Raw genomic sequence first — 111,445 nt, 5'->3', positions numbered from 1 at the left:
CTGGCCAGCATGTACAAGGGGGAGGGCAGCCACTTCGATCACCTGCTGCGCTTCACCAGGGCGGTGACCGGCGCAGCCTTCTTCGCTCCCTCAGAAGATTTTCTGGTAGGGCAGGGCAAATAAGCTCGACCCGCAGATAACAAAAATCCCGGCCTTGGCCGGGATTTTGCGTTCTGGAGCAACCGCCACGGGGCGGTTGCCGCCCTTACGGCGTCTGTTCGAACAGCTCGAGGGCGGAGAGGTAGAGCTCCTCGATGTCGGTGTCGCTGGTCGGGGTGATGAAGATGGTGTCGTCACCGGCGATGGTGCCGAGGATCCCTTCGGCCTTGCCGAGGGAGTCGAGCAGGCGGGCGATCAGCTGGGCCGCACCCGGGCTGGTATGGATCACCACCAGAGCGCCGTTGTGGTCGACATCCAGCACCAGATTCTTGAGCGGGCTGGAGGTGGTGGGCACGCCCAGTTCCACCGGCAGGCAGTAAACCATTTCCATCTTGGCATTGCGGGTGCGAACGGCGCCGAAGCGGCTCAGCATGCGCGATACCTTGGACTGGTTGATGTTTTCGAAGCCCATCTCTTGCAGGGCAGTCACTATCTCTGCCTGGGAGCCAAATCGTTCTTCTTTCAGCAAGGCTTTAAAGGCCTTGGCCAGTTTTTCTTGCTTGTCGTTATGCTTCATCTTGGACTCACGAATGAGGAGGTTTGGCTGCCTGTCACGCTCAGGCGGCAGATATGAACAGCGTGCCCATTTTGCATTCATATGCCTATTTTTGCAAGGAAGCGGCGCTTGTTCTGCATATTGATTCAAATATAGCTTGCATCCACCCATGCCAGCGTTAGAATCAGGACGAAATTTTGAAAACTTATTCAATTGGGCTGTATGGGTATTGAATTAATCGGTATCGAAAAATCCTGGCACAAGGTGCCGGTACTGCAACAGGTCAGCTTTCGGACCGCACCCGGTGAAACCCTGGTGCTGCTGGGTCCGAGCGGTGCCGGCAAGAGTTCTCTGCTGCGCATGATGAACCTGCTGGACACCCCGGATGCCGGTGTCCTGCGCATCGGTGAAAGTGAATTTTCTTTCCCCTCCAGCCTCTCCACCGCCGAGTTCAACCGCCAGACCCAGGCGCTGCGCCGCAAGGTGGGCATGGTGTTCCAGCAGTACAACCTGTGGCCCCATCTCACCGTGATGGAGAACCTCATCGAGGCGCCGGTCAAGCTGCTCGGCATGAGCAAGGCGGCGGCCATGGAGAAGGGGGGCTATCTGCTGGCCCAGCTGCAACTGGCCGACAAGCGCGACGCCTGGCCGGCCCGTCTCTCCGGTGGTCAGCAGCAGCGGGTGGCCATCGCCCGTACCCTGATGATGGATCCCCAGGTGCTGCTGTTTGACGAGCCGACCGCAGCCCTCGACCCCGAGATCACCAAGGAAGTGGCGGAGATCATCCGCAACCTTGGCCAGACCGGCATCACCCAGGTGGTGGTGACCCACGAGGTGGAGTTCGCCCGCAAGGTGGCCAGCCAGGTGATCTATCTGGAGAAGGGGCGGATCATCGAAGCGGGCTCCGCCGCCATTTTCCAAGCCCCGCAAACCAGCCGGTTTGCCGAATTCTTGATGCATTGATATTCAAATCGATAAGGAAGCTGTCATGAAAAAGAGTCTGTTGCTGATCGCGGCCATGGGCCTGCTGAGCACCCAGGTGCTGGCAAAAGAGATCAAGTTCGCCACCGAGGCCACCTACGCACCGTTCGAATACCTGGACGACAAGAACGAGTTCCAGGGGTTTGACATCGACCTGGCCCGCGCCATCTGTGAACAGGCCAAGCTGGAGTGCAGCTTCCACAACCAGGCTTTTGACAGCCTGATCCCCAGCCTGAAATTCCGTCGCTACGACGCCGCCATCGCCGCCATGGACGTGACCCCGGAGCGGGCCGCCCAGGTCGATTTCTCTGACATCTATTACCAGAACTCCGCCGTGTTCGTGACCAAGAAGGACGCCTTCAAGGGGCCGGAAGATCTGGTGGACAAGACTGTCGGCGTGCAAAACGGCAGCTCCCACCAGTCCTATCTGGTGGACAACTGGGTGAGCAAGGGGCTGCTGACCGTGCCCTACGCCAGCTACCAGAGTGCCTTCCTCGACATGATGAACGGCCGTACCGACGGCGTGTTTGCCGATACTGCGGTCGCCGCCGACTGGCTCAAGCAGCACAAAGAGTACAGCGTGATCGGCGCACCTGTGACTGACGCCAAGTACTTCGGTACCGGTTTTGGCATCGCGGTGGCCAAGGGCAATCAGGAACTGCTGACCCAGCTGAACAAGGGGCTGGCCGACATCAAGGCCAACGGCACCTATCAGAAGATCTACGACAAATATTTCGCGCACTAAGCCATGTTGAGCCTGTTGTTGGATGCAGCCTGGATGACCCTCGGGCTGGCCCTGGCCTCCCTGGTCGGGGGCATGGTGCTGGCGCTGGCGTTCAGCGCCGCCGAGCTGAGCAAGCAGCGCGCTCTGGTGTGGCCGGTGGCCACCCTCACCACGCTTATTCGCGGGTTGCCCGAGTTGCTGGTGGTGCTGTTCATCTACTTCGGCTCTACCCAGGTGCTGTTCCTCATCACCGGCGAGTACGTGGAGTTCAGCCCGTTCGCCTGCGGCGTGCTGGCGCTCTCCCTGCTGTTCGCCAGCTACGCCACCCAGACCCTGCGGGCCGCCCTCAATGCGGTGCCCGCCGGGCAGCGGCTGGCGGCGTTGGCGCTCGGCCTTGGCAAGCGTCACATCTTCTTTCGCATCGTGCTGCCCCAGGCCTGGCGTCACGCCCTGCCAGGGCTCGGCAACCAGTGGCTGGTGCTGCTCAAGGACACTGCACTGGTGTCGCTTATCGGGGTGAACGAGATGATGCGCCAGGCCCAGATGGCCTCGGCCAGTACCTATCAACCCTTCACCTGGTATGCGGCGGCGGCCCTCATCTACCTGGCCATCAGCCTGGTGAGTGAGTTCGGCTTGAAGCAGGCAGCCCGCTATACCCGCCGTTACGGAGGCTGATCATGCAGGATTACCTGATGACCCTGCTGGGTGGCCTGGCGATTACTCTGCAACTGACCGCCGGCAGTCTGCTGCTGGGCGTGCTGATGGCGGCAGCCATGACCTGGGTGCTGGAGCGCCGCATCCCGGTGGCGACCCAGCTGGTGCAGCTGTGGGTGCTGGTCTTCACCGGCACGCCGCTGCTGATCCAGATCTTCCTCATCTACTACGGGCCGGGCCAGTTTGCCTGGCTCAAAGAGGGGCCGCTCTGGCCGTTGCTCAAGCAGCCCTGGTTCTGCGCCGTGCTGGCGCTCGGCTTCAACACCGCCGCCTACTCCACCCGCTTGTTCAAGGGGGCGCTCGATGCCATCCCGGCCGGTGAGGTAGAGGCCTGCCGCGCGCTCGGCTTCTCCGCCGGCCAAACTCTGTGGATGAAGGTGCGTCACGCCGCCCGGCGACTGGTACCCGCCTACTCCAACGAGGTGATCCTGGTGCTCAAGGGGAGTTCGCTCGCCAGTACCATCACCATCATGGATGTGATGGGGCTGGCCCAGCGCCTCAATGCCCAGACCTATGACACCCTGGCGGTGTTCACCGTGGCCGGTGCCCTCTACCTGACCATGAACGGATTGTTAACAATTGGTTTTCGTTGGTGTGAACGCAGGGCGTTGGCCTTCCAGGGCTGAAGTCGGCAGATCTACCTATTAATGGTGAGGGTAAGTGCAGGAAATCTGTGCTTCCCCTCCAATTTTTTGCATTTTCCCCCATTTTTATTCGCCGCCTGTTTATTGGCTCACAGAACCTGTGATTACAACTGTTATCAGATTGTTTTTTAGGGGGGGATCCTTTAAGGTTGGGCGCACAACAAGAAACAACCTTAAACCTACGCTTAAACATGGAGTTGATCATGAAAGTTGCCGTTCTGGGTGCCGCCGGTGGCATCGGCCAAGCCCTCGCTCTGCTGTTGAAAAACCGTCTGCCTGCTGGTTCCGAATTGAGCCTGTATGACATCGCTCCGGTGACCCCGGGCGTGGCGGTCGATCTGAGCCATATCCCGACTGACGTGAAAGTAAAAGGTTTCTGCGGTGAAGACCCGAGCCCGGCTCTGGTCGGCGCCGATGTCGTGCTGATCTCCGCCGGCGTGGCGCGCAAGCCCGGCATGGATCGTTCCGACCTGTTCAACATCAACGCCGGCATCGTCAAGAATCTGGTGGAAAAGTGCGCCGCCTCCTGCCCGAAAGCGCTGATCGGCATCATCACCAACCCGGTCAACACCACGGTCGCCATCGCCGCCGAAGTGCTGAAGAAAGCCGGTGTCTATGACAAGCGTCGCCTGTTCGGCGTCACCACCCTGGACGTGATCCGTGCCGAGACCTTCGTGGCCGAGGCCAAGGGTCTGAACGTCGACAAGGTGCGCGTCAACGTGATCGGTGGCCACAGTGGCGTGACCATTCTGCCGCTGCTCTCCCAGATTGAAGGTGCCAGCTTCACCGCCGACGAAGTGGCCGCCATGACCAAGCGTATCCAGAACGCCGGTACCGAAGTGGTGGAAGCCAAGGCCGGTGGCGGTTCCGCCACTCTCTCCATGGGCCAGGCTGCCTGCCGTTTCGGTCTGTCGCTGATCAAGGGTCTGCAGGGTGAAGCCAACGTCATCGAGTGCGCCTACGTGGAAGGCGACGGCAAGCACGCCACCTTCTTCGCGCAGCCCATCCTGCTTGGCAAGAACGGCGTCGAAACCGTGCTGGACTACGGCAAGCTGAGCGCCTTCGAACAAGAGGCGATGGATGGCATGCTGGCCACCCTGAAAGCCGATATCCAGCTGGGTGTCGACTTCGTCAAGTAAGGCGTCCGGATGGACAGCAAGGGGAGCTTCGGCTCCCCTTTGTCGTTATGGGCAGGTGGTGCCGGACTAAGGGGATGTCGCCGGCTGCCGATAACAGGGTGCTGCAGGAGATCCTTATGATGAAACCCATTACCCTTGTCGGCCTGCTCTGTTTGCTGACGCCCCCATTGCTGACGGGCCAGGCGCAGGGGGCCGAGCCTTCCACCTCTGCCGCCACCGCGACGAGCGGGGCCACGCCGGCGGCCAGTGCGCCGGCGCAGCCGGAGGTTGCCGCCCCGTCCTCTGCTGAGGCTCCCGCACCGGCGGCCGTGCAAACTACGGCAACGCCATCCGCCAACCCCTCTGCACCGGTTGCGGCAACGAGTACAACACCCGCCGCTGCGCCAGCGGCAGCCCCCATTCCCGCGCCTGTCGCTGCAGAGGGCGACCGTTCGCCGAACAATCGTCCCATGACCAGCACCCCGGCCAGCGGCCTGACCGTGGACAGCGGCGCGCTGCAGGCGGTGCCGCTCTATCGCCAGGACGAGCTGCTCAACTGGATTGAGCAGGGCCGCCACCTGCAGCAGGTCAAGCAGGACAGGTGCCAGCTCACCCAGGATATCGAGGTGCGGGCCGAGGTGATGAAGATCCCCTCTTATCAGTTTCTGTGGGGGGACATGCTGGCCTGGGGGGTCTGCATCAAGCCCAATGCGGAGCTGGGGGTGAAATTCATGTGGGATGCGGCCAATCAAGGGCTGGCGCCGGCGCTGGAGCAACTGGGTCGCTACTACTGGAAGGGCACCCTGGTGCAAAAGGACCTGCTCAAGGCCGAGACCCTGATGCGGGAGGCCGCCAGCCTGGGCTTCCAGCGGGCGCAGATCGAGTGGGTGGAGATGCTGTTGCAGGGCATGGGAAGCCCACTGGACTACGAGGAGGCGTATCACTGGCTGCACGGCGCCGTCATCGGTGACAAGGCCACCCACCAGAAGGCGGCGAGCCTGCTCAGCCGGCTCGGCAATCGCATGCCCGCCAACGCCATCGCCCGTGCCAAGGCGATGCACTGATCCCAAAAAATGACCCACGGATCTGCATCCGTGGGCCGGGAGGGGCCAGCCGCCGTGCCGTGACAGGCTGGCCCCTCATCAAGTTATAGTGATCCGCCCGCCTTACAGATCTTGGTGGGGACCAAAAACTTCGTAATGGAGCTGGCCGGCCGGAATACCCGACGCGATCAGCTGCTGCTTGACGGCCTGCATGAAGCCAAGAGGGCCACAGAAGTAGTAGTGGGCCTGCGGCGTGATGCGCTCCTGCACGGCACTCAGATCCATGGTGCCGGCATGATGGTACTCTTCGCCCTGCACGTCACTGGCCTGCGGCTCCCGATACCAGACCCGGCTCAACAGGTTGGCGTGCTGGCGGGATTTTTGCTGAATATCCTCCCTGAAGGCATGCACGGCACCCTGTTCGCAGGCGTGCAGCCAGGTGATGTCGGCCTGATGGCTGCTCGTCAGCAGCTGGTTGAGCATGCTCATCATCGGCGTGACACCCACACCGGCCGAGAGCAGTACTACCGGGGTATGGCCATCGGCTTTCAGGTAGAAATCGCCGGTGGGCGGCATCAGCTCCACTTGATCGCCCTCCTGCAGATGATCGTGCAGCAGGTTGGAGACCTGGCCGTGCGGCTCGCGCTTGACGCTGATGCGGTAGTGCTGGCCATTGGGGGCATCGGAGAGGGAGTACTGGCGGATCTCCTGATACTCGAGCTCGGGATGGACCAGCTTGATGCTGAGGTACTGGCCCGGTTTGAAGTCCAGCACCGGCTTGCCATCCACCGGCGCCAGCAGGAAGGAGGTGATGAGCTCGCTCTCGACCCGCTTCTCCTTGATCAGGAAGGGGCGGGGGCCTTGCCAGCCACCGATCTCGTTCGCCTTCTCCTGATAAATCTCGCTCTCGCGGCCGATGAAGATGCTGGCGAGCACGCCGTAAGCCTTGCCCCAGGCATCCAGCACCTCGTCGGTGACCGCACTTCCACCCAATTCTTTGAGCGTGGCCAAGAGATGACTACCTACAATGTGATATTGTTCTGGCTGGATCAGGAAACCCGTGTGCTTGTGGGCGATGCGTTCCACGGCACCGGCCAGTGCCCCCAGGTTGTCGATGTTCTTGGCGTAGGCCGCCACCGCATTGAACAGCGCCAGCGGCTGACCGCCGCTGCGCTGGTGCGCCAGGTTGAAAATGTCCTTCAGCTCCGGGTTATGGCTGAACATGCGCTGGTAGAAGTGCTGGGTGAGCGCGGGGCCCGCTGATTCGAGCAAAGGGATGGTGCTTTTGATGACGGCGATGGTGGCTTGGTCTAACATAGGGGTTCCTTGCTAATTGAACATCTAGAATGTCACTTAATAAGCTGCATCCTAGATGTTTATTTGATCTGAATCAATAATCAATTTCCGCGTGATGCGACACAGGCACTATGAGACTAACTAGCTATACCGATTTTGGATTGAGAGCCCTGCTCTATCTGGCGACCCTGCCGGAGGGCGAATTGTCTAGCGTGGCCAAGGTCTCCGCCTTGTATGACGTCTCCCGCAACCACATGGTGAAGGTGGTGAACCAGCTGGTGAAACTGGGTTACCTGCAGTCCCAGCGCGGCAAGAATGGCGGCATTCGCATGGCCTGCGCGCCGGAGAGCATCAACATCGGCCAGGTGATCCGGGCGCTGGAAGGGAACCTGGACGGCATCGACTGCAACTCGCCGGCTTGCCACATCGTCTCTGTCTGTCTGCTGAAGAGTGCCCTGAAAGAGGCGATGAATGCGTTTCTGGCGGTGATGGACAGCTACACGCTGCAGGATCTGCTGGCCAATCGCGACGAGCTGCAGCAGGTCTTCGGCGAGTTGATCCCGACCCTGGTGCTGGAGCCTGGCGACGAAGATGAGTGAGCCGATCGCCGGCCAATGACGCAATAGAAAAAGGCTGCCATCGGCAGCCTTTTTTCAATCTTCCAGTCCCGACTCGTTTCGGTACAACGCCGGCATGATCCGCGCCATCTTCACCATGTTGTTCTCCACTTCCAGGATCTCGATGGGGTAGCCGGCCAGCCGCAGGCTGATGTTGGGTTGGGGGATCTCCTCCAGATATTCGAGGATGACGCCGTTAAGGGTACGGGGCCCGTCGATGGGCAGCTGCCAGTTCATCTCCTTGTTGAGCTCGCGGATGCTGGCCGAGCCCTCCACCAGGAAGGAGCCATCCGGCTGGGGATGGATCTCGTCGCTGGGCGCCGGGGTCATGGAGGTGGTGAAGTCGCCCACTATCTCTTCCAGGATGTCGTCCAGGGTGATCAGCCCCTGAATGTCGCCATACTCGTCGACGATGAGGCCGATCCGCTCCTTGTTGCGCTGGAACTTGGCCAGTTGCACGTTGAGGGGCGTCCCTTCCGGAATGAAGTAAATTTCGTCCACTTCCCGCAGCAGGCTCGACTTGTTGAACTGATCCTTGGCCATCAGGCGCAGCGCGTCGCGGGCGTGCAGAAAACCCACCACGTCGTCGATGTTGTCGCGATAGAGCAGGATCTTGGTGTGGGCGCAGTGGGCCAGCTGACGCAGTATGGTCTTCCAGTCATCGTTGATGTCGATGGCGTAGATCTCGCTGCGCGGCACCATGATGTGTTCCACCGTCATCTTGTCCAGATCCAGGATGCTGAGCAGCATCTCCTGATGGCGCTGGGGGATCAGACTGCCCGCCTCGTTGACGATGGTGCGCAGCTCCTCGGTATTGAGGGAGTCATCCTTGTTCGGATTGATCTTCAGCAGCTTGAGCAGACCGCTGGTGATGCCATTGATCATCCAGACGAAGGGGGCAAGCGGCACCATCAGCCCCTTGAGCACCCAAGATGCTGGATAGGCGACTTTCTCCGGGAACATGGCCGCCAGGGTCTTGGGAGTCACTTCACCAAACACCAGCACGATCAGGGTCAGGCCGAAAGTGGCGATGGCCACCCCCAGATCCCCGAATAGACGAATACAGACGATGGTGGCGATGGCTGACGCCAGGATGTTGACCAGGTTGTTGCCGATCAGGATCAGCCCCAGCAGGCGGTCGGGCCGGGAGAGCAGTTTCTCCACCCGACGGGCAGCCTTGTGCTTGGTCTGGGCCAGATGCCGCAGCTTGTAACGGTTGAGCGACATCATGCCGGTTTCAGAACTTGAGAAGAAGGCAGACATGAGGATCAAGATAACGAGAACAATCAGCAATGTACTCGTTGAGATACTGTCCAAGAAGGGCTCCTGTGGGACTGTGTGATGAAGAAGTAGTGGGCGTTCAGCTCAGCAGCACTTCTTTGACGAAGCGGCTGCCGAAGTAGGCCAGGGTCAGAATGAAGCTGCCGATCAGGCTCAGGGTGATCACCTTGCGACCACGCCAGCCACGGGTATGGTGGCCCCACAGCAGCAGCACGTAGACGCACCAGGCCAGGATCGAGAGGATGGCCTTGTGGGATTTGCCCTGGGCGAACATGTCTTCGAGGAAGAAGAGGCCGGAGGCAATGGAGAGGGTCAGCAACAGGACGCCGGCCGAGATGAGCTGGAACAGCCGCTTCTCGACCGTCATCAGGGGCGGCATGGCCGGCAGCTGGCTGATCTTGCGCGTCTTCAGTTGCCGGTCCAGACAGGCGAGCTGCAGCGCAAACAGGCAGGCGATCATCAATACCGAGTAGGCCATCAGCGCGAGGCCGATATGCAGCAGCAGCTGGGGATGGGCCTCCAGGTGGGTGATATAGCGACCGGGAATGAGGGCGCTGGCGGCCAGCAACAGGGCCGAGAAGCTGTAGACCACCGGCAGCAGGATCCAGCCGTTGAAGCGGCGGGTGACGCAGGTCATGAAGCAGCTGATGATGAGACTGACCAGCGAGGCCACGTTGAGCATGCTCAGATTCTGCCCTGAGTGGGTTACCAGCACCTCGCCGGAGAGGGCGGCGCCATGGGCGATCAGGGCCAGTCCGATGCAGGCAAACAGGGGGGCTTGTCCCACTGGTTTGGCACTGAGCAGCAGGTGCAGAGAGGCGATGATGGCCAGCAGATAGAACGCCAGGGCCAGAACAGAGATCACGATCATAACCGGGTCGTTGTCGAGCAAGCGATTGGGAACAGGAAGGGCAGTATACCTTGCACAAGATGTGCTCGCCAGTTGTGCTGCCGCCGATCTGCCCATATATAGGCAGCATGTTGGGCCAGCCGCACAGGGCTGACCTCAGCCGAGTGCGGCGAATAATCGTCCTCATCGTGCGAGTGAGGTATAATGCCTCCCATTTGTTACGCCAAGAACCGGAATGCGTCATGTTTGAGAATTTGACTGAACGACTCTCGCGCACCCTGCGCAACGTCAGCGGCCGTGGCCGCCTGACCGAAGAGAACATCAAGGATACCTTGCGCGAAGTTCGCATGGCGCTGCTCGAGGCGGACGTCGCCCTGCCGGTGGTGCGTGACTTCGTCGCGCGCGTCAAGGAGCGGGCGGTGGGCCAGGAAGTGGCCAAGTCCCTGAGCCCGGGCCAGGCCTTCATCAAGATTGTGCACGGCGAACTGGTCTCCGTGATGGGGGAGGCCAACGAGCAGCTCAATCTGGCGGCCCAGCCGCCGGCCATCATCCTGATGGCGGGTCTGCAGGGTGCCGGTAAGACCACCACGGTCGGCAAACTGGCCAAGCTGCTCAAGGAACGCAACAAGAAGAAGGTGCTGGTGGTCAGTGCGGACGTCTACCGCCCGGCGGCCATCAAGCAGCTGGAGACCCTGGCCGGCGACATCGGCGTCGACTTCTTCCCGAGCGATGCCAGCCAGAAGCCGGTGGACATCGCCAACGCGGCCATCGATCAGGCACGCAAGAAGTTCTATGACGTGGTGATCGTCGATACCGCCGGTCGTCTGCACGTCGATGGCGAGATGATGGAGGAGATCAAACACCTTCACGCCACCATCAAGCCGGTGGAGACCCTGTTCGTGGTCGACGCCATGACGGGTCAGGATGCCGCCAACACCGCCAAGGCGTTCAACGAGGCGCTGCCGCTCACCGGCGTGATCCTCACCAAGGCGGACGGCGATGCCCGTGGCGGTGCCGCCCTGTCGGTGCGCCACATCACCGGCAAGCCGGTCAAGTTCATCGGTATGGGCGAGAAGACCGACGCGCTGGAGCCGTTCCACCCGGATCGTCTCGCCTCCCGCATCCTCGGCATGGGCGATGTGCTCTCTCTCATCGAGGAGGTGGAGCGCACCGTCGATAAAGAGAAGGCAGCCAAGCTGGCCAGCAAGGTCAAGAGTGGCAAGGGCTTCGATCTGGAAGACTTCCGCGAGCAGCTGGCCCAGATGCGCAACATGGGCGGCATGATGGGGATGCTCGACAAGCTGCCCGGCATGTCCGGCCTGCCGGACAACGTCAAGGATCAGATGGATGACAAGCTCACCGTGCGGATGGAGGCCATCATCAGCTCCATGACACCCAAGGAGCGTGCCCATCCCGACCTCATCAAGGGCTCCCGCAAGCGCCGTATCGCCGCGGGCTCCGGCATGCAGGTGCAGGACGTCAACAAGCTGCTCAAGCAGTTCACCGAGATGCAGCGCATGATGAAGAAGATGTCCGGCAAGGGTGGCATGCGCAAGATGATGAGCCAGATGAAGAACATGCTGCCTCCCGGCTTCGGTGGCGGCCGCGGTCCGTTCTGATTATTCGGGCTGACGTTGAGTGCGAGGGTCTGCCAGCGGCAGGCCCTTTTCATTGCGGCTCTGCGCAAAAAATGGCTGGCTTGGTTGCAATTATTACGAATCCAAGTAGAATTATGCGGCTTATTTTAAGCTAGGGTCCGCGTGTTTGCGGGCCTTGTTCATTAGATGTTAATGAGGACGATATGGTAACCATTCGTTTACAACGTGGTGGCGCGAAAAAGCGTCCGTTCTACCAGGTAGTAGTTGCTGACAGCCGTAACGCCCGCGACGGTCGTTTCATTGAGCGCGTTGGTTTCTTCAACCCGGTTGCTTCTGGTAACGCTGAAAAGCTGAACCTGGACCTGGCTCGTATCGAGCATTGGGTTGCTACTGGTGCCGCTGTTTCTGACCGCGTTGCCAAGCTGATCAAAGACGCTGCCAAAGCTGCTTAATCAGCCAAACGGTAAGGAGTTAAGGTGGAAAAACCTGTAGTTCTGGGCACCCTGGGTACCGTTTACGGCATCAAGGGCTGGCTTAAAGTGAACTCCTTCACCGATGTTGCCGAAGCGATTTTCGATTACAACCCCTGGCTGATCAATCAGAACGGGGTGTGGCGTGAAATTCAGGTTTCATCCTGGAAGCGTCACAACAAGGGTCTGATCTGCAAACTCGATGGTATCGACGTGCGCGAGGATGCCCTGGCATTGACCAATGTCGAGATTGGCGTAGCCGCCGATCTGTTGCCTGCGTTGCCTGAGGGCGAGTTCTACTGGCGTGACCTGATTGGTTGCTCGGTAGTGACCACCAAGGGATACGACATGGGCAAGGTGACCGAATTGATGGAAACCGGCTCCAACGATGTGTTGGTGGTTGAGGCCAATGTAAAAGATGCCTTTGGTGCGAAGGAGCGGTTGATTCCGTTCCTGGAAGAGCAGGTGATCAAGAATATTGATCTGACTGCTCGAACAATCGAAGTTGATTGGGATCCTGGTTTCTAGTTTCCCGCGCTAACACGGGTGCCGGAGGTTTCTTATGTGGATTGGGGTGATTAGCCTCTTCCCTGAAATGTTCCGAGCCATTACCGAGCACGGGGTAACGGGTCGGGCCGTCAAGAGTGGCCTGCTGCAGATTGAGTGCTGGAACCCCCGGGACTTTACCCACGACAAACACCGTACGGTCGATGATCGTCCTTATGGTGGTGGGCCCGGCATGCTAATGATGGTTCAGCCGCTGCGTGACGCGATTCATGCAGCCAAGCAAGCGGCGGGAGACGGGGCGAAAGTCATCTATCTCTCTCCTCAGGGACGCAAGCTGACTCAAGCGGGCGTGACCGAGTTGGCGACGAATCAGAAACTGATTCTGGTAGCCGGTCGATACGAAGGTATCGATGAACGCGTGATACAAACCGAAGTCGACGAAGAGTGGTCTATCGGGGATTACGTGTTAAGTGGTGGCGAGTTGCCTGCCATGACCCTGATCGATGCGGTTTCGCGTCTGGTCCCAGGGGTTTTGGGTGATCAGGCCAGTGCCGAGCAGGACTCCTTTACGGACGGTCTGCTGGATCATCCCCACTATACTCGGCCGGAGGTGTTGGATGGGCTGGCGGTGCCCGAGGCGCTGACAAGCGGCAATCACGAAGTGATTCGACGCTGGCGTCTCAAGCAATCGCTCGGACGAACCTGGCAAAGAAGGCCGGAACTTATTAACAACCTAGCTCTGACTGACGAGCAAGAATCACTTCTTGCCGAGTATGTCCGCGAAGTGCGTGACAGCGTTAAGTAGAGTTTTCAGTTTATCCTAGGTAAGGAAAGACAATGAGCAAGATTATTCAGCAGCTTGAACAAGAGCAAATGCGTACCGACATCCCGGCTTTTGCCCAGGGCGACACCGTACGTGTTCAAGTTCGTGTTAAAGAAGGTGGTAAAGAGCGTCTGCAGGCTTTCGAAGGCATCGTGATTGCCAAGCGTAACCGCGGTCTGCACTCTGCTTTCACCGTTCGCAAGATCTCCAACGGCGAAGGTGTTGAGCGTGTATTCCAGACTCACTCTCCGCTGATCCACAGTGTAGAACTGAAGCGTCGTGGTGATGTTCGCCGCGCCAAACTGTACTACCTGCGCAACCTGTCCGGTAAAGCTGCTCGTATCAAAGAGAAGCTCAACTAATTCGATTCGAATTGGTGTCGATATGTCGGCGAAATGCTCGACAGGTAGTGAAAAGGCTCGCCAATGGCGAGCCTTTTTTGTATCCACTTTCGGGTGTGCCGGCTCAACCTGGCTGGCTGACCCGCACCACTGAGTTGTCTCGCCCGAAGGGGCCGGGTACGTAGTCATCCGCCGCCCAGTCGTTGTCGTAGCGGGTCTCCCCGTTCGGCTGAACCAGCTGATAGCAGTATTCGAAATGGCTGGGGCCATCGGTCGGCAGGTTGAGGGTGGTCTTGAACTCACCGCTCTTCATCCGCTTGAGCTCGATGGGTTGCCACTGGCTGAACTCTCCCAGCAACAACACCTGCTCGGCCTCTCCCGCGGCCTCTCTTTCCACCGCAAAGGTCACCTTGACCTCGGGGCGGGACTTGAGAAATTGCTTGTTGATCGGCATGACGCCTCCTTGTCCTGATTGCGAAAAATAGCGACTGTCTATTTTTATATCACTTTATGACAAGGATGTTGATAACAGAGATCAAGCGGGCAGGGCAAAGTGGCGCTGCAGCAGGCCGTGGGTGAAACCTATCTTGAGGTAAAAACCGCGGGGCAGGGTCAGGATCGGCTGGCCATTGCGACCGATGGCCCGGGTCAGCGCCTTGTTGTTGGCCGCCTTGGGACGCAGTTGCAGCACCTGGCCGTGGCGGGCGCTGATCTGCTCCACCTCTCCCAGCACTATCATGTCCATCAGCTCTTCCCAGTCCTGGCGCAGCAGCATCTCCTCCTCTTCATTCGGACTCCACAGCAGCGGCATGCCGATCCGGCGCTCGCCGATGGGGATCTCTCGGCTGCCCTCCACCGGGATCCAGAGCACGCGGGAGAGCTTGTTGCGCACGTTGGACTCCTCCCAGTGCTGGCCGCTGACACCGATCAGCGGTGCCACGCAGACGAAGGTGGTTTCCAGCGGCTTGCCCTGAGGATCGATGGGGATCGTCTTGAGCTCGATGCCGAGATCCGGGAAGTCCTGCTCCGGCTTGCTGCCGGCGCTCGCTCCCAGCTGCCACTCGATTAGCTGGCCGACCCAGCCCTTGTCCCGACGCAGATCCGCCGGCACGGCGATGTTGGCGTCGGCGGCCAGCTGGGCCAGGGTGAAGCCGGCCATGGCGTAGGCGCGGGCCAGCAGTTCCTGTTCGGAGCGGGGGTTGGCGGGCATGAGTGACTCCTGCAAAGAGGGATTATTCTAGCAACTCTGATCCTCCCTGAGGATCGCTGTTTTTATAACCGATCCTGGCAGGGGTATGCACAGGGGGAGCAGTTTTGTGTGTAAGTGTTTATCGTAATGATTTTAAAGGAATTTGTCTCCAATTTATCGATGGGCGTAGCGCTGGATCCTGCCTTGAAATAGTTGTCCAAGGGTTTGCTCGCGCTGTTTCACACAGTTATCCACAGAAATCTTGGATAACTGCTTAAAAGTAGGAATAGTCACCCTGTTGTTACAAAAAAATGTGAAACGGCACCGATTTTTGCGGCGATATCGGGGCAGATAGTGTGCCACTCCTGTGGATAAAATAGCCGTGGTGGATCTTTGAACAGTCGAACTTGTTCACAATCCGGATCCCGGATCGCCGGCGGTAAAAGACATGGATCTTGATCCAGCATTCTTTGTTTAACACCATGTATTTAAATACATATTTTGTTTTATATTGCATCCTGTATGCTGCGGGGCAGTTTGGAGCAGATAAATAAAACTACTGTATATACCCGCTTGCTCACAGGCTTATGCACAGTCTGGGTGGGCAAATTGTAGGATCTGATCCTTTAATTTGTTTATAAGTTTGCTTGAAATCGAAAGTTATTCATGAATGGGGGATTGCAGTCCTTGTTTGCTGCCACGAGGTGAATGTGGAACAATCCCCTTATAGATTCAGCCTTTATAAGGTGATCACGTGATAGATGGCGATGGGTTTCGTCCCAATGTCGGAATCGTGATCTGTAACCGTGACGGACAAGTATTGTGGGCCAAGCGTTATGGGCAGCACTCCTGGCAGTTTCCGCAGGGAGGAGTTGATGACGGTGAGACGCCAGAGCAGGCCATGTATCGTGAGCTGTATGAGGAGATAGGCCTCAAGCCCGAGGATGTGACCATCATGGCGACCAGTCGCAACTGGTTGAAGTATCGCTTGCCAAAACGCCTCGTTCGTTGGGACAGTTCACCGGTCTGTATTGGCCAAAAACAAAAATGGTTCCTGCTGCAGCTGGATCCGGGCAGGGAGTCCAGGATCCAGTTCGGTTGTCATGGTCATCCGGAGTTTGATGACTGGCGTTGGGTCAGCTTCTGGTACCCGGTGCGTCAGGTGGTTTCCTTCAAGCGGGAAGTCTATCGCCGGGTGATGAAGGAGTTTGCCCCGCTGGCGATGCCGGTGCCGGCAGTGCAGGTCAACAAGAAGGATGGGCGGCGTAATCGCGCCCGCTAAGGAGCACAGATTAGTTGTTAACGGAACTCAGACGCATCGTCGAAAGCATGGCCGAAGCCAATACCCTCGAGCTGGCCTTGCAGGCATTGGTCAGCCAGACCCGGCTGGCCATGTCGGTGGACTGCTGTTCCGTTTACGTCTCCGAACCTGAAATGCGCCGCTACCGGCTGGCTGCGACCGACGGTCTGGCCGAGTCGGCGGTGGGCAAGGCCACTCTGCCGTTCGAGCAGGGTATCGTCGGCCTGGTAGGTCAACGCGAAGAGCTGATCAACCTGGCCGATGCCCCCTCCCACCCCAGTTTCAAATTCCTGCCCGATGTGGCCGAAGAGGCGTTTCGCTCCTTCCTCGGCGCTCCCATCATGCATCAGCGCCAGGTGGTGGGCATTCTGGTGGTGCAGCAGAAGGAGAGCCGCCTCTTCGATGAGGGGGAGGAGTCCTTCATGGTCACCCTGGCGGCCCAGCTGGCGGCGCGAATCGCCCAGGCTCAGGCCAAGGGGTGGCTGCAGAAGACCGACTGGAGCAAGCCGCTGCGCGGCATTGCCGGGGCCAGCGGCATCGCCATGGCCAAGGCCTGGGTGTGGCGGCCACGCAAGGAGCTGCGCTCCATCACCCCGCGCAAGGATGAGGATCACGCCAGCCAGCTGGCGCGGCTGAACGTGGCGGTGGAAGAGGTGCGCCACGACCTGGAGAGTCTGGCCCTGCGTTTTCGCGAGAGTTACAGCCAGGACTCGGTGGCGATCTTCGATATCTACCTGCATCTGCTGGACGATCCCGGCTACATCAAGCCGATCCGCAACAAGGTGAGCAAGGAGCACTGGACGGCGGTCTCGGCGGTCAAGCTCATCAGCGATCGTCTCATCGAGCAGTTCAAGGGGATGAAGGATCCCTATCTGCAGGAGCGCTCCACCGATGTGAAGGACATCGCTCAGCGGCTCATCAGTCGGCTGGTGCAAAACGAGCCCGAGCACATCGCCATCGGCGAGCCGGTGGTGCTGGTTGCCGATGAGGTGACGGCCACCATCCTCGCCGAGGTGCCCCGCGAGTTCCTGACCGGGGTGGTGTCCCTCAAGGGGGGCACCAACTCCCACGCCGCCATCCTGGCCCGCGCCATGGGGGTGGCGGCCATCATGGGGGTGGATCTGCCGCTCGGCGACATCGGTGGTCGCATGTTGGTGGTCGATGGCTACAGCGGCGATCTCTTCATCGAGCCCAATCAGGTGATCCTGACCGAGTATCGTCAGCTGCTGAGCGAAGAGCGGGCGCTCGATACCCTGGTGCGCAGCGTCGACAACCAGCCCTCCGAGACTGCCGATGGCGTGCCTGTCTCTCTGCTGCTCAACGCCGGCCTCAGCGCCGACACCGAGATCTCTCTCAATCAGCTGGCGGACGGGGTCGGCCTCTATCGCACCGAGATCCCCTTCATGCTGCAGGACAGCTTCCCCTCCGAGTGGGAGCAGACCGCCCGCTATCGCGGCATTCTGGAGACCTATCGCAACCGGCCGGTCTGCATGCGGACCCTGGATGTGGGGGGTGACAAGCAGTTGCCCTATTTCCCCATCGTCGAGGAAAATCCCTTCCTTGGCTGGCGGGGGATCCGGCTCACCCTGGATCACCCCGAACTGTTCCTGGTGCAGCTCAAGGCAATGCTGCGGGCCAGCGAAGGGCTGGACAATCTGGCCATCATGCTGCCGATGATCAGCAGCGTCAGTGAAATCAAGGCCTCTCGCCGCCTGCTGGATCAGGCCTGGCGCGAAGTGTCGGAAGAGGCGGCCAGCCGTGAGGCGGTGATCCGCTACCCGAGCCTCGGGGTGATGATCGAGGTGCCTTCCGCCCTCTACATCCTGCCCGAGATGGCGCCGCTCATCGACTTCTGGTCGGTGGGCAGCAACGACCTGACCCAGTACCTGCTGGCGGTGGATCGCAACAACGCCCGGGTCGCCAACATCTACGACGCCTTCCATCCGGCGGTGATCCGTGCCCTGCAGCTGCTGGTCGATGCCTCCCGTCGCTACCAAAAACCGGTCTCGGTCTGTGGCGAGCTGGCCGGTGATCCGGTCGGGGTGTTGCTGCTGCTGGCCATGGGCTATCGTCGCTTCAGCATGAACACCCACAACATCGCACGCATCAAGTACGTACTGCGCCAGGCCAACCTGAGCGAGCTGACTGTGCTGCTGACCGACGGCCTCAAGCACGACAATCCCCATGTGCTGCGCGGCCTGTTTGCCCGCTATCTGGAAGAGCACGGTCTGGGCGGTTTGCTGCGTGCCGGTCACAAAACGAAACAGTCTGATTGATAATCATGCCTTGTCCCTGCTGACGAATGATCGGAAAATGCGGCTTTTCTTATGACTGGGGCCGCTTATGCAGCACGATGGATATTGGGTTTTCTCGCAGATTGATCCCGTAGCATTCAGTTTGGGACCACTATCGGTACGCTGGTATGGTCTCATGTACCTGTTTGGCTTCGCCTTTGCCATGTGGCTGGCGGGGCGTCGCGCCGATGCGCCGAACAGCGGCTGGACCCGCAACGAGGTGTCCGACCTGCTGTTTTACGGCTTCCTCGGGGTGATCCTGGGTGGTCGGGTCGGTTACGTGCTGTTCTACAACTTCGACATGTTCCTGGCCGATCCTCTCTACCTGTTCAAGATCTGGACCGGTGGCATGTCGTTCCACGGCGGCCTGATCGGGGTCATCACCGCCATGGTCTGGTTTGCCCACAAGACCAAGCGCCACTTCTTTACCGTGGCCGATTTCGTGGCACCGCTCATTCCGTTTGGCCTCGGCGTCGGCCGCATCGGCAACTTCCTCAACGGCGAGCTGTGGGGTCGGGTCACCGATGTGCCCTGGGCCATCATCTTCCCGGAGGCGGGCCCCGAGCCGCGCCACCCCTCCCAGCTCTACCAGTTCGCACTGGAAGGGGTGGTACTGTTCATCATCCTCAACCTGTTCTGGCGCAAGAACCCGCCGCGCGGCGCCATCTCCGGCATGTTCCTGCTGTTCTACGGCCTGTTCCGCTTCCTGGTGGAATTCGTACGCCAGCCTGACAGCCAGCTGGGGCTCTACTTCAACGAGATCAGCATGGGCCAGATCCTCTCTACTCCGATGATCCTCATCGGTGCCCTGATGATCTGGGCCGCCTACAAGCGCCCGCAGCTGTTCGGCAACGCCGTGAAGGAGGCAAAACAATGAGAGCCTATCTCGACCTGATGCAGAAGATCCTGGATGAGGGGACCGTCAAGTCCGACCGTACCGGCACCGGCACCGTCTCCCTGTTCGGCCATCAGATGCGCTTCAACCTGGCCGAAGGCTTCCCGCTGGTGACCACCAAGAAGTGCCACCTGCGCTCCATCATTCACGAGCTGCTCTGGTTCCTCAACGGCGACACCAATACCGCCTATCTGAAAGAAAATGGTGTCAGTATCTGGGACGAGTGGGCCGACGAGAACGGCGATCTTGGCCCGGTCTACGGCGCCCAGTGGCGCTCCTGGCCGGCGGCTGACGGGTCTGTCATCGACCAGATCCAGAAGGCGGTGGACGACATCAAGCACAACCCGGATTCCCGTCGCATCATCGTCTCCGCCTGGAACGTGGGCGAGCTGGACAAGATGGCGCTGGCTCCCTGCCACGCCTTCTTCCAGTTCTACGTGGCGGACGGCAAACTCTCCTGCCAGCTCTACCAGCGCAGCTGTGACGTCTTCCTCGGCCTGCCGTTCAACATCGCCAGCTATGCTTTGCTGACCCACATGATGGCCCAGCAGTGCGACCTGGAGGTGGGGGACTTCGTCTGGACCGGTGGTGACGTGCACCTCTACTCCAACCACATGGAGCAGACCGCGCTGCAGCTCTCCCGCGAGCCGCGCCCGCTGCCGACCCTGCTGATCAAACGCAAGCCGGACTCCATCTTCGACTACCGGTTCGAGGATTTCGAGATCGAGGGTTACGACCCCCATCCCGGCATCAAGGCGCCCGTCGCCATCTGATGTGAAAGGCGCCCATGAGGCGCCTTTTTTATGCATAAAAACCACAGAATATTCATTCTTATGGGGGAGTTTCGAGTGATATCCGCCCGAGAAAAAACCTGCTTATAGCAGGCATGTTTGATTTTGCCTTCGGTTTTTTCGTTGTATTTCGCAGTAAGAAACGATTTTTCACGGATTGTTATCGGATATAGACTCAAATCAAAGTAAGACTGTGGATATTTTAACCATGAGCGACGTAATCAAGAAGTTCCTCAAACTGGAGGCCGCCTCCGGAATAATTCTGATCATGGCAGCCATGCTGGCCATGATTCTGGCCAACAGCGGCCTGGCCGGCAGCTATCAGGCTTTCCTCGATACCCAGGTGCAGGTGCGCATTGCCGCCCTCGACATCAACAAGCCGCTGCTGCTCTGGATCAACGACGGCTTCATGGCTGTCTTCTTCCTGCTGGTCGGCCTCGAGGTGAAGCGCGAGATGCTGGAGGGGGCCCTCTCTTCCCGGGTGCAGGCCACCTTCCCGGCCATCGCGGCGGTGGGCGGCATGCTGGCGCCAGCCCTGATCTATGCCTTCTTCAACTACTCGGACGAAGTGGCGCGTGCCGGCTGGGCCATTCCCGCCGCCACCGACATCGCCTTTGCCCTCGGGGTGATGGCGCTGCTGGGCAAGCGGGTGCCGGTGAGTCTCAAGGTGTTTCTGCTGGCGCTGGCCATCATGGATGACCTGGGGGTCATCATCATCATCGCGCTGTTCTACACCCAGCAGTTGTCGCTGACGGCGCTGGCGATCGGCATCCTGGCGACCCTGACCCTGCTGTGGATGAATCGCCGCGGCGAGGATCGGATCAGCCTCTACATGCTGGTCGGGCTGGTGCTCTGGGTGGCGGTGCTGAAGTCGGGCGTCCATGCGACCCTGGCCGGCGTGGTGGTGGGCTTCATGATCCCGCTCAACGGCAAGCGTTATGAGTCGCCACTCAAGCATCTGGAGCATGCCCTGCACCCCTGGAGTGCCTACCTGATCCTGCCGCTGTTCGCCTTTGCCAACGCCGGGGTGTCGCTGGAGGGGATAGGTCTCTCCTCCCTGCTGAGCCCGGTGCCCATGGGCATCATGCTGGGGCTGTTCATCGGCAAGCCGCTCGGGGTGTTCACCATCAGCTGGCTGTCGGTCAAGCTGGGCATTGCCCAACTGCCACCTGGGGTCAACTTCAGACAGATCTTTGCGGTCAGCATTCTGTGCGGCATCGGCTTTACCATGTCGATGTTCATTGCCTCGCTGGCCTTCGAGCACGGCGGATTGGATTACGGCAGCTACTCTCGCCTCGGGATCCTGGTGGGATCCACCCTGGCGGCGATCGTCGGTTATCTCGCCCTGCGCATGGCGCTCCCGAACCGGGAGGCCGATCAAAGCACGGAGGGGTTATGAAAAGAGTAGGATGGTGGGCCATGCTGGCGCTGAGCCAGGCGGCCTGGGCCGGCAGTCTGCAGGATTGCCAGCAGGATGCAGCCTCGGCCAGCTGCTCGGCCTACCTCAGCGGCGTGGTCGACAGCGCCCTGCTGCTGGGGGACAAGCAGGCCAAGGCGCAGTTTGGTGAGACCTTCGCCGAGCGGGCACTGAGCAGCCGGGCCGGCGAGCGGGTCAAGCAGTCCAACAAGCGCTACTGCGGGGAACGGATGCCGGATCCGGTCAGCCTCAAGGCCCACCTGCAGGAGCAGTTCGGCGCGAACAAGGTTGACTCGATCAGCGACATGTATGACATTCTGGCGGCTGAACTCAGTTGCTACCGGAGCCCGCGCCAGGCGGGAACCCCATCGGATGTCACACCTTAACTACAACCATCTCTATTATTTTTGGATGACCCAGAAGAAGGGCTCCGTCACGCAAGCGGCGGAAGCCCTCTTCTTGACGCCGCAGACCGTCACCGGCCAGATCAAGCTGCTGGAGCAGCGCCTCGGCGGCAAATTGCTGATAAGAAAGGGGCGCTCCCTGGAGGCTACCGAGCTGGGCCAGCTGGTATTCCGCTATGCCGACAAGATGTTCAGCCTCTCCTACGAGATGCTGGATATCGTCAACTACCGCAAGGAGAGCCAGATCCTGTTCGACGTCGGCATCGCCGACGCCCTCTCCAAACGCCTAGCCAGCCGGGTGCTGCTCTCCGTCATCCCCAATGATGGCTCCATCCATCTGCGCTGCTTCGAATCGACCCACGAGTTGTTGCTGGAGCAGCTGAGCGAACACAAGCTCGACATGATCCTCTCCGACTGCCCGGTGGACTCCAGCCAGCACGCCGGCCTGCTCTCCAAGCGACTTGGTGGTTGCGGGGTCAGCTTCTTCTGCAAGGCGCCGCTGCCATCGCTGCCGTTTCCCGCCTGTCTGGAGGAGCGCAAGCTGCTGATCCCCGGCCGGCGTACCGCCATGGGTCGTCAGCTGACCCAGTGGTTCGAGCAGCAGGGGGTCTCCCCCAGCATTCTCGGCGAGTTTGACGATGCGGCCCTGATGAAGGCGTTCGGCTTCTTCAACCAGGGCATCTTCATGGCACCCACCATCTACCGGGAGGAGATCCTGGAAGGGGAGGGGGTGATGCTGCTGGGCGAGACCCAGGATCTGATGGAGGAGTACTACGTCATCTTCGCCGAGCGGATGATCCAGCACCCGGCGGTAAAACGGGTGTGCGAGAGTGATTTCTCCTTCCTGTTTGCCGGCCAGGAGGACTTTGCCATGATTCAACCGGCAACCCTGTCATTTTAAATTGACGGGCCACAGAGTATGATTCTTGCCTCGAACGAGAGGGAATGAGATGCAACTGGAAGAGATGGAGGCCAATGCGAGCCGGGCGGTGGCACTGCTCAAGGCGCTGGCCAATGAACGGCGGCTGTTTATCCTGTGTCAGCTGCTGGAGCGGGAGCTGTCGGTGGGGGAGCTCAACGAGCGGCTTGGTCTGAGTCAGTCGGCGTTGTCACAACACCTGGCCGTGCTGCGGCGGGATGAACTGGTGGAGACGCGCAAGGAGGCCCAGACGGTCTACTATTCGCTGCGCAGCTACGAGGTGCGCGAGATGATAGGGTTGCTGCACAAGTTGTACTGCAGCGAACAGAAATAAAAAACCGGCACAAAGGCCGGTTTTTTCAGCTTTATCAGCAGACGCTGATTAAGCCATAGCTTTGATCTGGGCAGACAGGCGGCTCTTGTGACGAGCAGCTTTGTTCTTGTGGATCAGGCCTTTGGTCGCCATACGATCCATGATCGGCTGAGCAACAGCGAAAGCGGCAGTCGCAGCAGCCTTGTCGCCGGAGGCGATGGCAGCGATGACTTTCTTCAGGTAGGTACGGGTCATGGAACGACGGCTGGCGTTGTGCTGACGACGTTTCTCTGACTGAAGAGCGCGCTTCTTAGCAGATTTGATGTTAGCCAAGGTAAAACTCCTAAAACTGTCTTAGCGAGTGTATTGAAAAGGCCCGGAAATATGCCTTCTCAACCACATATTGTCAAATGATTTGTGCAAATAAACACCGCCCCCCGGTGGTGTGTCAGGTGGGAGACGGTTAAACTGTCGGCCGATTCTATCAGCATTCTTTTCATTCCGACAGTTCCAGAGGCCTCGTCTTGAGTAAGAAATTGATCAAATCCGGCATGATAGTGTCCGGAATGACGTTGGCGTCCCGCGTGATGGGCTTGGTTCGCGATGTGGTCATCGCCAATCTGCTTGGCGCCGGGGTGGCCGCAGACGTCTTCTTCTTTGCCAACCGCATTCCCAACTTTCTGCGCCGCCTGTTCGCCGAAGGTGCCTTCAACCAGGCCTTTGTTCCCGTGATGACGGAGTACAAGAAAAAGGGCGACGAGAGCGAAGTGCGCGAGTTGCTGGCTGCGGTGGCGGGCACCCTGGGGGGGATCGTTACCGTGGTCACCCTGCTCGGGGTGCTGGGGTCAGGCGTGCTGACCGCCCTGTTTGGTTGGGGCTGGTTCTGGGACTGGCTGCACGGCGGGCCGGCGGCCGAGAAGTTCGAGATGGCCAGCCTGATGCTCAAGATCACCTTCCCCTACCTCTGGTTCATCACCTTCACCGCCATGGCGGGGGCCATTCTCAACACCTTCGGTCGCTTCGGGGTCTCCTCCTTTACCCCTATCTTTCTCAACATCACCATGATTGCCGCCGCCTGGTGGATTTCACCCTGGCTCGACAACCCCGAGCTGGCGCTGGCCATCGGTGTCTTCCTCGGCGGTCTGGTGCAGTTCCTGTTCCAGTTCCCCTTCCTGCGCCAGCTCAACATGCTGGTGTGGCCCAAGTGGGGTTGGCACCACCCGGGGGTGGTGAAGATCCGTACCCTGATGATCCCGGCCCTGTTCGGGGTCTCGGTCAGCCAGATCAACCTGCTGGTCAACACCATGCTCGCCTCCTTCCTGGCGACCGGTGCCATCAGCTACCTCTATTACTCGGATCGGCTGCTGGAGTTCCCGCTCGGCATGTTCGGCGTCGCCATCAGCACCGTCATTCTGCCGGCGCTGGCCAAGAAGCACGTGGATGCCGACCCGGCCGACTTCTCCCGTACCATGGACTGGGGGGTGCGGATGGTGATGCTGCTCGGCCTGCCGGCCATGGTGGGCATCGCCGTGCTGCGCGAGCCCATCCTGCGGGTGCTGTTCATGCGCGGCGAGTTCGGCCTGCACGAAGTGAGCATGTCGAGCGCCAGTTTGCTGGCATCGACCACGGGCTTGCTGTCGCTGATGCTGATCAAGGTGCTGGCGCCGGGCTACTACGCCCGCCAGGATACCCGCACGCCGGTGCGGATCGGGATGATCTCGATGGCGGCCAACATGGTCTGCAACCTGCTCTTCATCTATCCGCTCGGCTACGTGGGGCTGGCCCTCTCGACCGCCTGCTCGGGCACGCTGAACGCGGCTTTGCTGTTCAGGGGGCTCCATCAGCAGAGCGTCTACCGCCCGTCCCGTCACACCGGGGTATTCTGTCTCAAACTGCTGACCGCCAGCCTGCTGATGGGGGGCGTGCTCTTGTACCTCTCGCCGGATCTGGCCCAGTGGGGCGCCTGGCACATGAGCAAGGCGACCATGCAGCTGGCCATGCTGCTGGTCGTGGGGGGGGCCATCTATGCCGGTGTCCTGCTGGCGCTTGGGATCCGGCCAAGAGATCTGAGAGCGGGGCGGGACGACTGAGTCAGCCCCTGCGGCGAGATAGCCCCGCCTGAACCTGTTGTCGGGGCGGAGCGGCTGAAATCGGGTCAGCAACAGGGCTGACCCGGCGTGCCGCCTGATATATAATCCGGCGATTTTCATAGCAGCAAAGCACAAGGCACTGATGGAGCTTATCCGCGGTATTCACAATATCAAGCCCCGTCACCGGGGGTGTGTATTGACCATTGGCAACTTTGATGGGGTCCATCAGGGTCATCATGCCGTGCTGGCTCGCTTGCAGGAAAAGGCCGCCCAGCTCGGCCTGCCGGCCTGCGTCATGCTGTTCGAACCCCAGCCGCTGGAGCTGTTTGCCGGCGCTGCGGCGCCGGCCCGCCTCAGCCGCCTGCGGGAGAAGTACGAGGCGCTCAAGGGGATGCAGATCGATCGCATGCTCTGCGTGCGCTTCAACCACCGCTTTGCCGAGCAGTCCGCCACCACCTTCATCGAGCAGCTGCTGGTGGAGAAACTCGGCGTGCACTATCTGGTGGTCGGCGACGATTTTCGCTTCGGCAAGGGGCGGGAAGGGGACTTCCACCTGCTGGAGGAGGCCGGCCGGCGCTTCGGCTTCGAGGTGATCAGCACCCAGAGCTTCCAGTTGTCCCGTCAGCGGGTGAGTAGCACGCTGGTGCGCGAGGCCCTCGCGGCTGGCCGGATGGCGGAGGTGGAGCTGATGCTCGGCCGTCCCTATACCATCAGCGGTCGGGTGGCTCACGGTGAAAAGCTGGGCCGCACCATAGGTTTTCCCACCGCCAATCTGGCCCTCAAGCGTCAGGTGATCCCGGTCGGTGGCGTGTTCGCGGTGGAAGTGATATGTTCCGGCAAGACCTTCCCCGGTGTCGCCAATGTGGGTGTACGGCCGACCTTGAGCGGTACACAAGCCAGATTGGAAGTACATCTATTTGATTTTTCTGGCGACCTTTATGGTCAACAGGTCAAGGTGCTGCTTCGCCACAAGCTGCGCGAAGAGCAGAAGTTTGCCTCTTTCACCGCCTTGAAAGAGCAGATCGAACGAGATGCCCTGGCGGCCCGAGCCTGGTTCGGGCTGCCACAATTTCATTTACCCAGCACTCTTTTAGAAAAGAAGGGAACCCAGGACTGATGAGCGACTATAAACACACCCTGAATCTTCCGGAAACCGAGTTTCCGATGCGTGGCGATCTGGCCAAACGCGAACCCAACATGCTGAAACGTTGGTACGATCAGGATCTTTACGGCGCCATTCGCCGCGCCAAAGCGGGCAAGCCTTCGTTCATTCTGCACGATGGCCCCCCCTATGCGAACGGCAGCATTCACATCGGTCACTCGGTCAACAAGATCCTCAAAGACATCATCATCAAGTCCAAGGGCCTCTCCGGCTTCGACTCCCCCTATGTGCCAGGCTGGGACTGCCACGGTCTGCCCATCGAGCTGAAAGTGGAAGGCATGGTCGGCAAGCCGGGCGAGAAGGTTTCCGCCGCCGAGTTCCGCGCCGAGTGCCGCAAATACGCCAAGACCCAGATCGAAGCGCAGAAGACCGACTTCATCCGTCTGGGCGTGCTGGGTGACTGGGAACACCCCTACCTGACCATGGATTTTGGCACCGAAGCCAACATCATCCGCTCCATGGCCAAGATCGTTGAAAACGGCCACCTGCACAAAGGCTCCAAGCCGGTGCACTGGTGTACCGATTGCGGCTCCGCGCTGGCTGAAGCCGAGGTGGAGTACTACGACAAGAACTCCCCCTCCATCGACGTGCGCTTCAAGGCCGTCGACGAGGCTGCCGTGGCCGCCAAGTTTGACTGCGCCGAAGGCCACACCGGCAAGGGACCCCTCTCTGCCGTGATCTGGACCACCACCCCGTGGACCCTGCCGGCCAACCGCGCCATCGCCATGCACGCCGATCTCGACTATGCGCTGGTGCAGGTCGAGAGTGACAATCCCGAGCGTCTGATCCTGGCCGCCGAGCTGGTGAAGGACGTGATGGATCGCGCCGGCATCGAGCACTTCCACAACCTGGGCTACGCCAAGGGCGCGGCGCTCGAGCTGCTGCGCTTCAACCACCCCTTCTACAGCTTCGACGTGCCTGTGGTGCTGGGTGATCACGTCACCCTGGACGCCGGTACCGGTGCGGTGCACACCGCCCCTGGCCACGGTCAGGAAGACTTCGTGGTCGGTCAGAAGTACGGTCTGGAAGTGGCCAACCCGGTTGGCAGCAACGGCGTCTATCTGCCGGATACCGAACTGTTTGCCGGCCAGCACGTGTTCAAGGCCAATGCGGCCGTGGTCGAGGTGCTGACCGAGCGTGGCGCCCTGCTGCACCACAAGGTGTTCAACCACTCCTACCCGCACTGCTGGCGTCACAAGACCCCGATCATCTTCCGTGCCACCCCCCAGTGGTTCATCAGCATGGAGCAGAAGGGTCTGCGCAAGCGCGCCCTGGAAGAGATCGAGCGTATCGAGACTCAGGGCATCGCCGAACACGGCCAGAGCGGTTGGGTCCCGGCCTGGGGCAAGAATCGCATCCAGGCGATGGTCGAGAACCGTCCTGACTGGTGCATCTCCCGTCAGCGTACCTGGGGCGTGCCCATCTCCCTGTTCGTCCACAAGGATACCCAGGCGCTGCACCCGGATTCCGTGCGCCTGATGGAAGAGGTGGCCAAGCGGGTCGAGCAGTCCGGCATCCAGGCCTGGTGGGATCTGGACAAGGCCGAGCTGCTGGGCGCGGACGCCGACAACTACGAGAAAGTGCCCGATACCCTGGACGTCTGGTTTGACTCCGGCTCTACCCACGCCTCCGTGGTCGACGCCCGTCCCGAGTTCAACGGCAAGCCGGCCGACATGTATCTGGAAGGCTCTGACCAGCACCGTGGCTGGTTCATGTCCTCCCTGATGATCGGCGTTGCCATGAAGGACAAGGCCCCCTACAACCAGGTGCTGACTCACGGCTTCACCGTGGACGGTCAGGGCCGCAAGATGTCCAAGTCCATCGGCAACGTGGTGAGCCCGCAGGACGTGATGAACAAGCTGGGTGCCGACATCCTGCGTCTGTGGGTCGCCAGCACCGACTACACCGGCGAGATGACCGTCTCCGACGAGATCCTCAAGCGCTCCGCCGACGCCTATCGTCGTATTCGCAACACCGCCCGCTTCCTGCTGGCCAACCTGAACGGCTTCAATCCGGCGACCGACATGGTGGCACCGGCCGACATGGTAGTGGTGGATCGTTGGGCCGTAGGCCGTGCCAAGGCGGTACAGGCCGAGATCATGGCCGCGTTCGACGAGTACAACTTCCACGGCGTGACCCAGAAGCTGATGCAGTTCTGCTCCATCGAGATGGGCTCCTTCTATCTGGACGTCATCAAGGATCGTCAGTACACCGCCAAGGCCGACAGCCTGGCCCGTCGCTCCTGCCAGACCGCCCTCTATCACATCGCCGAAGCCATGGTGCGCTGGATGGCGCCCATCATGAGTTTCACCGCCGACGAGATCTGGGCCCTGCTGCCGGGCGAGCGCGGCGAGTTCGTGTTCACCGAGGAGTGGTACGACGGCCTGTTCGGGCTGGAAGCGGGCGAAGTGCTGAACGACGAGTTCTGGGCCGAGATCCTCACCGTGCGCGGTGAAGTGAACAAGGCGCTGGAAGTGGCCCGTGGCGAGAAGCGCATCGGCGGTTCTCTGCAGGCCGAGCTGACTCTGTTCGCCAAGCCTGAGCTGGCTGCGCGTCTGAACGCCCTGGCCGATGAGCTGCGCTTCGTGCTGCTCACCTCCAAGGCCAAGGTGGTCAGCGTCGATGCCGCACCGGCTGAGGCCGTGGCAACCGAGCGCGATGACCTGTGGCTGAGCGTGGCCCAGTCTGCCGCCGCCAAGTGCGACCGCTGCTGGCACCATGTGGAAGACGTGGGCACCATCGCGGGCCACGAAGAGATCTGTGGCCGCTGCGTCACCAACGTCGAGGGTGACGGCGAAACTCGTCAATTTGCCTGATGAACATGACTCAACATAAAAGCGGCCTGCGTTGGCTGTGGCTGGCGGTGCTGGCCTTCGTACTGGACCAGGCGAGCAAGCTCGCCGTGGTCAAGCTGCTGCCGTTTGGCTATCCGGGGGTGGAGATCACCCCCTTCTTCAACCTGGTCCACGTCTACAACAAGGGGGCTGCTTTCAGCTTCCTGGCGGATCAAGGCGGCTGGCAGCGCTGGTTCTTCGCCGTGCTGGCGTTCGCCATCTGCGGCCTGCTGATCCACTGGCTGCGCAAGCAATCCGTCACCCAGCGCTGGAGCGGCATCGCCTACTCGCTGATCATCGGCGGGGCGCTCGGCAACGTGTTTGACCGGCTGGTGCTGGGTCATGTGGTCGACTTCCTCGACTTCTACTGGCAGCGCGCCCATTGGCCGGCGTTCAATCTGGCCGACAGCTTCATCTTCATCGGTGCCGCCATGATCGTGCTGGACGGCTTGCGTGGCGAGAAAAAACAGGACGCAAACTCATGAGTCAGCTGATTGCTGCGGACAGCAGCGTACTGTTCCATTTCGCCATCAAGCTGGAAGACGGCTCGGTGGCCGACAGCACGGCGCTGCACGGCAAGCCGGCCCGTCTGCGGATGGGCGACGGCAGTCTGACGCCGAGCTTCGAGCAGTGCCTGCTGGGGCTGCGCGAAGGGGAGAGCAAGAGCTTCACCCTGGCGCCGGAAGAGGCCTTTGGCCTCTCCAACCCCGACAACATCTACCATCTGGACCGCGCCAAGTTCGGCGCCGATGTGGAGCCGAAAGTCGGCACCATCATACTGTTCGACCAGCCCAACGGCAGCGAGCTGCCGGGTATCGTCCGGGCGGTGGCAGGGATGTCGGTGACGGTCGATTTCAACCACCCCTTGGCCGGTCACACCGTCACCTTCGAGGTGGAGATCCTGGGGGTTGATGACGAGGAGAAGGTGCTCTGATGGATATCCTGCTCGCAAATCCCCGCGGCTTCTGTGCCGGTGTCGACCGCGCCATCAGCATCGTCGAGAGTGCGCTGGAGAAGTTCGGTGCCCCCATCTATGTCCGTCATGAAGTGGTGCACAACCGCTACGTGGTGAACAAGCTCAAGGAGGCGGGCGCCGTCTTCGTCGAGGAGCTGGATGAGGTGCCGGACGACAGCATCGTCATCTTCTCCGCCCACGGCGTCTCCAAGGCGGTACGCGAGATGGCCAAGTCCCGCGCGCTCAAGGTGTTCGATGCCACCTGTCCGCTGGTGACCAAGGTGCACATGGAGGTCCATCGCGCCAGCCGCAAGGGCTCCGAAGCCGTGCTCATCGGCCACGCCGGCCACCCTGAGGTGATCGGTACCATGGGGCAGTACGAGAATCGCGAGGGCGGCATGTATCTGGTGGAGACGCCGGCAGACGTGGCCAAACTCAAGGTGAAGAACCCGGACGATCTCTGCTTCGTGACCCAGACCACCCTCAGCGTGGATGAGACCTCGGACGTGATCGATGCATTGCGGGCTCACTTCCCCAAGATCCAGGGGCCGCGCAAGGATGACATCTGCTACGCCACCCAGAACCGCCAGGATGCGGTGCGGGAGATGGCCGGGCTGGTGGACGCCATGCTGGTGGTGGGGTCGCGCAACTCCTCCAACTCCAACCGCTTGCGGGAGCTGGCCGAGAAGGTGGGCGCCAAGGCCTACCTCATCGACGACGCCTCCATGATCGAGGCCGGTTGGCTGGCGGGAGTCAAGGCGATCGGTGTCACCGCCGGTGCCTCCGCGCCCGAGGTGCTGGTGCAGTCCGTCATCACCCGTCTGCGCGAGCTGGGCGGCAAGGTGGTGGCCGAACACCCCGGTCGTGAAGAGAACGTGGTGTTTGAAGTGCCGCCGGAACTGCGCATCCTGTGAGCGATGCGTCCCCTGCGGGACTACACCGTCTCTGATTGAGCCACCTCCAGCGAGGTGGCTTTTTCATGGGTGATTCTTATGGCTCTTGTTGGCCGCTTTGCCGTGAGATCGCAGCGAAATTTGATGATGTATGTCCAAGATTTGAGTAGATTGAATTGCAAGCGAAGGTTCGCGGCCTAGACTGCTGATGAACTTATCACCGGCTTGATGGCAGATGGATGTGCAGCCGGCCCCCCGACAAAATCAGAGCGAAACAGGATGTTTTTGCGTTCAGGTTTTAGCCTCATCGAGCTGATGGTCACCATTGCGCTCGTCTCTATCCTGCTGACGCTGGGAGTCCCCTCCTTCAGCGCGATAATGCGCAACATGACGTTGACCAGCCAGGCCAACAACTTCGTGGCCGCCATCAACCTTGCCCGCTCCGAAGCCATTCGCCGCAATACGGCGGTCACCCTCTCCGCCTCCACCAGCAATCTGACCCAGAACCACTGGGAATCGGGTTGGCAGATCTGGGTCGACAGCAACGGCAACGGCACTCTGGACAACGGCGAGTTGCTGCGACTCTTTCCCGACATGGGGGCAGGCACCCTGGTCGGCAATACGTCGCTGGTACGTTTCAGTGGCAATGGCTTTCTCGATGGTCGCGCCCAGGCGGCGCTGGTGTTTTCCCTGCAGCCGCCCGACTGCGCGCAGGAGGCATCGCGCGACATCACGATCACCCCGGCCGGCCGCCCTTCAATCACGGAGACCAGCTGCATATGAAGCACCAGCAAGGCGTCTCGCTGCTTGAAATCATGATCGCCGTGCTGGTGTTGTCGATCGGCATCCTCGGCATGGCGACCCTGCAGTTGCAGGCACTCAAGAGCAACCAGTCGGCCCTGACCCGGACCGAGGCGACCCAGTTTGCCTACATGATCACCGACATGATGCGGGCCAACCGCAGCGCGGCTCTGCTCGGCCAGTACAACGTCGGCCTGGGGGAGGCGGTCTCCGGCAGCTCGATGGCGATACAGGATGTGCAGTACTGGAAACAGGCGCTCGGCGGCCTGCCCGGCGGTGATGGGGCCATTGCCGTGAGTGCCGGACAGGCGACCATCACCATCCAGTGGGATGCCAGCCGGCTGGCCACCGAGCCTGCGCTGCGCAGCATGACCCTGAGGACGGATCTGTGAACGGGCGGCGCACCTTGCTGCGCCAGGCCGGTGTCGGTCTGGTGGAGGTGATGATCGCCCTGCTGCTGTCGCTGCTGACGGTCGGGATCATCATTCAGGTGCTGCTTGGCAACCACAAAACCTACCTGACCGGTGAGGCCATCGCCCGGGTGCAGGAGGACAGCCGGTTTGCCGTCAACCTGCTGCAACAAGAGCTGCGGATGGTGGGTTACCAGGGCTGCCTCAGCAAGCAGGGGGTCAACATCACCAATACCCTCAACGGGGCGACGGCACTGCCCTACAACTTCACCGTCTATCTGCGCGGCTATGACAATGTCACGGCGACGCTGCCTGCGCCGTTGTCGGCCCTGTTTACCTCGGCAGAGCCCAAACCCAAGCCGGGAACCGACGTGCTGCTGGTGCAGGGGCCTACCGGCAGCGGTGTGCCGGTGACCCGCAACAACAGTGCGGCCCAGCTGTTCGTGCAGCAACTCTCCAGCAAGGCCAACTACTGCGGCACTGGCAAACAGGGCTACAGCGACCTGTGCGAGGGGGACATCGTCATGGTCTCCGACTGCCAGAAGGCGCGGATCTTCCAGATCACCCAGACCCAGGTGGTGGGGGGGGGCAGCGAGGTCAACATCGGCCACTCCAACGACAACAAATACACCCCGGGCAATGCCGTCAGCTCCTGGGGCGGGGCCAGCAGCCCGGTCGAAGAGCGCTTCGGCGCCGGTTCGGTATTGAGCCGGATGGAAACCCGGGTCTATTACATCGCCCGTCCCTCGGCCGGCGCGCCCTATGCCCTCTATCGCAAGAGCGGGCTGGGGGCGGGCATGCCGCTGGTGGACGGGGTCACCGACATCCAGCTGACCTTCGGTGAGGATCAGAACCGGGATCGGGCGGCGGATCGTTACGTGAGTGCCGCCAGCAACCCGAACTGGGACAATGTGCTGGGGATCGGCGTTCAGCTGTTGATGCGCAGCAACCAGGGCAATGTGGTGTCGGATCCGCAGGCCATCAGCTTCGCCGGCGCGACCTTCCAGGCAACCGACAGCCACTGGTACTGGGTGGCCGAAACCACGGTCGCCTTGCGCAACCGGCTGCCATGAGGAGGGAGGCATGATGGGGCGACAAGGGGGAATGGCACTGGTGATCAGCCTGATTTTTCTCGCGGTAGTGAGCCTGCTGGCGATGGCCAGCATGCAGAGCGCCCTGCTGCAGGAGAAGATGGCGGGCAACCAGAAGGAGTCGCAACAGGCGCTGCAGGCGGCAGAGGCGGCACTGCGCGCTGCCGAGCGCTATCTGGAGGCAGGCAACTCAGGCCCCTACGACAACAGCGCCGGCCTCTATGAGTTCGTCAGCGTGGCGGTGGATCCCGCTTCTCCCTCCACGGCCTGGCGTACCTATGCCAATAGCGGGCTGGCGGGACGGGCCCCAGAGTACTTCATCGAGCGGCTGCCCTACACCCAGAGCAGCAACGAGAGCCTGGCGGTGGACGAACCCATCAGCGAGCGCCGTCTTTATCGCATCACGGCTCGGGGATTCGGCCTCTCGGACGAGAGCCGGGTGCTGTTGCAATCGACCTACAGCCGCTAGGAGGGAACCATGCGTGCATCTGGCTACGGATTTTGTGCCCTGTTGCTCTGCACCCAGGTGCAGGCGGCGCTCGACATCGCCCAGGTTCCCCTCTATCTCGGCACCCGGGCCGAACCCAACATCATGTTCAGTCTGGATGACTCCGGCTCGATGCACTTCGAGCTGATGCCGGAGGATTTGATCGAAAACAGCGCTCGCTACGTCTATCCCCGTGCCGACAACGTCTATGGCAGCGAGGACTATGACAACCGGACCGTGACCTTCACCAGCAACAACGATCGCAACGCCTACACCCGCTCGAGCAACAACAACAAGCTCTACTACAACCCCTTGCTGAGCTACCGCCCCTGGGCCAAGGCGGACGGTACCCTGATGGCGAATGCCAGCATCAGCTGCGCGCCGCACAACCCCTTCAACATCGCCGCCGGCTGTCGCGACCTGACCAAGAACAACCGCTCGAAGTCGTTGCGCTACTACACCGGGTTCTCCTCCAGCGACTACAACGATGACGAGACCTTCTGGCCCGCCGTCTATTTCGCCTACAAGGGCAGCGGTGACGTAAAGAGGGCGAGCAGTTATACCCGGGTCGAGATAAAGTCGGGCAGCACCTATGGCGGGCGTCCCAATCGCAGCGACTGCAAGAGTGCTCCTGTCTGTACCTATGAGGAGGAGATTCAGAACTTCGCCAACTGGTACACCTACTATCGCTCCCGGATCCTGGCTGCCCGGGCCGGGGTCGGTCGTGCCTTCGCCAGTCAGGGACAGGCCCTGCGGGTGGGGTTTGCCACCATCAATGCCAGCGGCAGCGTGATCCGCGGGGTGGCGCCCTTCTCCGGCACCGATCGCAGCGCCTTTTTCAGCGACCTCTACAGCCGCGACATTCCGGCCGCCGGCACGCCGCTGCGCACCAGCCTGAAGGATGTGGGGGAGTATTTCTCCCGCACCGACAACAATGGCCCCTGGGCGGCCAGCGCCGGCAGCACCTTGCCCCACCTCACCTGCCGGCAGAGCTACAACATCCTGATGACCGATGGCTACTGGAACGGGGATACCCCCTCAGTAGGGGATCTGGACAAGGATGGCTACAGCAATACCCTGGCCGACGTGGCCTACAAGTACTGGAAAACAGACCTGCGTGCCGATCTGGCCGACAAGGTGCCGACCAGCACGGTAGATCCCGCCAACTGGCAGCATCTGGTCAACTTTACCGTGGGGCTCGGGGTCAACGGGTCGCTCAATCCGGCCAACGGCATCCCGAACAGCTGGCCCAATCCCCATGATCCGGATGACAAGGAGTACAAGAACGCGACCTACATTCCGGAGTACAAGATCGATGACCTGTGGCACGCGGCGCTCAACAGCAAGGGCAGCTTCTTCAGCGCGGGTGATCCCGACGTCTTTGCCGCGGCCCTGAGCAGTACCCTGGCCCAAATTGCGGCACGCAACAGCTCCGCCAGTTCGGTGACCGCCAACGCCACCCGGCTGGACAGCAATACCCACATCTATCAGGCCCGCTACAACAGTGGCGACTGGTCCGGGCAGCTCATCTCCATTCCGCTCAACAGCGACGGCTCGCTGGGCAACATGGCCTGGGATGCCGCAACCCAGATCCCTGCCCATACCGCCCGCAGCCTCTTCACTCGCCAGAACGGGGTCGGCATTCCCTTCACCTGGGCCGATCTCAACGCCACCAATCGCGCCCTGTTCAACCTCGCCGGTGACAACCAGGGGGAAAACCGGGTCGCCTACTTGCGCGGTGATCGCAGCCGTGAGCAGAGCAATGGCGGCCTGTTTCGCAGCCGCAGCGACCTGCTGGGGGACATCATCAACTCGGATCCCGTCTATGTCGGCAACCGGGACTACGGCTATGGCAGCGCCACCGGCCTGACCCAGGCCGAGCGGGAGGGCTACCAGAATTTCCTTGGCTCGACGGCCATCAGTCGCCGTACTCCCATGCTCTACGTGGGGGTCAACGACGGCATGCTGCACGGTTTTCGGGTCGCCAACGGGGTGGAGACGCTGGGCTACATCCCGGCCAGCCTGCTGGGGGATCTGAGCCTGCTGACCAAGCCGGATTACAGCCACCGCTACTATGTGGACGGTACGCCCAAGGTGGGGGATGCCTATCTTGGCAGCAGCTGGAAAACCGTGCTGCTGGGGTCGACCGGCGCCGGTGGCAAGGCGGTCTTTGCCATCGACGTGACGGCCCCCGACAACTTCACCGCCGACAAGATGTTGTGGGAGTTTACCAACGCCGAGATGGGGGTAGCGCTGGCTGCGCCGACCCTGGTCCGGGTGAAGTCCGGCAACAAATGGGTGGCGCTGGTGGCCAACGGCTACAACAGCACCAGCCAGACCGCCCGGCTGTTTGTGCTGGATCTGGCGACCGGCGCAGTGATCAAGGAGATAGATACCCAGGTGGGCTCGGCCAGCGAACCCAATGGCCTCTCATCCCCCCTGCCGGTAGACGAGGACGGCGATCGGGTGGCGGACTATGTCTATGCCGGCGATCTGCAGGGCAATCTGTGGAAATTCGACCTGACCGACAACAACAGCGCCCAGTGGGGGAGTGCCTTCAAGACCGGCAACAAGCCAAAACCGCTGTTTCAAGCGTGTAACGGGACCTGCTCTGCCAGCACGCGCCAGCCCATCACCATGCGCCCGCTGGCCATCCGCCATCCCAAGGGGGGCATCATGGTGCTGATGGGAACCGGCAGCTATTTCACCAATGACGACAAGCTGTTGCCGGCAACCCCCAGGCTGGAGGCCGTCTACGGCATTTGGGATGCGGGGGCGACCGTGCTCGCCAGCCAGTTGCAGCAGCAGAGCATCACTCACGAATACTCCGCCAATGGCACCACCATCAAGTTCAACGTGAGGGTGGTCTCCAACACGGCGGTCAACTACACCAGTCAGAAAGGGTGGTATCTGGTACTGAAGTCCCCTGCGTTGAGCAAGGGGGTAGGGGAGAGAGCCGTTTCGGAGATGCTCTACCGCAACAAACGGCTGATCTTCAATACCCTGATCCCCTCGGCGGATGCTTGTGACTTTGGTGGACGCTCCTGGCTGATGGAGCTGGATCCTGTCTCGGGGGCGCGTCTGAGCTACTCGGTGTTCGACGTCAATGGCGATGGGGCCGTCAACGATGACGACTATGTGGGGATCAAGGACGGCAGCGGCAACGACATCAAGGTGCCGGTCAGCGGCAAGCAGTTTGACGAGCTCACCACGACGCCGAGCGTGGTGGAGGATGCCGACATGGAGCGCAAGTACATCAGCGGTTCCAGCGGCAATATCTCGGTCACGCTGGAAGAGGGGGCGGGTGACCTTGGGGGTCGCCAGTCCTGGTTGCAACTGGAGTAGAGGTGGAGATGGCGCGTGGATTTTCCCTGCTGGAGCTGATGATTGCTGTAGCCGTGATGGCGATTCTGACCCTGATTGCCTACCCCAGCTACAACAGCTACATGGCATCGGCCAAGCGGGCCGAGGCCAAGGCTGCCCTGCTAGAGGCGGCGCAATACATGGAGCGGCAGTTTACTGCCGATGGCAACTATGATGGCGGCAATCTGGCCTCAGCCGGACTGGCCACCTTGCCCAGGGATGGCGGGGCTGCCTATTACAATCTGGCGCTCAATGCCAGCGGCGCCCGCTATACCCTGACGGCGATCCCGACCGGGGTGATGAACGGCGACCCCTGCGGCTTGCTGACTCTGGATCAGGGGGGGCAGCAGGGGGTGTCGATGGCCAGCATGACGGCCGCCGAGTGCTGGTAATATGTTACCAGCAGGCGGCCGGGGTCTTGATGTCAGCCTTGTTGAGGGTGAGGGTATCGCAGGCGGTGCTGCCGCTCTTGTCACCCACCTGCGCTCCCTTGCTGGTGGCGATCAGGGTGTAGGTGGTTGCGGTAGCCCCGGAGATGGTGAAGTCATAGTAGCTGCTGGTGGGGTTGCCCACCTGGGACGGGGTCGTGCCGTAGCTGGTGTTGGAGACTCTGAACTCTTCCTGTTTCAGCTGCATGCTGAGCAAGCCCTTGAACGCCTCGGCTCGACGGGATTTGCGCAAACCGTCGCTGAAACTGGGGTAGGCGATGGATGCAATGATGGCGACGATGGCGACTGCAACGAGCAGTTCCAGCAGCGTGATTCCGGACTGTTTGGCTTTCATGGGGCGGCATGCTTCGTGAAACAGGTTGATACTATAGGATAGTACTGACGGTGTGCTCTACTGGCATGTGCAAAAAGAAAGGAGTCTTGAACGATGGAAGGCAGAAAGGGCAGATCCGCCGGTTTTACCCTGATAGAGCTGATGGTCGCCCTGTCTCTGGTCGCTCTGCTGCTGACCGTTGCGATTCCCAGTTATCAATCACTGCGCCAGGAGCAGATGGTCAAGGCCGCCACCCAGGCGGTGTATACGGATGTGATGTTGCTGAAGTCCGAGGCCATCAAGCGTAATCGCACCCTGCAATTCATCATCTTCAACAGCGGCACCAGCAATTGGTGTTACCGCATTTTTATCGATGGCAGCTGCAACAGTTGCAGCGATCACTGTTCCAGCATTGAGGGGCGCAAAGGGGGCGATGCCAGTGAATATCCCGGTATCAGCCTGGTTGCCAGCTACAGTGAATCGTCAAGCAACATCAGGCCCCTGAGTATCTCTCCCAGAAGGTCCTCCCTGACGGCGGGGAATATTGCCATCTCATCCGGTACCTACTCCATGCAGGTCAAGACCAACAATGTCGGACGTGTGCGTACCTGCGGAGTCAGCAATGTCAGTGGGGTGCCTGCATGTTGAGAGCACCAAGGGGATTCAATGTGGTGGAGCTGATGGTTGCCATGGTCGCAGGCCTGCTGCTGGTCGCCGCGGTGACATCCTTGTTCGCCACCATCCTCAGGGTCAATCAAACCTCCATGCAGGTGAGCCGCCTCAATCAGGAGCTGCAGAGCGTCACCGACATGATTGCCCGTGACGTGCAGCGCACCGGTTATGATCAGGGGGCGACAGCCTTTCTCGGCGCGGCATCGGGAGCCAGATCTCCTTTCTATTTCGATACCAGCAGCGATCTGATGAATGAGACGGTCACAGGCTCCAAGATTTATCGCTGCATCAGGCTGAAATACGATGATGATAACAACGGCTCTCTTGGGGCTGATGAAACTTATATCTACAGCTACGACAGTGCCGACAAAGGGGTGCAGCTTGGCACCAGTTGCAGCACCGGCAGCCTGCTGAGTACCGACAATACCATCGAAATTACGGATCTCACCTTCTCGCTGTTGAGTGGCAGCGTCTCGTCAGGTGCACGGACGGTGCGGCTGAACATATCAGGCCAGTTCAAGGCCAATACCGCACTCAAACTCACTCTGCAGCGTGATATCAAGCTGCGCAACGACGGGTATTGATGTCATGCAACGTCATCTTGGTTTTACCACCTTCACCGTTACCTTGCTGCTTACTGTGATGTTGCTGAGCATCTCGTTGCTGGTGGGCAAGCTGATGGTGTCTGACCGCCGTGTCAGCCTCAACGAAGTGCAGTATCGACAGGCGCTGGCCCTGGCCGAACTGGGTTTATCCGACGGGGTCGGCCGCTTGGCACAGGACGCAAGTTGGCGTAGCGCCAGCAGTGGCGTGTCGGTCACTGTGTCGGCCGGTACCTATACCCTGTTTGCGCTGGACGACACAGCCGTGACCGTGGGTGGGGCGAGCGTGACGCCGGTCAGGGTGCGAGCCCAGGCTACCCTGGTTGACAGTACTGCCAATGCCGATGTGGAGATAAAGACCATCAAGGTCAGCGTATTGGCTGGCACCCCGGCTGCCCCCCTGACGGTTGCCGGTGGTATGGCCGTTTCCGGCAACTTTACCGTGGTGGCCAATCCCAACGGGGGCGGGCCTGGGGTGCCGCTCTCCATCTGGACCAACGGTAATGTGGATCTGACCAATGGCTCCGGTCAGACCTGCCATCAGGGGGATTACAGCGGAGGGTGCAGTGCCTACATCAGCCAGAAGGGGGACAAGCAGTCGGACATCAAGGACAACGATACCGCCTTCCCAAGCGATCTGGTCTGGTATCTGTTCAACGAGAATGACGATGCAACAGGATGGGCCAATCTGGAGTCGCGGGCGGTGCAGATGCTGACCAATTGCGATTCGTTGTCGACCGCCTCCCGTGGACTCATCATCGTCGATGGGGACTGCAAGCCGGGCGGTTCGATCGGTTCGGTTGCCGCACCTGTGGTACTTATCGTGCGCAACGGGGATCTGATGGTCAACGGCAACGCCACCCTCTATGGGCTGGTGTTCGCCTACTCCTCCACACCCGCCACGACTACCAACGATATCAGCTTGAAGGGGGGCGCCATCGTCAATGGCGCAGTGGTTGCCAACTACCAACTGGGCAAGACCGCCAACGGGACCTTCGACGCCAAGTACGACCAAGCGGTGCTGAGCAATATCGAGAATGGAGCCGCATTTCAGATCATTAACCTAGTGCCCGGTAGCTGGCGGGACTGGTAGGAGCGAACATGAAACCGCACAAGGGATTCGGGCTGTTGGAGATCTTGATCACCCTGGTTCTGCTCGGGGTGGGGGTGGCCGGGTTGGTGGCCATGTCGCGCGGGATCCTCGGGGCCTCCCAGGACGGTCGGCGCTATGAGGTGGCGATGCGGCTGGCCGAGTCGAAACTCGATGATTTTCGTACCTTCAACGGCGTAGTGAGTGCCGTCTCTCCGCTCACGGCCTATAACAGCATTGCGGCGGGCACCAGTACGGTCACCCCCGCCGACGGCGGCGGGACCTATACCCTGAGCTGGACCGTCAACAACCAGTACTGGAATGGTACGGCCTGGCAGACCACGGCCCCGGCGGGATACCTGCAGTCCTACCCGGGTCGCAAGGTCGTCAACGTAACCGTCAGCTGGAGCGACAATGACGGGAATCCGATCTCGTTGTTATTGGCCGGTGCAGTGTCGCCGGCAGAGTCACTGGCCCAGAACCAGTTGAATGGCGGGCTCGATACCAGTCGCGAGCCACCCCAGGTGGTCTATACCCCGGGGGTGGCGCCGGACGTCATCTCCATCCAAATCGATCAGGAAGGGCGCAAGCAGGAGACCAGCAAACCGCTGCCGACGGTGACCTCCAAGGATGGCACCGTCGGCAAGCTGGTGCAGTTCGAGACGGTCACCTACAAGCCCGACAACGGTGGCAACACCCAGCAGGTGCTGCAGGATCTGGCCTCGGTCTCCTGCTCTTGCAGTTACGGCTCGAGCGTCAATGCCTACCTGCCGGGCCAGGCGATCCTGACCGACAGCAATCTTCTCTACTGGAGCGTGGGCTCCCAGGTCACCAAGCAGACCGGCATCCTCAACAGCAGCGTCAAGGATCAACCCACCCTCTGCACCAGTTGCTGCAAGAACCACTTCGATGGCAGTGGCAGCAGCTTTGATCAGTTCTACTCCCCGCTGCACACCAACAGGCAGCGCTATAACAGCTCGCTCACCTCGGTCAACAGTGGCGACTATGTGGATGCCTGCCGCTTTGTCCGGCTCGATGGCTATTATCGCCCTCTGCCCGAGTGGAACCTGATCAAGGTGGTGGTGGCCAGCGCCGACTTCCTCGCCAAGACGGCCAATCAGACCAGCTACCAGAATTACATCAAGTACGTGGTCACCACCTATATCACCTGGCAGAAGAACACCCTCAACTGGACAGCGAACCCCACAGCCACGCCACCGACCATCACCGAGTTTGCCGACTGGTTGCCTGCCAACGCGGCGGCGGGGGGAGACACCACGACCAAGGTCACCATGAGCACGGGCACGGCCCAGCTGATCGCGCGCGGCATCTATGTGGATGTGCTCTCGCCCACCTATCTGGCCGCACTCGACCTGACCTCGCAGGATCTGCTGGCCAGGGTGCCATTCCAGGATATCAACCTGACCATGCTGGCCGAGTGGAGTCTGGTGCCCTTGAGTGGCCAGCTGACCGGCAGTGTCTCCGACTATGTAGGGGTGACCAACGAGACGGTCAAGACGGTGGTCGATCTCAACAACTACTACTTCGGCAGCTACAGTCGCGGCTACCTGTCTGCCAAGAAGAGCACCAAGGATGCCTCCAACGTGTTGCAGAGCGCGTCGATCAAGGTGACCGCCTATCAAGGCAACTCGGGGATCACCGCCTCGCTCATCTCGCCAGTGGATCAGAGTGAAGCCAAGAGCGCCAGCATGCCGGTGGCGATCGATACCAGCGCCCAAACCGTACCGACCCTGACCGTGTCGGGGCGGATCGAGTGTCTGGAGAAGGTCAGCAACAAGGACCCATCCCCCACGGCGTGCAACAAGAACACCTTCAACGGGTTGAGCGTGACCACCACCACCACGGGGGCTACCTGTCGCATCGACAAGCCCCAGGCCAACAACCAGCCGGCCACCTATGTCTGCACGGCGGCACAAAACAGCAGCCTGGTGGTGAGTTTCTCCTACAGTGCCCAGGGTAACACCACCTATCTGCTGAAACCGGCGTCGTTGAGCATCGCCATGACACCGCCCGCCAGCGGTCAGGTGATCACCGGGCCCTGTGGCCTGCTGGTGGACAACGGCGTGACCAACGCGAGCAGCCTGACTTGTACCCCCTGAGTCTTGGGCGCTGGCACAGCCAGCGCCTTTTCTTTATCATTCCCCATCATTTTCGAATTCAAGATGCATCGCCATGGCAAAAGCCCTCTCTCTGATGCTTGCCCAGTTGAATCTGACGGTAGGCGCCATCGAAGATAACTGTGACAAGGTGCTGGCGGCAGCCGCCGAAGCCGATCGGCAAGGCGCCGATCTGCTGGTTTGCTCCGAACTGGCCCTGACCGGCTACCCGCCGGAAGATCTGCTGCTGCGCGCCGATCTGATGATCCGAGTGGAGGCCGCGCTGACCCGCATCGCGGCATGGCAGGGGGCTTGCGCCATTCTGGTGGGTCACCCCTGGCGTGAAGGGGAGGCGCTCTACAATGCCGCCTCCCTCTATGAACAGGGGCAGCTGGTCGCACGCTACTTCAAGCAGGATCTGCCCAACTACGGGGTCTTCGACGAGAAGCGCTACTTCACCGCGGCAACCGAGACCTGCGTGGTCCCCTTCCGTGGTCATCAGCTGGGCTTGCTCATCTGCGAAGACCTCTGGCAGCCGGGGCCGGCGCTGGCCGCCAAGGCCGCTGGGGCCGAGCTGCTGCTCACCATCAATGCTTCGCCCTACGATCAGGAAAAACCCTGGATCCGACGCGAGCTGATGGCGGAGCGCTGCGATCAGACCGGTCTGCCGCTCATCTACCTCAACCAGGTATGCGGTCAGGACGAGCTGATCTTCGACGGCTGCTCCAAGGTGTTCAACAGCCAGGGCGAGCTGACTCACAAGCTCGCCCCCTTTGCCGAAGAGCTGGCGCTGGTGCGCTTTGCCGATGGTCAGCCGGTGAAGGAGCGGGAACCCGCCGCACCACTGGAACCCTTGGCCGAGACCTATCAGGCACTGGTACTGGCGGTGCGCGACTACGTCACCAAGAACGGCTTCCACGGCGCCGTGCTGGGCCTCTCCGGCGGCATCGACTCTGCGCTGACTCTGGCCATCGCGGCCGATGCCATCGGCGCCGACAAGGTGCAGGCGGTGATGATGCCGTTCCGCTACACCGCCCAGATGAGCGTGGAAGATGCCAAGGAGCAGGCCGAACGGATGGGGGTGGAGTTCAACATCATCTCCATCGAGCCGATGTTCGAGGGTTTCATGGCCCAGCTGGCCCCGCTGTTTGAGGGCACTGCCCGCGACACCACCGAAGAGAACCTGCAGGCCCGCTGCCGTGGCGTGCTGTTGATGGCGCTCTCCAACAAGCGTCGTCGCATCGTGCTGACCACCGGCAACAAGAGCGAGATGGCGGTGGGCTATGCCACCCTGTACGGCGACATGGCCGGCGGTTTCGACGTGCTCAAGGATGTCCCCAAGACGCTGGTCTTCAAGCTGTGCGAATACCGCAATTCCGTCGATTATGTGATCCCGCAGCGGGTCATCGACCGTCCTCCTTCGGCAGAATTGGCACCGGACCAGGTGGATCAGGACAGCCTGCCCCCCTATGACATCCTGGATGCCATCCTCAAGCGCTATGTGGAAGAAGATGCCTCCGTGGCTGACATGGTGGCGGAAGGCTTCGAGGAGGCGGTGGTGCGCAAGGTGATCCACCTCGTGGATCTCAACGAATACAAGCGCCGTCAGGCTGCGGTCGGGCCCCGCATCACGGCCCGCAACTTTGGTAAGGATCGCCGTTACCCCATCACGTCCGGGTTTGGCAAACAAAACTGGTAAGGAGTCACCATGAAGAAGATTGAAGCCATCATCAAACCGTTCAAGCTGGACGATGTGCGCGAGGCCCTGGCCGAGATCGGCATCAACGGCATGACGGTATCCGAGGTCAAGGGCTTCGGCCGCCAGAAGGGCCACACCGAGCTCTATCGCGGCGCCGAGTACATGGTCGACTTCCTGCCCAAGGTGAAGGTGGAGCTGGTGGTGCAGGACGAGGATCTCGATGCCTGCCTGGAAGCGATCCAGAACACCGCCCGCACCGGCAAGATTGGTGACGGCAAGATCTTCGTCTGCGAGGTGGAGCGGGTCATCCGCATCCGTACCGGCGAAGAGAACGAAGACGCCATCTGACGGATGGCTGAGCCTTGTGATGAGCCAACGAATGGAGACTCGAGCCCGCTGATGTCCTGGATGCGCCTCGTTGCGGTGGCCGGCCTGCTGGCCGGTCTGACCGCCTGCAGTACCCGGCCGCCGGCCCAGCCGGAAAACCTGTGCCAGATCTTTCGCGAGAAGCCGGACTGGCACAAGGCGGCGCTCAAGATGAACGAGAAGTGGGGAACGCCTGTGCAGGTGGTGATGGCCATGATGTATCAGGAGTCCTCCTTCGTGCACGATGCCCAGCCGCCGATGCAGTATTTCCTCTTCATCCCGACCGGGCGGGCCAGCTCCGCCTACGGCTATGCCCAGGTCAAAGATGAAACCTGGGCCGACTATCAGCGGGAGACCGGCAACAGCTGGAGCGATCGCGATGATTTTGCCGACGCCATCGACTTCATGGGCTGGTACACTCACAAGGCCCAGCGGCTGAACGGCACCTCCAAGTGGGATGCGTATGGCCAGTATCTCAACTATCACGAAGGGTGGGGTGGCTATCGGCGTGGCAGCTACCGCAGCAAGGGATGGCTGATGAAGACATCCCGCAAGGTGGAGGCCCGCGCCCAGCGCTACGGCGCCCAGTATCGACAATGCAAGGATCAGCTCTCCAGCGGGGGCTGGTTCTGGTAACCAAATCAGGAGTCAGAAATGCCGTTATTGGACAGTTTTACCGTTGACCACACCCGCATGGCCGCGCCGGCGGTGCGTGTGGCCAAGACCATGCAGACCCCGAACAAGGACACCATTACCGTGTTCGATCTGCGTTTCTGCGTGCCGAACCAGGAGATCCTCTCCGAGCGCGGCATCCACACCCTCGAGCACCTGTTTGCCGGCTTTATGCGTGACCATCTCAATGGGGATGGGGTTGAGATCATCGACATCTCCCCCATGGGTTGCCGCACCGGCTTCTACATGAGCCTGATCGGTGCACCGGACGAAGCCCGGGTTGGCGCTGCCTGGCAGGCCGCCATGAGCGACGTGCTGACCGTGCAGGAGCAGGGCAAGATCCCCGAGCTGAACGAATATCAGTGCGGTACCTACAGCATGCACTCATTGGAAGAGGCCCATGCCATCGCCCGCCACGTGCTGGAGCGCGGCATCGGCGTCAACCGCAATGACGAACTGGCTCTGCCGGAAGAGAAGCTGAAAAGCCTCTGATCCCGGGATGGCAAACATGAAAAAGGCCGGTCAATGACCGGCCTTTTTGCGTTTGGCGAGTTCAGGATGGCAGCGGCATCACCCGGTTGCGGCCCAGCTCCTTGGCCTTGTAGAGCAGCTTGTCAGTGCGCTCGACCAGGCTGTCGCCCGTCTCCTGACCGTTGTGCTCGCCAACGCCAAACGAGGCGGTGATGTGGTCGATGCGTCGGCCCGACTTGCGATCCAGGATCGACATTTTCTCGATGGCCCGGCGCAGGCTCTCCGCCATCTGGCGGCTCAGCGCCAGGTTGCGCATGGGGAGCAGCAGGGCAAACTCCTCGCCGCCGAGGCGGTAGGCGGTGACGCCCTCCTTGCAGGTCTCCCGCAGTCGCTTGCTGAAGGCACGCAGTACCTGATCTCCCAGCAGGTGGCCATATTCGTCGTTGAAACTCTTGAAGCGGTCGATATCGGCGAGGATCAGCGAGAAGGGCTGCTTGCTGCGCAGCAGGCTGTCTATCTCCAGATCGAAGGCGCGCCGGTTGAGCAGGCTGGTGAGGGCATCCTCGTTGGCCAGCTTGCGGGTCTCGTTGAGCGCCTCGCGCAGCTCCTTGATCTCCTTCTCGGCGCTGCTGAGCTGGTTGCGAAAGTGCATGGTCGACATGCGCACGTCCCGCGATTCGCGCACCAGATCCCGCAGGATCCCCATGGTGTCTTCCAGGCTCAGCCCCTCGTCATCGATGAGGCTCAGCCGGTCGAAACTCTTGTCGAGCATCTCCTGGAACATGCCGGTATCCGAGATGGCATCCTGCATGGTGTGGCCGAGCTCGTTGGCCATGGCGGCCAGGTTGAGCTTCATCGCCTCCATCTGTTGCTCGTCCTGGGCGGCAAGGTGCTGGTGATAGAGGCGTTCGCAGGTGGTCAGCGAGCAGGTGCCTTGCAGCTTGATGGCCTGATCGATGGCCTGATTGAGCTCGGGCATGCTGGCCGCCACATAGTTATACCAAAGGGTGTAATTATCCGGCGTGGTGGGGATTTGATACTTGATCATCAGGGGAACCGCCTGTTTGAGATAGGCGGCGGATTGGGCGAACGAATCCTTGCTCATGAGTTCCATGTCTCATCATGACTGCAAACTGTGCATAGTATGACAGAGAGATTGGCCAAAAGGCAGTCGATGGATGCCATTCGCCCCCCCCTCCGATATAATGTCGCCGTTACCACCTACCCTAAGGCCTGCTTATGTCTCAAAAAGATCCTTTCCTCGAACGCGAGGCCGAAAAATACGAGAATCCGATCGCCAGTCGCGAGCTGATCCTCGACCTCATCAAGGGCCATGAAAAGCCCATGTCCCGTGAAGAGTTGGCCAAGGTCCTCAAGCTGACCGAAGAAGAGCCGCTGGAAGCCTTGCGTCGTCGTCTGCGCGCCATGGAGCGCGACGGTCAACTGGTCTTCACCCGCAACCAGTGTTACGCCCTGCCGGATCGCCTGAATCTGGTCAAAGGCTATGTGCTCGGCCACAAGGATGGCTTCGGTTTCCTGCGTCCCGAGGGTGGTGGCCCGGATCTGTTCCTGAACAACCGCGAGATGCAGCGCCTGATGCACGGCGACTACGCCCTGGTGCAGCCCACCGAGATCGACCGCAAGGGTCGCCAGGAGGCGCGTCTGGTGCGTTTGCTCAAGGCCCGCGAGGCGGACATCGTCGGTCGCTATTTCGTCGAGAATGGCGTCGGTTTCGTGGTACCCGACGACAGCCGTATCGGCCAGGACATCATCATCCCGGAAGGGGAGAACAAGGGCGCTCGCCAGAGCCAGGTGGTGGTCGTGCGCATCAACCAGCGCGCCACTGCCCGCTTCAACGCGGTCGGCACCGTGCTGGAAGTGCTGGGTGAAAACATGGCACCCGGCATGGAGATCGAGATTGCCCTGCGTACCCACGGCATCCCGCACACCTGGCCCGAGGAGGTGACCAAGGAGGTTGCTGGTCTCGGCGAACAGGTGCCGGAGAAGGCCAAAGAGGGTCGCATCGACCTGCGCGCCCTGCCGCTGGTCACCATCGACGGGGAAGATGCCCGCGACTTCGACGATGCCGTCTTCTGTGAAGCCAAGCGCGGCGGTGGCTGGCGCCTGTGGGTCGCCATTGCCGACGTCTCCGCCTACGTGAAGCCGGGCACCGCCCTCGACACCGAGGCCTATCAGCGCGGCAACTCGGTCTACTTCCCCGAGTTTGTGGTGCCCATGCTGCCGGAGGTGCTCTCCAACGGCCTCTGCTCGCTCAACCCGCAGGTTGACCGCCTCTGCATGGTGTGCGAGATGACCATCTCGGCCGCCGGCCGCATGTCCGGCTACAAGTTCTACGAAGCGGTGATGAACTCCCACGCCCGCATGACCTACACCAAGGTGGCGGCGATCCTGGATGGCGATCCCAAGCTGCGCCAGCAGTACGAGCCGCTGGTGGGCCACATCGAGGAGCTCAACAACCTCTACAAGGCGCTCAAGCATGCCCGCCATCAGCGCGGTGCGGTGGAGTTCGAGAGCGAAGAGACCCGCTTCATCTTCAACGCCCAGCGCAAGATCGACCGCATCGTGCCGCTGGTGCGCAACGACGCCCACAAGATCATCGAAGAGTGCATGATCCAGGCGAACGTGGCCGCTGCCCGTTATATCGAGAAGAACGAGGCCGCCGCCCTGTTCCGGGTGCACGACCGCCCGGGCGAAGAGCGCCTCACCGGCTTCCGTGACTTCCTGGCCGAGCTGGGCCTGGAGCTCAAGGGGGGCCTGGAGCCCGAGCCGAAGGATTTCGCCGACCTGGCCGCCAAGTTTGAAGGGCGCCCGGATGCGGAGCTGCTCTCCACCATGCTGCTGCGCTCCATGCGTCAGGCCATCTATCAGGCCGACAACATCGGTCACTTCGGTCTGGCCTTGAAGTCTTACGCTCACTTCACCTCGCCGATCCGCCGCTACCCCGACCTCATCCTGCACCGCGCGATCAAGTATCAGACCGCCAAGGAGCAGCAGGGCAACCTGCGCCACAAGTGGACGCCGAGCGGTGGCTACCACTACCAGCTGGAAGAAGTGGATCCGATGGGCGAGCACTGCTCCATGACCGAGCGCCGCGCCGATGACGCCACCCGCGACGTGGCCGACTGGCTCAAATGCGAGTACATGCTGGATCACGTGGGTGACGAATTCGACGGTGTCATCGCCAGCGTCACCGGCTTTGGCTTCTTCGTGCGTCTGGCGGAGATCCACATCGACGGTCTGGTGCACGTCAGCACCCTCACCAACGACTACTACCAGTTCGACCCGCTGCACCAGCAGCTGATCGGCGAGAACTTCCGCCGCCGCTACCGTCTTGGTGACAAGGTGCGCGTCAAGGTGATGGGCGTGAACCTGGACGATCGCAAGATCGACTTCGTGATGGTGGAAGAGCCCCTCCAGGTTACCGGCAAGAACGCCAAGCAGGCGGCGCGCAAGATGGCCGAGATCAAGAAGGAGAAGGCCAAGAGCGCCGAGCGTCACGACAAACGCAAAGAGAAAGAGGGCAAGGACCACGGTAAATCAGCCAAGGGCGGCCGTGCCAAACCCAGCAACAGACGACCGAGCAAAAAAGCGCGCGACAAGGCCAAGGGGTAAACCCTCGGCCCATGCTTGGAGCCGGCGACCCGGTCTGAGGTCGTAAGGGGCTGATGGCCCCGGGGTATCTACTACAGCGCCCGATAGTCCTGGAGACGAAAAAAATCCGAACCCTGTTACCGGGGTTCGGATTTTTTTATGGTCATCGAAGTGGGGGAGGGGCTGCCACTACTGTTTATGTACTCTTCCTGTGTAGCGTTTTCTCACCTCCGCCACGTTTTTTTATGCGGTGGTTTTGGCATAGGCAGCGGCCTTTAGCTCTAAGTATTTAGCGACCACCGCTACCAGCGGTATCCAATTCTTATTTGGCTGGCAATCTGAATACTTGTAGTGATCTCGGGTCTCTAACATTTTTAGGTCGGTATTGGCGAGCGCACTCAGACCACCGATGAAACCAATATACTGGTAACCCGCTTCCAGCAATGTAGGTGCTTTTGCTACGAGCGCTTGAATGGTTGGTTCACGGCCTGTTTCGGTTGCTGATGTGTTGGCTTCGCTGGTGCTCCGTTCAATGGCTGCCCGTATGGTGGACAGGGCATAGTGTTTATCTGTGCTCGGTGGCTCGGTTACCACTGGCTCTATGGTGTGTAGCATATCGGTCCATGTCATTCGACGATAGTTTGAAGGCCAATCACCAATGTTATCCAAGGGAAGGACGGTCAGTGCCAAGTAATGGAATTGGCACGTCCCATAAACAGTATTCGGCAGGGCGCGTCGAATTGCGATCTCTTGTTCCTGCAACTGTTCGGCAAGTGCGCTACTAGAGGGATGTGTAAAGAATTTTGCCTCTATCACTAGTGCGGTGTCACCGTGTCGAAAAAAGAGATCTGGCACAACAGCCCTTGCCTTTTGAGCTGATTCAATATCATCTGCCCAGCCAGGCTGGTTTGGTTTAACCACATCTCGAATCGGGTTCAGTTCGGCAACAGCCTCAGTATCGCTTAATCGTTTCGATGCACACCAAGGTAGACCCAGTTGTTTAAAAAGGGCTCCTAAGCCAGCAAAATCATCTGCCATAAGCAAGTGTGGTAACAACATTGTCGCGTATTGGCGTTCACTGCGGGCTGTATCCGAGAAGAAGTAAGGCATCTTGTGATCCTGTGACGGGATGAAGCGGGAGTTAGGGGGACAACATAGTGCCTATCCGCTTCAGGTGGTCAATCGTCGAGTTGTTGACTCCTACATGGCACTCAAAATGATGGCTATCTCTCTAGACTGCAGTGTCAGGGTGTTTTTCCATATTTTCGATCAGAGATATGGTTAATACCATCAGATGTGGGTACTTCTCCAAGAGCAAATGGATTGACACCTTCAAGGCAGCCGACGTTGTAGGCGAAAACGCTTGGATCGGAGCGACGCTGATGGTGGGTATATATGCCGCAGACTTTGCAGAAATAGTGTTTGGCCGTATGTGTATTGAATTGATACAGGGTGAGCAACTCTTCACCTTGAAGGATGCGCAGACTGGCGACAGGAACAGAAGAGCAAATGGCACCACGACGACGGCAGATAGAACAATTGCAACGCCTCGGGTTTTCTACTCCGTTCGGCAAGCTCAGTTCAATAACAACCCCGCCACAATGGCAAATTACTCTGTGGATCGGACTGATTTGAACGTTCCCGATAGCTTTGAAATCTGCCATTTTTCAGTAAACCCCAATGCTTGGCTTAGGGACTGGACACATAGTGCGTTGACAGCCCATCTTGAGTCGTTTGTTAAATTGCAATAGCACGTAGCTTGGCTTGAGCACACACCGTGATTAAACTCTCTGTCGTGCGCTCTACTTCAAAATAACCACCAGACACTGAAAGTTGATGCACATTCAATGAATCTGAACCAAGTTTTTTAAACCAATAAGGAGCAAGCGAGCATTGTGCTGAGCCCGTTGCCAAATCTTCAGATATGCCAATTTTAGGGGCGAAGTATCTTAGAACATAACCACTCTTTCCATTTGCGGCTGTCACGATTAGAGCATAATAGCCATTGAGTTTCTTCAATCGTTCATCGTCTGGCTGGAAATTCATTACCCTCTCTACAGAGGGTAAAACCAAGACTAAATCTCGAGTAGAAAAAACGTCAATGGCATCGGCAGCTAAGTCAGATATCTCTACTGGAGCAGGACAAGGCTGGCCCTCCCAACTTGGCAGCAAAAGTGTATATAGGCCATTTCTTTTAGCAATAACAACTTCACCATGTCTGCTACTGAAAACCACCTCATCCAGCGAGTACTTGGAAATAATTGCAGCGCCAGCTCCCAAACTACCGTGACCGCAAAGATTAATTTCACCATCCAATGCAAACCAACGAATATGAAATTTTCCGTCAACTTTAGTAATGAAGGAAGTAACTGGCAGCCCAATGTCACGGGTGATTTGATGCAACTCGTTATCGGGAAGCCAGTTTTTTAGCTCTAACACGCCACAAGGATTGCCAAAGGCCGATTCACCGATAAACACATCATAAATATCAATTTTGATAATCCACAATCCTTGACTGAAACTTAATCAAAATTAGATGGAAGACGGTACTAACACATTGGTGCCGCCTTCCATCTAGCCCTGCTTCGCTCTGATAGCAATCATTAGCAATATCATTAAAAAACCACTTATTAATTTCTTGCCTCTGACGCTGAATGTGTTCGCATGACTTCCGTATTTTTCTCGCGCATTGCCGTTGTGAGGAAAAACCGTGGCGGTGTTTGCCATGATATGTGCCGACAAGGCTACCGCCCCTGAATTCCAGCCTCCAGTCTGCTGCGTGGTTTCGTTGGCCTGGTTCATGGGTGACTCCGACGAGACGGTTGCCAAACGGCTATGGTAGCGAGTGCCGCCGGGGAGAAAAGAGGGGAGTAATGATTTCCTGAGCAGGATCAACAAATTAATTGGCATGGGGGGGCTTTGTGCGTAGTGCGCCAATACGGCGAGTTTCAGGTATCAGCAAGTGCATCAGAGGGGCAGGGTATTGGCTCCCCCCTGTAATCCGCCGAGGGGAGGGCGCAAGGTCAAGAGCGCCATCAGGAATGATGGCGCAGCCGCAGTTGGGCATGGATGCCCCATCTGCGGCGGTCCGTCCGACCTTGTGCTTGACCCGAGGGAAACCGCGCAGCGGTCGGATTGGCGGGGGAAGGCCTTCTTGGTGACTTCTTGGGCCAGCAAGACGTCACTCGCCGCAGCCCACAGGGAGGGCGAAACCCCGCATAGTGGCAATCCCGCAGGGATTGGGATGCTTGGCACAGGCGAAGGAGTTTGGCTGAACTCCCTAGGGACCGGAGTCTCTGGTATGATGCGCCATCATTTAGCGACCGGTGACGACGCCAGCATCATGCTGGTCAGGCTGCCGGTAGGGCCATTTTTCTTTGTGGCGCACTGGGTGCGACCCGACACCACGGATCTTGAACATGAGCAGTGAACTGATTTACGGCATCCACGCCGTGGCCGCCCTTCTTGAGCGCGAGCCGGAGCGTTTCATCGAAGTGTGGGCCCTCAAGGGCCGCGACGATGAGCGGCTGCAGCCCCTGCTGGCGGAGCTGGATGCGCTCGGCCTCAAGGTGCAGAGCGTGAACCGCAAGACGCTCGACGACAAGGCGGAGGGCAACAATCACCAGGGCATCATGGCCCGGCTGAAGGAGGCGCCCAAGCTGGCCGAGCACGACCTGGCCAGCCTGCTGGACAAGCTGGCCGAGCAAGAAACCGTCCCCTTCCTGCTGGTGCTGGACGGGGTGACCGATCCGCACAACCTGGGTGCCTGCCTGCGCAGCGCCGATGCGGCCGGGGTGCATGCGGTGATCGTGCCGCGCGACAAAGCCACCGGGCTGACCCCTATCGTGCGCAAGGTCGCCTGTGGCGCCGCCGAAGTGGTGCCGCTCATTCAGGTCACCAACCTGGCTCGCAGCCTGCGCGAGCTGCAGGAGCGTGGCGTCTGGCTGGTCGGCACCGCCGGTGAGGCGGATCACGACCTCTATCAGGCCAAGCTGACCGGCCCGATGGCGCTGGTGATGGGCGCAGAGGGCAAGGGTATGCGTCGCCTCACCCGCGAGCACTGCGACGAGCTGGTGAGCATCCCGATGGCGGGGGCGGTATCCAGCCTCAACGTCTCGGTGGCGACTGGCGTCTGCCTGTTCGAAGCCGTGCGCCAGCGCCGCGCCTGAGGCGAGCTGAATGGACAGACCCCCGTTTTGCCGGGATCGGGTCACGGATGAGCAGGAGGCCGCGCGCCTCCTCTCTTTTGCCCGGCCGCTGACCCTGAGCCCCCGCGCCTGCCTCTGGCATACCGGCGATCGACCCGATCTGCTGGTGATGGTGGAGCAGGGGCTGCTGCGGGCCAAGGTGGTGCTGGCAGATGGCCGCGAGTACATCAAGGAGTTTTACTGGGAGGGTGACGAGTTCCTCGACTTCCACCACCTGCTCAGCGGCGAGCCGGCTCGCTACAGCGTGGAGGTGCTGGAGCCCTGTCGGCTCTTGCTGTTCAATCTGGCCGACCTGCGCACGCTCTCCTGCTGGCCCGCCTGGTATCAGCATCTGCTGGCGGTGCAGCTGCGCATCAAGGAGGAGAAGGAGCTGCTGCTCTTGACCGAGAGCCCGCAGGCCCGTTATCAGCACTTTCTGCGCAGTTTTCCCGCTCTGGAGGCCAGGGTGCCCGATCACCAGATCGCCGCCTATCTCGGCATCACCCCCATCAGCCTGAGCCGCATTCGCAAACGGCTGAAGGATCTTAACAAAGGTTAATGCCGGCCCGCGTGCGGCTGGCTATGCTGCCCTTCTCATCATGAGCAAGGAATCCCCATGAACTGGTCTCTCAAATCTTTCGAACAACTCGACGTCAACGAACTCTATGAACTGCTCACCCTGAGATCTCGGGTCTTCGTGGTGGAGCAGACCTGCGTCTTTCTCGATCTGGACGGTGTCGACAAGCGCCCCGACGTACTGCACCTGCTCGGCTGGCAGGATGGGGCACTGGTGGCCTATGCCAGGCTGATGGCGCCCGGTGTGGCCAAGAGTGAGCAGGTGGTGATCGGCCGGGTGGTGACCGCCCCCGAGGCGCGAGGTGATGGCCTGGGCCACCGGCTGATGCAGCAGGCGCTGCAGGAGTGTGCCCGGCTGTGGCCCGGGGTCAGCATCTATCTGGGGGCTCAGGCGCACCTGCAGGGCTTCTACGGCCGTCACGGCTTCACCGCCGTGGGTGAACCCTATCTGGAAGATGACATCCCCCACATCGGCATGAGCTCCTCTTAATGCCTTTTAGGCATAACAATGAAATTATTATGTCTTGAGGTAGTAAAGAAAACGGGTGCTCGGCGCCATGTTAGTGGGTACCCTCTGAGTGATTAATCGGCAACAGTTGATGGATAGGTTTTAAAAATGGTCTTTTACCCCATTAATACAGAACAAGATTCAGCGATTGAGCCGTTGAGCCATTTTATTTGCGTTCGTCACACGAGCGGTTGTCGCTGATGGAGTTGTTGCGCAAGCGGTTCGCACTGGACCTGCAAACCTTCGCCATCATCACCCTGGTGCTGGGCAATCTGGCCCAGGCCTTCTCCGACGTGCTGGTCAAGCTGATCGGCCCCGGCTTCAGCCCCTTCCAATACATGTTCCTGCGCCAGCTGCTGACCCTGCTGGTGCTGCTGCCCTTCATGCTGCGGGTGCCGCGCTCGGCCTGGGGGCTGGGTGCCTGGAAGTGGCACCTGCTGCGCGGCCACCTCTGCCTGCTCGGCGGCGGTGGCATGATGCTGGCTCTGACCCAGTTGCCGCTGGCCACGGCCAACGCCATCTTCTATGTCTCCCCGCTGCTGACGTTGCCGCTGGCGGCCTGGCTGCTCAAGGAGAAGATCCACCCCAGAGTCTGGCTGCTGAGCGGCATGGGGCTGCTCGGGGTAGTGTTCGTGCTGCGGCCGGGGGATTTCCATCTGGCCGGGCTGGGCGCCCTGGTGACCGCCTTCACCCTGGCGCTGTTCAACATCACGGGACGCAAGTTGCCGGCCGGGATCTCGGTGGTGGCGACCCTGTTCTGGGCCAACCTGCTGGCCATGCCGCTGACCGCGGGTCTGGCGGTGGGTCAGTGGCAGCCGGTGGACTGGCGGCTGCTGGTGCTGATCGGCGGCAGCGGCGTCATGCAGCTGCTCTATCACGCCAGCTGCTTCTATTCCTATCGTCAGGTGGAGGCCAACCGCATCGCGGCGACCGAGTACTCGGGTCTGATGTTCGTGGTGCTGCTGGGGGTCTGGCTGTTTGGCGAGATCCCGGCGTGGAACCTCTGGGTCGGGGTGAGCTTCATCCTGCTGGCCATTCACTGGCAGCGCCGGTTGCGCTGAGGCCAGGCCGGCAGCAGGCTGCCGGATGAGAAAAACAGGCATCTTATGAGGCCGCTCTCTGTCATGGCCGGGCAAACCGGGTATGCTGGGCGGCCTGTTGCTATCGGAACCCTGTCGTGACCCCAACCATCTTTGCCGCCATCCTGCTGGCAGCCCTGCTGCACGCGCTCTGGAATGCGCTGGCCAAGCGCCAGGCCGAGGGGCGGGTCAGCGTCCTGCTGGTCTCCCTCTGCTCCGGTCTGTTTGCCGCCCCCTTTCTCCCCTTGGTGGGCTGGCCGGTGGCGGCCGAATATCCCTGGCTGGCGCTCTCCATTCTGCTGCACTGCGGCTACTGCCTGTTTCTCGGCCGAGCCTACCGGCTGGGGGAGTTTGGCCAGATCTATCCGTTAGCCCGGGGCGGCGCCCCGCTGGTGACCCTGCTGTTCGGTGCCCTGCTGCTGGGTGAGGTGCCGGGGATGGTGGCGGTGACGGGAGCCGTGGTGCTGGTGAGCGGCGTGCTGCTGATGGCGTGGCGCGGCGGCCTGCGGCTGGCGCCGGCCGCGCTGCAGGCGGTGCTTGTCACGGCGCTGTTTACCGCCTCCTACACCCTGTCCGATGGGGCGGGGGCCCGCTCGGCCGGCGAGCCGGTGCGTTATACCCTCTGGCTGTTTACCCTCACCGCGCTGATGATGCCGCTGCTGATGCGCTGGCAGAGCCGCACCGCCTGGCGCGAGCTGGGGCCTGCGGCGTGGCGCAGCGGCGCCATCGGGGGCGTCCTGTCGCTGTTGGCCTACGGTATCGTCATCTGGGCCATGACCAAGGCACCCATCGGCCTGGTGGCGGCCCTGCGTGAGAGCAGCGTGTTGTTTGCGGTGCTGCTCTCCTGGGGCTGGCTGGGGGAGAAGCTGGGGCGGGTCAGGCTGCTGGCCGCCCTGATTATCCTGGGTGGGATCCTGCTGATCCGCCTCGGCTAGGGGCGTGCCCCCTCGGTGTTGACGGCCGCCCCCGACCTGGATGCCGGCGGTGGAGACATCAGGCTGGTTGCTGCAAGGCGGCAATGGCTTCCCGGGCGACCCGGTCGAGGGGCTCGCCGAGCCGGCTGACCCGATAGTCGAGGCGCTCTATCAGCTCGTTGCCAAAGCGCAGCTTGTCCAGCGCTGTGAGGGTGGCGCCGTCCAGTTTGTCCAGGCGATCCTCCCGTATCAGCAGCACGGCCCTGTCGACCCCGCCCAGCAGCCCTCCGGGTTCTTTCAACTCACGGATGGGATGGATGGCGTGCAGGAACTGGGGGCGCCACAGGGGCACGATGGCCCAGCGTTGCTCGGCCACGGCTTGCTCAAAGGCGGCCAGACACTGCTCCTGTGTCCCGTTCAGGAAGCGGTAACCCGCCTGCTCGAGCCCGTACACCTTCATGATCTCCCGCGAGAAGCGGCTGATGCCAGCCCCCGGACCGATCCCCTGGATCTGCGGCGTCATGCGCTGCCTTACCTCGGGGCGCAGCAGGTCGGCGACCTCGGCCACCTGATCGACGGGAACATACTCCGGGATGCCCCACAGGGCATAGGGCTGGTAGTGCAGCCCCAGCTCACGCACGGTCACCCGCTTCTCGACCTCGGCTTTGTAGATGCCGTGGCTGGCAGGCAGCCAGGCGGAGGCCAGCAGATCGATCTCGCCGCTGGCGAGCCGTTCAAAATTGGCCTCATGGGGGGCGTGGCTGCGGGTGACCCGGTAGCCCCGCTGCTCCAGAACGGCAGTCACCAGGGCCCCGGCCATGCGGTGGAATGAGAGATCCGTGATGCCGAGCCTGAGCTGGGGGCCAGCGCCCAGGCCCGAGGGGGAGCGGGGGCTTGCCAAGGCCCGCCCCGCCACTGCCAGGGTGCCCATGGCAATCGCGCTTTTGATGAAATGTCGTCTGTTACTCATCCCTATCTCCCCCGGCCGGCGGGTTGTTGTGCTGGTCTATGTCCGTCTGGGTGAAGAGCAACTCGACCTGCACCCCGTTGTTATCCCTCAGAAAGAGTTGCAGCTCGTTGCGCTCCGGGATGACCCGGCTGACGAAGGGCACCTCCAGTCGCAGCAGGCGAGCCTGCGTCTCTACAGGATCCGAGGCACTCAGCGAGATGTGATCGATGCAGCCGCTGCCTTGCTCCGTCTCCCGTTTCCCCAGATAGTCGGTCAGTCCCTCGCTCTGGGTGTTGGCAACGATGTGCAGCAGGGGGCGCCCTCCTGCGTAGAGCCAGCAACCCGGAAAAGGAAAGGGGGGCCGCCCCCCTTCCTGCAGGCCGATGGCATCGCGATAAAACGCTATGGTCTGCTCCAGCTGATCCGTGCGAAGCGTGACGTGGTCGATGGCATGTATGGTCATATGGCCTCCTGTCGGCTCGGAATGCGGGTGAAGGGGTCGTCGCCTAGCAGGCCAGGGCTCTTGGCCGGCCTCTTCGCTCCTGGGTCAGAATGAACAGCAGCCCCAGGGCCGGTACCAGCGCCGCGAAGAAGGGGAGGGCTGCCGGTCCCAGCTGGCTGTCGACGACGGCGCCACCGATCACTCCGCCCAAGGCGTTGGCGATGTTGAACGCCGAGATGTTGGCGGTGGCCGCCAGCTCCGGGGCCTGCCGGCCATATTTCATCACCCGCATCTGCATGGCGGGCAGATTGGCGAAGGTGGCCACACCAAACAGGAAGGTGGCGATCAGGAAAGGCCATGTGTAGTGCTCCACCACGCCGACCAGCAGCAGGGCCAGAATGGTCAGCAGTGGCCACACCAGCAGGGAGCGCCGCAGATTACGGTCGGCGCTGTGCCCGCCGATGTTGTTGCCCAGCACCAGGCCCAGCCCGACGACCACCAGCACGCCTGTGATGGCGGAACGTTCGAAGCCAGCCACCTCTTCTGCCAGCGGCGCTATGTAGCCATAGAGGGTCATGAAGCCGGCCCAGCCCAGTACGGTAAAGAGCAGGCTGGCCAGCAGGTTCCAACTGCGGAAGGCGGCAAGTTGCTGGCTGATGGAGGTGGCGTTCTCCCTGGGTTGGCGCTCGATGACGAGGGCGATGGCCAGCATGGAGAGCAGACCCAGCCCGGCGACCACCAGGAAGGTGGTATGCCAGTCGAAGGCGTTGCCTATCCAGGCACCTGCCGGCACGCCCAGCACGTTGGCCAGGGTCAGGCCCGCAAACATCTGGCCGACGGCGCGGCCCGCCATCTTGTCGCTCACCATGCGGGTGGCGACCACGGCACCGATGCCATAGAAGGGGCCCTGGGTCAGGCCGGCCAGGATGCGGCTCACGATCAGGGTGACGTAGTCGGTGCTGAAGGCCGCGATCAGGTTGGCGACCACAAACAGCACCATCAGTGCTAGCAGGATGCGACGTTTCTCGAAGCGGGCCAGCCAGAGGGTGAGCAGCGGGCCGCCAAAGACGATGGCCAGGGCATAGGCGGTGATGAGGTTGCCCGCCTGGCCCGTGGTGACCCCCAGCGATTCAGCCACCTGGGGCAGGATGCCGGCGATCAGGAACTCTGCGGTGCCGATGGCAAAGGCACTCAGGGTCAGGATCCAGATCCGGGCCGGGAGCGTGTTGGGCTCTTTCATGCTCATCTCCTCAGTTGATCAGGGCGCCGCCATCGATATCTATGGTGGCGCCGGTCATGAAGGGGTTGTCGATGGCCAGCAGATAGCCGGCGGCAAGATCTTCGGCGCGGCCGTACCGACCGGCCGGCAGGCTGGCGGCCGCCCGGCCCAGCATGGCCTCTCGCGCCTCGGGTGCCATGGCGGCGTAGGCCTCGGTATCGGTCAGCCCCGGACTGACCACGTTGACCCTGATGGGGGCCAGCTCACGGGCTAGCAGCCTGGCGGCGGCTTCGAGCGCGGCATTCATGGTGGTCTTGACCAGGGTACCGGGCACCGTTTTGCGGGCCAGGAACCCTGTGGTGAGGGTGATGGTGCCGCCGGGGGCCATATGCGGGGCAAGGCTGCGAATGACCGCCAGAGTGCCCCAGAACTTGGTGTCGAAGGCCGCCTTGGCGGCGGTGAGATCCAGCTCGAGCAGCGACCCACCAGGCGCCTGGGAACCGGCGGTGATGACCAGGTGATCCAGCTGGCCCAGATCGGTCAAGAGGTTATCGATGGAGGTCTGGTCCGTGATATCCAGGCCGCTCTTGCGGCTGGCGACGATGACCTGACCGGGGCGCTGGCGCAGGGCATCGGCGACGGCGCGGCCGATACCGGTGTGGCCACCGATGACAAGGGACAGGGTATGTTGATGAAATGCCATGGCAATGTTCCTCTCTGAGACGGCGGGGGATCCGCGCCTGTGTCTGCTGGAGAAGATAGATGTGACGGTGTATTTTGATAATTGCCGCAAAATCTAAAACATAATTCGGATTATCAATACAATCATGCTCGAGAACCTCAATCTGTTCCTGGTCATAGTGGAAAAAGGGGGACTGGCCGCCGCGGGGCGTGAGCTGGGTTTCTCCCCGGCAACCGTCTCGGAGCGGCTGGCCTCCCTGGAACGCTACTACGGCACGACCCTGCTCAGCAGAACCACTCGCTCCATCAGCCTCACCGAAGAGGGGCGCCTGTTGCTGGAGGAGGGGCGCCATCTGCTGGCCCAGGCCGAGGGGCTCAAGCGCCGTCTGCGCGATGGCGGGGACGAAATGAACGGGTTGCTGCGCATCAGCGCCCCTCATGATCTGGGGATCAGCCGGCTGGTGCCGCTGCTCGATCGCTTCATGGCACAACACCCGGGGATCACGCTGGATCTCAACCTGACCGACGGCTATCTGGATCTGGTGGGGCAGGGGATCGATCTGGCCCTGCGCTACGGAGAGCTGGCCGACAGCACACTGCGCACCCTTTCGCTGGGGGAGAACCGCCGGATCGTCTGTGCCTCACCCGCCTACCTGGCGCGCAAGGGGGAGCCCCGCCATCCGGAAGAGCTTGTCGATCATGACTGCCTGTTGATGCGTTTCGGAGAACATCCGGAGCGCTGGTGGTCTTTTCAGGTCGAGGGTGTGGTGAAGCGGGTGATGGTGCAGGGGCGGCGTATCAGTAACAACGGTTATCTGGTGCGCCAGTGGTGCCTGCAGGGGGAGGGGATCTGCCTCAAGTCCCGCTGGGATGTGGGGGAGGATCTGACCCGTGGCCGCCTGGTGGAGATCCTGCCCGAGTTCGCCGCCCCGGCGTCACGGCTGCAGATCGTCTACCCCTCCGGGCGGCATCAGCCGCGCCGGGTGCGCGCCCTGATCGACGCGCTGGTCGCCGAGTTCGGACGCCCTCAGGGGTAGATCCGGGTCATCATGACAAACCCCTCTGCATCGGCGGTGAGGCTGGTCTCGATCCGTCCCAGCTCGGCCAGCGTGGCCACATGGGTGCCACCGCAGGGAATGGTGACCTCCCGCCCTTCCAGCGGGCAGTGCCAGTAACGGGAGTCGATGATCGACTCGCCGGCCCGGCTGCGGCGGATCTCGCCTCCGGTTGCCAGCCAGTCGGCCAGCTGGCGATTGATGTGCGCTTCAATCTGCGCCAGATCCGCCAGCAGGGCCTCACTGTTGACCCCCTTCTTGCGCAGGCTCTTGCCGAGCCGGTACTGCTCGCGCGAGCCATTGGGCTCGACCCGCGAGGTCTGGATGGCGAGACGATCGAAATCGGGCTGCTCCAGCGCGTCCCGCTCGCTCACCTCCTTGCGCCAGTAAGGCATCAGCGCCCGGTTGAGCGCCAGTGCCGCCAGGTGGCAGCCGCTGTGGCCCAGGCTCAGGGCGTGGCGGGCCTCGGCATCCACTTGCAGCGCCACCTGACTGCCCACCGGCAGCGCACAGTGGCCGGCCAGCGGGTGCACCACCACGAAACGCCACCCTTCCGCGCCCCGCTTGACCGGGATCGCCTGGTCGACGAACAGCTCCCCATCCGGGCTGATGGCCCCCATGCGGCAGGGGCCGACGGCCGCGTCGCCACCCTCCCAACGCACAGTGCCCACGTCACCCGGCTGATCGGGCCAGAGGTGGCTCTGGGGATGAAAGGGGGTAAGGTCGGTGACCAGCAGAGTGGTGTCGCCGCTCTGGCAGCAGATGACGCTGGCCTGCTCCTGATGGTGGCCCAGCACGAAGCTGGCTCGGGTATGTGACATGGATAGCTCCCGCAGATCGAAGAGGAAGAGAGCCGCCAGCATACGTCAAAGCGCAGACCGGCTCATTAACCTCGGTTAATGAGCCGGTCTGGAGGCGGATGATGAGCGCTAGATCATGGCGACCAGCAGGTAGGCGTTGAGCCCGATCACCAGGGCGACGATGAGGCGGCCGACCGCCTGGGTCACCGGGTGGTTGCGATACTCCCCCATCAGGGTGCGATCGCCGGTCAATATCAGCAGCGGAATGAGCGCCAGCGCGATGCCGAAGCTCAGCACCACCTGACTCAGCACCAGGATCTCGGTGGTGTTGAGGCCCATGGCGATCACCACGAAGGCGGGAGCCATGGTGATGGCGCGGCGCAGCCAGAGCGGGATGGTGAAGCGCACGAAGCCCTGCATCACCACTTGACCGGCCAGCGTGCCCACCACGGTGGAGCTGATGCCGGAGGCGACCAGCGAGAGGCCGAACAGGGTGGCGGCCGCCTGGCCCAGCAGCGGAGTCAGGGTCTGGTAGGCGGACTCCAGCTCGGCCACCTGCTGGTTGCCGGAGCTGTGGAAGGCGGCCGCGGCCATGGCCATCATGGCCAGGTTGACGAAGCCGGCGATGGTCATGGCGATGGCCACGTCGACCCGGGTGGTGTGCAGCCGCTGCGGAACCGAGCCCTGATCCTGGGTGTGCTGGGTCAGCGCCGAGTGCAGATAGATGACGTGAGGCATCACGGTGGCGCCGAGCACCCCGGCCGCCAGATAGACGGCGTCGCTGTTGGGCAGGCCGGGGAAGAGGGCGCCCTCCAGCAGGCTCGGCAGATGGGGGCGGGAGAACACCAGCTCGACGATGTAGGCCGCCGCCACGAACAGCAGCAGGCCGCCCACCACGAACTCCAGCGGTTTCTGGCCGCGGGACTGCAGCATCAGGATCCCCCAGGTGACCACGGCGGTGATGCCGGCCCCTTCCAGCAGGGTGACCCCGAGTAGCAGCTTGAAGCCGACCGCGGCCCCGATGAATTCGGCCAGATCGGTGGCCATGGCGATGATCTCCGCCTGCACCCAGTAGGCCCAGACCGCCGGCTTGGGCAGCCGATCGCGAATGTGTTCCGCCAGGTTCTTGCCGGTGACGATGCCGAGCTTGGCCGAGAGAGTCTGCACCAGCATGGCCATCAGGTTGGCCCACACCACGACCCACAGCAGCTGGTAGCCGAAGGTGGAGCCGGCCTGAATGTTGGTGGCGAAGTTGCCCGGATCTATGTAGCCGATGGCGGCGATAAAGGCCGGCCCGAGCAGGGTCAGTTTGAATTTGCGGGCCGGGATGGCCGTGGTCAGCGCGGGTTGCATGGTATCAGCCTCCATAAGTGCATGGAGATAGAATAGATCTAAATGATAATTATTATCAATTGAAGTTTTGTATTGTTCCCATAGATAAAAACATCGGCGGTGGCTGGTTGCAGTAAGGGATGGGATTTCGTACAATACGCCGCCCTAGAAAAGCAGCGTCTAAACACCATTATGTTCCTTGCCTCCGAGGTCTGGCTGCACCTGGGCGGAGGCTGAATTAATCCGTAAGGAGCTAAAATGCGTCATTACGAAATCGTCTTCATGGTTCATCCGGACCAGAGCGAGCAAGTACCTGGCATGATCGAGCGTTACACCGGCGCCATCACCACCTCCGGTGGTACCATTCATCGCCTGGAAGATTGGGGCCGTCGTCAGCTGGCTTACCCGATCGACAAACTGCACAAAGCCCACTACGTTCTGATGAACGTAGAAGCAGAGCAAGCCGTTATCGATGAGCTGGAAACCAACTTCCGCTTCAACGATGCCGTTATCCGCAACATGATCATGCGCACCAAGCACGCCGTGACTGAAGTTTCTCCGATGGCCAAGGCCAAGGAAGAGCGCTTCACCCGTCGTGACGACGAGCGCCGCGAAGAAGCTACTGAAGCTGCTTCCGAAGAGTAATTCTGGATCACTGACTAGAGGATAAAGGCCATGGCACGTTATTTCCGTCGTCGTAAGTTCTGCCGCTTCACCGCCGAGAACGTTACCGAGATCGACTACAAAGATATCGTTACTCTGAAAAACTACATCACTGAATCTGGCAAGATCGTACCGAGCCGTATCACCGGTACCCGCGCCAAGTATCAGCGTCAGCTGGCACGCGCCATCAAGCGTGCTCGTTACCTGGCTCTGCTGCCGTACACCGATCTGCACAACAAGTAAGAATCGGTCCGGCACTTAAGCCTAACTCAACGAAATTTATAGAGGAAAGGTAATGCAAGTTATCCTGCTCGACAAAATCGCCAAACTGGGCGGTCTGGGTGACCAAGTTTCCGTGAAAGCTGGTTACGCCCGTAACTTCCTGATCCCGCAAGGCAAAGCTGTTATGGCCACCAAGGCCAACATCGAAGCTTTCGGTGCTCGTCGCGCTGAGCTGGAAGCCAAACTGGCTGCCAACAAAGCTGCTGCTGAAGAGCGTGCTGCCAAGCTGGCCGAACTGGCTACCGTGGTTATCGCTTCCAAGTCTGGCGACGAAGGCAAGCTGTTCGGTTCCATCGGTACCCGTGACGTGGCTGAAGCCATCACTGCTGCCGGCGTAGCCGTTGCCAAGAGCGAAGTCCGCATGGGCAACGTTCTGCGTAACACCGGTGACTACGAAGTTGCTGTTCAGCTGCACGCTGACGTTAAAGCAACCGTACAGATCCAGGTTGTTGCCCTGTAATAGCGATTCGCTTTTGCAGAAAAAACCCGCGCACTTGCGCGGGTTTTTTATTTTCAGGCCCGGGGGTAGAGTAAAGACCTGTTCCTCTGGAGGAGATCCCTATGGCCTGGGTCGAAGGTCGCGTTCTTGAACGCATCGAGTGGACACCCACCCTGTTCTCCCTGCGTGTGGCGGCTGAGCTGGCCCCCTACAAGGCGGGGCAATTCACCAAACTGGCCCTCGAGCAGGGTGATCGCCGCGTCCAGCGGGCCTACTCCTTCGTCAATCCCCCGTCTGCCCCCTATCACGAGTTCTATTTCGTCGAGATCCCCGATGGGGAACTGACACCGTCCCTGGGTTCCCTGCGGACGGGCGACAGCCTGCTGGTGCAATCCCTGGCGACCGGTTTTCTCACCCTGGACGAGGTGCCGGCCGGGCGCGATCTCTGGCTGCTCTCCACCGGGACCGCCATCGGCCCCTTCCTCTCCATGTTGGCGGACGGGGAAGCCTTTGCCCGTTTCGAGAATCTGGTACTGGTGCACGGGGTGCGCAAGGGGGAGGAGCTGAGCTATCGGGATCTGATAGCGAGCTTTGCCGAGCGTCATGGCGAGCGTTTTCGTTACGTCCCCTTCGTCAGTCGTGAAAGCTGGCCCGAGGCGATGGAGGGGCGGATCCCGGCGGCCATCGCCGATGGTCGCCTGCAGGCGCGAGTGGGGCTGGAATTTGCTCCCGCGCTGAGCCAGGTGCTGATCTGCGGCAACCCGGCCATGGTGAAGGAGACCCAGCAGACCCTGTTGTCATTGGGATTGGCCAAGAACCTGCGGCGGGCCCCCGGCAACATCAGTGCGGAGAATTACTGGTAGGAAAAGCGAACAAGGGGCCATGGGCCCCTTGTTCATGCTCGCCGGCAGTCAGATCAGTGCTTCTTGTTGCCGTGCCCCTTGTCCTTCTCTTTGAACTTGTCATGTCCCTGCCCCGGGTTGTTGCCGCTATGGATGCTGCGGTTGTAGTGATCCCGGTACTTGCCGTCGATCTTGTCGCAGTTGAGCTTGATGCGGCTGTCGCCGATGCCGAGATCCAGGCAGTTGTGCTGCCACCAGTCGTACTCCTTGTCATCCCAGTCGACGTTCAGCTTGATGTTGTCGGTGGAGAGCCGGATGCCATCGCCGTCCTTGGAGTGGGGCGGGGCGGCAAAGGCAACCCCGTTGGCCAGCAACAGGGAGAGCAGCAGGGCGCCTTTGTTGAACATGGTTGAATGAGTCATGACGAAAGTTCTCCTTGGTTACTGGCCGGTGCCCTGGGTGGCGGGCATCTGGTTGCTGCCGGGGGGAGCATTGCGGTGCTCTTCATCGTCGAAGCTGACCCTGCTTTCCCGGCATGGCGTCTGGGTGCCATCGTTCACTCCCGGCTCGAAGCAGTTGGTCGATGACCAGCCAAATTGCTTGTCATCCCAGTCCAGGTTGAAGGTTAGTGCATCGACGGAAAATGCCGTACCACCTTCCTCCTCATACTGCGGTGCTGCCAGCGCGGCGCCGGCAACCAGAAGCAGGGGCAGTAACAAGCTAGTCGTTCGGTTCATTGTGGCCTCGGTGGTTGGTTGTTGCGGGTCAGTGTATGCCAGTCTTGCTGAATCCGGGCAGAATCAGGCTCAATCTCCCATGCTACGAGAGTCGGCAGTGAGTGTATCGACTTTTTGCTGCCGATTTGTCCGTTTTGGTCGCACTCTGGGCAGCTGACCACGGATCTGGTGCAATTATGGTGATTGTCCTTCTCTCGAGGAGTCTGCTGACTATAATCGGCAGCCAACTTTTCCTGCATATCGCGCCCGCTTTCTCATGACCACACAGGCTTCTGCCGTGCTGCGCTACCCCAAGGGGTGGTTCGCACTGACCACGGTGTACAGTTTTACCGGCTTGGCCATTCTGGCCTCCATCGTCTTCTCCCTGCTGCTGTTTCTCTCCATCGACGAGAATCCCCTGATGAAGTGGCTGTTCGGTGGCCTGGCCATCATCTTCGAACTGGGCAAGTTCTACGTCTGGTATGAATACGGGGAGTGCAAGGCGCGTCGCGATCTGGGCGGGGCCTTCTGGTCGCTGCTGTTCTACAGCGTGCTGGCCGCCATCTCCATCGGCGGCAGCATAGGCGGCATCAACAGCGCCACCAACACCATCCTCAACCAGCAGGCACGCCATGAGCGGGAGATCGCCCGCTTCGACGAGCAGATCGCCAGCATAGAGCGGCAGATCCAGCTCAACGAGGAGGCGGCCCGCAAGTACATCGAGATGGCGCGCATCTCCAGCGGCGTCAGCGGCCTGCAGCAAGCCAACACCAAGCTCAGGCTGCGCCAGGACGAGCTGCGCCAGGAGCGCGACGCCAAGCCCGTCAACGAGCAATCCTCCATGCTGGGGCTGATGAGCAGCCTGGCGGACGGGGTGGGCATGAGCATCAGCCAGGTGCAGTTTCTGCTGGTCTGCTTCCTCTCGGTGCTGCTCGACGTGTTCGGCGCCTTCTTCGTCAGTCTGATCGGCGAGGAGAACCGTTTTCGCCGCAGCTGGCTGTGGCAGCGGGACCGCGAGCGGGAACAGATCGTGCTGCAGCAGGCGGAGGCCGCTGCCATGGCACAGCAGCTGCCCGGCCGGCCGGAGCCTGAGCCAGAGGTGGTGGAACAGGTGCGCAGCGCGCTGGAGAGCGGCGAGCTCAAGTGCAGCAAGCGCAGCGTCGCACAGGCGCTGTCGCTGTCGCTGGAGGAGGTGGACCGGGTGTTCCAGCATCTGCTAGCCCAGGGCGTGCTGGGGCAGGGTAGCAACCGCCACTACCATCTCAGTTCGCAAGGAAGTTGATCATCAGGCCACCTCGGGGTGGCCTTTTTATTGCGCGCGGGCGCTGTGCTAGTGGGTCAGCACCATCATCAGGCTGAGGAAGGCGGCCAGTCCGCCACCGATGCCGATGATCCAGTAAAACCCCTTGGCCCCCTGCTTGAGCGGGATGCGGAAGTAGAGCAGAAACGCCCACCACCCCAGGGCCAGCAACAGAGGAATAAGAAACATTCGAGCCATGGTGTCCTCGCTGTTATTCTGTTGACCCTTGATCAATCAACAGGATGGATTGTGCAATGACGCAGCTACAGATTACCGCATTCGGCGCCCCCTCGGTACTCAGGCTCAACCCTTCCCAGGACAAGGTGCCTGCCGAGGGCGAAGTGCGGGTGCGCATCTGCTTTGCGGGGGTCAACCCCATCGATGCCAAGACCCGGGCCGGCCTCGGCTGGGCGGCGGCGCAAAACAAGGAGAAGCTGCCCTGGACGCCGGGCTATGACGTGGCCGGCGTGGTCGAGAAGGTCGGCCCTGGTGTCGACTCGCTGGCCGAGGGGGACAGGGTATGCGGCATGGTGGGCTTTCCCCTCGCCGGCGGCGGCTACGGCGAGTCCGTGGTGGCCCGCGAAGAGGAGCTGGTCAAGCTGGAGGAGCTGGCTCTGAGGCAGGGTGCTGCGCTGCCGCTGGCCGGCCTCACCGCCTGGCAGGGGCTGTTCGAACACGGCGCCCTCAAGGCGGGGCAACGGGTGCTGATCCTGGCCGGCGCCGGCGGCGTCGGCCATCTGGCGGTGCAGTTTGCCAGCGCCTATGGCGCCGAGGTGGTGGCGACGGCGAGCGGTGACAACCACAGCTTCCTGCACGCGCTGGGGGCCAGCAAGATGGTGGATTACCACGATGCTGACTGGGCCGCCCAGGTGGTGGCTGACGGTCCGGTCGATCTGGTACTGGATCTGGTGGGTGGCGAGAGCGGCAAGGCGGCGCTCGCCTGCGTCAAGCCGGGCGGCCGGCTGGTGACGGTACCCACCATCACCGCCCAGCAGATCAAGGATGCCGCGGCCGGCAGCGCCATCGAGGTGCTTGGCATGCTGGTACATCCTGACCGCCAGCAGTTGAGCCAGATGCTGATCCTGCTGCGTCAGGGGGAGGTGCAGATCACCGTCTCCGGCGAATTCCCGCTGGCGGAAGGGGCCCTGGCCCATCAGGCCATCGAGCAGGGCCACGTGCGCGGCAAGCTGCTGCTGCGCATGCCCGCCGCGGATGAGCTGGCCGGATGAACGGCATCACCGAGCTGGGGCTCGGCTGGCTGTTTCTGAGCGCTTTCACCTCCGCCACCCTGCTGCCCGGCAGCTCGGAAGTGCTGTTGGGGGCCATGGCGGCCAAGGGGGAGTGGAGCATGGCCAGCCTGCTGCTGTGGGCGACGCTGGGCAACACCCTCGGCTCCATGACCACCTGGTGGCTCGGCTGGCTCGCCACCTTCAAGAAAAAACCGGAAGATTTTCAAGGCCGTGGGGAACAAAAAGCCCTCGGCTGGCTCAAACAACATGGCCACTGGTGTCTGCTGCTGGCCTGGACGCCTGTGGTCGGCGATGGTCTCTGTCTGCTGGCCGGCTGGCTGCGCCTCTCCTTCTGGCGCTCTCTCATTCTCATCGGGCTCGGCAAATTGTTGCGTTATGCCTTGGTCTTTCTGCTGGCCAGGCAGATCTTCTAGCTTCACTCACGAGGTAACCGTGAACAAACTCATTCCATTAAGCATGCTTCTGGGCCTCTCTCTGCCCGTGCTGGCGGCACCCACCCTGGTGTCGGAACAGGTCAAGGAAGAGGGCAAGCTCGGCATTCCCTATCAGATGTACAAGCTGGACAACGGCCTGACCGTCATTCTGGCGCCCGACCGATCCGATCCCCTGGTGCACCTGGACGTCACCTATCACGTGGGCTCGGCCCGCGAGCAGGTGGGTAAGTCCGGATTCGCCCACTTCTTCGAGCACATGATGTTCCAGGGCTCCAAGCACGTGGGGGATCAGGAGCACATGCGGATCATCAACGAGGCCGGTGGCGACATGAACGGCACCACCAACAAGGACCGCACCAACTACTACGAGACCGTGCCGGCCAACCAGCTGGAGAAGGTGCTGTGGCTGGAGGCCGACCGCATGGGCTTCTTGCTCGATGCGGTGAGCCAGAAGAAGTTCGAGATCCAGCGCGCCACCGTCAAGAACGAACGGGCCCAGCGCATCGACAACCAGCCTTACGGTCTGGTGAGCGAGAAGGTGGGCGAGGCGCTCTACCCGCGCACCCATCCCTACTCCTGGCAGCCCATCGGCTATGTGGAGGATCTCGACCGGGTCGACGTCAACGACCTCAAGCAGTTCTTCCTGCGCTGGTACGGCCCCAACAACGCCACCCTGACCCTGGGCGGCGACTTCGACACCAAGCAGGCGCTGGCCTGGATTGAGAAGTACTTCGGCCCGATCCCGCGTGGACCCGAGGTGGCCGAGCCGACCCCCGAGCCGGTGACCCTGCCCGAGACCCGTTACGTGACGCTCGAGGACAAGGTGCACCTGCCGCTGCTCTACATCAGCTACCCGACCGTGTCGCTCGGCGATGCGCAGGAGCCGGCCCTCGACATGTTTGCCGACGTGCTGGGCGGCTCCGCCAGCTCCATGCTCTACCAGTCGCTGGTCAAGAGCGGCAAGGCGATCGATGCGGGGGCCTCCCACTACTGTGAGGAGCTGGCCTGTACCCTCACCGTCTACGCCTATCCCAATCCGGCGGTGGATGGCAGCCTGAAGACCCTCAAGAGCGAGGTGGACAAGGTGATCGGCGAGTTCGCCGGTCGTGGCCTCAAGCCGGAGGATCTGGAGAAGGCGATCAACAGCTATCGTGCCTCGGCCATCTGGGGTCTGGACAGCGTCTCCGGCAAGGTGAGCCAGCTCGCCATGGGGCAGGTGTTCGCCCAGGATCCCAACTATGTGTTCAAGAGCCTGGACGCCATCGGCAAAGTGACGCCGGATCAGGTCAAGGCCGCCTACGACAAGTTCATCCTGAACAAGCCGGCGGTGGTGCTGAGCGTGGTGCCCAAGGGCAAGCACGACTGGCAGGCCGCCAAGCCCAACTTCACTCCGGCCAAGCGCGAGCTGCCGGATTACGCCAAGCATGACAAGGTGCTGGCCGAGCGGCCGGTGAAAGATGACTTCGATCGCAGCGTGCAGCCCAAGGCGGCCGATGCGGTGAGCGTCAAGGTGCCCGCCATCTGGCACGGCAAGCTCGACAAGGGGATCGAGATCATCGGCACCCAGAGCGACGAAATCCCTGCGGTTTCCATCATGGTCGCCCTGCCGGGCGGCATGCGGGCCGAAGGCAAGGGCGAGCTGGGGCTGGCCAGCCTCACCGCCAGCATGATGGGGCAGGGCTCGGTGCGTCTGACCGAGGCCCAGCTCAGCGACGAGCTGCAAAAGCTCGGCTCCAGCGTCAGCGTCTCCAGCGCCCAGTACAACAACCTGGTCACCATCAGCAGCCTGGCCGACAAGCTGCCGCAGACCCTGGCGCTGGTGCGCGAGGTGTATGAGCGGCCCGGCATGCGCGAGGCCGACTTCGAGCGGGTCAAGGCGCAGATGCTGCAGGGGATGAAACAGAGCGAGCAGCAGCCGGAGTGGCTGGCCGGCCAGGCCTTCCGCGAGCTGATCTACGGCAAGCAAAACCGCCTCGGTCAGCCGGGTGACGGCGTGCTGGCCGACGTGGAGAAGCTGACCCTGGCGGACGTGAAGCGCTTCTACCAGAACTACTACAACCCGACCAACGCCAAGGTGGTAGTGGTGGGGGACGTGACCCAGTCCCAGGTGGAGGATCAACTCGGCTTCCTGACCCAGTGGAAGGGGGCTGCCCCCTCCCTTGGCAGCCTCAAGCCCGAAGGCGAGCAGGCCAAGCCGGGCATCTATCTGGTGGACAAGCCGGGGGCGCCCCAGTCGGTGATCCGCATCGGCCGCCGCGCCATGCCGTTCGATACCACGGGGGACTACTTCACCGCCGGGCTGATGAACTTCAACCTGGGCGGCAACTTCAACAGCCGCATCAACCTCAACCTGCGGGAAGACAAGGGCTATACCTATGGGGCCAGCTCGGGCTTCTCCGCCAACCGGGAGGTGGGTACCTTCGCCACCGGCGCCAACGTGCGGGCCGATGCGACCGTGGATGCCATCCGCCAGTTCCTCAAGGAGATGGACAACTACCGCAAGAGCGGCCCGACCCCGGTCGAGCTCGCCTACATGCGCAGCGCCGTCTCCCAGCAGGATGCGCTCTCCTACGAGACGCTTGGCCAGAAGGCGGGCTTCCTGCTGCAGATGATCATGTATGACCTGAAGCCGGACTATGTGCAGGCCCAGAACAGCCTGATCAAGACGGTGTCGGCCGAGACGCTCAAGGCCAGTGCGGCACGCTGGCTTGACCCGGCCGAGATGGTGATTGTGGTGGTGGGGGACAAGCAAAAGCTTGAAAAACCCCTGCAGGAGCTTCATCTTCCCATCTATCCGCTGCAGCTGCCCTGAGGGCGCTACATAAAAATAGTGCCGCCCCCCTGTGGGGCGGCCACACATGAGCCGTGAATATGACTACGACAAGCTTGTCACTCACCGAGTTGTTGACCGCCCTGGGTTCGCCGGAACGGCTGACCGCCCTCAAGGGGATCCGGCGCGGGATCGAACGTGAATGTCTGCGCATCACCCCACAGGGGACCCTGGCCCAGACCGATCACCCCAGAAGTCTGGGCTCGGCACTGACCCATGCCAACATCACCACCGACTACTCGGAGAGCCTGCTGGAGTTCATCACGCCGGCCACCGACTCCATCGACAGCCTGCTGGAACAGCTTGGCGACATCCACCGTCACACCATTCATCACCTGGGTGATGAGCGGATCTGGCCGCTCTCCATGCCCTGCTTCGTCGGCGACGAGGAGAACATCCGGCTGGCCCAGTACGGCAGCTCCAACATCGGCCGGATGAAGACTCTCTACCGGCAGGGGTTGAAGAACCGCTACGGCAGCCTGATGCAGGTGATCGCCGGGGTGCACTTCAACTTCTCCATGCCGGACAGCTTCTGGTGCGAGTGGCAGGAGCTGGTGTGCGAGGGGTGCTGCAGCCAGCGCTTCATCTCCGACAAGTACATGGGGCTTATCCGCAACGTCTACCGCTTCGGCTGGCTGGTGCCCTACCTGTTCGGCGCTTCGCCGGCCATCTGCGAATCCTTCCTCAAGGGGCGCAAGAGCAACCTGCCGTTCCAGAAGACCGGCAAGGGCACCCTCTACCTGCCTTATGCCACCGCCCTGCGGCTGTCGGATCTGGGTTACACCAACAGCGCCCAAGCGGGACTCAAGATCAGCCACGACAACCTGCCGGCCTATGTGAGCAGCCTGCGCCGCGCCATCAACACCCATGATCCCGACTTCGCCAGGATCGGCGTCAAGGTGAACGGCGAGTACCGTCAGCTCAACGACAACGTGCTGCAGCTGGAGAACGAGCTGTACGCGCCGATCCGCCCCAAGCGCACCCCGCGCAGCGGCGAGAAGCCGTCCGACGCGCTGGAGCAGCGTGGCATCGAATACATCGAGCTGCGCACCGTGGACGTCAACCCCTTCACCCCGTACGGCATCGAGGTGGATCAGATCCGCTTCTTCGACCTGTTCCTGGTGTGGTGCCTGCTGCGCCCGTCCCCGGTGCTGGGTGACGAGGAGATCGCCCGCAATCGCCGCAACCAGACCAAGGTGGTGCTGGAGGGGCGCCGTCCCGGCCTCGAGCTGGAGGACGAGCAGGGCAACCCCATCGGCCTCAAGGAGTTCGGCCTCAAGCTGTTCGACGAGCTGGCCGAGGTCGCCGCGCTGCTGGATCGCTGCTGCGGCCGCAACCGCTATCGCGAGACGCTGGCGATGCACCGCGAGAAGCTGCTCAACCCCGAGCTCACCTACTCCGCCCGCCTGCTCAAGCAACTGCTGGAGAGCGGCAAGGACAACGGCGCCTTCGCCGACGAGCTGGCGAGCCGCTACCGGGAAGAGATGCTGGCTGGCGAGCTGCAGTACTGGGACGAGGCCTACTTTGCCGGCGAGGCACGGGAGTCCCTGGCCAAGCAGCGGGAGCGGGAGCGCAGCGACAGCCTGTCGTTCGACGACTTCCTGGCCGACTACTTCGGAACCAGCAAGACCCCGGCCTGATGACAGGCAACAAAAAAGCCGCTCTTGAAGCGGCTTTTTTATTTCCCTCAACCCGAGCGGTCTCAGACGTGGTTGTACTCAGACATGGTTATACATGGCCTCGATCTCGCTCTGGTACTTGGATTCGATGATCTTGCGGCGCAGCTTCATGGTGGGGGTCAGCTCACCCAGCTCCATGGAGAAGGCGCTCGGCAGCAGGGTGAACTTCTTCACCTGCTCGAACTTGGCCAGCTCTTTTTGCAGATCCTGGATGCGCGCCTCGAAGAACTCCACCACCTTGGAGTGGCGCAGCAGTTCGGTCTTGCACTGGTACTGCAGGTTGATGGAGCGGGCGTACTCCTCCAGCGACTCGAAGCAGGGCACGATCAGCGCCGAGACGAAGTGGCGGGCATCGGCGACGATGGCGATCTGCTCGATGAAGCGATCCTTGCCGAGGGTCCCCTCCACCAGTTGCGGCGCCACGTACTTGCCGTTGGAGGTCTTCATCAGCTCCTTGAGGCGCTCGGTGAAGTAGATGTTGCCTTCGCCGTCGAGCTCGCCGGCATCGCCGGTGCGCAGGAAGCCATCCTCGGTCATCACCTCGGCGGTGGCCTCGGGCTTGTTGTAGTAGCCGCGCATCACGGTGGGGGAGCGCACCAGCAGCTCGTTGTTCTCACCCAGCTTCACCTCGATGCCGCAGAGCGCCGTGCCGATGGAGCCCAGCTTGAACTGGCTGTCTTCGTAGCAGCAGACGGTGGCGGTGGTCTCGGTCATGCCGTAGCCGTACTTGAGGTTGAGCCCCATGGCCTGGAAGAAGAAGTTCACCTCGTCGGCGAGGCGGGCGCCGGCCACCGGCAGGAAGCGGGTACGGCCGCCGAAACGGGCGCGCAGCTTGCGAAACACCAGGCGCTCGGCGAGCCAGAGCTGGCCGTAGAGCAGGGGGGAAGCGGCTTTACCCGCCTGACGGGTGGCGACCATCTGCTTGCCGACCCGGGTGGCCCAGCCGAACAGGGCCTGGCGCAGGCGTGGGGCCTGAGCGACGCGAGCCTGGATCATGGCGTAGGCCTTCTCGTAGAGGCGCGGCACGGCGCACATCACGGTCGGCTGCACCTCGCCGATGACATCCATTACCTTCTGCGGATCGCGGATGTAGACGTTCTCGGCGCCGCAATAGAGCACGTAGTAGGTCCAGGCGCGCTCGAACACGTGGCTGAGCGGCAGCATGCAGAGCGACACATCCTGCTCGTTCAGATCGAGGCGACTGTTGTGCATCTCGAAGCAGGCGGCGATGTTGGCGAAATCGAGCATGACCCCCTTGGGCTCACCCGTGGTGCCCGAGGTGTAGATCAGGGTCAGCAGATCGTCCATCCGGTACTGGCTCTCGCGCTCGCGCAGTGCCTGTTCGCTGGGCTGGTGATTGCCGGAGACCAGAAACGTCTGGAAGTGGCTCGCCTGCGGGCAACCGCGCAGGTTGACGCTGCCATCGAGGGCGATGAGCTGCTGGATCTCGCCGCTTTCAATGAGTTGCAGCGCCTGGTCGAACTGGTGCTGTTCGCCGACGAACAGCACCTTGATGCCGGCATCTTTGACGATGTAGCGCAGCTGATCCAGAGTGCTGGTGGGGTAGATGGGGACGCTGACGCCGCGGGCGGCCAGGATGCCGAGATCGGCCTGGGTCCACTCCGGCATGTTGCGGGCATAGATGCCGACCATCTCGGTAGGCTGGTGGCCGGCGCGGATCAGCGCCTGGGCGCAGTAATCCATGGCCTGCCCCAGGGTACGCCAGCCGATGGCACGCCACTGGCCATCCTGTTGTACGCGCAGGGCGGCCTTGTTGCCAAGCCGGGCGATACGTTCCCGCATCAGTCGAACCAGGTGGTGTTTCGGCATCAGTCAGACATCCTCAAGTAACAGTTGTACGCCCTAAGGGGCACTGAAAAATCGCGCTGGAGTTTAAACTCTAAGATTACAGCTTACAAGTGTTCGCCATTTGTCCTGGATCACAAAGTCGTCAATCAGGAGAGCTTGAGGCATGATGGTGGCAGACGTGTGGAGCCATTCAGGGAGGGTGCATAATGAGCGTCGGTATCAAGGGGGTGGTGACCGGGGTATTGCTGTTGCTGGCGGGGGCCGGCGGGCTCTGGTTTACGCTGGGAGGCACGGGTGGCGATGAGGACAATCCCTGGCTGAGCGGCGCCGAAGGCTACGCCCAGGCGCAGCAGCTGGCCCTGCAGAAGGGTTATCCGCTGCTCTACGTGATCGAGCGTGCCAAATGCCGGCGCTGCAAGCTGCTGGATACCACCCTGTGGCAGACAGAGGAGATGGCGCCTGTGCTGGCCCGGCTGGTCAAGGTGCGCCTCAACCCGAATGCCGGGGATGGCAGCGAGCAGATACTGCGCCGCTTCCCGCAGGTGGCAACCCCGCCCGGCATCTATGTGCAGCAGCCGGGCGAGCCGCTCAAGCCCATCAAGATAGTGGTGGATATCCAGCAGATCTGGATGCCCGGGGTGACCTGGCAGCGCGGCTTCTTTATGCCGCTCTCCGCCGCCGGCTTCGAGGCGGTGCTGCACACCACCCAAAGCCTGCAGGATCCGGCCCTCGACAACGCGCCGCTGCTCTAGTGCTGCAGATGTAGCGTGGCGGCTTAGCCGAAGTCGAACAGGCGGGACATCAGCACGGCATCTTCCCGATCCTGACCGGTGCCGTAGTAGTCGGCGCGCCGGCAGTACTCGGCAAACCCCTCGCTCTCGTAGAGGCTGATGGCGGTGCTGTTGCCGGCCCGTACCTCGAGGAACCAGGCCTCGGCCTTGTTGGCCTTGCTGCGGCTCAGGTACTCCCTGAGCAGCGCCCGCCCCAGCCCCTTGCCCTGAAAGTCAGGGTGCACGCAGATGTTCATCAGCGAGCTGTCGCCTGCCACGAGATCCGAGATGTAGAAGCCGGCCGGCTGGCCGTCGACCAGCAGCAGGCCGTTGAGATAGCGCGGCCCGAAGCAGGAGAGCAGGTTGGCCTGGCTCCAGGGCTCCTTGTGGGCAGCCTGTTCTATGGGGTAGACGAGCTCGAAATCGGTCTCGAGCAGGGGACGAAATTGCACCATGGTGGCTCCTGGTCGGGGCGGCTGAACGAAGAGAGGGTGGGGCTCGGCACTCAGCCGAGGCGCCCCTTGAGCTGCTGCCACAGGACCCGTTTCTGGGCCGGGCTGGGGGTGAGCGGGCAGATCAGAGCCTCTGGCCAGGCGGGATCGGCCGCCTCCAGCCAGAGCAGGGGCGGGGTGTGGCCGGCGGGCAGGCTGCTCAGCAGGCTGACCTCGTCGCTGCCGATGCCGAGCAACTGGCAGAGATCCGCCAGCAGACTGGGGGCCGGCAGCCGGCTCGCCAGGATCCAGAGCTTGCCGCTCGGCGGCTCGCTCGGCACGGCCGGGGCGGGGACCGCCTCCTGCTGACTTGCCTGAGTCTCATTGGCAGGTGCAGGCGCAGCCTGATGGCCCGCCAGCAGGGCCGGCCGGCGCAGTTGCCAGCTAGGGATGCCCATCCGGGCCAGTAGGTGTTGCCGCAGGCGACCGGATGCCTGGTCTGGTTGCTCGGGGACGGGTTCCCGCGCTGTGGTCAGCTGCACTGGATCTTGCATGGGCGATGACTCAGTCTTGATCTGCATTGATGAAAAAAGCTCTGCGCAGGGTACACTCGAACGCGTTTTGCTGCATCTTTTGCGGTATGTTTTAGCCAGGAGAGGCGCTCCGACGCCCGGCAACCGACCGGTGCGAGCCAGAGGCGACCTCCCGACAATACAACAAGCAGGACAGGGAACCTTCGATCGCGTCGCGGGTGTGCCGGTTCCAGACAACCCCAGTATCGGAAGTGCGCCTATGCCACCTTTAGCATCACAGAATCTTCGTCTCGCCCCCATTCACGAACGGCTGCCACGCCTGCTGTCGGCCCTCGGCGAGGGGCTTTACGAGCGCCAGGATGCCCTGCGGCTTGGTCTGCTGGCGGCCCTGTCCGGTGAGAGCGTGTTTCTGCTGGGCCCGCCCGGCATCGCCAAGAGCCTGATTGCGCGGCGCCTCAAGCTGGCCTTTCATGAGGCGCGTCACTTCGAGTACCTGATGACCCGTTTCAGCACGCCGGAGGAGGTGTTCGGCCCCCTCTCCATCCAGGCGCTGAAGGAGGACGGCAAGTACCTGCGCCTCACCGCCGGCTACCTGCCGGAGGCCGAGGTGGTGTTCCTCGACGAGATCTGGAAGGCGGGCCCCGCCATCCTCAACACGTTGCTCACCGCCATCAACGAGCGGCAGTTTCGCAACGGCGACAGCCAGCACCCCATCCCAATGCGGCTGCTGGTGACCGCCTCCAACGAGCTGCCGGCCCCCGACAGCGGGCTGGAGGCGCTTTACGACCGCATGCTGGTGCGGATCTGGATGGACCGGGTGCAGGAGAAGGCCAACTTCCAGGCCATGCTGGCCAGCGATGGTCAGTCCCATCAGAATCTGCCGCCCTCGGTGCAGATCCACGGCGACGAGTATCTGGAGTGGCAGGAGCAGATCGACCGGGTCCGGCTGCCGGACGACTGCTTCGAGCTCATCTATCAGCTGCGCCAGCAGCTCGACAGCCAGCTGGCCCACAGCTGCTACGTGTCGGATCGGCGCTGGAAGAAGGCCGTGCGGCTCATCAAGGCGAGCGCGTTTTTCAACGGCCGCGACGAGGTGGCCCCGCTCGATCTGCTGCTGTTCAAGGATTGCCTCTGGCATGACGAGGCCTCGCGCACCGCCCTGCTGGAGATGATGACCGAGTTCTCCCGCCTCTACGGCTATCAGCAGCTGACCATGACCCGTCAGCTGATGGGGCTGCGGGACAAGTTCAAGCAGCTCAAACAGAGCGTGGCCCAGCGCCTGTGCTGCAAGGCCAGAAAGCGCCAGCAGTGGTTCGGGCGCCGCGCCCGCGGCATCCAGATCCCGCTGGCCAACGCCCGCCCGTTCGGCAAGCTGGTGCACTTCCATCTGCTCACCCCGGCGGCGCTGGATGGCGACGATCCGGAGCGGCTGGTGGAGACGCTGGTGTTCGACCGCACCCTGCTCTCCCACTGGCACCCCACCGGCGAGTCGCTGGTGGGCTGGCCGCTTGGCAACCCCAAGGAGGGTCACTACGAGCTGGTGCTGGACGACGAGCTGCGGCTGCACGTGCTGGATCTGCAGCGCCAGCAGATCCCGCTGGTGCTGGTGGAGCGCACCCCCATTCCCGAGGTGGTGATCACCCCCTGGCAGGCGGCCCTGACCGAGCTGCTGGCAGAGGCCGGTGTGCTGGCGCAGGAGCTCAAGCGCCAGCGCAACCTGTTCGAGCGCCATCAGCAGCACCTCTTCATCGGTCGTCACTGGTTGCAGCAGGTGGAGGACAGCTTCTTTGTGCTGAACCGGGATCTGGATCAGCTGCGCACCGACATCAGCCAGTGGCACGACCGGCTGCCGCAGCTGGACGCCTGAGTCATGGCGAGCGCGAAGGGGGCGGTCGTGAGCCAGGCCAGCGGAGGTCGCCATGCTTGAGATTGGCATGATGGATCTGGGGCTGCTCATGGGTGAGGGGGAGCTGGCGGGCGAAATGGCGCTCTTGCTGGCCTCCACCCCCAAGATCTCCGAGTTCATCAAACGCTCCCCGCTGCAGGGCAAATTGCTGCAAAAGCGCATCCGCCGCTGGAGCGATCAGCTGGGGGAGGAGATGCGCCACAAGCCGGTGCCGGTGGCGCTGGAGCAGGAGTATCGCCTCTATCAGGCCCACAAGGGGTTGCCGCTGGCCGAGCTGATGGGGCGCCTGCCGGCCCTGCTGGACGGGCTTGAGCAGTACAGCCCCTTCGCCGGCGAGGCGCGCAGCCTGGTGCGCCAGCTGATGGCTCACCCCACCGACAGCCAGCGCCAGCTGCTGATCGAGAAGTGGCGCACCAGCCTGGTGGGCAGCCTGCTGCAGCTGCAGCAGCAGATCGCCGAGGCGGAGCGGGAGAAGCAGCGCCAGGAGATCGAAGATCAGCTGCTGGCGAGCCGTACCCTGGCTGATGCGCTGGACCCCAACCAGATCTCCGCCGGCGGGCTCTGGGATCTGGCGCAGGGCAGCTGGCACAAGCGCAGCCTGGTGCTGGTCAAGCAGTACGCCCGCATGTTGCAGCGCGAGCCGCTGCTGGCTGAGATCGCCAACCTGCTGGGGCGCAGCGAGCAGGACAACCGGGCCAACGACTCGCCGGTGCCACCGGTGCAGGTGCACGAGCTGGAAGAGGTGCAGACCGACGACGTGCCGGACGATCTGGTGGGCATCCACCCGGCCAGCGACCTGATGCGGCTCTTGCCGAGCGAGGCGGTGATGCTGGCGCTGCCGGAGCTGGAGCTGGAGTTCTACCGCCGCTATCTGGAGCGGCGCCTGCTCAGCTACCAGTCGCGCGGCACCCTGCCGCGCCAGCGCATCATGCTGCGCACCCCTGAGCTTGGCGGGCGGCAGCTGCAGCAGCGGGGGCCCTTCATCGTCTGCATCGACACCTCGGGCTCCATGGGGGGCTACCCGGAGGAGTGCGCCAAGGCGCTGTTTCTGGCGCTGCTCAAGGTGGCGATGGACGAGAAGCGGGGCTGCTACCTGATGCTCTTCTCCACCGAGGTGGCGACCCTGGAGATCACCGCCGACACCGGGCTCGACAAGGCGGAGCGCTTCCTCTCCATGAGTTTTCACGGCGGCACCGATCTGGTGCCCTGCCTCGAGAAGGCCCTGATCAAGCTGGATGACCCCGCCTTTGCCAGAGCGGACGTACTGGTGGTCTCCGACTTTATCGCCCAGAGCCTGCCTCACAGCCTACTGGATCGGATGAACCGCCAGCGCAAGCAGCAGACCCGCTTCCACGCGGTGGCCATGTCCCGCCACGCCAAACCGGCGCTGCTGCGGGTGTTCGATAACAGCTGGCTACTCGACTGCGGCCTGCGCGGTCGCCTGTTGCGCCGCTGGCAGCGCAGCTGAAACCCGCCGTGCCGGCAGACTGGCCAGCACCACCCCGACACACAAGAGGCCAAGCGCCAGCCACACCGGCGGCGTGACGCTCTCCCCCAGCAGCCACCAGGCCAGCATGGCCGCCATCACGGGCGTGAGCGAGCCCAGCGCCGAGCTGACCTCGGCGCCCAGGGTGCGGATGGCGTGGGCGTAACAGAGTGCCGCCAGCAAGCCGGCGCCTATCCCTTGCAGCAGACCCTGCCAGAGCCAGACGCTGGCATGGCTCACGGTGGGCAAGGGGCTCCACAGGAGCGTCGGCAGCAGCAACAGGGCCGACGGCACCGCCACTAGCGCGGCCGCATCCAGAGCCGCCAGTCCGCTGCGTCTGACCGCCAGGGTAAACAGGGCCCACAGCAGGGCCGCCCCCAGAAAGCAGAGCTGTCCCTGCCATAATCCCGGTTCTCCGCCCAGCAACAGGATGGCGGTGGCCAGGGCGATGAGGGCGAGCCCCCAGCACCGCTGCAGGGGGCAGGGGGCGTGCCACAACAGCAGGCCGAGCAGGCTGACCATGAGGGGCACAGTGCCCGGGATCAGGGCGCTGCCCTGGGCCACCGGGGCCAGCTGCATGCCGGTGGCGCCGAGCCAGAAGAAGGGCAGGCCGGCTCCCGCCAGCATGGCCAGCTGCCAGCGCAGGGGCGTGCGGCGCAGACGGATGCGGTGACGCCAGTAATAGGGGAGCAGCAGCAGGGCCGGGATGCCGAAGCGCAGCAGCGCCAGCGTCTGTGGCGGGAGTTTCTCCTCGGCGCCCAGGCGCAGGGAGAGAAAGAAACCGGACCAGAGCAGCACGGTGGCGAGGGCGGCGGCCCAGCCGCTGCAACGGGGTGATGGTGTGAATGACATCGGGCTCCCTCCATGGCGTGTCCCGGCTCATTATCCCGCCAGGGGGGAGGGTGTTGCAGGGCAAACTGTTTGAGATATTCGGGGGTAATTGCTAGTTTCAGCCAATCCAAAAGGGATTTTTACCGGATATCACCAAGATGCTCGACAGGATTGATTTACATCTGCTGCGCTTGCTGCAACAGGATGGGCGCCTCACGACCGTGGAGCTGGCGGAGCAGGTCGGCTTGTCCGCCTCCCCTTGTGCCCGGCGCCTGAAGCGGCTGGAGGGGGAGGGCCATATACGGGGGTATCGCGCCGTGCTGGCGCGGGAGATGCTCGGACTTGGCATCACCATCTTCGTCAACGTGCGGCTCAGTCAGCACAGGGAACCGCTGGTGGAGGCCTTCGAGCAGGCGGTGGCGGCCATGGCGGAGGTGATCAGCTGTCACACCGTCTCCGGCAACTACGACTACCTGCTGGAGGTGGTGGTGCCCGACCTGCCCGCCTACGAGCAGTGGATCCGGCGGTTGCAGTCCCAGGACATGGTCAACGACATCAGCAGCCACTTCGCCATTCGGGCGGTCAAGGTGATGGGGCCGCTGCCCATCTGACCCTGTTCAGGGGCAGGGCTGGTGGCCGAGCCCGCGCTCGTTGACCTGCTCCTGATCCAGCAGTGGCTGGCCACTCGGCCGGGCGACATGAAAGCCCCGCTTGCCGCCGCGCTTGACCCGATACATGGCCTGATCGGCGCGGGCCAGCGCCGTGCTGAAATCATCCTGCGGCCGGATTGCCGCAATCCCCATGCTCAAGCCCACCGAGGCGTCGCCGTTGGGCAGCTCGAACGGGGTGGCGATGGCGTCGATGCACTGGCTGGCCAGCTGGCTGGTGCGGGGATCGTCGCTGGCCCAGGGCAGCAGCAGCACGAATTCGTCGCCGCCGAGCCGGCCTATCTTCACCCCCTCCTCGCAACAGTCGCGCAGCCGACGGGTGAGGGCGATCAACAGCTCGTCACCGGCGCGGTGGCCCAGGTTGTCGTTGACCTGCTTGAAGTCGTCCAGATCGATGAAGCAGATGGCTTTGAAACCCTGGTTGAACTTGCGTTGCAGGGCGGTGCGGTTGGCAAGGCCGGTGAGGGGATCCCGGTGGGCGAGCCGGGCCAGCTGCTGTTCGTACTCCTTCTCGTGGGTGATGTCGATGTGGGTGCCCATCACCCGAACGGGGTTGCCCTGTGCGTCCCGCTCCACCACCCGGCCCCGGTCCAGCACCCAGGTGGTCTTGCCGTCCTTGGCGATCATCCGGTGCATCACCTGATAAAACGGGCTCTTGCCGCTCAGGTGATCGAAGAAGGCCTGCAGCACCCGCTCCCTGTCTTCCGGATGCAGATGCTCGCGCCAGACGTCGAAGTGGGCCGACAGCTCCTTGGGCTGGTAGCCGAGCATGGAACCCCAGCGCCGGTTGAAGATGATGAGCTTGCCGGTGGGCACATGGTTCTGCCAGATGCACAGGCCGGTGCCGTCCATGGCGGCTTCCAGCTTCTCCCGCGCATCGTCGGCGACCCGCTTGAGCCGTTCGTTCTCCTGCAGCAGCTTGTCGTAGGCCGCCTGCAGCTCCTGATATGTCATCAACCTGCGCTTCCCTGTGTTGGATGGCGCCTATAGTCGATGCTGATTTTCCATCTGTAAAGGGGCGCGTTAGGTCAGCGTGAGAGCCTGCCGGATCTGGCCTATCTCCTCTCTTTTTCCATGGTTGCTGTGTGTTGCTGCAAGGCGAGATATGATGGGGGGAGTGAGCATATTCGTGTACTAGCACCACCTGAGGGGAAACCGAACCGGCATGAAACGCATCATGACCCTGATCCTGTTGACGGGATTGTGTACGCCCCTCGCCTGGGCGGCCCGGGCGCCGCTGACCGAGCCCCAGCTCTCCCGCGAGCTGCAGCTGCTGGAGGAGGGGTTCCAGCCCGATCGCATGTTCCGGCTGCGCATCGCCGCCCTGGTGGCGAGCAAGGAAGCCTATCCCCCCGACGTGCAGGGGCGCATCGTGCGGCTGCAGTGCTGGGCCATGCCTTCCGAGTGGGACGACGAGTACCGTGCCGTGGTGGACTTTGCCGACAGTGAGCTGGCCGGTGCCCGGGCCCGCAAGGACAGGATCACCGAGACAGGTCTGCTGGCCTGCCGCGCCTTTCATCAGCAGATGCTCGGCAATATGGAGCAGGCCAAGGAGGACTACCAGCAGGCGCTGGTGCTGGCCCGCCGGCTCGGCGATCGGGTGCAGGAGGCGGACATCCTCAGCTTGCGCGGCGACATGTACGCCTATCAGGGGGAGCTGGCGGAGGGGCTGATGGAGCTTATCGAGGCGCACAAGCGCTTCGAGTCGCTGGGGCTGGATGGCAAGGCGCGGGAGGTGCTGGCCCAGATCGCCAACGCCTATCGGCGGATGGGGCTCTATGAGCGGGCCGAGGGGTATTTCGAAGAGCTGGCTCATGACTACAGCGCCCTGCGTGCCCAGGAGCCGCTGGTGAGGATCCGCTCCCAGCAGGGGCTGCTCTACTCCGAGATGGGGGAGTATGACCGGGCGCTGCCGCTGATGAAGATGGCCGAGCAGTTCTATCGTTCTCAGCAGAAAGAGGGGCTGCTGGCCTGGGTCCGGATCGAGATCGCCACCATACTGCTCAATCAGGGCAAGGTGACCGAGGCGGTGAGCAAGTTGCGCCAGGCGGATGCCATTTTGCAGGGGCGCGAGAGCTCCGACAGCGTGACCCTGGGTCACTGGCAACTGGTGATGGGGATGGCGGAGGCGGCGCAGGGCAACCCGACCAAGGCGCTCTACTATCTGGCCCACGCCGAACCCATCTTCGTCAAGGAGAAGAACCAGCGCTTCCTGGCGCGGGTTTACGAGGTGCGGGCGCGGATCCTGGAGCAGCAGGGGCAGATCAGCGCCGCCCTCAGCAACCTCAAGCTGTTTGTCGAGACCAAGCACTCGCTGGAACGGGTGCTCAGGGAGCAGCGCTCGTTGCAGATGCGCTTCGAGTTCGACCTGGCCCGCAAGGAGCTGGAGAACCAGGCCCTCAAGACCAAGCAGCTGCTGCAGGAGGCCAAGCTCAAGCAGCTGCAGGAGCGGCGCCACTGGCAGTACGTGGTGGTGGCCCTGCTGTTGCTGGTGATGGGCATGCTGGCGCTGCACCAGTTCAATCGCTCCCGCCAGATGCGCCGGCTCGCCATGACCGACGATCTGACCGGGCTGCACAACCGCCGCCAGATCCAGAACAAGGGCCAGAACTGGTTCAGACAGGCGCGGGAGCAGGGCAAGCCCTTCTCGGTGCTGCTGCTGGACATCGATCACTTCAAGCTGGTCAATGACCAGCTGGGCCACCACGTGGGGGATCTGGTGCTGGCCGCCGTGGCCAAGTGCATCGCCGCCCAGCTGCGTTCGCTGGACAGAGTGGGGCGCAACGGCGGCGAAGAGTTTCTGGTGCTGCTGCCCGATACCTGTCTGGACGAGGCGATGGAAGTGGCGGAGCGGATCCGTCATCGCGTCTCCCAGCTGCGTATCGAGGGGATGCCGGAGGGGCGTTTTGTCAACGTCAGCATCGGTTGTGCCCAGCAGGGGCCTCTCGACGAGAGCCTGGGGGGGCTGGTGCAGCGGGCCGACGAGGCCATGTACCGGGCCAAGCAGGCGGGCCGTAACCAGGTGATGCGGGCCGAATAGGGTGCACCACCCTGCAAAGCCGGGCTGGGTATTTTTCACTCGCGCGGGTATAATGTCGCGCAATTTTGCTTTGGCTCAGGTGAGAAGACCCATGTAACGCAACCCTCTTCCTCTCTCCACCGGCGGATCTGATGCCCGCTCGAGTGGCCCGTTGCGTATCCATGCCGGACCGTGAGTCAATGCGGCATCCCGGAATTATTCCCACGGTGGCCAAGGCCGCCGCCCAATAGAAGAACGTTGAATTATGTCAGCTGAATTTCTGAGTGAAGTCTCCAAGAGACGCACTTTTGCGATCATCTCGCACCCGGATGCGGGTAAAACCACCATCACCGAAAAGGTCCTGCTGTTCGGACAGGCCATTCAGCGCGCCGGTACCGTCAAGGGCCGTGGCTCGGGTCAGCACGCCAAATCCGACTGGATGGAGATGGAGAAGCAGCGTGGTATCTCCATCACCACCTCGGTGATGCAGTTCCCCTATGCCGACTGCCTGGTCAACCTGCTCGATACCCCGGGTCACGAGGACTTCTCCGAAGATACCTACCGTACCCTGACGGCGGTCGACTGCTGCCTGATGGTCATCGACGCCGCCAAGGGTGTTGAAGACCGGACCCGCAAGCTGATGGAAGTGACCCGGCTGCGGGACACCCCCATCCTCACCTTCATGAACAAGCTGGACCGCGAAGTGCGCGATCCCATGGAGGTCATGGACGAGGTGGAGCGTGAGCTCAACATCATGTGCGCCCCCATCACCTGGCCCATCGGTTGCGGCAAATCCTTCAAGGGTGTCTATCACCTCTACAAGGACGAGACCTATCTCTATCAGAGCGGTCAGGGCCACACCATCCAGGAGAAGCGGGTGGTCAAGGGGCTGAACAACCCCGAGCTGGACGCGGCTATCGGCGACGATCTGGCAGCCCAGCTGCGCGGTGAACTGGAGCTGGTGCAGGGCGCCTCCCCCGAGTTCGATCACGATGCCTTCATCGCCGGCGAGATGACCCCGGTCTTCTTCGGTACCGCACTCGGCAACTTTGGTGTCGACCACATGCTGGACGGTCTGACCGACTGGGCGCCGGCCCCCATGCCGCGCAAGGCCGAGAGCCGCGAAGTGGTGGCGACCGAGGAGAAGTTCTCCGGCTTCGTGTTCAAGATCCAGGCAAACATGGATCCGAAACACCGCGACCGTATCGCCTTTATGCGCATCGTATCCGGCACCTACAGCAAGGGTATGAAGATGCGCCATGTGCGCATCGGCAAGGACGTGAACATCTCCGACGCCGTGACCTTCATGGCCGGTGACCGGGAGCAGGCGGAAGACGCCTTCGCCGGCGACATCATCGGCCTGCACAACCACGGCACCATCCAGATCGGCGACACCTTCACCCAGGGTGAAGATCTCAAGTTCACCGGCATCCCGAACTTCGCGCCTGAACTGTTCCGCCGCATCCGCCTGCGTGACCCGCTCAAGCAGAAGCAGCTGCTCAAGGGGCTGGTGCAGCTCTCCGAAGAGGGGGCGGTGCAGGTGTTCCGTCCGCTCATCAGCAACGATCTCATCGTGGGTGCGGTCGGTGTGCTGCAGTTCGACGTGGTGGTCTCGCGCCTCAAGAGCGAGTACAACGTCGAGGCCATCTACGAGGCGGTCAACGTCGCCACCGCCCGCTGGGTGGAAGGGACCGACGTCAAGAAGTTCGAGGAGTTCAAGCGCAAGAACGAGGTCAACCTGGCGCTGGATGGCGGTGACAACCTCACCTACATCGCGCCGACCATGGTCAACCTGCGCCTGGCCCAGGAGCGTCACGCCGACGTCCAGTTCCGCCAGACCCGCGAGCACTGACAAGGGCTTGCCGACAGGCAGACAAGATAAATCGAGACCCCGCTTCGGCGGGGTCTCTTTTTGCATGGCGAACAGGACTCGGAGGTGGGGAGCGCCGCCGTCACCCGTCGACAAGGGGAGCAATGCCACCTATAAAGGAGGCTCACACATGATTCAGGGAGGGATGCATGTCGGTCGAACTGCCCGTCGAGGCACAATTTAACGCTTACAACGCCCACGATCTCGAGGCCTTCCTGGCCTGCTTCTCCGATGCGTTCAAGGGGTACCGGATGCCGACGGAGAGCCCGAGCACTGTGGGCAAGGAGGCGCTCAGTGCCTTCTATGCCGAACATCGCTTCAACAACCCGGCCCTGCGGGCCGAGCTGCTGGCGCGCACCGTCATCGGCAACAAGGTGTTTGATCACGAGTTGATTTATGGAATCTCCCCCGAGCCCATCGAAAGCATGGCGGTGTTCGAGGTGGAGGCCGGCCTTATCAAAACGGCCTGGTTCTATTTTCCTTCCTGACCCCAATAGTCAGTTGTTTACCATATGGTGCCAATATACGGCCCCTCTTCGCCACGAAGATTCCAGCATGAACAGCAATAAGGACATTGCATGTACATTTTCCAGGCTACCCCGGCCGATCTTGAAGAAACTAGCTATCTATTTGATGCCTACCGTCAATTTTATGGGCAGGAACCGGATCATGGTGCCGCAGCCGGGTTTATTGCTGAGCGCCTCACCAACGCAGATTCAGTGATCTTTCTTGCTCGCCATGAGATGGGGGAAACCATGGGATTTGTCCAGCTCTACCCTGCCTTTTCATCCGTTGCCATGAAGCGGATGTGGTATCTCAACGATCTCTTTGTCGCCGAGTCAGCTCGCCAGCAGGGGGTGGCAAGAGCTCTGTTAAAACGAGTAGCCAGCTTTGCCAAAGAGACAGACGCACTAACCGTAAAACTGGCAACATCCATCTCCAATCAACCAGCAAAATCGCTGTACGAATCAGAGGGATATCAAAAGGTCATCGCTTTTGATCACTACACCCAACGGGTTTAGGTGAGATAGAGGGCCCATCCACCATTAGTTATTGCTGACACCCTTCTCCCCTTGAGGGAGAAGGGTTGGGATGAGGGGGGATAGGAACTCACATTTACTCTGCTGGCACGAGCGCCAGCACCATGCAGATCTCGCAGGCATCGTGGCCGGTGCTGCCGAGCGGCCCCGGCAGGTGCTCGAAGCCCAGGGATTCGTAGAGCGCGGTGGCCTCACGCAGCACGGCGGTGGTCTCCAGGTAGCAGCGCTGATAGCCGAGCACGCGCGCCTCGTCCAGCGCCTGCAGTACCAGCCGTCGCCCCAGTCCCAGCCCGCGCAGGGAGGGCATGAAGTACATCTTCTGCAGCTCGCAGACTTGCCCCTCTTCCCCCGCCAGCGGCGCTATGCCGCCCCCGCCCAGAATGGAGCCATCGGGTCCCTCGATCACCCAGTAGCGGCTGCGCTCACCCAGGTAGGTTTCATGGAGAAAGTCGAGATTGGGATCCGCTACGCCGTAGCCCTTGTCGGCGGTGAGGCCGTATTCGGCGGAGACGGCGCGCACCACGGCAGCGATGGCAGGGTTATCGGCCGGGGTGATGGGGCGAATGCGATAGCCCTGCTGGCGACGGGCACGGGAGAGGGCGCTGCGATAGAGGCGCAGGCCTTCCCACAGCTGCTCGCGCTCGGCGAGGGTGAGCTGGGCCAGGGTCTCCTCCATGGCGCTGTCCATCTCCTGATGCAGATCCAGCAGCTGGGCCTGACCGGCGATGGTGAGGCGCGCCTCCTTGCTGCGACCATCGGACGGATGGGGATGCCAGCTGATGAGCTCGCGCTCGGCCAGGCGGGCCAGCGGGCGGCTGGCGTTGGACTTGTCGATGCGCAGCCGCTCCGCCAGTTGCTGATTGGTGGCGGGGCCGCTCTCCAGCTCGATCAGCAGATGGGCTTCGAGCGGGCTGAGCGCCAGTTCGCCGCACTGTTGGGAGAGCATGCCGAGTTCGCGAACCAGATCGCGCGACAGGGCGCGCAGGGGGCGGGGATCCATATCAGGGCTTCCTATTTGGTTGTCATCAACAACCAATATAGCCAACTAGTTGTTACTAGCAACTTTTTATTGGGTTCGTGAGGGATCGCGAAACCGACGGGTATCACAAGCGGGCACAAAAAAGGGCCCGAGAGGGGCCCAAACATTGGAAACCCGCGCGAGGGCGCGGATCCCATCCTTGGTCAGGCAAGGTGCCGGCGAGCGTTAGACCAGCTCGGCCAGCATGGTGTCGGCATAGGGCACCAGGGCATCGCCCTGTTTCACCTTGGCGAGGTAGTCCGGGTTGGCGATGAGCGGGCGACCGATGGCGACCAGGTCGAAGCGGTCGGCCTTGATGGCCTCGGCTGCGGTCTCGGCGCTGTAGTTGCCCACCCCTACCAGATGGCCGTCGTAGCGGGCGCGCAGGTAGTCAGAGGCGCGGCCGTCCAGGTAGTCGAAGGTGAGGTTGTCATCGAAGATGCCGAGGTGCACATAGGCCAGGTTGCGCTGGTTCAGCTCGGCCAGCAGGTGGTCGAACACGGCGCGATCCCGGGCATCCCCTTCCAGGTGCACATAGGCGCCGGGGGAGAGGCGCAGGCCCACCCGATCCCCGCCGATACGGGCATTGATGGCATCCACCACCTCCAGCGCGAAGCGGCTCATGTTCTCGGGGCTGCCGCCGTAGTTGTCGGTGCGCAGGTTGCTGGCGTGGTGCAGGAACTGATCGATGAGGTAGCCGTTGGCACCGTGGATCTCCACTCCGTCAAAGCCCGCTTCGATGGCGTTGGCGGCGGCCTGGGCATAATCCTCGACCAGCTGGGCGATTTCGCTCTCGGTCAGGGCGCGCGGCACCTGATAGACCAGCTCGCGCATGCGGGGCACCGTGCCCTCATGGGCGACGGCGGAGGGGGCCAGCACTTCGGCGTGGTGGAAGAAGGGGTGGGAGAGACGACCCACGTGCCACAGCTGGGCGAAGATCTTGCCGCCCTTGGCATGCACGGCGCCGGTCACTTTCTTCCAGCCGGCGATCTGCTCGGCGTTGTAGATCCCCGGGGTATTGGGGTAGCCCTGCCCGTCCGGCCGGATGATGGTGGCTTCGGAGATGATGAGGCCGATGTCGGCGCGGCGCGCATAATAGGCGGCCATCTGCTCGGTGGGCACCAGGCCCGGGCCTGCCATGCAGCGGGTGAGGGGAGCCATCATGAAACGGTTGGCGAGGGTGAGGGTGTCGTTGAGGCGATAGGGCTGAAACAGGGTATTCATGATCGTCTGTCCTGAGGGAGTGATTCTTGAACGTGCATTCAAGACGTTTTTTGTTTTGTGTGCAAGTCTTTTTTGAACGAGCATTCAACATGGGTTGGTGTTGCCGTCCCGCTGGGGTAAACTTGCCGCCCTCTTATTTCCCCTCGCCGGCCCCAGGCCGGTGAATCCGCTTTTTCAACGGAGAAACCATGCGCAGCGCCGAGTTCAACCGGGACGACGTCTTGCGAAATGCCATGGAGGCATTTCGGGCCAAGGGTTACGCCAAGACCACCATGCAGGAGCTGGTGGCGGCGACCGGGTTGCATCCGGGCAGCCTCTACGCGGCGTTTGGCAACAAGCGCGGCCTGCTGCTGGCGGCGGTCGACCACTATGTGCAGGAGAAGAGCGCCCTGCGGCGCAGCTTCTTCGCCGCCGCGAGCCCGCTGGCGGGGGTGCAGGCCTACCTCGAGCAGGTGGTGAACGACGCCCTCTGCGGCACCTGTCTGGTGACCCGCACCCTGATGGAGCTGGCGGAGCAGGACGAGGAGCTGCACCTGAAGCTCAAGGCCATCTATGGCGAGCTGGATGCGGATCTGGCCGCGGTGCTGAGCCTGGCCCTCGAGCGCGGCGAGCTGGCGGCCGGGCGAGACATCCCGACCCTGACCGCCTTTTTGCTCATCAACATCCAAGGCCTGGTCACCTTCGCCCAGTGCCGCCCCGACCCCGTCCTGCTGGGCGGCGTGGTCACCCAGTTGATGACGGCCCTGCGGGCGTAATGCCTCGCCCATAAACAACCATGGCTCCCGCGGGAGCCATGGTTGTTTATGGGGAGGTCACGCGTAGCCGGGTTGTTTGCCCCCTTCTCCCCTCGGGGGAGAAGGGTTGGGGATGAGGGGGAGGGCTCTGCTCAGCGCAATGAGTGCAAAAGAAGTTCCAGTACGGCCTCCATCCGACTCAACACATCGTTATTCCACACCCTGATCACCCGAAAGCCCTGCTGATTGAGGTAGGCCGTTCTTGCACCATCATATTGCCGCCCTGCCGGTTCGTTGTGCTGTGACCCGTCTACCTCGATGATCAGCCTCTGCTCAAGAGAGATGAAATCGACAATGTAGGGCCCGATGGGCATCTGGCGACGGAATTTCACCCCGGCCAGACGGCGGTCGCGTAATTGCAGCCACAGCTTCTGTTCAGCAAGGGTGGCTTCTCGCCTCATGCGCTTGGCAAATGGATGGGTTCTCATGGTGCCTATCCAGAGCTATTTGACCCTATTAGATATAGCCATTCTCCTGTCTGGTGACAGAGAGAGTTGCTTCCCCTCACCCTGGCCCTCTCCCAGAGGGAGAGGGGACAGATCGAGTGACAGTGGTCATCTTGTCGATCATCTCGGGGCCTGGGTGGAATTTTGGGATTATGAACTGGTGAACTGGTGAACTGGTGAACTGATGAACTGATGAACTGATGAACTGATGAACTGATGAACTGATGAACTGATGAACTGATGAGTCGATAGGTCGATGTGCTGGTGGGATGGATATGCTTCACCCCGGCAGGCAGGTTGTCAGCCATGTCGCGAGTGGCACGGAACCAGCCCCCTTCTCCCCTTGCGGGAGAAGGGTTGGGGATGAGGGGGAGGGTACACCCAGCCGGGTTACTCCGGATTAACCAGCTCTTTCATCAGATTCTTGAGCCACACCAGGGCCGGTTGCTGCGCATGCACCGGGTGCCAGACGCAGTTGAGGTGATAATCCGGCACATCTTCGGGCAGTGGCAGGCTTTTCAGCGGCCAGTGGCTGGCGAGCAGCTCGGCCACCATGCTGGGCAACACCAGCAGGTGATCGCTCTGGCTGACGATGGCGGCGGCGGACATATAGCTCTGGCTGTTGACCGAGATGGTGCGGCTGAACCCCAGCGTTTTCAGATAGCGATCCAGACTCGCCTCCGAGGTGCCAAGGGGCGAGTGGAACACGTGGGGCATCTCGATCAGCTGCGACAAGCTGATGCGCTCGGCCGGCAGCGCCGGGTCATCCCCACTCTCTGCGAGGCCCGGGGCGGCCATCGGCAGATCGGCGCGCACCAGCCCGGCCAGCGGCTCGGTGAGCCAGGTCTCCTTGCCCAGGTACCCCGGCACCTGCATGTATTCGTCAAAGCCCAGAACCAGGTCTATCTCGCCGCTCGCCAGCTCGGCTTCGGGCAAGGTGTCGCGCAGGATGCGGATCTCGATGGTGACCCCGGGCGCCAGCCGTTTGAGGCGCTGGATAAGCGGCGGGATCAGCACGCACTCCACGTAATCCGTGGTGCAGAGCACGAAGCGGCGCTTCGACTGGCTCGGCTCGAACACCTCCTCGTCGCTGAGCTGTTGCTCCAGCAGCCGCAGCGCCTGCTGCACTCCCAGGTGCAGCCGCTGGGCGCGCGGGGTCGGCAGCATCCCCTGCGGGGTGCGCACCAAGAGCGGATCGCCAAAGAAGGTGCGCAGGCGATTGAGCGCATGGCTCATGGCGGGCTGACTGATAAAGAGGGTTTCGGCGGCGCGGGTGACGCTGCCCTGTGCCATCAGGGCGTCAAAGGCGAGCAGCAGGTTGAGGTCGAGCTGGTGCAGTTTCATCAAGATTATTTGCCAGGCTTATGGGACAATCCATCCTATTCATTTGATGGATGTGAGCGCAACTTCTTACACTGCGACCACTGTTATTTTTCCAGGATCCCCGCGCCGCGTTTTCACGCCAGCGGGGTCTCAATCCATGCAAGGAGCCTTGCGATGAGCATCAAGACCATGAACACCACGCCGGCCGCTGACGGCTTCACCATGCCCGCCGAGTGGGCACACCAGCAGGCCGTCTGGATGATCTGGCCGTTTCGCCCGGACAACTGGCGTGAGGCCGGTCGCTTCGCGCAAGCCACCTTCGCCAAGGTGGCGGATGCCATCGGGCAAGCCACCCCGGTCTTTATGGGGGTGCCGGCCCAGTTTATGGCGCAGGCTCGCGCCATCATGCCCGCCCACGTCACCCTGGTCGAGATGAACAGCGATGACTGCTGGGCCCGCGACAGCGGCCCCACCATAGTCACCAACGCGGCCGGCGAGTGCCGTGGGGTGGATTGGGGCTTCAACGCCTGGGGCGGTCACAAGGGTGGTCTCTACTACCCCTGGGATCAAGACGAGCAAGTGGCGGCCCAGATGCTGGCACAGCACTGCATGGCCCGTTACGATGCGCCGCTCATTCTGGAAGGGGGCTCCATCCACGTCGACGGCGAAGGCACCTGCCTGACCACCGCCGAGTGCCTGCTCAACGAAAACCGCAACCCGCACCTGAGCAAAGAGCAGATCGAAGCGCACCTGCGCGACTATCTGGGTGTGCAGAGCTTTATCTGGCTGGACGAAGGCGTCTACATGGATGAGACCGACGGCCACATCGACAACATGTGCTGCTTCGTGCGTCCGGGTGAAGTGGCCCTGCACTGGACTGACGACCAGAACGATCCCCAGTACGAGCGCTCCGTGGCCGCCCTCAAGGTGCTGGAAGCCGCGGTCGACGCCAAGGGTCGCAAGCTGAAAGTGTGGAAGCTGCCCCAGCCGGGCCCGCTCTACTGCACTCAGGAAGAGTCTGCCGGTGTCGAGAGCGGCAGCGGTGTGCCGCGCGAGGCAGAAGGGCGTCTGGCCGGTTCCTACGTGAACTTCCTCATCACCAACGATCGCATCGTCTACCCGCTGCTGGATGCCGCCACCGACGGCGAAGCCCAGCGCATTCTGGAAGAGATCTTCCCGGAGCATAAGGTCGTCGGCGTACCGGCCCGCGAGATCCTGCTGGGCGGTGGCAATATTCACTGCATTACCCAGCAGATCCCGTCCGGCAAATAAGAACCGGATGACGATCCTGCTGCGAGACCGTGATCAAGGCTCATGTGCTGCTCGCTTATGTGAAACCGAGGGCTCACGTATGTTTATACGCTCCAGTTCCTGCGCTGCTCTTCACCTTGCTGACGGCCGCTCGCGACGGGTCGTAAACCGGTTCCGGTGAGTATTCAAAACCCCACGCCGTGGGGTTTTCTCTCTTGATGACGTGATGGTCGCCGGCGCAGATGCGGCGATCATCATGACAAACAGTCACTCTTTTACAGGAGATCCCCATGATCGAAGTGACCGAGGTTTCCATTGCCGAGCTGCGCGGTGCGCTCGAAGCAGGCCGCACCACAGCGGTCGAACTGGTCAAGGCCTATCTGGCCCGGATCGAGGCTTACAACGGCCCCGAGACCGACACCAAGCTCAACGCTTTGGTAGTCCCCAACCCCGATGCACTGAAAGAGGCCGAGGCTTCCGATGCTCGCCGCGCCCGTGGCGAAACTCTGGGCCCGCTGGACGGCATCCCCTACACCGCCAAAGACAGCTATCTGGTCAAGGGGCTGACCGCCGCCTCCGGCAGCCCGGCCTTCAAGGATCTGGTGGCCCAGCGCGATGCCTTTACCGTTGAGCGCCTGCGCGCCGCCGGTGCCATCTGCCTTGGCAAGACCAATATGCCGCCGATGGCCAATGGCGGCATGCAGCGCGGCGTCTATGGCCGTGCCGAGAGCCCCTACAACGCCGACTACCTGACCGCGCCGTTTGCCTCCGGCTCCTCCAACGGCGCCGGTACCGCCACCGCCGCCAGCTTCTCCGCCTTTGGTCTGGCTGAAGAGACCTGGTCGAGCGGTCGTGGCCCTGCCTCCAACAACGGCCTGTGCGCCTACACCCCGTCCCGTGGCGTCATCTCGGTGCGCGGCAACTGGCCGCTGACGCCGACCATGGATGTGGTGGTGCCCTATGCCCGCACCATGAACGATCTCTTGGAAGTGCTGGATGTGGTAGTGGCTGACGATGCCGACACCCGTGGCGATCTGTGGCGCATGCAGCCTTGGGTACAACTGCCCAAGGCCTCCGAGGTGCGTCCGGCTTCCTATCTGGAGCTGGCTGCCAAGGGCGATGCCCTCAAAGGCAAGCGTCTCGGCGTGCCGCGCATGTTTATCAACAAGGATGAACTGGCTGGCACCAGCGAAAACCCCGGCATCGGCGGCCCGACCGGTCAGCGCATCCATACCCGCGAGGCCGTGATTGCGCTGTGGGAACAGGCCCGTCAGGCGCTGGAAGCGGCTGGCGCCGAAGTCATCGAAGTGGACTTCCCGCTGGTCTCCAACTGCGAAGGGGACCGACCCGGCGCGCCGACCGTGTTCAATCGCGGCATCGTGAGCCCTGAGTTCCTCAACGACGAGCTGTGGGAGCTCTCCGGCTGGGCGTTCGACGACTTCCTGCGCGCCAACGGCGATCCCAAACTCAACAAGCTGGCCGATGTCGATGGCCCGAAGATCTTCCCCCACGATCCGGGCACCCTGCCGAACCGCGAGGGCGATCTGGCGGCGGGCATGGACGAGTACGTCAACATGGCCAAGCGCGGCCTCAAGCGTTTCGACGAGATTGCCTCGGTGCCGGACGGCCTGCGTGGGCTGGAGCAGACCCGCAAGCTGGATCTGGAGGACTGGATGGACGGGCTCAAGCTCGACGCCGTGCTGTTCCCCACCGTCGCCGACGTCGCCCCGGCTGATGCTGACGTGAATCCGGCCTCCGCCGATATCGCCTGGAGCAACGGCATCTGGGTTGCCAACGGCAACCTCGCCATTCGCCACCTCGGCGTACCGACCGTCACCGTCCCCATGGGGGTGATGGCCGATATCGGTATGCCGGTGGGCTTGACCTTCGCCGGTCGCGCCTATGACGACAACAAGCTGCTGCGCTTTGCCTCTGCCTTCGAGTCCACCGGCAGCAAGCGGATGGTGCCGCCACGGACGCCGCCGTTGGGGTGATTGGTGTTGTGAGTTAAATCTCTCTGGTTCATTCTGGGAGAATAAATAAACCACCCGTTATGCGGGTGGTTTTTTACTTTCAGAACAGGAGGGGAAGTTAAGTTAGTGAAGCATCTTATATTTAACAGATGTGTCATCTTTATTCTTTTGAATAGCATGGACTATCACCCAACCTTACTTTGCAATTGCAATTACTCCATCAAGAAATAGCGAGTTAACTAGATGATGAGTGGTAACAAAGTATTACCACTCAAAACTTGGGTTTTCATTGAGCTGCAGAGCCAGTACATTGATATTCTTTAGTTACAATCCAGCTTGAGCAACCACCAAAACCGTCAGACATATTACATTGTTTTGTTATCCCCCCGAAAGCTTCGGCATTGGTATAGCCCCATACAGCACATCTCTTAGCTGCTAATAAAATTGCTTGTTCTTCACTTACCTGAGGGACCTCAAACTGACCAAACTCATATGACAGTCTAATAACTCCATCGGCTTTACTTCCTCCTGTTGCAGACCAGTCCTTTGTTGCTGAACAACCAGCTAAAAGAATTGAAATAAACGCTATCGAAATAATTGTATTTTTCATGTCACATCCTTGTTTAATGACATACATAATTTGACTCTTATGAATGTTATTGAGGGTTGTTAAAATTGTCATTTATTTGGGTTGATTATGTGATCAGGGTCACCACTCGGGAGAAATGAACATTATGGAACTCACACTATTCTCGACAGCGGTACAGTTGTCAGCCGGACTTAATGGAAAAATCGTAGACTCGAATAGCGAAGGGCCGTAGGTTCGAATAGCGAAGCATATTCGGACGATCGCGAGAGTAAGGGTGTTGAGGTGACGCTGATGTTCAGGGGTTCCTGCTTCTCTTGCTATCAGGATATTCGCGGTAAACGGACGATTACGCTGCGCTAATCGACCCTACATTATGGGACTTATTGTTACCTCCCCCTCATCCCCAGCCCTTCTCCCGCAAGGGGAGAAGGGGGCAAAACGGTTCAGCTGACAGTGCTTTACGTGCGAGGCACGGGTGGGGATGGGGCTTTGGAATTGGCACGGACCATCCCCTCTCCCTCGGGAGAGGGTTAGGGTGAGGGGTTGCTATCTGTGTTGTCGTTTCGTTTTGAGCCTTTACCTCTCTCCACTTCCCGCACCGTCAATCGCCATATTGGCGTGGCTCGCCGCCGATTCCCCCTGATTTTTTTCTGACTTCCCCCAGACTTCACCTTCTCTTCACACAACCCCATTTTCCCCTCACAAATCCCCCGTATTTTCTGCCCACTGATAAATGGGCCCGGCTTGTCACAGGGGTGGCGAGGGGGCGGTTGGTTCGAGGGAGCAAGATGATGAAAGGTTGGATAAAGTGCGGGCTGGCCGGCGCCCTGATGCTGATGGCGAGTTTCTGGGGGGGCAGCGTGCGGGCGGCGGGGATATCGCTGACGCAGGTGAGCGGCCCTGTCTATGTGGTAGAGGATAACTACTACGTCAAAGAGAACTCCATGGTCTATTTCGGGGCCAAGGGGGTGACTGTGGTGGGAGCGACCTGGACGCCGGATACCGCCCGCGAGCTGCACAAGCTGATCAAACGGGTCAGCCGCCAGCCGGTGCTGGAGGTGATCAACACCAACTACCACACCGACCGGGCGGGCGGTAACGCCTACTGGAAGTCCATCGGGGCCAAGGTGGTATCGACCCGTCAGACCCGGGATCTGATGAAGAGCGACTGGGCCGAGATTGTCGCCTTTACCCGCAAGGGGCTGCCGGAGTACCCGGACTTGCCGCTGGTGCTGCCAAACGTGGTGCACGATGGCGACTTCACGCTGCAAGAGGGCAAGCTGCGCGCCTTCTACGCGGGTCCGGCCCACACGCCGGACGGTATCTTCGTCTACTTCCCCGATGAGCAGGTGCTCTATGGCAACTGCATCCTCAAGGAGAAGCTGGGCAACCTGAGCTTTGCCGATATGAAGGCCTATCCGCAGACACTTGAGCGGCTCAAAGCGATGAAGCTGCCGATCAAGACGGTGGTGGGCGGTCACGACTCGCCGCTGCACGGCCCCGAGCTGATTGATCACTACGAGGCGCTGATCAAGGCCGCACCCCAGTCATAAGCCGACGCGGCGGCAGCCGGATGACGCGCTGGATGCACGATAAAAGAGACGCCTGGCCGGGCGTTGCTGGCAGGGGAGGCGCCCTTGCACCCTGTTTCGGGCTGTTCAAGGGCGGCCCCCTTTCATAAGATAGGCCTCTCTTCACGCAGTTAGCGGGCCTTTCGTGATGCACGCAATTCAAGACGAACAACCCGATTCACTTGGCCGCCTCAAGCAGGCTTTCATCACCGGCATGTGGGCGTCCCTTGCCAGCATCGTCATCGGCTTCGTCTTCAAGGTGTGGCTGGCGCAGTGGGTGGCCAAGGGGGATCTGGCGCTGTTCAACAGCGTGGTGGATTTGATCTCCCTCTCCTTGATCCTGATGACCGGCTTTCGCTCCTCCATGGTGGTGAGCTACTCCCAGACCAAAAACGATCGGGACATCATCAATATCTTCCGCTACTTCCTCATCGGCATGGTGCTGCTCACCTGGGGGCTGGTGATCCCCTACATCAAGCACGGGCTCCATATCCGGGCTGAATATCTGCAACTGGTGGGGGTCATCTTCGGGCTGGGGCTCAAGGTCTACTTCACCAATCTGGTGGCCATGTACCGGATGTACGGGATCTCCAACCGGGTCACCTGGCTGGAGCCGCTGGCCAATGGCCTGCTGTTTATGGCCTGCTATTTCGGGCTCGGGATGGAAGCGCTCCCTTCGCTCTTCTACGGGCTGACCTTCTCCTCGCTCGCCATCGCCGGCTACATGTATCTGCACCGGCGTAGGGCCATCGCCACCCGGCCGCTGGCCAAAGTTGAGCTTGGCCCCGAGATGCGCAGCTATGTGAAGAAGAGCTTTACCGCATCCCTCGAGGCGGGGGCCAGCATCCTGATGATTTACATCACGGTACTGCTCACCATCCGCCACTTCAGCCTCGACGAGCTGGGGGATTTTCAGGTGGTGGTGCGCCCCATCTTCACCTATATGACGTTGCTGTTCGTCTTCCCCATCTACCGCTTCGTGCTGCCTGAGCTGGCGGTCAATCTGCGCAGCGGCGATCACCGTCAGATCCGGCTGATCCGGCGCTGGATCTTCCGCCTCAGCGCCATCGTCAGCCTGGTCTTCTTCCTGGTGATGCTGCTGGCGGGCAAGCCGCTGGTGTCGCTGCTGTTCCCGGCCGACTATCTGGGGGCCGTGCCGGTGCTGCTGCACTTCTCCCTCTTCTTCATCTTCATGATGCTCAATGGCTACCAGCTTGCCTACATCAAGGCCCACGGCCACTTCACCCAGAGTCTGCTGATCCGCGCGGTGGGCATAGTGGCGCTGGTGGCGGCCTACTACCTGGTGGCCCGCTTCACCACCAACGTGGTGGCCATTATCGTGGCGCTGGGCCTCGGTTATCTGGTGATGTTCGTGCTCTCCACCCTGGCCGAGCAGCGCATCCTGCGGGCCCTGCCGCTCGTGCTGGCCAGCCACGGGTAGCCGCCGGCCAGCCAATAAAAAACGCCCGCTTGGGCGTTTTTTATTGGGTCGCGCTGCGGGTTACAGCAGCATGCCAACGGCCAGCCGGTTGAAGGCATTCATCAGGGCGGCCGCCAGGGTCAGGTCCGAGATCTCGCGATCGGAAAAGTGGGCCTTGAGCGGTGCGTAGCGCTCGTCCGGTGCGCCTGCATCATGGACATAAGTGAGCGTCTCGGCCCAGGCCAGGGCGGCGCGTTCGCGTTCGCTGAACAGGTCGCTGACCCGCCATCCCGCCAGACAATCGAGTTTCTGCTGCGACACCTCGCACTCGCGCAGCGTCTTGGCGTGCTTGCTTAGGCAGAAGGCGCAGCCGTTGATCTGCGAGATGCGCAGATAGACCAGCTCCAGCAAGGGGGCGCCGAGGGGGCCTGCGGCCAGGGCGTCGCTGGTGGCGCGCAGCCCTTGATAGGCCTCGGCTGACAGGGTGGAAAAGGGAAGTCTTGGCTGAGTCATGGCAGTACTCCAAGGTGGTGTGGATCGGCAAGCCGGCTAAACAGGGGCTGCTGCGCCAGCAGCGCGCGGTTGGTGTCGATGGTCTGGCGCACCGCCTCGTCACCGAATACCAGCCCCTGCAGATAGAAGAAATGGATGTTGAACAGCCCCAGGGTGTTGAGCGCGTGGCACAGGTAGGGGGTCAGAAAATCGGGTTGCCCGGCTCGCGGGCCCTGATGAAAGCCGCCCGATCCCACCAGGACGTAGACGGGACGGTCGGCCAGCAGCCCCAGCTTGCCCTCGGCACTCGACTGGAAGGTGCGATGGATGCGCAGCACATAGTCAATCCACAGCTTGAGGGCGGCCGGCAGGGTGAAGTTGTGCAGCGGGGTGGCGATGAGCAGGGCATCGCTCTGCTCCAGCTCCCGGATCAGCGTCTCGGAGAGGGCCAGCTCGGGGGCGTCAAAGGGGGTGGCCGTGGTCAGCGCCTGTACATAGGCCTGGCTCAGGGCCGGCAGGGTGTCAGTGCCAACAGGGCGTTCGACCAGCGCGAGGGCCGGGTGCGCTTGTCGCAGACAGGCCACCAAATCCAGCGCCAACCGGTTGGCGTGAGAGGCAGTTCCCTGGGCGCTGGCGTTGATCAGCAGTACCTGGTTCATGGGCGCAGATCCTCGCAAAAGTGCATCCCGCGGGAGAGCAACCCGCAGCGAAAGTAGAAGCGCTGGGCCAGCGCATTGTGCAGGCCGGTATCGAGCACCAGGTGATCGCACCCCAGCCGCAGGGCTTCGGCGCGCACGGCGTCCAGGAGCTGCGCCCCCAGGCCGCTGCGCTGCAGGTCGGGACTGACGACGAGGTCGTCGATATAGACAAAGCGCCCGTAGATGAGGTTCTCCTGCAGGCGATAGCCGGCCAGGCCGACGATGCGTTCGGCGTCCCGCGCGGCCAGCAGGCGATAGCCTTGTTGTGCCTGCCTGGTGAGCTGCGCCACATAGCGCTCCGGGCTGCTGAGGTGGGGGCGCAGCTGCTGCATCAGGGCGAAGCTGGCGGCAAAGGCCGCTTCGTCGTCGAGGGGGTGGAGAGTGTGTGCCACATCTGGTGTCCATGCTGGGGTGATGAGGCACTGTATGCCCGTCATGGACCCGGTCACAGGGCCAAAAACGGTGTAAATGAGTAGGCCATGTGGCCGTGCGGAGGGAGCCTGGGCTCCCTCACCGGATCAGCGGCGGGCCTTGCTCTTGTTGCCAGCGAGCGCCTGCTTTCTGGCGCGCTGCTTCTGGGCCGCCTTGCTGCTGCGGCGTGGCTCGGGGTCGAAGCGGGTGAGATCCGGCTCAAAGCCCGGGAACCACTGCTGGGGCAGGCGGGTGTCCAGCACCGCCTCCACCTTCTCCAAGAGCTGCGCATCTTCCGGGCTGAACAGTGTGATGGCGAGCCCCTTGTTGCCGGCGCGGCCGGTACGGCCGATGCGATGCACGTAATCCTCCGCCACAAACGGGAACTCCATATTGATCACGTAGTTGAGATCCGTGATGTCGAGGCCGCGGGCCGCCACATCGGTGGCCACCAGTGCCTGCAGGGTGCCGGCGCGAAACTCCAGCAGCACCTTCTCCCGCGCGCCTTGTGACAGATCACCGTGGAAGGCCAGCGCATTGATACCCGCCTTGCCGAGCTGCTGGGCCAGCTTGTCGGCCCCCTGGCGGGTGCGGCTGAAGATCAGCGCTGGCGCCCAGCCCTTCACTGTGAGCATGTGTTCGACCAGCGCCAGCTTGCGATCGCTGTCCACCGTATAGACCCGCTGCTCCACCTCGGCTGCCGTGGTGTTGCGCGGTGCCACTTCAATCAGTGCCGGGTCGCGCAGCAGCACCTTGCTCAAGGCAAACAGGTTGTCGTCGCAGGTGGCCGAAAAGAGCAGGGTCTGGCGATCCGCCGGGATCTGTTTCAACAGCGCCTTTATCTCGTCCATAAAGCCCATGTCAAGCATGCGATCCGCCTCGTCAAACACCAGATGGCGCAGCGCCGCCAGACTTAAGGCCCCCTGGCGCAGATGGTCGAGCAGCCGGCCCGGGGTAGCGATCAGGATATCCACGCCGTTTTTCAATGCCTCCACCTGCGCCGCGATACTCACCCCGCCGTAGACCAGCGTGCTGGTGAGGTTGGTACCCTTGGCGTAGCGCGTGACGCTCTCATGTACCTGCACCGCCAGCTCGCGGGTCGGCACCAGCACCAGGGCGCGGATGGGGCGGGGGGCATCGCTCGTCGGGTGTTGCAGCAACTGCTCCAGCAGCGGCAGCACGAAGGCGGCGGTCTTGCCGGTGCCGGTCTGGGCACCCGCCATCAGATCGCGCCCCGCCAGGATGACCGGGATGGCGCCGGCCTGCACCGGGGTCGGCACGGCGTAGCCAAGCTCGGTCAGGGTCTGCTGCAGGCGGGGGGAGAGCGCCAGGTCGGCGAAGGAGGCAATGGACATAAGGGTACCCGTCGGGATGGGCGCGGCCACGCCGCGCTGGAAACAGTCTTGATGGCCGGCATGGTAACAGATGCGGGGCCGCGGGCAGAAGGCGCCGCCGGCTCAGCGGCAGTGAAACACCTCTTCCAGTGCGTCCACCACGGCGCGCACCCGGCTGGCTTTTTGTAAGTCGGGGTGGAGCACCAGCCAGATGTCGACCGGATCGCACAGGGTGGGCAGCACGCGCACCAGTTCCGGCTCCTTGTCCGCCAGAAAGGTGGAGAGCAGGGCGATGCCGAGCCCCTGACGAGCGGCCGCCAGCAACAGCAGCTGGGCATTGCACTGCAGCACCACGTTGGGTTCGTGCAGCGGCTCCCCGCACAGACTGTGCCAGTGGCGGGAGACCAGCTCCCTGGCAAACAGCAGCAGGGCATGCTGGCTGAGAGCGTGGCCGCTCTTGGGCGTGCCGTGGCGGGCCAGATAGTCGCGGGAGGCGTAGAGCCCCATCTCTATGGTGGTTAGGCGCTTGATCACCAGCTCGTCGTTGTCCGGGCGCAGCCCGCGGATGGCGAGATCGGCCTCCCGGTAGGCGATGTCGCTGACGCTGACCGCGGTCTGCAGGCTGAGTCGGATGCCGGGATGGCGCTCGCGCAGCAGGGTGAGGGCGGGCAAAACGAAGGCCTGGGCCAGGGTGTCGGTGGTGGCGATGCGCACCTCGCCACACAGGCTCTGATCGCCGGCGCTCGCCTTGCGTTCGATGGCCTTGATGGCCTGCTCCATGGCGCTGGCATCCGCCAGCATGGCCTCGCCGAGGGGGCTGAGATCATAGAGCTTGGGGGTGCGGATAAAGAGTTTGGAGCCGAGGTTCTGCTCCAACGCCGTGATGCGGCGCCCCACGGTGGCCTGATCGACCCCCAGTACGCCGGCGGCGCCGCGCAGGGTGCCCTGCCGTGCCAGTGCCAGAAAAAACCGCGCGTCGTCCCAGTTGATCATCGAGCCTCCCGTTTGTCAGCCCCTGTTGGAGCTTGCTCATTAGAAGCCAGCGCCGGCGGGAGCACAAGGCGAGAGTGCCCTTGTCGACATGCAGATAGATGCCACTGACATGCATTATTGAAGCAGGCTGATGCATTTGTGTCGCTGTCGAGGGGCGGCGGCGGGCGCTATCATGGCGTCTCTCGTCAGCGGTCTTGCCCGCCCTCATCGGAGCCTTGCATGTCATCATCTCTCTGTGCCGCCGCCCCCTCTGCGGCGGCTACCTCCCATCGCGCCATCCTGCTGTTTCTGCCGCTGGCGCTGATGTCGGCGCTGCTCAACAGCAGCGTGCCCACCCCCCTCTATCCCCACTATCAGCAGGCGCTGGCCCTGAGCGATGTGAGCCTAACCCTCATCTATGGCGGCTATGCGGGCGGGGTGCTGATCTCCCTGTTCGGGGTGGGCAATCTGGCGGGCAGGGTGAGCGACCTGCGCGCCATGATCCTGCCGGCCCTGCTGGCGGTACTGGGGGGCGCCCTGCTGTTCTCCCTCGCGGACTCCTTCTGGTCGCTATTGCTGGCGCGGGTGCTGGCCGGGATCGGCACCGGCGCCCTGACCGGCGCCGCCAACGTGGCTCTGCTGCGCTTTGGCCCGCGCGATGGCGGCAAGCGGGCCGCCCTCAGCGCGACCCTCTCCTTCACCGCCGGGCTGGCACTCGGCCCGGTGTTCAGCGGGTTGGCGCTGCAGCTGGAGTGCTATCCGACCCAACTGCCCTTCCTGCTCATCATGGGGCTGGCGGCCTGCGCCATGGCGGGGGTGGCATTGAGCTGGCCCGCCAGCGCGCAAGGGGCGCCTGCTGCGACAACGCAGCAGGGCAGGGGATCGCTGGGGGAGGGGCTCAAGGCCACCGGGGCGGCTTTCTTTATTTGTGCACTGGCGCTGTTTACCGCCTGGGCGGTGGCGGCCAGCCTGCTGGCCATCGGCCCCAAGGTGGCGAGCCAGCTGCTGGGGCTGCGGGATCTGGGTCTGTTCAGCTATCTCATCGCGGCCTACATGGTGCTCTCCGGCCTTTGCCAGCTCTGGGCCCGTCGGCTCGATGCCCGTCACACCCTGCAAAGCGGCGCCCTGGCGCTGGCGATCTGCATGCTGCTGTTTGCTGGCGCCGTGCATGCCCAGTCGTGGTGGCTGGCGGTGGTCGGTTTGCTGGTGGCCGGTTACGCCCAGGGTGCGGTGTTCGTCGGCAGTGCGACCCTGGTCAACCGCATCGCGCCGGCTGCCAGCCACGCCCGGCTGGTGTCGCTCTTCTACGTGATCGCCTATGTGGCGAACTGGGTGCCTGTGTTGCTGGGCTGGGTCAGCGATGGTGCCGGCGTGCAGGCGGCGGTGGATCTGCTCACCGTCGGCAGCGTGCTGATCAGCCTGGGGCTGGCCTGGGCGGCCTGGCGCACCCGCTTCGAGCCGGCTGCCGGCTAGCGTGACTCAGTCGGCCAGCAACACCCGCTCGGCTGACAGATGGTGCATCCATTCGCGCAGGATCAAGAGGGCGGCGGCAAAGCGCCGGGTCTTGGGCAGGCTAGTGTGATTCAGTCGGCCAGCACTACCCGCTCGGCCGACAGATGGTGCATCCATTCGCGCAGGATCAAGAGGGCAGCGGCAAAGCGCCGGGTTTTGGGCAAGTTGGCTGCGGCCAGCGGGTCACCTTCCACCATGGCGGCAAACTGACCGAACAGCTGCTCCAGACTCTCCCGGCTCAGTTCACGACTGCCGAGCGCCTCGGCCAGCGGCAGCGGCGCCTGCAGGGTCACCACTTCATGGGGCGGCACCTCGGCAGCCAGCGGCATCAGCACGTCCTCCACCACCATGATGGCCTGCTCCAGCTCCAGCGCGCTCGGTGGATCCCGGCGAAACGGGCCCGGCGTCATGGCCTCGAGGCCGAAGCCCAAGTCGCGGGTGAAGCGGGTGCCGTCGGCCCGGGTCAGCTGCAGCTGGCTGCTGTGCTCCCCCAGGCTGAGCAGGATGGCGGTCTGGTTGCGGGTCATGGGGTCTCCTTGTAGCGGTCGCGACTCTGCCTTATCCATACACCCGCCGCGACCGGCTGGCGAGGGCTTTCGGCACCCCCCATCCGGGGAATACGGCTTGCAATATGTGGTTGTGATGGCATTCTGGATGTCTAGATGGTTATTTTGTCGTTACCTTCAGGAGTTCAGATATGGATATTCGTACCGCCCCCCGTGCGCTTGCGCTCGCCCTGTTGCTGGCCAGCGGCCTTGCCACCGCCAACGAGGCGCTGGTGATCCAGACCGACTTTGGTCTCAAGGATGGTGCCGTCTCGGCCATGAAGGGGGTCGCCTTCGGAGTGGATCGCACCCTGCCGCTCTATGACCTGACCCACGAGATCCCGGCCTACAACATCTGGGAAGCCTCCTACCGCCTCTATCAGACCCTGCAGTACTGGCCCAAGGGGACAGTGTTCGTCAGCGTGGTGGATCCGGGGGTCGGTACCGATCGCAAGTCGGTGGTGCTCAAGACCAAGAGCGGCCACTACATCGTCAGCCCGGACAACGGCACCCTGACTCTGGTGGCGGAGCACTTCGGCATCGATACCGTGCGCCAGATCGACGAGAAGACCAACCGCCTCAAGGGCTCCGAGAAGTCCTACACCTTCCACGGCCGCGACGTCTACGCCTACACCGGCGCCCGCCTCGCCTCCGGAGCCATCAGCTATGAGCAGGTAGGGCCCAAGCTGCCGGCCGAGGTGGTGAAGATCCCCTATCAGCCTGCGGTGGCCGAGCAGGATGGCACCCTCAAGGGCACCATTCCGATCCTGGACGTGCAGTACGGCAACGTCTGGACCAACATCGACGACAGCCTGCTGACCAAGGCGGGGATCAACAAGGGCGACAACGCCTGCATCAAGATCAGCGAAGGGGATGCACTGAAATACGAGGGCAAGGCCCCCTATGTCAGCAGCTTTGGCGATGTGCCGGAAGGCCAGCCGCTGGTCTACCTCAACAGCCTGCTGCAGGTATCGGTGGCACTGAACATGGACAGCTTCGCCGCCCAACATCAGGTGCAATCCGGCGCCAACTGGCATATCAGCCTGAAGAAGTGCTCCTGATCGCGAGCTGAAGTTGCCGGGTGACCGGTACACGGAGATAAAGAGGGCAGGCATCGATGGATGCCTGCCCTCTTGTCATGGCGCCCGAGGCAGGATGGTTGTTGTCAAAACACATATTTGCAAGGTGATATTGATAATGATTGTCATTTGGCTGGATAATCGCCGACTCCTCAGACCACTCACCCTTTGCACGATGAAAACCAGCCTCTTACTGGTCAGCCTGCTGATCCTGACCGCCTGCAATGACAACCATAGCCAGGCGCCCGTTCCCTCTGTGCCGGTGGTGACGCCGCCCGTGGTAGAGCCGCCGGTAGAACCTCCGGTGGTGACGCCACCCACAGAGCCGCCGGTGGAGCCGGTACCGACCCATACCCGCAGCGAGTTGACCGTGCGGCTCGATGTGACGACCCGTCTGGGGCAGGGGGCCACCCTGCTGCTGCGCCAGGCCGCTACCGGCATTGTGGTAAGTGGGGAGCTGGGGCAGGAGAGCTCCTTGGTCATGACGCTGCCGGCCGGTTTGCTGCTGGATCAGCCGCTGGAGCTGGTGGGGAGCGACGGCAGTTATATTCTGCGCGCCGCGACGGCCCGGGTGGCCGATCTCGGTGCCACGGCACTGTCGGCCCGCCGCGCTGACGCACCTTCCTTGCGACTGGATGAAGAGGAGACGGCGCTGTTCCTGCTGGCCGACCGCAATGGAGACGGCACCCTCGATCAGAGCGAGTGGGGGCAACTGGCAGAGATCCGTCTGCAACAGCAAACACTCATCCAGGACTATGCAGCCCTGTTGCTGGCCCAGCGCCAGCCGGGGGCCGAGCTCAACTATCCGGACAGCTGGCAGATGCTGCTGGCCCTGCGTGCCGATCAGGGGGAGCGTAGCTGGTATCGGCGCAGCAACAGCAGCCCCATCGAGGCGGCGAGGCAGCTGCTCTATCCCGCCCAACCCAGCCAGCCCGACGAGCCGGAGACGGCCGAGCTGCTGCGCCTTGATGAGCAGGGCCGGCTGACGAGCGGCACTGACTGGCGTTGCCTGCACGATGTGCGCAGCCCCGCCGGGGTCAAGGGCAGTCAGTACTGGTTGCACGCCAGCGGCAGCAGCATCTTGCCGCAGAGCAGCCGTGCCGGGCTGGGAGTGGTGCCGACCGGCTGCGGACGCGGTGACTGGCGACTGCCTGGCCTGGCCGAATTTGAACGGCTGCTGGCGGCGGACAAGCAGAGTTGGCGCTACCCCCACACCTTTGCTCTGGCAGTGCCGACCCGGATCTGGCTGCAGGACGGCGCCGGCCGCCCCGCTCTTTACCAACCCGCCACGGGCAGCTGGCTCGAGGAGGGGGAGGGCAGCGTGCTCTGGTATGCGCTGGCGCCCTATCCGGTACGCCCTTCGGTCATCCGTGACGACAGCATGCCCGACATGGCCGCCCTGCGCGCCCAGTATGCCGGCCCTGCCACCCAATGGCCGGCCGCCAGGGTCGATGAGGGGGTCGAGTGGCAGGAGCTGGGGCCGCTGCCGGCGGTCCCCTTCCCGGCCGACAACCCTTACAGCCGGGCCAAGGTGGTGCTGGGCCAACAACTGTTCTTCGACAAGCGGCTCTCCCGGGCGCAAGACATCAGCTGTGCCAGCTGCCACGATCCGCAAAAGGGGTGGAGCGACGGGCTGAGCGTCTCGGTGGGCCATCAGGGGCAGAAGGGGACCCGCAACGCTCCCTCCATCCTCAACAGTGCTTTCAGCAGCAGCCAGTTCTGGGATGGCCGGGTCGGTTCCCTTGAAGAGCAGTCGCTGCACCCCATCCAGAATCCGGTGGAGATGGCGCTGGATCACGACGAACTGCTGGCGCGTCTGCGGGCCAGCCGCGACTACCCGGCGGCCTTTGCCACGGCGTTCGGTGACGAGGGGATCAGCCTGGAGCGGATCGCCAAGGCGATCGCCACCTTCGAGCGCACCATCATCAGCCGCGACAGCGACTTCGAGCGCTTCGTCCAAGGCGACGGGCAGGCCCTAAGCGACAAGGCGCTGTGGGGGATGCACCTCTATCGCACCGATGGCCGTTGCATGAACTGCCACTCCGGGCCGTTGCTGAGCCAGTACCGGTTCGAGAGCGTGGGGCTGGCCTACTATGGTCGCAATCTGGAAGACCGTGGCCGTTTCCTGCACACCCGCCAAAAGGCAGACATGGGGCGCTTCAAGACCCCCAGCCTGCGGGATGTGGCATTTACCGCACCTTATATGCACAACGGGGTCTTCCCCATCCTGGCGCAGCGTATCGGCAGTTCCGTGCAGGGGGTGGTGGCCATGTACAACTTCGGGGTGACCAAGTGGAGCAGCGGGGTGGGCTTCCCGACCGGGGTTGCGCAGTACGATCCCTTCTTCCCGCAAGCCTCCGATCACCTGCATGCGCTCGGTCTCTCCAACGACGAGCTGGATGCCATCGGTGAGTTCCTGCGTAGCGTGTCTGCCGAGCCGAGGCGCACTCCGGCCACGGTCGCCGAGCTCGGATTGAGCGGGGTGGCTGACGAGGCGCCGGTGTCTGCCATCGTGATCGATCTGCAGGTGACGCCGGCAGCCCCCCGGCTGGAAGTGGGCCAGGCGCTGGCTCTGCAGGCCGAACTGCGGCTGAGCGATGGCACGCGCAATCCGGCGCAGGGCCCCTTGCAGTGGCGCAGCATGACGCCGGAGCGGGTCAGCGTCGACGGCGATGGAGTGCTGCGCGCTCTGGCGGTGGGGCCGGCCCGGGTGCAGGTGAGCACGGGCGAGCGGATGCTGGAACTGGCGGTGCAGGTGGTGGATGCCCAGCCCGATTTCAGCCAGGGTTGCCGTCATCCCGAGCTGGTGGCGGGCGAGCTGATCTTCGTCTGCCCCCTGACTCGCGCGGAAGCGGACCGGCTGGCGCTGGCGTACGACGGCAGTGCCAGGGATGAGGATGGGGATTACAACCCCTTCCCCCACGACTACGTGGTGATGAGCCAGGAGCGGGCTCGCGACTACTGCCAGCAGCTGGTGGCGCGTGGCCACGATGATTGGCGCCTGCCGGCGGCCAGGGAGCTGACGGCGCTGTTTGCCGCCTATCATCAGGTCGGTGAGGAGATGAAGCTGCTGACGGAGCAGGGCTGGCCGCTCTACAGCCGGCTCTGGAGCAGCGATGCCCCCAACGACGACGGGGAGGCCCCTCTGCTCGATCCGGGCAGCGGCGAGCTCATCACGGATCTGCCGCAAGAGGCTCACGGCGTCGCCTGCGTGCGGGCACGTTAGAGGAACTCGAGTCATGATCTCGACAAGGGCGCTGCGGCGCCCTTTTCATGGCCGGTTCTGCGGTGAGCCTTACTGCCCCTTGAGTGGTGCGGCTGCGGGTTGAAGCCGGATGGGCTGGGGTGGCAGCTCGCGCACGCTTACCACCACCTCATAGCGTTTGTCGGCTTCGGCCGGCGGAATGTTCTTGAACAGCGCCTGGGCGGTGGCCTGAGGATCCTGGCCCAGCTTGCTGGCGTGATAGAGGGAGGCGGGTAACGCCGGCGGGCGCGTGTCGGGACGACCGGCTGGCGGGGCTGGCAGTTCGCAGGCCTGGGCCGACAGGCTGGCAAGCAGCAGGGTGAGTGCGAGGGGGTAACGTGACATGGGGATGACTCCATACAGGGAAGATGGCCCATCAAACGCCAGGCGGACCGCTATCTCAACGGCTTTTACGCTCCCTTTTCACCCTCTTTACAGTCATGACAACGGGCGCCTTGGCGCCCGTTGTGGATCCTGTCAACCGCGGGACTCAGAACTCGTTGGAGAGCGCCTTGTACCCCTTGACCAGATCGATGTTGGTGTGGGCCACGTCCTCGGAGAACTCGGCGGCATCCACCGAGACTCGAGGGATATGGTCCAGATCGCTCTGCTGGTTGATGCGGGTGGTGGAGGGGACGTAGAACTCCGGCGGCAGATCGCAGCCGTCCACCACCGAGTTGTGACGCACCACGGCGCCGTCACCGATGTGGCAGTTGAAGAGCACGCTGTTGAAGCCGATGAACACCCGGTTACCCACTTCGCACGGGCCGTGGACTATGCTGCGGTGGGCGATGGAGGTGTACTCGCCGATGGTAACCGCCGCGCCGGACTTGGAGTGGATGACGACCCCGTCCTGAATGTTGGAGTTGGCGCCGATGACGATGGGCTCCATGTCGCCGCTGGCATCCACCTCGTCGGCGCGGATCACCGCATAGGGGCCGACAAACACGTTCTCCTTGATGATCACCTTGCCACAGATGATGGCTGTCTTGTCGATATAGGCTGACTCGTCGATGACCGGCAGATGGCCGGAGGGATTCTTGCGGATCATGTTACATCCTGTTGAAGAGGAAAGCGGACGGGAAACAGGCCGGACGTGCGGGCCCGCCGGAGAGTCAGCTTACGCCTCGGTGCCGGGAGGGGAAACCCTTTACTGGTCTGACCCCGACATTGGCCGGCGCCCCGGCAGGGTGTTCCCTTTGGGCAAAATATGGGAGCATGGCCGTTCCCGAGGGCGAAACGGCCCGCTCGACACTATTTGCATAACCCTGGATATCCAAGATGAAGAAGATTGTTGTGCTGCTCGGCATGCTGCTGGCCCCCTGGTTCTCCTCTGCCGTTCAGGCCAAAGGGGAGGCCGGCGCGTTTGATTATTACGCCATGGCGCTCTCCTGGTCACCAGAGCACTGCGCCATCAAGCCGGCCGACCGGGACCAATGTTCCCGCCAGCTGGGATTCGTGCTACACGGGCTCTGGCCCCAGTACCAGCGCGGCTACCCGAGCAGCTGTACCCGCGAGCGGCTGGATCCTGCGATGGAGCAGCAATTTGCCGGCCTCTATCCCAGCCGCTTTCTCTATCGCCATGAGTGGGAGAAGCACGGCACCTGTTCGGGCCTGAGCCAGCGCGATTTTCATCAGCTGGCCAGCGACCTGCGCCAGAAGGTGAAGATCCCGGC

115 protein-coding genes (2 of these 115 cut by a window edge) are annotated in these 111,445 nt (G+C 62.1%); 75 read left to right on the top strand and 40 right to left on the bottom strand.

Going from position 1 to position 111,445, the window contains the following annotated elements; genetic code table 11:
* Positions 1-123: the 3' portion of a Dyp-type peroxidase gene (locus I6L38_RS16045; protein ID WP_024942028.1), read on the top strand. Its footprint begins 783 nt before the window's first position; 123 of the gene's 906 nt are visible here — the last part of the coding sequence; the start codon falls outside the window, past its left edge; the stop codon is at positions 121-123.
* A gap of 82 nt (positions 124-205) precedes the next feature.
* On the opposite strand, the gene argR is transcribed toward I6L38_RS16045, so the two are convergent.
* Positions 206-676 (bottom strand): transcriptional regulator ArgR, encoded by a 471-nt coding sequence (gene argR, locus I6L38_RS16040; RefSeq protein ID WP_005308670.1) that lies wholly within the window; start codon positions 674-676, stop codon positions 206-208.
* 201 nt (positions 677-877) lie between these two features.
* Between argR and I6L38_RS16035 the strand changes: the two genes are divergently transcribed.
* The 6 genes from I6L38_RS16035 (at position 878) to I6L38_RS16010 (ending at position 5,900) form a co-directional block, all read left to right on the top strand.
* Positions 878-1,618, top strand: a complete 741-nt coding sequence (locus tag I6L38_RS16035; RefSeq protein WP_005308671.1) for an ATP-binding cassette domain-containing protein — start codon at positions 878-880, stop codon at positions 1,616-1,618.
* Positions 1,619-1,643: 25 nt separating this feature from the next.
* Positions 1,644-2,381: a transporter substrate-binding domain-containing protein gene (locus I6L38_RS16030; protein WP_054544063.1), complete on the top strand. Its 738-nt coding sequence runs from the start codon at positions 1,644-1,646 to the stop codon at positions 2,379-2,381.
* Between the two features lie 3 nt (positions 2,382-2,384).
* Entirely contained in the window at positions 2,385-3,035 is a 651-nt protein-coding gene (artQ, locus tag I6L38_RS16025) for an arginine ABC transporter permease ArtQ (protein ID WP_017782223.1), read from the top strand.
* A gap of 2 nt (positions 3,036-3,037) precedes the next feature.
* Positions 3,038-3,700 (top strand): arginine ABC transporter permease ArtM, encoded by a 663-nt coding sequence (artM, locus tag I6L38_RS16020; RefSeq protein ID WP_017780274.1) that lies wholly within the window; start codon positions 3,038-3,040, stop codon positions 3,698-3,700.
* A 221-nt stretch (positions 3,701-3,921) separates the two neighbouring features.
* Positions 3,922-4,857, top strand: a complete 936-nt coding sequence (gene mdh, locus I6L38_RS16015; protein ID WP_005308680.1) for a malate dehydrogenase — start codon at positions 3,922-3,924, stop codon at positions 4,855-4,857.
* Between the two features lie 449 nt (positions 4,858-5,306).
* Entirely contained in the window at positions 5,307-5,900 is a 594-nt protein-coding gene (locus tag I6L38_RS16010; RefSeq protein WP_010635149.1) for a tetratricopeptide repeat protein, read from the top strand.
* Positions 5,901-6,002: 102 nt separating this feature from the next.
* Here the strand turns inward: I6L38_RS16010 and hmpA are convergent, their stop codons facing one another.
* Positions 6,003-7,196, bottom strand: a complete 1,194-nt coding sequence (hmpA, locus tag I6L38_RS16005; protein ID WP_201881978.1) for an NO-inducible flavohemoprotein — start codon at positions 7,194-7,196, stop codon at positions 6,003-6,005.
* A 110-nt stretch (positions 7,197-7,306) separates the two neighbouring features.
* On the opposite strand from hmpA, the gene I6L38_RS16000 reads away from it, so the two are divergent.
* Positions 7,307-7,774, top strand: coding sequence for an Rrf2 family transcriptional regulator (locus tag I6L38_RS16000; protein ID WP_005308686.1), 468 nt, complete (start codon positions 7,307-7,309; stop codon positions 7,772-7,774).
* A gap of 54 nt (positions 7,775-7,828) precedes the next feature.
* Here I6L38_RS16000 and I6L38_RS15995 read toward each other — a convergent pair whose 3' ends face one another.
* Both I6L38_RS15995 and ccsA read right to left on the bottom strand, forming a co-directional pair.
* Positions 7,829-9,109, bottom strand: a complete 1,281-nt coding sequence (locus I6L38_RS15995) for an HlyC/CorC family transporter (protein ID WP_005308688.1) — start codon at positions 9,107-9,109, stop codon at positions 7,829-7,831.
* Positions 9,110-9,152: 43 nt separating this feature from the next.
* Positions 9,153-9,944 carry an inner membrane protein YpjD gene (gene ccsA, locus I6L38_RS15990; RefSeq protein WP_005308690.1) on the bottom strand — a complete coding sequence of 264 codons (792 nt, stop codon included), beginning with the start codon at positions 9,942-9,944 and terminating at the stop codon, positions 9,153-9,155.
* A 221-nt stretch (positions 9,945-10,165) separates the two neighbouring features.
* On the opposite strand from ccsA, the gene ffh reads away from it, so the two are divergent.
* From ffh to rplS, 5 genes are all read left to right on the top strand, one after another.
* Positions 10,166-11,542 (top strand): signal recognition particle protein, encoded by a 1,377-nt coding sequence (gene ffh, locus I6L38_RS15985; RefSeq protein ID WP_005308693.1) that lies wholly within the window; start codon positions 10,166-10,168, stop codon positions 11,540-11,542.
* Between the two features lie 182 nt (positions 11,543-11,724).
* Complete coding sequence (gene rpsP / locus I6L38_RS15980) at positions 11,725-11,973, top strand: 30S ribosomal protein S16 (protein WP_005308695.1); 249 nt, start codon at positions 11,725-11,727, stop codon at positions 11,971-11,973.
* 24 nt (positions 11,974-11,997) lie between these two features.
* Complete coding sequence (gene rimM / locus I6L38_RS15975; RefSeq protein WP_005308697.1) at positions 11,998-12,519, top strand: ribosome maturation factor RimM; 522 nt, start codon at positions 11,998-12,000, stop codon at positions 12,517-12,519.
* 34 nt (positions 12,520-12,553) lie between these two features.
* Positions 12,554-13,303 carry a tRNA (guanosine(37)-N1)-methyltransferase TrmD gene (trmD, locus tag I6L38_RS15970; RefSeq protein ID WP_005308699.1) on the top strand — a complete coding sequence of 250 codons (750 nt, stop codon included), beginning with the start codon at positions 12,554-12,556 and terminating at the stop codon, positions 13,301-13,303.
* Between the two features lie 32 nt (positions 13,304-13,335).
* Positions 13,336-13,683: a 50S ribosomal protein L19 gene (gene rplS / locus I6L38_RS15965; RefSeq protein WP_005308701.1), complete on the top strand. Its 348-nt coding sequence runs from the start codon at positions 13,336-13,338 to the stop codon at positions 13,681-13,683.
* 103 nt (positions 13,684-13,786) lie between these two features.
* Here rplS and I6L38_RS15960 read toward each other — a convergent pair whose 3' ends face one another.
* Positions 13,787-14,116: an isoamylase early set domain-containing protein gene (locus I6L38_RS15960; protein WP_005308703.1), complete on the bottom strand. Its 330-nt coding sequence runs from the start codon at positions 14,114-14,116 to the stop codon at positions 13,787-13,789.
* An 81-nt stretch (positions 14,117-14,197) separates the two neighbouring features.
* Entirely contained in the window at positions 14,198-14,872 is a 675-nt protein-coding gene (gene mutH, locus I6L38_RS15955) for a DNA mismatch repair endonuclease MutH (protein ID WP_201881980.1), read from the bottom strand.
* A gap of 733 nt (positions 14,873-15,605) precedes the next feature.
* Between mutH and rppH the strand changes: the two genes are divergently transcribed.
* The 8 genes from rppH to I6L38_RS15915 all read left to right on the top strand — a co-directional run bounded on the left by rppH (position 15,606) and on the right by I6L38_RS15915 (position 23,205).
* Positions 15,606-16,133 carry an RNA pyrophosphohydrolase gene (gene rppH, locus I6L38_RS15950; RefSeq protein WP_005308708.1) on the top strand — a complete coding sequence of 176 codons (528 nt, stop codon included), beginning with the start codon at positions 15,606-15,608 and terminating at the stop codon, positions 16,131-16,133.
* A 14-nt stretch (positions 16,134-16,147) separates the two neighbouring features.
* On the top strand, positions 16,148-18,427 hold the full coding sequence (gene ptsP / locus I6L38_RS15945; RefSeq protein ID WP_043169270.1) for a phosphoenolpyruvate--protein phosphotransferase: 2,280 nt from the start codon (positions 16,148-16,150) through the stop codon (positions 18,425-18,427).
* Between the two features lie 67 nt (positions 18,428-18,494).
* The gene (gene lgt / locus I6L38_RS15940) at positions 18,495-19,322 is read left to right on the top strand and encodes a prolipoprotein diacylglyceryl transferase (protein WP_017765294.1); all 828 of its coding nucleotides are present in this window, start codon (positions 18,495-18,497) and stop codon (positions 19,320-19,322) included.
* On the top strand, positions 19,319-20,113 hold the full coding sequence (gene thyA, locus I6L38_RS15935) for a thymidylate synthase (RefSeq protein WP_042008720.1): 795 nt from the start codon (positions 19,319-19,321) through the stop codon (positions 20,111-20,113). Before lgt ends, thyA begins: the two co-directional genes overlap by 4 nt.
* A 226-nt stretch (positions 20,114-20,339) precedes the next feature.
* Positions 20,340-21,530, top strand: coding sequence for a Na+/H+ antiporter NhaA (nhaA, locus tag I6L38_RS15930; protein WP_005308714.1), 1,191 nt, complete (start codon positions 20,340-20,342; stop codon positions 21,528-21,530).
* Between the two features lie 20 nt (positions 21,531-21,550).
* Complete coding sequence (locus tag I6L38_RS15925; RefSeq protein ID WP_005308716.1) at positions 21,551-21,934, top strand: hypothetical protein; 384 nt, start codon at positions 21,551-21,553, stop codon at positions 21,932-21,934.
* Positions 21,921-22,853, top strand: a complete 933-nt coding sequence (gene nhaR, locus I6L38_RS15920) for a transcriptional activator NhaR (RefSeq protein ID WP_005308802.1) — start codon at positions 21,921-21,923, stop codon at positions 22,851-22,853. Before I6L38_RS15925 ends, nhaR begins: the two co-directional genes overlap by 14 nt.
* Positions 22,854-22,902: 49 nt before the next feature.
* The gene (locus I6L38_RS15915; protein ID WP_005308804.1) at positions 22,903-23,205 is read left to right on the top strand and encodes a metalloregulator ArsR/SmtB family transcription factor; all 303 of its coding nucleotides are present in this window, start codon (positions 22,903-22,905) and stop codon (positions 23,203-23,205) included.
* A 48-nt stretch (positions 23,206-23,253) separates the two neighbouring features.
* Here the strand turns inward: I6L38_RS15915 and rpsT are convergent, their stop codons facing one another.
* Positions 23,254-23,517, bottom strand: a complete 264-nt coding sequence (rpsT, locus tag I6L38_RS15910; RefSeq protein ID WP_005308808.1) for a 30S ribosomal protein S20 — start codon at positions 23,515-23,517, stop codon at positions 23,254-23,256.
* A 191-nt stretch (positions 23,518-23,708) separates the two neighbouring features.
* Between rpsT and murJ the strand changes: the two genes are divergently transcribed.
* The 12 genes from murJ (at position 23,709) to tppA (ending at position 37,662) form a co-directional block, all read left to right on the top strand.
* The gene (gene murJ, locus I6L38_RS15905) at positions 23,709-25,274 is read left to right on the top strand and encodes a murein biosynthesis integral membrane protein MurJ (RefSeq protein ID WP_010635140.1); all 1,566 of its coding nucleotides are present in this window, start codon (positions 23,709-23,711) and stop codon (positions 25,272-25,274) included.
* A 142-nt stretch (positions 25,275-25,416) separates the two neighbouring features.
* A complete protein-coding gene (gene ribF, locus I6L38_RS15900) occupies positions 25,417-26,391 on the top strand; it encodes a bifunctional riboflavin kinase/FAD synthetase (RefSeq protein ID WP_005308812.1) in 975 nt (324 codons plus the stop codon).
* Positions 26,391-29,252: an isoleucine--tRNA ligase gene (gene ileS, locus I6L38_RS15895; RefSeq protein WP_043169261.1), complete on the top strand. Its 2,862-nt coding sequence runs from the start codon at positions 26,391-26,393 to the stop codon at positions 29,250-29,252. Before ribF ends, ileS begins: the two co-directional genes overlap by 1 nt.
* Positions 29,252-29,755: a signal peptidase II gene (gene lspA / locus I6L38_RS15890; RefSeq protein WP_017763995.1), complete on the top strand. Its 504-nt coding sequence runs from the start codon at positions 29,252-29,254 to the stop codon at positions 29,753-29,755. Before ileS ends, lspA begins: the two co-directional genes overlap by 1 nt.
* Positions 29,752-30,204, top strand: a complete 453-nt coding sequence (gene fkpB, locus I6L38_RS15885) for an FKBP-type peptidyl-prolyl cis-trans isomerase (protein ID WP_043169257.1) — start codon at positions 29,752-29,754, stop codon at positions 30,202-30,204. Before lspA ends, fkpB begins: the two co-directional genes overlap by 4 nt.
* Positions 30,204-31,139 (top strand): 4-hydroxy-3-methylbut-2-enyl diphosphate reductase, encoded by a 936-nt coding sequence (gene ispH / locus I6L38_RS15880; protein ID WP_024942017.1) that lies wholly within the window; start codon positions 30,204-30,206, stop codon positions 31,137-31,139. The genes fkpB and ispH overlap by 1 nt, the downstream gene beginning before the upstream one ends.
* A 258-nt stretch (positions 31,140-31,397) precedes the next feature.
* On the top strand, positions 31,398-31,901 hold the full coding sequence (gene tppE / locus I6L38_RS15875; RefSeq protein WP_043169253.1) for a type IVa pilus pseudopilin TppE: 504 nt from the start codon (positions 31,398-31,400) through the stop codon (positions 31,899-31,901).
* Positions 31,898-32,311, top strand: coding sequence for a type IVa pilus pseudopilin TppB (tppB, locus tag I6L38_RS15870; protein ID WP_005308826.1), 414 nt, complete (start codon positions 31,898-31,900; stop codon positions 32,309-32,311). Before tppE ends, tppB begins: the two co-directional genes overlap by 4 nt.
* The gene (locus I6L38_RS15865; protein ID WP_043169251.1) at positions 32,308-33,402 is read left to right on the top strand and encodes a PilW family protein; all 1,095 of its coding nucleotides are present in this window, start codon (positions 32,308-32,310) and stop codon (positions 33,400-33,402) included. Before tppB ends, I6L38_RS15865 begins: the two co-directional genes overlap by 4 nt.
* A gap of 10 nt (positions 33,403-33,412) precedes the next feature.
* The gene (locus I6L38_RS15860; RefSeq protein ID WP_005308830.1) at positions 33,413-33,889 is read left to right on the top strand and encodes a PilX N-terminal domain-containing pilus assembly protein; all 477 of its coding nucleotides are present in this window, start codon (positions 33,413-33,415) and stop codon (positions 33,887-33,889) included.
* A gap of 9 nt (positions 33,890-33,898) precedes the next feature.
* Positions 33,899-37,252, top strand: a complete 3,354-nt coding sequence (locus I6L38_RS15855) for a pilus assembly protein (RefSeq protein ID WP_043169250.1) — start codon at positions 33,899-33,901, stop codon at positions 37,250-37,252.
* 8 nt (positions 37,253-37,260) lie between these two features.
* Positions 37,261-37,662, top strand: a complete 402-nt coding sequence (gene tppA / locus I6L38_RS15850) for a type IVa pilus pseudopilin TppA (protein ID WP_010635132.1) — start codon at positions 37,261-37,263, stop codon at positions 37,660-37,662.
* Between the two features lie 4 nt (positions 37,663-37,666).
* Here tppA and I6L38_RS15845 read toward each other — a convergent pair whose 3' ends face one another.
* Entirely contained in the window at positions 37,667-38,053 is a 387-nt protein-coding gene (locus I6L38_RS15845) for a type IV pilin protein (protein ID WP_005308836.1), read from the bottom strand.
* A gap of 93 nt (positions 38,054-38,146) precedes the next feature.
* On the opposite strand from I6L38_RS15845, the gene I6L38_RS15840 reads away from it, so the two are divergent.
* From I6L38_RS15840 to luxS, 8 genes are all read left to right on the top strand, one after another.
* Positions 38,147-38,680: a GspH/FimT family pseudopilin gene (locus tag I6L38_RS15840; RefSeq protein WP_005308838.1), complete on the top strand. Its 534-nt coding sequence runs from the start codon at positions 38,147-38,149 to the stop codon at positions 38,678-38,680.
* 20 nt (positions 38,681-38,700) lie between these two features.
* On the top strand, positions 38,701-39,288 hold the full coding sequence (locus I6L38_RS15835; protein ID WP_005308840.1) for a PilW family protein: 588 nt from the start codon (positions 38,701-38,703) through the stop codon (positions 39,286-39,288).
* Between the two features lie 4 nt (positions 39,289-39,292).
* On the top strand, positions 39,293-40,399 hold the full coding sequence (locus tag I6L38_RS15830; RefSeq protein ID WP_005308842.1) for a hypothetical protein: 1,107 nt from the start codon (positions 39,293-39,295) through the stop codon (positions 40,397-40,399).
* 8 nt (positions 40,400-40,407) lie between these two features.
* Positions 40,408-42,516, top strand: a complete 2,109-nt coding sequence (locus I6L38_RS15825) for a prepilin-type N-terminal cleavage/methylation domain-containing protein (protein ID WP_216988707.1) — start codon at positions 40,408-40,410, stop codon at positions 42,514-42,516.
* Positions 42,517-42,589: 73 nt separating this feature from the next.
* On the top strand, positions 42,590-44,212 hold the full coding sequence (locus I6L38_RS15820; RefSeq protein ID WP_216988706.1) for an NAD+ synthase: 1,623 nt from the start codon (positions 42,590-42,592) through the stop codon (positions 44,210-44,212).
* A gap of 9 nt (positions 44,213-44,221) precedes the next feature.
* A complete protein-coding gene (gene glnB, locus I6L38_RS15815; protein WP_005308848.1) occupies positions 44,222-44,560 on the top strand; it encodes a nitrogen regulatory protein P-II in 339 nt (112 codons plus the stop codon).
* A 60-nt stretch (positions 44,561-44,620) separates the two neighbouring features.
* Complete coding sequence (locus I6L38_RS15810) at positions 44,621-45,214, top strand: transglycosylase SLT domain-containing protein (protein ID WP_272943021.1); 594 nt, start codon at positions 44,621-44,623, stop codon at positions 45,212-45,214.
* Positions 45,215-45,232: 18 nt separating this feature from the next.
* Complete coding sequence (luxS, locus tag I6L38_RS15805) at positions 45,233-45,742, top strand: S-ribosylhomocysteine lyase (protein WP_005308851.1); 510 nt, start codon at positions 45,233-45,235, stop codon at positions 45,740-45,742.
* A 61-nt stretch (positions 45,743-45,803) separates the two neighbouring features.
* Here luxS and I6L38_RS15800 read toward each other — a convergent pair whose 3' ends face one another.
* Positions 45,804-46,826 carry a GGDEF domain-containing protein gene (locus tag I6L38_RS15800; protein ID WP_026139011.1) on the bottom strand — a complete coding sequence of 341 codons (1,023 nt, stop codon included), beginning with the start codon at positions 46,824-46,826 and terminating at the stop codon, positions 45,804-45,806.
* Between the two features lie 134 nt (positions 46,827-46,960).
* Between I6L38_RS15800 and rnr the strand changes: the two genes are divergently transcribed.
* Positions 46,961-49,354, top strand: coding sequence for a ribonuclease R (gene rnr / locus I6L38_RS15795; protein WP_216988705.1), 2,394 nt, complete (start codon positions 46,961-46,963; stop codon positions 49,352-49,354).
* Between the two features lie 222 nt (positions 49,355-49,576).
* On the opposite strand, the gene I6L38_RS15790 is transcribed toward rnr, so the two are convergent.
* The 4 genes from I6L38_RS15790 to I6L38_RS15775 all read right to left on the bottom strand — a co-directional run bounded on the left by I6L38_RS15790 (position 49,577) and on the right by I6L38_RS15775 (position 52,135).
* The gene (locus I6L38_RS15790; protein ID WP_005308857.1) at positions 49,577-50,443 is read right to left on the bottom strand and encodes a hypothetical protein; all 867 of its coding nucleotides are present in this window, start codon (positions 50,441-50,443) and stop codon (positions 49,577-49,579) included.
* A 134-nt stretch (positions 50,444-50,577) separates the two neighbouring features.
* On the bottom strand, positions 50,578-50,997 hold the full coding sequence (locus tag I6L38_RS15785; RefSeq protein ID WP_017782205.1) for a GFA family protein: 420 nt from the start codon (positions 50,995-50,997) through the stop codon (positions 50,578-50,580).
* A 73-nt stretch (positions 50,998-51,070) separates the two neighbouring features.
* Complete coding sequence (locus I6L38_RS15780) at positions 51,071-51,811, bottom strand: PhzF family phenazine biosynthesis protein (RefSeq protein WP_201882846.1); 741 nt, start codon at positions 51,809-51,811, stop codon at positions 51,071-51,073.
* Positions 51,812-51,907: 96 nt separating this feature from the next.
* Positions 51,908-52,135 (bottom strand): hypothetical protein, encoded by a 228-nt coding sequence (locus I6L38_RS15775; protein WP_201882840.1) that lies wholly within the window; start codon positions 52,133-52,135, stop codon positions 51,908-51,910.
* A gap of 502 nt (positions 52,136-52,637) precedes the next feature.
* Between I6L38_RS15775 and I6L38_RS22745 the strand changes: the two genes are divergently transcribed.
* The 6 genes from I6L38_RS22745 to I6L38_RS15745 all read left to right on the top strand — a co-directional run bounded on the left by I6L38_RS22745 (position 52,638) and on the right by I6L38_RS15745 (position 56,618).
* Positions 52,638-52,763, top strand: a complete 126-nt coding sequence (locus I6L38_RS22745; RefSeq protein ID WP_264082780.1) for a hypothetical protein — start codon at positions 52,638-52,640, stop codon at positions 52,761-52,763.
* Positions 52,753-53,502, top strand: a complete 750-nt coding sequence (gene rlmB, locus I6L38_RS15765) for a 23S rRNA (guanosine(2251)-2'-O)-methyltransferase RlmB (protein WP_201882830.1) — start codon at positions 52,753-52,755, stop codon at positions 53,500-53,502. Before I6L38_RS22745 ends, rlmB begins: the two co-directional genes overlap by 11 nt.
* Before the next feature lie 10 nt (positions 53,503-53,512).
* The gene (locus tag I6L38_RS15760) at positions 53,513-54,079 is read left to right on the top strand and encodes a Crp/Fnr family transcriptional regulator (RefSeq protein WP_201882828.1); all 567 of its coding nucleotides are present in this window, start codon (positions 53,513-53,515) and stop codon (positions 54,077-54,079) included.
* 57 nt (positions 54,080-54,136) lie between these two features.
* A complete protein-coding gene (locus I6L38_RS15755) occupies positions 54,137-54,586 on the top strand; it encodes a GNAT family N-acetyltransferase (protein ID WP_005308863.1) in 450 nt (149 codons plus the stop codon).
* 218 nt (positions 54,587-54,804) lie between these two features.
* Entirely contained in the window at positions 54,805-55,665 is an 861-nt protein-coding gene (locus tag I6L38_RS15750) for a DMT family transporter (protein ID WP_010635120.1), read from the top strand.
* Between the two features lie 116 nt (positions 55,666-55,781).
* Entirely contained in the window at positions 55,782-56,618 is an 837-nt protein-coding gene (locus tag I6L38_RS15745) for a DMT family transporter (RefSeq protein WP_201882826.1), read from the top strand.
* Positions 56,619-56,676: 58 nt separating this feature from the next.
* On the opposite strand, the gene I6L38_RS15740 is transcribed toward I6L38_RS15745, so the two are convergent.
* The 4 genes from I6L38_RS15740 to I6L38_RS15725 are packed head-to-tail and all read right to left on the bottom strand — an operon-like array spanning position 56,677 to position 59,910.
* Positions 56,677-57,528, bottom strand: coding sequence for a glycine betaine ABC transporter substrate-binding protein (locus I6L38_RS15740; protein ID WP_201882844.1), 852 nt, complete (start codon positions 57,526-57,528; stop codon positions 56,677-56,679).
* A gap of 31 nt (positions 57,529-57,559) precedes the next feature.
* Entirely contained in the window at positions 57,560-58,009 is a 450-nt protein-coding gene (locus I6L38_RS15735) for a VOC family protein (RefSeq protein ID WP_216988704.1), read from the bottom strand.
* A 43-nt stretch (positions 58,010-58,052) separates the two neighbouring features.
* Positions 58,053-59,228, bottom strand: coding sequence for an MFS transporter (locus I6L38_RS15730; protein WP_216988703.1), 1,176 nt, complete (start codon positions 59,226-59,228; stop codon positions 58,053-58,055).
* 10 nt (positions 59,229-59,238) lie between these two features.
* Complete coding sequence (locus I6L38_RS15725; RefSeq protein WP_017785605.1) at positions 59,239-59,910, bottom strand: SDR family oxidoreductase; 672 nt, start codon at positions 59,908-59,910, stop codon at positions 59,239-59,241.
* A 124-nt stretch (positions 59,911-60,034) separates the two neighbouring features.
* Between I6L38_RS15725 and I6L38_RS15720 the strand changes: the two genes are divergently transcribed.
* A complete protein-coding gene (locus I6L38_RS15720; protein ID WP_017780246.1) occupies positions 60,035-60,925 on the top strand; it encodes a LysR family transcriptional regulator in 891 nt (296 codons plus the stop codon).
* Here I6L38_RS15720 and I6L38_RS15715 read toward each other — a convergent pair.
* Both I6L38_RS15715 and I6L38_RS15710 read right to left on the bottom strand, forming a co-directional pair.
* On the bottom strand, positions 60,916-61,806 hold the full coding sequence (locus I6L38_RS15715; RefSeq protein WP_216988702.1) for a hypothetical protein: 891 nt from the start codon (positions 61,804-61,806) through the stop codon (positions 60,916-60,918). The two genes, I6L38_RS15720 and I6L38_RS15715, sit on opposite strands and share 10 nt — an antisense overlap.
* Before the next feature lie 66 nt (positions 61,807-61,872).
* The gene (locus I6L38_RS15710; RefSeq protein ID WP_216988701.1) at positions 61,873-63,096 is read right to left on the bottom strand and encodes an Nramp family divalent metal transporter; all 1,224 of its coding nucleotides are present in this window, start codon (positions 63,094-63,096) and stop codon (positions 61,873-61,875) included.
* Between the two features lie 237 nt (positions 63,097-63,333).
* Here I6L38_RS15710 and rpsF point away from each other — a divergent pair, with 237 nt between their 5' ends.
* From rpsF to I6L38_RS15690, 4 genes are all read left to right on the top strand, one after another.
* Positions 63,334-63,720 carry a 30S ribosomal protein S6 gene (rpsF, locus tag I6L38_RS15705; protein ID WP_005308887.1) on the top strand — a complete coding sequence of 129 codons (387 nt, stop codon included), beginning with the start codon at positions 63,334-63,336 and terminating at the stop codon, positions 63,718-63,720.
* Between the two features lie 30 nt (positions 63,721-63,750).
* Positions 63,751-63,981, top strand: coding sequence for a 30S ribosomal protein S18 (gene rpsR, locus I6L38_RS15700; protein ID WP_005308890.1), 231 nt, complete (start codon positions 63,751-63,753; stop codon positions 63,979-63,981).
* 52 nt (positions 63,982-64,033) lie between these two features.
* Positions 64,034-64,480, top strand: coding sequence for a 50S ribosomal protein L9 (gene rplI / locus I6L38_RS15695; protein ID WP_005308892.1), 447 nt, complete (start codon positions 64,034-64,036; stop codon positions 64,478-64,480).
* A gap of 101 nt (positions 64,481-64,581) precedes the next feature.
* Positions 64,582-65,322: a ferredoxin--NADP reductase gene (locus I6L38_RS15690; RefSeq protein ID WP_216988700.1), complete on the top strand. Its 741-nt coding sequence runs from the start codon at positions 64,582-64,584 to the stop codon at positions 65,320-65,322.
* A gap of 53 nt (positions 65,323-65,375) precedes the next feature.
* On the opposite strand, the gene I6L38_RS15685 is transcribed toward I6L38_RS15690, so the two are convergent.
* Together I6L38_RS15685 and I6L38_RS15680 are read right to left on the bottom strand one after the other, a co-directional pair.
* Positions 65,376-65,723 (bottom strand): hypothetical protein, encoded by a 348-nt coding sequence (locus I6L38_RS15685; protein ID WP_010635110.1) that lies wholly within the window; start codon positions 65,721-65,723, stop codon positions 65,376-65,378.
* A gap of 18 nt (positions 65,724-65,741) precedes the next feature.
* Positions 65,742-66,020 (bottom strand): hypothetical protein, encoded by a 279-nt coding sequence (locus tag I6L38_RS15680; RefSeq protein ID WP_206220654.1) that lies wholly within the window; start codon positions 66,018-66,020, stop codon positions 65,742-65,744.
* A 274-nt stretch (positions 66,021-66,294) separates the two neighbouring features.
* Between I6L38_RS15680 and I6L38_RS15675 the strand changes: the two genes are divergently transcribed.
* Positions 66,295-67,299 (top strand): hypothetical protein, encoded by a 1,005-nt coding sequence (locus I6L38_RS15675; RefSeq protein WP_026141415.1) that lies wholly within the window; start codon positions 66,295-66,297, stop codon positions 67,297-67,299.
* 48 nt (positions 67,300-67,347) lie between these two features.
* Here the strand turns inward: I6L38_RS15675 and I6L38_RS15670 are convergent, their stop codons facing one another.
* Entirely contained in the window at positions 67,348-67,515 is a 168-nt protein-coding gene (locus tag I6L38_RS15670) for a hypothetical protein (protein ID WP_005308905.1), read from the bottom strand.
* Between the two features lie 56 nt (positions 67,516-67,571).
* Between I6L38_RS15670 and I6L38_RS15665 the strand changes: the two genes are divergently transcribed.
* From I6L38_RS15665 to gshA, 4 genes are read left to right on the top strand one after another with little or no spacing between them, the layout of a single operon-like run.
* Complete coding sequence (locus tag I6L38_RS15665) at positions 67,572-68,546, top strand: NADP-dependent oxidoreductase (RefSeq protein WP_216988699.1); 975 nt, start codon at positions 67,572-67,574, stop codon at positions 68,544-68,546.
* Positions 68,543-68,980 carry a YqaA family protein gene (locus I6L38_RS15660; protein ID WP_139396685.1) on the top strand — a complete coding sequence of 146 codons (438 nt, stop codon included), beginning with the start codon at positions 68,543-68,545 and terminating at the stop codon, positions 68,978-68,980. The genes I6L38_RS15665 and I6L38_RS15660 overlap by 4 nt, the downstream gene beginning before the upstream one ends.
* Before the next feature lie 19 nt (positions 68,981-68,999).
* On the top strand, positions 69,000-71,813 hold the full coding sequence (locus I6L38_RS15655) for a pitrilysin family protein (protein WP_216988698.1): 2,814 nt from the start codon (positions 69,000-69,002) through the stop codon (positions 71,811-71,813).
* Between the two features lie 59 nt (positions 71,814-71,872).
* Positions 71,873-73,471, top strand: coding sequence for a glutamate--cysteine ligase (gene gshA, locus I6L38_RS15650; RefSeq protein WP_017780236.1), 1,599 nt, complete (start codon positions 71,873-71,875; stop codon positions 73,469-73,471).
* A gap of 78 nt (positions 73,472-73,549) precedes the next feature.
* Here the strand turns inward: gshA and I6L38_RS15645 are convergent, their stop codons facing one another.
* Positions 73,550-75,340 carry a long-chain fatty acid--CoA ligase gene (locus I6L38_RS15645; RefSeq protein WP_216988697.1) on the bottom strand — a complete coding sequence of 597 codons (1,791 nt, stop codon included), beginning with the start codon at positions 75,338-75,340 and terminating at the stop codon, positions 73,550-73,552.
* Between the two features lie 185 nt (positions 75,341-75,525).
* Between I6L38_RS15645 and I6L38_RS15640 the strand changes: the two genes are divergently transcribed.
* On the top strand, positions 75,526-76,071 hold the full coding sequence (locus I6L38_RS15640) for a hypothetical protein (protein ID WP_201972079.1): 546 nt from the start codon (positions 75,526-75,528) through the stop codon (positions 76,069-76,071).
* Between the two features lie 23 nt (positions 76,072-76,094).
* Here I6L38_RS15640 and rimI read toward each other — a convergent pair whose 3' ends face one another.
* Both rimI and I6L38_RS15630 read right to left on the bottom strand, forming a co-directional pair.
* Positions 76,095-76,544: a ribosomal protein S18-alanine N-acetyltransferase gene (gene rimI / locus I6L38_RS15635; protein WP_005308924.1), complete on the bottom strand. Its 450-nt coding sequence runs from the start codon at positions 76,542-76,544 to the stop codon at positions 76,095-76,097.
* 50 nt (positions 76,545-76,594) lie between these two features.
* Complete coding sequence (locus I6L38_RS15630; RefSeq protein ID WP_216988696.1) at positions 76,595-77,074, bottom strand: DNA polymerase III subunit psi; 480 nt, start codon at positions 77,072-77,074, stop codon at positions 76,595-76,597.
* Between the two features lie 238 nt (positions 77,075-77,312).
* On the opposite strand from I6L38_RS15630, the gene I6L38_RS15625 reads away from it, so the two are divergent.
* Both I6L38_RS15625 and viaA read left to right on the top strand, forming a co-directional pair.
* Entirely contained in the window at positions 77,313-78,920 is a 1,608-nt protein-coding gene (locus I6L38_RS15625; protein WP_026140972.1) for an ATPase RavA domain-containing protein, read from the top strand.
* 52 nt (positions 78,921-78,972) lie between these two features.
* Positions 78,973-80,427, top strand: coding sequence for an ATPase RavA stimulator ViaA (gene viaA / locus I6L38_RS15620; RefSeq protein ID WP_025202217.1), 1,455 nt, complete (start codon positions 78,973-78,975; stop codon positions 80,425-80,427).
* Here viaA and I6L38_RS15615 read toward each other — a convergent pair.
* A complete protein-coding gene (locus tag I6L38_RS15615) occupies positions 80,374-81,297 on the bottom strand; it encodes a DMT family transporter (protein ID WP_216988695.1) in 924 nt (307 codons plus the stop codon). The two genes, viaA and I6L38_RS15615, sit on opposite strands and share 54 nt — an antisense overlap.
* 137 nt (positions 81,298-81,434) lie before the next feature.
* Here I6L38_RS15615 and I6L38_RS15610 point away from each other — a divergent pair, with 137 nt between their 5' ends.
* A complete protein-coding gene (locus tag I6L38_RS15610) occupies positions 81,435-81,887 on the top strand; it encodes an Lrp/AsnC family transcriptional regulator (RefSeq protein ID WP_010635095.1) in 453 nt (150 codons plus the stop codon).
* A 6-nt stretch (positions 81,888-81,893) separates the two neighbouring features.
* Here the strand turns inward: I6L38_RS15610 and I6L38_RS15605 are convergent, their stop codons facing one another.
* Complete coding sequence (locus I6L38_RS15605; RefSeq protein ID WP_216989596.1) at positions 81,894-82,898, bottom strand: sensor domain-containing diguanylate cyclase; 1,005 nt, start codon at positions 82,896-82,898, stop codon at positions 81,894-81,896.
* A 223-nt stretch (positions 82,899-83,121) separates the two neighbouring features.
* Here I6L38_RS15605 and I6L38_RS15600 point away from each other — a divergent pair, with 223 nt between their 5' ends.
* The 4 genes from I6L38_RS15600 (at position 83,122) to I6L38_RS15585 (ending at position 87,855) form a co-directional block, all read left to right on the top strand.
* Positions 83,122-84,984 carry a diguanylate cyclase gene (locus I6L38_RS15600; protein ID WP_043169193.1) on the top strand — a complete coding sequence of 621 codons (1,863 nt, stop codon included), beginning with the start codon at positions 83,122-83,124 and terminating at the stop codon, positions 84,982-84,984.
* Between the two features lie 241 nt (positions 84,985-85,225).
* Complete coding sequence (prfC, locus tag I6L38_RS15595; RefSeq protein WP_085947086.1) at positions 85,226-86,815, top strand: peptide chain release factor 3; 1,590 nt, start codon at positions 85,226-85,228, stop codon at positions 86,813-86,815.
* Positions 86,816-86,982: 167 nt separating this feature from the next.
* Positions 86,983-87,321: a nuclear transport factor 2 family protein gene (locus I6L38_RS15590; RefSeq protein ID WP_216988694.1), complete on the top strand. Its 339-nt coding sequence runs from the start codon at positions 86,983-86,985 to the stop codon at positions 87,319-87,321.
* A gap of 90 nt (positions 87,322-87,411) precedes the next feature.
* Complete coding sequence (locus I6L38_RS15585) at positions 87,412-87,855, top strand: N-acetyltransferase (RefSeq protein WP_043169191.1); 444 nt, start codon at positions 87,412-87,414, stop codon at positions 87,853-87,855.
* A 94-nt stretch (positions 87,856-87,949) separates the two neighbouring features.
* Here the strand turns inward: I6L38_RS15585 and I6L38_RS15580 are convergent, their stop codons facing one another.
* Positions 87,950-88,873, bottom strand: coding sequence for a GNAT family N-acetyltransferase (locus tag I6L38_RS15580; RefSeq protein ID WP_043169190.1), 924 nt, complete (start codon positions 88,871-88,873; stop codon positions 87,950-87,952).
* A gap of 204 nt (positions 88,874-89,077) precedes the next feature.
* A complete protein-coding gene (locus I6L38_RS15575) occupies positions 89,078-90,115 on the bottom strand; it encodes an alkene reductase (RefSeq protein WP_043169189.1) in 1,038 nt (345 codons plus the stop codon).
* Between the two features lie 188 nt (positions 90,116-90,303).
* Between I6L38_RS15575 and I6L38_RS15570 the strand changes: the two genes are divergently transcribed.
* Positions 90,304-90,870: a TetR/AcrR family transcriptional regulator gene (locus tag I6L38_RS15570; RefSeq protein ID WP_005308958.1), complete on the top strand. Its 567-nt coding sequence runs from the start codon at positions 90,304-90,306 to the stop codon at positions 90,868-90,870.
* Positions 90,871-91,001: 131 nt separating this feature from the next.
* Here the strand turns inward: I6L38_RS15570 and I6L38_RS15565 are convergent, their stop codons facing one another.
* Together I6L38_RS15565 and I6L38_RS15560 are read right to left on the bottom strand one after the other, a co-directional pair.
* Entirely contained in the window at positions 91,002-91,337 is a 336-nt protein-coding gene (locus I6L38_RS15565; protein WP_017782617.1) for an endonuclease domain-containing protein, read from the bottom strand.
* A 408-nt stretch (positions 91,338-91,745) separates the two neighbouring features.
* Positions 91,746-92,699: a LysR family transcriptional regulator gene (locus I6L38_RS15560; protein ID WP_043172077.1), complete on the bottom strand. Its 954-nt coding sequence runs from the start codon at positions 92,697-92,699 to the stop codon at positions 91,746-91,748.
* Between the two features lie 153 nt (positions 92,700-92,852).
* Between I6L38_RS15560 and aguA the strand changes: the two genes are divergently transcribed.
* Both aguA and I6L38_RS15550 read left to right on the top strand, forming a co-directional pair.
* Positions 92,853-93,950: an agmatine deiminase gene (gene aguA, locus I6L38_RS15555; RefSeq protein WP_043172079.1), complete on the top strand. Its 1,098-nt coding sequence runs from the start codon at positions 92,853-92,855 to the stop codon at positions 93,948-93,950.
* A gap of 269 nt (positions 93,951-94,219) precedes the next feature.
* Complete coding sequence (locus I6L38_RS15550) at positions 94,220-95,923, top strand: amidase (RefSeq protein WP_216988693.1); 1,704 nt, start codon at positions 94,220-94,222, stop codon at positions 95,921-95,923.
* A gap of 265 nt (positions 95,924-96,188) precedes the next feature.
* Here I6L38_RS15550 and yecR read toward each other — a convergent pair whose 3' ends face one another.
* Positions 96,189-96,512 (bottom strand): YecR family lipoprotein, encoded by a 324-nt coding sequence (gene yecR / locus I6L38_RS15545; protein ID WP_080761069.1) that lies wholly within the window; start codon positions 96,510-96,512, stop codon positions 96,189-96,191.
* Between the two features lie 770 nt (positions 96,513-97,282).
* Between yecR and I6L38_RS15540 the strand changes: the two genes are divergently transcribed.
* Complete coding sequence (locus I6L38_RS15540) at positions 97,283-98,044, top strand: CphA family subclass B2 metallo-beta-lactamase (RefSeq protein WP_254204165.1); 762 nt, start codon at positions 97,283-97,285, stop codon at positions 98,042-98,044.
* A gap of 166 nt (positions 98,045-98,210) precedes the next feature.
* Positions 98,211-99,503, top strand: coding sequence for a lipopolysaccharide biosynthesis protein (locus I6L38_RS15535; RefSeq protein WP_216988691.1), 1,293 nt, complete (start codon positions 98,211-98,213; stop codon positions 99,501-99,503).
* A 60-nt stretch (positions 99,504-99,563) separates the two neighbouring features.
* Here the strand turns inward: I6L38_RS15535 and I6L38_RS15530 are convergent, their stop codons facing one another.
* From I6L38_RS15530 to I6L38_RS15510, 5 genes are all read right to left on the bottom strand, one after another.
* Positions 99,564-99,995 carry a carboxymuconolactone decarboxylase family protein gene (locus tag I6L38_RS15530; RefSeq protein ID WP_216988690.1) on the bottom strand — a complete coding sequence of 144 codons (432 nt, stop codon included), beginning with the start codon at positions 99,993-99,995 and terminating at the stop codon, positions 99,564-99,566.
* Complete coding sequence (locus I6L38_RS15525; protein ID WP_216988689.1) at positions 99,992-100,633, bottom strand: FMN-dependent NADH-azoreductase; 642 nt, start codon at positions 100,631-100,633, stop codon at positions 99,992-99,994. The genes I6L38_RS15530 and I6L38_RS15525 overlap by 4 nt, the downstream gene beginning before the upstream one ends.
* Complete coding sequence (locus tag I6L38_RS15520; protein WP_216988688.1) at positions 100,630-101,064, bottom strand: GNAT family N-acetyltransferase; 435 nt, start codon at positions 101,062-101,064, stop codon at positions 100,630-100,632. Before I6L38_RS15520 ends, I6L38_RS15525 begins: the two co-directional genes overlap by 4 nt.
* A gap of 126 nt (positions 101,065-101,190) precedes the next feature.
* Positions 101,191-102,438, bottom strand: a complete 1,248-nt coding sequence (locus I6L38_RS15515; RefSeq protein ID WP_216988687.1) for a DEAD/DEAH box helicase — start codon at positions 102,436-102,438, stop codon at positions 101,191-101,193.
* Between the two features lie 102 nt (positions 102,439-102,540).
* Entirely contained in the window at positions 102,541-103,410 is an 870-nt protein-coding gene (locus tag I6L38_RS15510; RefSeq protein ID WP_017764057.1) for a LysR family transcriptional regulator, read from the bottom strand.
* A 219-nt stretch (positions 103,411-103,629) separates the two neighbouring features.
* On the opposite strand from I6L38_RS15510, the gene I6L38_RS15505 reads away from it, so the two are divergent.
* Positions 103,630-104,862: an MFS transporter gene (locus I6L38_RS15505; RefSeq protein ID WP_216988686.1), complete on the top strand. Its 1,233-nt coding sequence runs from the start codon at positions 103,630-103,632 to the stop codon at positions 104,860-104,862.
* Positions 104,863-104,972: 110 nt separating this feature from the next.
* Here I6L38_RS15505 and I6L38_RS15500 read toward each other — a convergent pair whose 3' ends face one another.
* Complete coding sequence (locus tag I6L38_RS15500) at positions 104,973-105,428, bottom strand: hypothetical protein (protein WP_019839883.1); 456 nt, start codon at positions 105,426-105,428, stop codon at positions 104,973-104,975.
* A gap of 170 nt (positions 105,429-105,598) precedes the next feature.
* Here I6L38_RS15500 and I6L38_RS15495 point away from each other — a divergent pair, with 170 nt between their 5' ends.
* A complete protein-coding gene (locus I6L38_RS15495; RefSeq protein ID WP_017783810.1) occupies positions 105,599-106,507 on the top strand; it encodes an S-adenosyl-l-methionine hydroxide adenosyltransferase family protein in 909 nt (302 codons plus the stop codon).
* A 193-nt stretch (positions 106,508-106,700) separates the two neighbouring features.
* On the top strand, positions 106,701-109,751 hold the full coding sequence (locus tag I6L38_RS15490; protein ID WP_043172100.1) for a cytochrome c peroxidase: 3,051 nt from the start codon (positions 106,701-106,703) through the stop codon (positions 109,749-109,751).
* Positions 109,752-109,820: 69 nt separating this feature from the next.
* Here I6L38_RS15490 and I6L38_RS15485 read toward each other — a convergent pair whose 3' ends face one another.
* Together I6L38_RS15485 and I6L38_RS15480 are read right to left on the bottom strand one after the other, a co-directional pair.
* Positions 109,821-110,114, bottom strand: coding sequence for a hypothetical protein (locus I6L38_RS15485; RefSeq protein ID WP_019839880.1), 294 nt, complete (start codon positions 110,112-110,114; stop codon positions 109,821-109,823).
* Between the two features lie 145 nt (positions 110,115-110,259).
* Positions 110,260-110,820: a carbonic anhydrase gene (locus I6L38_RS15480; RefSeq protein ID WP_005309014.1), complete on the bottom strand. Its 561-nt coding sequence runs from the start codon at positions 110,818-110,820 to the stop codon at positions 110,260-110,262.
* A 230-nt stretch (positions 110,821-111,050) separates the two neighbouring features.
* Between I6L38_RS15480 and I6L38_RS15475 the strand changes: the two genes are divergently transcribed.
* A protein-coding gene (locus I6L38_RS15475) for a ribonuclease (RefSeq protein ID WP_043172101.1) crosses the window boundary here: on the top strand, positions 111,051-111,445 show its 5' portion. Its footprint extends 253 nt past the window's final position; 395 of the gene's 648 nt are visible here — the first part of the coding sequence; its start codon is at positions 111,051-111,053; the stop codon falls past the right edge of the window.

It is taken from the genome of Aeromonas sp. FDAARGOS 1408 (assembly GCF_019048665.1).
GTDB lineage: Bacteria > Pseudomonadota > Gammaproteobacteria > Enterobacterales > Aeromonadaceae > Aeromonas > Aeromonas dhakensis.
Note: the sequence above shows the minus strand (reverse complement) of the source record. Positions and strands in the feature narration are given on the sequence as shown.

Excerpts from the sequence above, each read along its gene's own strand:
- rpsR (WP_005308890.1), top strand. The coding sequence starts at position 63,751 with ATGGCACGTTATTTCCGTCGTCGTAAGTTCTGCCGCTTCACCGCCGAG.
- ileS (WP_043169261.1), top strand. The coding sequence starts at position 26,391 with ATGAGCGACTATAAACACACCCTGAATCTTCCGGAAACCGAGTTTCCG.
- fkpB (WP_043169257.1), top strand. The coding sequence starts at position 29,752 with ATGAGTCAGCTGATTGCTGCGGACAGCAGCGTACTGTTCCATTTCGCC.
- I6L38_RS15690 (WP_216988700.1), top strand. The coding sequence starts at position 64,582 with ATGGCCTGGGTCGAAGGTCGCGTTCTTGAACGCATCGAGTGGACACCC.
- I6L38_RS15755 (WP_005308863.1), top strand. The coding sequence starts at position 54,137 with ATGAACTGGTCTCTCAAATCTTTCGAACAACTCGACGTCAACGAACTC.
- I6L38_RS15580 (WP_043169190.1), bottom strand. The coding sequence starts at position 88,873 with ATGGATCCCCGCCCCCTGCGCGCCCTGTCGCGCGATCTGGTTCGCGAA.
- I6L38_RS15845 (WP_005308836.1), bottom strand. The coding sequence starts at position 38,053 with ATGAAAGCCAAACAGTCCGGAATCACGCTGCTGGAACTGCTCGTTGCA.
- I6L38_RS15825 (WP_216988707.1), top strand. The coding sequence starts at position 40,408 with ATGAAACCGCACAAGGGATTCGGGCTGTTGGAGATCTTGATCACCCTG.
- rplI (WP_005308892.1), top strand. The coding sequence starts at position 64,034 with ATGCAAGTTATCCTGCTCGACAAAATCGCCAAACTGGGCGGTCTGGGT.
- luxS (WP_005308851.1), top strand. The coding sequence starts at position 45,233 with ATGCCGTTATTGGACAGTTTTACCGTTGACCACACCCGCATGGCCGCG.
- I6L38_RS15625 (WP_026140972.1), top strand. The coding sequence starts at position 77,313 with ATGCCACCTTTAGCATCACAGAATCTTCGTCTCGCCCCCATTCACGAA.
- nhaA (WP_005308714.1), top strand. The coding sequence starts at position 20,340 with ATGAGCGACGTAATCAAGAAGTTCCTCAAACTGGAGGCCGCCTCCGGA.
- I6L38_RS15570 (WP_005308958.1), top strand. The coding sequence starts at position 90,304 with ATGCGCAGCGCCGAGTTCAACCGGGACGACGTCTTGCGAAATGCCATG.
- I6L38_RS15565 (WP_017782617.1), bottom strand. The coding sequence starts at position 91,337 with ATGAGAACCCATCCATTTGCCAAGCGCATGAGGCGAGAAGCCACCCTT.
- I6L38_RS15810 (WP_272943021.1), top strand. The coding sequence starts at position 44,621 with ATGCGCCTCGTTGCGGTGGCCGGCCTGCTGGCCGGTCTGACCGCCTGC.
- glnB (WP_005308848.1), top strand. The coding sequence starts at position 44,222 with ATGAAGAAGATTGAAGCCATCATCAAACCGTTCAAGCTGGACGATGTG.
- I6L38_RS15560 (WP_043172077.1), bottom strand. The coding sequence starts at position 92,699 with ATGAAACTGCACCAGCTCGACCTCAACCTGCTGCTCGCCTTTGACGCC.
- I6L38_RS15710 (WP_216988701.1), bottom strand. The coding sequence starts at position 63,096 with ATGCAACCCGCGCTGACCACGGCCATCCCGGCCCGCAAATTCAAACTG.
- I6L38_RS15615 (WP_216988695.1), bottom strand. The coding sequence starts at position 81,297 with ATGTCATTCACACCATCACCCCGTTGCAGCGGCTGGGCCGCCGCCCTC.
- I6L38_RS15660 (WP_139396685.1), top strand. The coding sequence starts at position 68,543 with ATGAACGGCATCACCGAGCTGGGGCTCGGCTGGCTGTTTCTGAGCGCT.
- ffh (WP_005308693.1), top strand. The coding sequence starts at position 10,166 with ATGTTTGAGAATTTGACTGAACGACTCTCGCGCACCCTGCGCAACGTC.
- I6L38_RS15720 (WP_017780246.1), top strand. The coding sequence starts at position 60,035 with ATGCTCGAGAACCTCAATCTGTTCCTGGTCATAGTGGAAAAAGGGGGA.
- rpsP (WP_005308695.1), top strand. The coding sequence starts at position 11,725 with ATGGTAACCATTCGTTTACAACGTGGTGGCGCGAAAAAGCGTCCGTTC.
- I6L38_RS22745 (WP_264082780.1), top strand. The coding sequence starts at position 52,638 with ATGCGCCATCATTTAGCGACCGGTGACGACGCCAGCATCATGCTGGTC.
- I6L38_RS15530 (WP_216988690.1), bottom strand. The coding sequence starts at position 99,995 with ATGACTCAGCCAAGACTTCCCTTTTCCACCCTGTCAGCCGAGGCCTAT.
- I6L38_RS15715 (WP_216988702.1), bottom strand. The coding sequence starts at position 61,806 with ATGCTGGCGGCTCTCTTCCTCTTCGATCTGCGGGAGCTATCCATGTCA.
- I6L38_RS15535 (WP_216988691.1), top strand. The coding sequence starts at position 98,211 with ATGCACGCAATTCAAGACGAACAACCCGATTCACTTGGCCGCCTCAAG.
- I6L38_RS15775 (WP_201882840.1), bottom strand. The coding sequence starts at position 52,135 with ATGAACCAGGCCAACGAAACCACGCAGCAGACTGGAGGCTGGAATTCA.
- I6L38_RS15800 (WP_026139011.1), bottom strand. The coding sequence starts at position 46,826 with ATGAGCAAGGATTCGTTCGCCCAATCCGCCGCCTATCTCAAACAGGCG.
- I6L38_RS15670 (WP_005308905.1), bottom strand. The coding sequence starts at position 67,515 with ATGGCTCGAATGTTTCTTATTCCTCTGTTGCTGGCCCTGGGGTGGTGG.
- nhaR (WP_005308802.1), top strand. The coding sequence starts at position 21,921 with ATGTCACACCTTAACTACAACCATCTCTATTATTTTTGGATGACCCAG.
- I6L38_RS15645 (WP_216988697.1), bottom strand. The coding sequence starts at position 75,340 with ATGCCGAAACACCACCTGGTTCGACTGATGCGGGAACGTATCGCCCGG.
- I6L38_RS15760 (WP_201882828.1), top strand. The coding sequence starts at position 53,513 with ATGGACAGACCCCCGTTTTGCCGGGATCGGGTCACGGATGAGCAGGAG.
- I6L38_RS15610 (WP_010635095.1), top strand. The coding sequence starts at position 81,435 with ATGCTCGACAGGATTGATTTACATCTGCTGCGCTTGCTGCAACAGGAT.
- I6L38_RS15505 (WP_216988686.1), top strand. The coding sequence starts at position 103,630 with ATGTCATCATCTCTCTGTGCCGCCGCCCCCTCTGCGGCGGCTACCTCC.
- I6L38_RS15575 (WP_043169189.1), bottom strand. The coding sequence starts at position 90,115 with ATGAATACCCTGTTTCAGCCCTATCGCCTCAACGACACCCTCACCCTC.
- rlmB (WP_201882830.1), top strand. The coding sequence starts at position 52,753 with ATGAGCAGTGAACTGATTTACGGCATCCACGCCGTGGCCGCCCTTCTT.
- I6L38_RS15640 (WP_201972079.1), top strand. The coding sequence starts at position 75,526 with ATGAGCGTCGGTATCAAGGGGGTGGTGACCGGGGTATTGCTGTTGCTG.
- ribF (WP_005308812.1), top strand. The coding sequence starts at position 25,417 with ATGGAGCTTATCCGCGGTATTCACAATATCAAGCCCCGTCACCGGGGG.
- ccsA (WP_005308690.1), bottom strand. The coding sequence starts at position 9,944 with ATGATCGTGATCTCTGTTCTGGCCCTGGCGTTCTATCTGCTGGCCATC.
- I6L38_RS15820 (WP_216988706.1), top strand. The coding sequence starts at position 42,590 with ATGGCAAAAGCCCTCTCTCTGATGCTTGCCCAGTTGAATCTGACGGTA.
- I6L38_RS15860 (WP_005308830.1), top strand. The coding sequence starts at position 33,413 with ATGATGGGGCGACAAGGGGGAATGGCACTGGTGATCAGCCTGATTTTT.
- hmpA (WP_201881978.1), bottom strand. The coding sequence starts at position 7,196 with ATGTTAGACCAAGCCACCATCGCCGTCATCAAAAGCACCATCCCTTTG.
- rpsF (WP_005308887.1), top strand. The coding sequence starts at position 63,334 with ATGCGTCATTACGAAATCGTCTTCATGGTTCATCCGGACCAGAGCGAG.
- I6L38_RS15725 (WP_017785605.1), bottom strand. The coding sequence starts at position 59,910 with ATGGCATTTCATCAACATACCCTGTCCCTTGTCATCGGTGGCCACACC.
- I6L38_RS15855 (WP_043169250.1), top strand. The coding sequence starts at position 33,899 with ATGCGTGCATCTGGCTACGGATTTTGTGCCCTGTTGCTCTGCACCCAG.
- rimI (WP_005308924.1), bottom strand. The coding sequence starts at position 76,544 with ATGGTGCAATTTCGTCCCCTGCTCGAGACCGATTTCGAGCTCGTCTAC.
- I6L38_RS15600 (WP_043169193.1), top strand. The coding sequence starts at position 83,122 with ATGACCCTGATCCTGTTGACGGGATTGTGTACGCCCCTCGCCTGGGCG.
- I6L38_RS15740 (WP_201882844.1), bottom strand. The coding sequence starts at position 57,528 with ATGGGCACCCTGGCAGTGGCGGGGCGGGCCTTGGCAAGCCCCCGCTCC.
- I6L38_RS15585 (WP_043169191.1), top strand. The coding sequence starts at position 87,412 with ATGTACATTTTCCAGGCTACCCCGGCCGATCTTGAAGAAACTAGCTAT.
- I6L38_RS15525 (WP_216988689.1), bottom strand. The coding sequence starts at position 100,633 with ATGAACCAGGTACTGCTGATCAACGCCAGCGCCCAGGGAACTGCCTCT.
- I6L38_RS15495 (WP_017783810.1), top strand. The coding sequence starts at position 105,599 with ATGGATATTCGTACCGCCCCCCGTGCGCTTGCGCTCGCCCTGTTGCTG.
- I6L38_RS15605 (WP_216989596.1), bottom strand. The coding sequence starts at position 82,898 with ATGACATATCAGGAGCTGCAGGCGGCCTACGACAAGCTGCTGCAGGAG.
- I6L38_RS16030 (WP_054544063.1), top strand. The coding sequence starts at position 1,644 with ATGAAAAAGAGTCTGTTGCTGATCGCGGCCATGGGCCTGCTGAGCACC.
- thyA (WP_042008720.1), top strand. The coding sequence starts at position 19,319 with ATGAGAGCCTATCTCGACCTGATGCAGAAGATCCTGGATGAGGGGACC.
- I6L38_RS15540 (WP_254204165.1), top strand. The coding sequence starts at position 97,283 with ATGAAAGGTTGGATAAAGTGCGGGCTGGCCGGCGCCCTGATGCTGATG.
- I6L38_RS15490 (WP_043172100.1), top strand. The coding sequence starts at position 106,701 with ATGAAAACCAGCCTCTTACTGGTCAGCCTGCTGATCCTGACCGCCTGC.
- artM (WP_017780274.1), top strand. The coding sequence starts at position 3,038 with ATGCAGGATTACCTGATGACCCTGCTGGGTGGCCTGGCGATTACTCTG.
- lspA (WP_017763995.1), top strand. The coding sequence starts at position 29,252 with ATGAACATGACTCAACATAAAAGCGGCCTGCGTTGGCTGTGGCTGGCG.
- ispH (WP_024942017.1), top strand. The coding sequence starts at position 30,204 with ATGGATATCCTGCTCGCAAATCCCCGCGGCTTCTGTGCCGGTGTCGAC.
- I6L38_RS15590 (WP_216988694.1), top strand. The coding sequence starts at position 86,983 with ATGTCGGTCGAACTGCCCGTCGAGGCACAATTTAACGCTTACAACGCC.
- I6L38_RS16035 (WP_005308671.1), top strand. The coding sequence starts at position 878 with ATGGGTATTGAATTAATCGGTATCGAAAAATCCTGGCACAAGGTGCCG.
- I6L38_RS15730 (WP_216988703.1), bottom strand. The coding sequence starts at position 59,228 with ATGAAAGAGCCCAACACGCTCCCGGCCCGGATCTGGATCCTGACCCTG.
- tppE (WP_043169253.1), top strand. The coding sequence starts at position 31,398 with ATGTTTTTGCGTTCAGGTTTTAGCCTCATCGAGCTGATGGTCACCATT.
- I6L38_RS15550 (WP_216988693.1), top strand. The coding sequence starts at position 94,220 with ATGATCGAAGTGACCGAGGTTTCCATTGCCGAGCTGCGCGGTGCGCTC.
- I6L38_RS15630 (WP_216988696.1), bottom strand. The coding sequence starts at position 77,074 with ATGCAAGATCCAGTGCAGCTGACCACAGCGCGGGAACCCGTCCCCGAG.
- I6L38_RS15510 (WP_017764057.1), bottom strand. The coding sequence starts at position 103,410 with ATGATCAACTGGGACGACGCGCGGTTTTTTCTGGCACTGGCACGGCAG.
- I6L38_RS16010 (WP_010635149.1), top strand. The coding sequence starts at position 5,307 with ATGACCAGCACCCCGGCCAGCGGCCTGACCGTGGACAGCGGCGCGCTG.
- I6L38_RS15785 (WP_017782205.1), bottom strand. The coding sequence starts at position 50,997 with ATGGCAGATTTCAAAGCTATCGGGAACGTTCAAATCAGTCCGATCCAC.
- aguA (WP_043172079.1), top strand. The coding sequence starts at position 92,853 with ATGAGCATCAAGACCATGAACACCACGCCGGCCGCTGACGGCTTCACC.
- rnr (WP_216988705.1), top strand. The coding sequence starts at position 46,961 with ATGTCTCAAAAAGATCCTTTCCTCGAACGCGAGGCCGAAAAATACGAG.
- lgt (WP_017765294.1), top strand. The coding sequence starts at position 18,495 with ATGCAGCACGATGGATATTGGGTTTTCTCGCAGATTGATCCCGTAGCA.
- I6L38_RS15925 (WP_005308716.1), top strand. The coding sequence starts at position 21,551 with ATGCTGGCGCTGAGCCAGGCGGCCTGGGCCGGCAGTCTGCAGGATTGC.
- I6L38_RS15500 (WP_019839883.1), bottom strand. The coding sequence starts at position 105,428 with ATGACCCGCAACCAGACCGCCATCCTGCTCAGCCTGGGGGAGCACAGC.
- yecR (WP_080761069.1), bottom strand. The coding sequence starts at position 96,512 with ATGAAAAATACAATTATTTCGATAGCGTTTATTTCAATTCTTTTAGCT.
- mutH (WP_201881980.1), bottom strand. The coding sequence starts at position 14,872 with ATGCCCGCCAACCCCCGCTCCGAACAGGAACTGCTGGCCCGCGCCTAC.
- artQ (WP_017782223.1), top strand. The coding sequence starts at position 2,385 with ATGTTGAGCCTGTTGTTGGATGCAGCCTGGATGACCCTCGGGCTGGCC.
- I6L38_RS15675 (WP_026141415.1), top strand. The coding sequence starts at position 66,295 with ATGACCACACAGGCTTCTGCCGTGCTGCGCTACCCCAAGGGGTGGTTC.
- trmD (WP_005308699.1), top strand. The coding sequence starts at position 12,554 with ATGTGGATTGGGGTGATTAGCCTCTTCCCTGAAATGTTCCGAGCCATT.
- I6L38_RS15685 (WP_010635110.1), bottom strand. The coding sequence starts at position 65,723 with ATGACTCATTCAACCATGTTCAACAAAGGCGCCCTGCTGCTCTCCCTG.
- I6L38_RS15915 (WP_005308804.1), top strand. The coding sequence starts at position 22,903 with ATGCAACTGGAAGAGATGGAGGCCAATGCGAGCCGGGCGGTGGCACTG.
- tppB (WP_005308826.1), top strand. The coding sequence starts at position 31,898 with ATGAAGCACCAGCAAGGCGTCTCGCTGCTTGAAATCATGATCGCCGTG.
- mdh (WP_005308680.1), top strand. The coding sequence starts at position 3,922 with ATGAAAGTTGCCGTTCTGGGTGCCGCCGGTGGCATCGGCCAAGCCCTC.
- viaA (WP_025202217.1), top strand. The coding sequence starts at position 78,973 with ATGCTTGAGATTGGCATGATGGATCTGGGGCTGCTCATGGGTGAGGGG.
- I6L38_RS16000 (WP_005308686.1), top strand. The coding sequence starts at position 7,307 with ATGAGACTAACTAGCTATACCGATTTTGGATTGAGAGCCCTGCTCTAT.
- I6L38_RS15830 (WP_005308842.1), top strand. The coding sequence starts at position 39,293 with ATGCAACGTCATCTTGGTTTTACCACCTTCACCGTTACCTTGCTGCTT.
- rplS (WP_005308701.1), top strand. The coding sequence starts at position 13,336 with ATGAGCAAGATTATTCAGCAGCTTGAACAAGAGCAAATGCGTACCGAC.
- I6L38_RS15790 (WP_005308857.1), bottom strand. The coding sequence starts at position 50,443 with ATGCCTTACTTCTTCTCGGATACAGCCCGCAGTGAACGCCAATACGCG.
- I6L38_RS15515 (WP_216988687.1), bottom strand. The coding sequence starts at position 102,438 with ATGTCCATTGCCTCCTTCGCCGACCTGGCGCTCTCCCCCCGCCTGCAG.
- I6L38_RS15735 (WP_216988704.1), bottom strand. The coding sequence starts at position 58,009 with ATGACCATACATGCCATCGACCACGTCACGCTTCGCACGGATCAGCTG.
- I6L38_RS15840 (WP_005308838.1), top strand. The coding sequence starts at position 38,147 with ATGGAAGGCAGAAAGGGCAGATCCGCCGGTTTTACCCTGATAGAGCTG.
- argR (WP_005308670.1), bottom strand. The coding sequence starts at position 676 with ATGAAGCATAACGACAAGCAAGAAAAACTGGCCAAGGCCTTTAAAGCC.
- I6L38_RS15480 (WP_005309014.1), bottom strand. The coding sequence starts at position 110,820 with ATGATCCGCAAGAATCCCTCCGGCCATCTGCCGGTCATCGACGAGTCA.
- I6L38_RS15665 (WP_216988699.1), top strand. The coding sequence starts at position 67,572 with ATGACGCAGCTACAGATTACCGCATTCGGCGCCCCCTCGGTACTCAGG.
- tppA (WP_010635132.1), top strand. The coding sequence starts at position 37,261 with ATGGCGCGTGGATTTTCCCTGCTGGAGCTGATGATTGCTGTAGCCGTG.
- I6L38_RS15485 (WP_019839880.1), bottom strand. The coding sequence starts at position 110,114 with ATGTCACGTTACCCCCTCGCACTCACCCTGCTGCTTGCCAGCCTGTCG.
- I6L38_RS15960 (WP_005308703.1), bottom strand. The coding sequence starts at position 14,116 with ATGCCGATCAACAAGCAATTTCTCAAGTCCCGCCCCGAGGTCAAGGTG.
- I6L38_RS15750 (WP_010635120.1), top strand. The coding sequence starts at position 54,805 with ATGGAGTTGTTGCGCAAGCGGTTCGCACTGGACCTGCAAACCTTCGCC.
- gshA (WP_017780236.1), top strand. The coding sequence starts at position 71,873 with ATGACTACGACAAGCTTGTCACTCACCGAGTTGTTGACCGCCCTGGGT.